The following is a 113489-nucleotide window of genomic DNA, read 5'->3' as shown; positions in this document are numbered from 1 at the left end:
ATTCCGGTCCGCTGGCAGGTCTGGGCGAGATCGAGTTGCCGGCACTCCAGCCCGGTTCGTCGATCATGCCGGGCAAGGTCAATCCGGTCATTCCGGAAGCGGCCGCCATGGTGGCAGCCCAGGTCATCGGCAATGACGCGACGATAGCCGTCGCCGGCGCGTCGGGTAACTTCCAGCTCAACGTGATGCTGCCCGTCATTGCGTACAACCTGCTGCAGTCGATCGAGATCCTGTCGAACGTGATCGTACTGCTGGCTGACAAAGCGATCGCCGGCTTCAAGGTCAACGAAGAACACATTCGCGAAGCGCTCGACAAGAATCCCATTCTCGTGACCGCGCTCAATCCGGTCATCGGCTACGAGAAGGGTGCCGCCACGGCCAAGCAGGCTTATAAGGAAAAGCGTCCGATCATGGATGTCGCCCTCGAAACCACCGGCCTGTCGAAGGCCGAGCTGGCCAGGCTGCTCGATCCCGCCACACTGACCAAGGGCGGCATTCACGGCGGTGGTGGTGGCGGTGGTTGAGGCAGGGTGATCTGTCGGGTTGCCGGCTCAATGCGCCGGCAACCACAGCTCGAGGACGCCTGGTCGGCCTTGTCCCTGCGGCAGAGGCACGACCTGGGGCGTTATGTGGTGCGCGGTGGTGGCCCATCCGGCAAGGGCCGTTGCGCAGCCTGCGCCATCCGACGCGGTGTAGAGCAGGGTAGGCTGGTTCCACTGGAAGGGAATGCGCGTGCCGCGCCGCGCTGCGGTGGCTGTGACGTTCTCGACGCCCGGAGCACGCAGGCCGAGCGTCTTGAGCGCTGCGTTGTAGGTCATCGCTCTCTCCCGCGAGGTGTCGTTGTAAACCTGTGTGTACACGGTGGTGGGTCGGTCCGTACCGCCGCACGCAGTGCGGACATCATCTGCGGTGTAGGTCACTTCGACGGTGGGCACCTTCGTGCTCGTGGCCACAGGCGCGGTCTGCGCGCCCGCGGGTCCGGCAGGTGCAGGGGGTGGAGCGGGGGCGGCCACCGCAGCGTCCCGTGCAGGTGCCGCGGTTGCGCCGGTGAGCACCGCCGGCCCCAGGTCGGTCGCCCCGGTCGTCGCATGGGAGGCCAGCGTCGTGGTCCCTTGATCGTTGGTTGAGCCCTCGATCGGAACGGGATTGTCCCAGATTCGATACTCCGCCAGGTTCGTCTCCCACGTCCCCGGCGATGGCACCAGCGCTCTTTTCAGATTGTCGGCGAGGTTGGTGCAGGTGAAGAGGTCGATGCCGGCGCCGCAGCGGGCGCGCACCCGGGTTTCCAGCGTCGCCATGTCGTCGCGATTGCTTCCCGCCAGCGGTGTAGCGGATGACAATCTGATCAAGTCAGTCACGTCGTCAGACGCACTGTCGACGTCGATCGTTGTTTTCTTGAAGTCCTCGCGAACGATGCGGATCTGTGCTGTGACCTTGCCCGCATCCTCGGCGGCGGCTTTGGCGAGCGTTGCGACCTCCGTTCGCTGCCCGTCCCATGCCTGCCAGATAGCGATCAACGCCGTGGCGACGGCACCCAGGCCAATCGATGCCCCGACGGTGGCGGCCGTCGATCGCTTGGCTTTCACGGGCTTCTTCGGCGCGAGTTTCCCGGTGGGCATGGTGATCACGGCTGCTGCTTTCACCAGGGCCGGCAATGCGGCAAGGCTCGGGCCGGAAAGCAGCGAGCCAAGATAGGTGCCAAGGTGACAATAGCTTTCCCACTGTTCTTCGCTGAAGAACTGTTGGGACGTGGGCTGCTGTGGGAACGGCGGTTGCCGCTCGGCATACGCGGTGGTGTCCAGATCGAACGCGGTGGGCACGCGCGGCTTCACGATCAGGAGCGCACCCACGAACGCTTCGTCACTCGCAGTCCGGGGCGGATAAGTGACACGCGCAAGCAACAGGAAGTCATCGCCCGGCTTGTTGGTCATGGACGTTGGCGTTGCGAGGAAGGGCGCCAGAGCAAACCCTGTAAGCGTCGGATCCAGAGGGTCGATGAACTCGATGTCACAGTCGTAATCGATGCGTGCCTTGCGCACGAGGTTTTCGACATCGCCGAAGAGGTAGTCGGGATCGGCGCCGCAGTCCGCGAGCACGACGAGGTCGAGCCGCCGCTTGAGCAGGGCGTAGACACCGGTGTTGTCGAAGTGGCCGCCGTCGGACAGGTACCATTGAGCGCTTTTCAGCCCGGGGAACATGCCCAGGCATTCGCGCAACATTGCCCGGTACTTCTCGAGAAAAACCCAGCGAGTGACGGGTTGAGAGAGATTCTTCTGCCAGTATCCGAGGCGCAGGCCGCTGATGAACAGCAGCGCCGACAGGGCAGAGCGCGTATAGGTACCCATGCCCGAGCCGATCGCCGCACCGGAGATGGCGATCCACTCTGCCAGCGTTGTGTTCTTCAGTGGCGCGGCCGGAGGACAGGCGGGTCCGGTGCCTATCTCCGCACCAAAGCTACTGACGGTGAGCGAGACGCCCTTGCGATCGGCATTGAACGTGCCCGTGCGGTCGTCGATCGTCTGGTTGATACAGCAGTTGATGAGATGGATGGGGCCGCCATGCAAGTGAGGTGCGTAGGCCGGGAACGGAATATCGTCGTTCGGTAACAGCTCGGTGGCCTTGGCGACCAGATCTGTCACGGGCACGCCATTCAACGTCAGGTTCTTCGAATCCAGCGCGCTTGCGGGACAGCGCGAGCCAGCTGCGCCGAAGTTTCCGGTTGCGACGTAGGCCCTGGCCAGGCGGGACCGATAGAACAGATGCAGCGACGACAGGTTGAGGAAATCCAGGCTTTGGCCCGTGATAAGCATGTACGCCGCAATGGGAATCACCAGGCAGGCGGCGCGAACGACGTCGTTTTGTAACCATGCGGGAAAGTCCCGCACATCGCCCGGAAAGGCGATCAGCTGCACGAAGGTCGTCCAGAAAAGGATGATCAACCCCAGGAGCAGGTATGACGCGATCTGCGCCAGCGCCAGCCACGGAATCGCAGCACGGCCATTGCCCTTACCACGCGTAAGAAACGCGGGAACGGCGGTACGTAGCGCCGCGAGCAGGACGGACATAATGCCTGCGCCGGCAAAGACGCTGGTGCCGTGCTCCCCCGTGCGGATGTTCAGGAGCCAGTGGCGAATCGCCCAACTGGCAACGTCCAGGCAGCCGATGACGAGGACGCCCAGGGACAGGCCCAGCAGGCCGGCGAGCACGTTGTTGAATATGACGCGATTGCGGCCTGCGTCGCGCTGCGCCAGTGACGTGGCCAGCGCGACAAGATAACCAAGGGGGCAAACCAGGCATGCGGCCCCTACCACCATCGCCGCGGAACGAAGCGACCAGCCAGGCGATGTCGCCGCCGTATAGAACAGGGTCGTTGCCAGCAGGATGGTCAGGATGCTGACGCCAGCGCCTGCCCATAGTCCCCTGCCGAGGAACCAGTAACCGCACATCATGGCGGCGACAAACGCGAGCATGAGCGGCAGTACCACGAACCATGCGCTGCCCGCGATAAACCAGATGGGGTCCGGCGTCGGCAGCCACACGGTGACCATGTGCGCGATCACAACGATGACGCCGATCAACAAAGCCAGGAAAGCGATTTCCAGTTGCGTCGCGATGAAGGCGCGGAACTGCGTCGTCCAGGTCTTGAACAGGTCGCGTGCGCCTGCGGGGGTGAGGAATCGGCCGTTCTGCCGGAGCCACCAGATAACGAGCGAATCGTCGTCCGCGATGGCCTTCTCGACAGTCGCGGCGGTGGCGGGGTTGTTGGCCCCTTTGTACAGGCGCCCCCACGCCGAGCCCACGTAGCCGCCACCGGACACCGTGGACAGGTAGTCGAAGCGCTTCAGGATGTGTTGCTTGGCCAGGCCACGAAGCACGCCCAGGCAGAACGTCGCGCTGCGAATGCCGCCGCCGGAAAGGGCGAGTCCATACCACGAGTCATCGCCGCCGCCGCGGGACACGCGTCGGCTCTCGCGAGCCTGCGCCTCAGTCGGCTCCTGGGGCACGTCGTCCCCTGCGTGTTCCGCATTCATCGCGACTCTCCCCGTGCACCATCGGCGTCCCCCGCCCACGGCATCCTGCCGTGACTACGCCCGCTTGTACGGGACAATCCCTGCCTGCCGCAACTGGCCAAACGTTGTAAGTAACGGTCCCCGGGGCGTGAGGATCGGACAACGTGGGGTTCTACAGGCTCGGTTTCGGCAGCGTGCAGGCGGAACGTGGCAGTGCCCGCCCGGCTTCACCCCTCAACTCGGGGTGGTCGAAGGGGATGTAGTTCTCCCAGTACCAGGGAAAGCAGGTCTCGCCGATCGTCGCCTCCAGCAGGTAGGCAAAGAGGCTCTCGCCGTTGGAACTGTTGCTCAGCAGCAGCACGCAATCGCGCGAGTTCATCTGGCAGACCGCGAGGTTGTTCGTGCCGTCGTCGTGGCCGGACTTGAAGAAGACGGGGCCGTCGGTGGTGGACTGATAGCGGGCCATGCCCAGCCCGTACCCGAGCTTGATGGCGTCGTTGTCGGTCGTATCGGGCGAGCGGAGTGTCGGGAACTGCTGGAGCGAGTGGATCGCGATGCGCGGTGTCAGCCAGTCACGGTAGGTGGCAGCGCTCAGTCCGTCGCCGCGCACCATGGCGGCGAGCAGCTGGGCATAGTCGTGCACGGTGGTGTCCATCGACCCCGCGGCACGGACGGATTCGCGGTGCTTGTGACCCAGCGCCTTGCCGTTTTCGTCGTAACCGATCGCCACGTTGCCAGCGAAGTCGTCGCGCCAGGTCATGCTGGTGCGTGTCATGCCGAAGGGCGTGAACAGGCGCTTGCGCATCAAGGTGTCCACGTCGATGCCCTTGCCGTTCTCGATGACGAACTGCAGCAGGTTGATGCCTTCGCCGGAATACGCGTAGCGCGTGCCTGGAGTGAAGTAAAAAGCCAGCTTGCCGTCGGGGTCGTAGTCCTTACCAGGCGGCCAGTAGCGATAGTTGGCAAAGCCCGAGCGATGGCTCAGCAGGATCGCTGGCGTCAGCGCCTTCCAGCGGTCGTCACCCGCAAGGTCCGCGTATTTTTCATAATCGGGCAAGGGTTTGGGCAGGTCGGTAGCGATGCTTGCGTCGAGGTCGAGACGGTGCTCGTCCACCAGTCCCATCAGCGCGTACGCGAAGGCCATCTTGGTGATGGATGCCGCGTACATCACGGTGTCGGTCTGCAGGGGAAGATGCTGTGCCGTATCGCGCTCGCCGTAGGCGTGCACGTAGGTCACCTTGCCGTCTTCGATGATCGCGATAGCCAGGCCCGGGACGTTAGCGGCTTTCATCAGCTGCTCGACGCGGTGGTCGAGTGCTTCGCCGCGCAAAGGCTTCGGCGGGACGGGTGCCGTCCGTTGTGTGGCGCACCCGACAAGCAGCAGGGCGAGAGGGACGAGCAGGAACCAGCGCGGACGGACCATGACCAACCTCCTGACGTATGCAGACGGACGGTGAGTGATGTATCCCCTCAAAGGAAGACGGCTCCCGAGGGAGCCGTCCGAACGTCGTGTCAGCTCTCGTCGCGCCAGCGGCGGAACCAGATGGCGCCGGCGATCATCACGGCACCGGCCGCCGCTCCGATCCAGAGCGAGGGGCTGCCCATCGCGCTGTAGTGGAAAGCCAGATCCAGGCTATCGAGTAGGGCGACAGGATCGTTATGCCCCGGGAACACGGTCATCGTCGAGTTTCCTGCCCATCCCCCCGGGACCAGGCCACCGAGCATCCGGCCAACCACGTTCTTCCAGTACCAGTTGCTGGAAAGATCGGCGAGTCCCATCAGGCCGAACCAGGAGACGATGACGCCAGAGCCTACCGGCAGCGCGATGGCCCAAAGAAACGGTTTGCTCTTCGACCAGGCGGAGCAGAGAAGCAACCAGCCGAGCGTAGGCAATGCCCAGATAGCGTACAGCGGGATCAGTGCGATCAGGTGGAGCACGACCCGGATCGGGTGCGCCTCTATCAGCAGCGACCAGACGCTGACGCCATGCATGCTTGCGGCGATGGCCAGGAGGATCATCATCGCCAGTCCCACGATCACGCCGACGACCAGGGCGATCACCGGTGCCACGATGGCTGCGCTTGCCAGCTTGGACAATACGGTGGATGTGTCCGACAGCGGCAGGGACTTCCAGAACAGGATGCTGCGGTCGCGACGATCGTCGTACAGCGCGCCAAGGCAATAGAAGAAGACCACGATGGCGGTGATGCCGAGAATGATCGCGGCGACAGCGTAGAGCATGATGTCGATGCCGGCGCCTGCGTTTTGCAGGTCCTGCACGCTCATATTGTTCTGGAAATGAACGTCGCTGCCGAACTTCAGTCCACCCCAGTGCTCGCGACCGAGTATTTCGCCGAGGATTATGCCCATGCCGTTGAGCACGAGGAAGACGATGCCTGCGATCACCGGGGCCCAGAAGAAGCCGCCCTTGTGTTCCCAGAACTCGCGCTTGACCAGCCAGTAGAAGGTTTTCATGCGTAGGTGCCCTTCATGGTGGCGACGAAGAGGTCGCCGATCGACGGGCGTCGTACCTCGCCCAGGCGTTCCAGCTCGGGCCGGCTGACGTTGTCGAAGAGGAAAATGCTCTTGCCGAAGACCTGGCGCTCGTCGAGCGGCTTCAGTTCCCGGGCGGCGTGCGCGAACTCGGCGCCGACCAGCACCTCGGCAAAACGCTCACCCAGGCTATCCATGTCGGTGTCGAGCACGATTTTGCCGTCGCGGATGAACATGAGGTCGGTGAGGATGTGTTCGATCTCCTCGACTTGATGCGTGGTCACAAGGATGGTCTTGTCTTCGTCGAAGTAGTCTTCCAGAAGGCTCTGGTAGAACTGCTTGCGGTAAAGGATGTCCAGGCCCAGCGTGGGTTCGTCCAGCACGAGCAGCCGGGCGTCGATCGACATCACCAGGGCCAGGTGCAACTGCACGATCATGCCCTTGGACAGTTGTTTCACCTTCTGCTGCGGCTGCAGCTTGGTGCGGGCCAGGAAGGCGTCGCACTTGGCGCGGTTGAAGCGGGGATGTGTGTTGGCGACGAAGTCCACCGCGTCCTTCACCCGGATCCAGCGGGGCAGCACGGCCACGTCGGCAATGAAGCAGACCTGTTCCATCAGCTTGTCGCGATCCTTGCGCGGATCGAGGCCGAGGACATTGAGCTCGCCTTCAAAGGTGGTCAGGCCGAGGATGGCCTTGAGCGCCGTGGTCTTACCGGCACCGTTGGGGCCGATCAGGCCGACGATCCGGCCCGACCCGATCTGGAAGGTGGCGCCGTCCAGCGCCTGCGACGACTTGTAGCGTTTGCTCAGGCCAGTGGCGGTAACGACCGCGGTCATGACGGATCCTCCGTGGAGCCCTGGGCTTCACGCATCAAGGTCTTCAGGTCGAGGCCCATGCGCTGGAGGCGGGCAAACAGTGCCGGCCACTCTTCGCGCAGGAAGCGCTCCCTTTCACTTTTCAGTAGCGCGTCACGCGCTCCATCGATAACGAACATGCCAAGACCCCTCCGTTTCTCAACCAATTGTTCGTCGACCAGCTCCTGATAGGCCTTGGAAACGGTCAGCGGGTTGATTTGAAAATCCCCCGCGACCTGGCGTACCGACGGCAGCGGGTCGCCTTCGTTCAAGGCGCCGTCCAGGATCATCGCCACTACGCGTTCGCGGAGCTGGCGGTAGATCGGGACGCTGTCGTTCCAGGTGATGGACATGTATTTAATCCTTGGCCGTGCGGCGCAGTGCATTACCAAACGAATAGTAGGGCATGGCCAGCTGCGCGCCGATCAAGGCAGCGGCGCGATCTTCCGCGCTGCGCTTGAGGGCGGCAGCCGCCGAATCCAGGGTGGCCTCGCTGGCCATGGCAGCCTGGCGCACATCGGCGTCGGTGGGCCGTACCTGGATCCCTGGCAGGTCGACGACGCGGACGCCGTTGACGAAATGGGGGGCGGCGACCAGTGCAGCGGCGCGGTCATCGAAGGAGCGCAGGGCGAACACGCTGGTTCCGGCGATAAGTACAGAGGCGGTGAGTGCGATGAGGTTCGGCGCTTTCATGGTTCGACTCCGATGACTTTGCTGCAGGTCGGTCAGTGGGTTAGAGGGCGGCGACGTCGGCGTCGGCGTTGGCGTAGACAACGATCGGGGCCAGGTTGGTGACGTGCGTGCCGTTGATCTCGGTGAGCGGGGCGGCGGAGATGGAGGTGCTGTAGAAGCCGGCCAGGGAAGCCGTGGCGATGGCGAAGGCGGCGGCGAGGGCGGCGAGGTTGAGGTTGTTTTTCATGTCAGTACTCCAGTGGTGGTGTGGGTGACCGGTGTTGTAGTGAACTATAACACCAGATTTTTAGTCGTCAACCAGAATTTCGTGAAATTCCATATGACTTATGGCCTATGCCGTGCCGCGCTGTGCTGGTGGGGTGCGTCGGTGGCACTACCTCTGATGCCGCTTTGGAGGAAAAGGTTTAGGGCAGCACGGCAAAGCGCTGTGGGAGCCAGACGCCGATCTGCGGAAGCCAGCGCAGACCTGTGGGAGCCAGCGCAGACCTGTGGGAGCCGCTTCAGCGGCGATTGGGTGCTGCCAGCTAGCCTGCCCGCTGCCGCGGGATCGCCGATGAAGCGGCTCACACAGGGCCGCTCGCCTCGAACGAAAACGGCCGGCCCTTTGCAGGGCCGGCCGTTAGCCGATCAAGGTGGCCCGGAGCTTTACAGCTCCGCGCGGAACTCCACGCCGATGATGCGCGGGTCGTTGACGAAGGCCGTGCGGTTATTGAAGTCGATGCCGCCGGTGATCACCTTCTTGTCGGTGATGTTGCGGCCGTAAAGGGCGATCTCGCGCTTGCCGAAGTCCCAGTTGTAGCCCACGCGGATGCCGCCTTCGAGGAACGGCTTGCTCTTGAACTCTTCGGAGTCGTACAGGAAGAAGTTCACTTCGCTGCGGTAGTTCCAGTCGGTGTAGACGAAGAACTCGCCGCTCTCGCCATACGGAATGCCGTAGCGCGCGGTCCAGGTGCCGATCCACTGCGGCGCATTGGGCAGCGAATTGCCGTTGATCAGCGCATTGCCCTCGGCGTTCAGCGGATCGAGCACCGTGCATCCGCCACCGCAGGGAGCGATGGCCAGGTTCTTATCCTTCAGCTCGGTGTGGTTATAGCTGCCTCCGGCCGTCATGTAGAACTGTGGCGTCAGGTAGGCCTCGAGGTCGAATTCGGCGCCATAGCCTTCGGTCTTCTTCGCATTGATCAGCTCGGTGACGTTGGTTTCACCGCCCACCGCCGTCAGCTGCTGGTTGTGCATGTTGTACTTGTAGATATCGGCGTTGAAGCGGAGCTTGTTGTCTTCGGTCGTCGACTTGAAGCCCACTTCGTACGAGGTCACCGTTTCCGGCCTCGCCGTGGAGATGCTGTTTGCAAAGGTGATGCGGCCCTGCACGCTGGGTGCGCGGAAGCCGTTGGCGACGCGTGCGTACACGTTCGCGTTCTTCGACAACTGCCAGGTGCCGGTGAGGTCGCCGCTCCAGCGCGAGTCGGTCGGCTTGGAGGTCAGCGGGCCGATGGGGCCGGTGAAGCCAAGGAAGCGTTCGGCGCTGAAGTCACGCTTGTCGTGCGACCAGCGGGCGCCGGCGCGCAGGTCGAAGTCGTCGGTGAACTGGTAGTCGGTCGAGCCGAACAGCGCCCATGCCTTCGTGTGCTGGCTCTGGTCGACCAGGCCGTTGAGGGCGTGGTTGTTCAGCGTGTCGTACGAGTAGTTCGTAATCGCGACGTCTTCGTCGAAGTAGTACGTACCGACCTGCCACTTCAGGCGCTCGGCACTGTCGTTGGACAAGCGGAATTCCTGGCTGATCTGGCGATCCTTCGGCAGGGCGTCGGCGGTCTCGGAATAGAAGGGCGTGGTGCGGTTGGTGCTGCTCGGGCGGGCCGGCGTTTCCGAGGCGTCGTAGCCGCCGTCGACGTCGCCGAGGCTGTACGTCTGGGCGCGCTCCAGGCCGGTGATCGAGGTGAAGTTCAGATCGCCGAAGTGCCAGTTCAGGTGGAGGTTGCTGCCCCAGGTGAACAGGTGCTGCTTGTTGTTGCCGTCCTGCGACACCGAATCGCGATCGAAGCCCTGCACGAACTGGTCGCTGCCCAGGGTAATCGCATTGGCGCGGTTGACCATGGCGCTGCCGTCGAGCAGGCGACCATGCACGTTGATCAGCGCGTCGAAGTCGTCGGAGTGCTTGTACAGGGCCTGCAGGCGAACGGCGCGATCGTTGTAGCCACCGAGATCGTTCTTCTCGCCCTTGTAGTCGTTGTCGATCCAGCCGTCGCGATGCTGGGCGATGGCAGATACGCGGCCCGACCAGTCGGAGCTGATCGCGCCACCGAGGGCGGCTTCGGCATTGGCCGTGCCATACGAGCCATAGGAAAGGCGCGCGTAACCCTCGGTTTCCTGGGTCGGCTTGCGCGATTCGAACTTGATCACGCCCGCGGGCGAGTTGCGACCGAACAGGGTGCCCTGCGGGCCGCGCAGCACTTCCACCTGCTCCAGATCGAAGAGCGGGAAGCCCTTGAGGATCGGGTTTTCCTGGACGATGTCGTCGTAAACCATCGATACCGGCTGCGACGCGTTGAGATCGAAGTCGCTGTTGCCCAGGCCGCGGATGTAGAAGCGCGGGAACTCGCGGCCGTACGACGTCTCGGCATACACGCTCGGCGCGCGTGCGGCGAGCTGGAGCACGCCGTCGCCAGCCTGCCCGAAGGCTTCCAGCTTCTCGGCCGTGATCACGGTCATCGAGATGGGCACCTTCTGCAAGTCTTCCGTGCGCTTTTCAGCGGTGACGGTGACGGTCTCCAGCGTGGCCGTCTTGGCCTTCGGAGCGGTGGGCGCGGCGTCCTGTGCGATGGCCGTGCCAGCGGTGAGCGCCGTGGCGATGGACAGGGCAATGACGAGACGTCGCGGCATACGGCGCGAGCTAACGAGAGACATGGTGTGTTCCGCCTGGAAGGTCCTGGGGTGGGAGAGTGCCTCGCCAACTGCGGTCGAGCCGGTCCCCTGGCGAGGGCGCGTCTTTGCGAATTATCCCTTGTGACGTGGGTATGACGGAAGTGTTGCAGCGCAGAAACCTGCGTGGATTGGTGAGGTTTGCGACTGTCATGGAAGTGCAATGGGTGGCCGATAACGTGCCCGCCTATCGAACGCGTTAGCGACGTTTAGCGTGCGTAAGCGTCACTATCGCAGACGTTTGAGGTTTTTCTCAACACTTTCCATGAGTATTTTCGGAGCCAAGCCCCATGAAGAGATTTCCCCTGGCCGCCGCCTTCTGGACGATGTGCGGTACCGCGGCCGCCGAGGGCGCACCGCAAGAAGCTATCGAGCTCTACGTCGATACGACCACCCGGCAGCTATTTGCGGAGCCGGGTCCGGGCCGCCAGCGTCTGGGCAAGTTCGCGCAGGTGACCGATAGCCCGGCGCCGGTGGCGGTCGCGGCACCGGCAGCGAACACGGCGACAGTCTCTGCGAGCGCGTCGGTGCAGGCGGTGGCGGCGACTCCGCCGACAACACCGGCTGCCAAGGCCTGGTACGACAAGATCGGCATCCGGGGCTACCTGCAGATGCGTTACAACCAGGAGGTCGGCGGCGACGCGAAGGACCTCAAGTCCCCGGGCGATCGCTACATCGGCCGCGAGCAGGGCTTTGGCATTCGCCGCGCCCGCGTGGTCATCAGTGGCGACGTGACCGACAAGATGTCGATCTACATCCAGCCGGACTTTGCCAGCACGCCTACGGGGTCGAGCACGGGCAACTTCGCCCAGCTACGCGATGCCTACGCAGACCTGTGGCTCGACAAGGACAAGACCTATCGTATCCGCGCCGGCCAGTCGAAGATCCCCTATGGCTGGGAAGACCTGCAGTCGAGCCAGAACCGTCTTGCGTTGGATCGCGCCGACGCCTTGAATTCCGCCGTACGCGATGAGCGCGATCTCGGCGTGTTCTTCTACTGGACACCGAAGGAGATCAAGGAGCGCTATGCCTATCTGGTCAAGTCGGGCCTGAAAGGTTCCGGCGACTACGGCGTGTTCGGCGTCGGTGTGTACAACGGGCAGGGCGCGAATCGTCCGGATCGCAACGACCAGCTGCACTCGGTGATCCACTTCTCCTATCCGTTCAAGTTTGCCAACGGGCAGTACCTCGAAGTGGGTGCGGACGCCTATTCAGGCCGCTACAAGGTCACGACCGGTTCGGCGACCATCGATGGCCGGACGTTTACCCCGGTCGTCGACGCGCCTGTCGCCGGCTCGACGGACCGTCGCGTTGCGGCTCACGTGGTGTATTACCCGCAGCCGTTCGGCTTCCAGGCGGAGTGGACGGTCGGGCAGGGCCCGGAGCTCGATGTCGCGCGCCGGGTCATCCGTACGCAATCGCTGCGCGGTGGCTATGCGCAGGTGATGTACAAGTTTGACGGTGGCTATGGCTCGCTGATGCCGTATGCGAAGTGGCAGACGTATCGTGGTGCGGCGAAGTTCGACACGAATGCGCCGAAGATGCAGGTCGACGAGATCGAGGCGGGTGTTGAATGGCAGCCTTCGAATGCGGTGGAACTGGCGGTGGCCTGGGCGAATATGCGCCGGACGGATGTGAGTACGGCGCCTTATCGTCGTATTGATGGGCAGCTGCTGCGGGTGCAGTTGCAGGTGAATTACTGAGGTAGCCGGCTCTTTGTGGGAGCCGGCTATGCCGGCGATGGGGGTTGCGGCGGACGGGTTATCGCCGCTGAAGCGGCTCCTACAGAGAGCCTGCAGCGAGCCTGCGAAGAACTTATTTTTTCTTCTTCGCCGTCGCAGCGAGGGACTTTTCGCGGACGGCCTTGAACTCGCTGCCGTCCTTCCATGCCGGCCAGACGTCGCTGTCGGCGAGTTTTTCGCCGAGGGCATAGAAGGCCTTGACGTTCTGGGTCACGCCGTCGAAGTTCCAGCGGATATCGTAGACATCGGTCGGCTGGTGGTAGTGGTTCTTGACGTAGTCGTTGGCGGCGGCTTCGCCCGCGGCTTTCCCGCCGACGACCATGTCGATGCCGCCATTGGCAGCGAGTGCGGGCACGCCTGCCTTGGCGAAGTTGAAGTGGTCGGAGCGGAAATAGTGGCCCTTCTCCGGTGAGGCGTCGCCGCTGACGACGCGGCCGTCGGCCTTGACTACCTCGGCGAACATGTCTTCGAGATCGCCCTGGCCGAGGCCGACGACTTCCATGTCCTTGGTCGCGCCGGTGATCGGCAACGCGTCCATGTTGATGTCCGCGACGGTCTTGTTGAGCGGGAAGGGTGGGTGGGCGACGTAGTATTCCGAGCCGAGCAGGCCCGATTCTTCCATGGTCACTGCCGCGAAGATCACCGTGCGCTTCGGTTTGTCCTGGGCGAACTTGCCGGCAATTTCCAGCAGGGCGGCAATGCCGGTGCCGTTGTCGACCGCACCGTTGTAAATCTGATGGCCCTTCAGCGAGGGATCGTGGCCAAGGTGATCCCAGTGGGCGGTGTAGACGATCGCTTCGTCGGGCTTGTCGCTGCCCTTGACCATGCCGATGACGTTGTTACTCAGCGAATGCGTGATCGCGCTCTGCAGGTGGATGGAAGCCTTCGCCTCCAGCGGCACCGCCTTGAAGCCGCGCACGTCGGCTTGCTTCGCGAGGTCGTCGAAGTTCTTCCCGGCTTTCGCAAAGAGGCGTTGTGCCGCTTCGTGGGTCAGCCATCCGGCAACCGGCAGGCGAGGCGACGGGTCCTCGCTCTGGGGAAGGTCGAGGCGCGGCGTGGACCAGCTGCTTTGCACCACGTTCCAGCCGTAGGCGGCGGGCTCGGTCTGATGGACGATGAACGCGGCAGCGGCGCCCTGGCGGGCCGCCTCTTCGAACTTGTAGGTCCAGCGGCCGTAGTAGGTCATTTCGCGACCCTTGAACAGCTTGGGATCGTTCGCGTTCCAGCCCGGGTCGTTGACCAGGATGATGACCGTCTTGCCCTTCACGTCGACGCCATCGAAGTCGTTCCACTGGGCTTCCGGTGCGTTGACGCCATAGCCGACGAAAACGACATCCGAATCCTTGAGATCCACGTCGGCCTTGGCCTGGAGCGTGCCCGCGACCATCTCGCTACCAAACGCGAACGCTTCCTGGCCGCCGCCTTCGGCGACATCGAGCTTCACGTTGGCCGGGTCGCTCAGCGCGGTCGAGACCGCGGGCACGGTCTGTACCCACTCGCCCTTGTTGCCCGGCTCCAGACCCATTCGCTTGAACTGTTCGATGATGTAGTTGGTCGTCAGGCGTTCGCCCAGGGTGCCGGGCTTGCGGCCGTCGTATTCGTCGGACGAGATGACCCGCAGGTGCGCGGCGAAGTCGTCCGGCGTGATCTCGGGACTAAAGGTGTGCTGCTCGTTGGCCACGGCCGGAAGCGGCGGGGGTGGCGAGGTGGCGGCCCTGGCAGGAGCGGGCGGAGGTGCCGCCGCCGTCTTGTCGTCGTCGTGGGACTGGCAGGCCGCCAGGGTCAGTGCGGTCAGGCAGGCGAGAGCGAGTCGACGCATCGGCGGAGAGTCCCCTTGGGCAGATAAGGTGGATCCCGAGTGTAGCGGCAAGGGCGGCCCTGTCGCCGCAGCGGCAAGGGAGTCATAATGGTCGGTTATCCCGTTCCCGGAAGACCTTCCCCCATGCGCATCGGCATCGACTTCGGAACCAGCTATTCGGCCGCAGCGGCTATCGTGGACGGACAGCTCGAACTGGTCCGTTTCGGCGACGCCCGTCAGTTCCGCACCGCGGTGTTTTTCCCCGAAATCGTGCCCAACGTGGACGACTTCGTGTTGACCCCGGTCCTGGAAGCCCAGGTGGATGCCTTCGTCCGCGCCTCCCGTCTCGATGAGCGCCAGGCCGGACGGGTGCCACGCGGCGACATGGACCTGCGTCGGGATGCCATCCGTGTGGTGCGCCGGCAGTGGATGGAAGAGCGCACGCGCGAAGCCTCGGCGTCCGTAGCCAGCTTCCAGGACGCCCTCTTCGGCGAGGAGGCCGTGGACGCCTACCTCGAAGAGGGCACCGGCAACCTGATCGAATCGCCCAAGTCGATGTTCGGCTACAAGCTCGATCCGCGTGTGCGCAAGACCATCGTGAGCATCGCGGCGCACATCCTCGAGCACGTTCGCCTGGTGGCCACACGCCAGTTCGGCACGCCCGTTCGCGAGGCCGTCATTGGCCGCCCTGTCGAGTTCCGCAGCTCCATGGGCGCGGCCGGCGGCGAGCAGGCGTTGTCCATTCTCCGCGAAGCAGCACGGATTGCCGGCTTCGACGAGGTCTCATTCCTGGAGGAGCCCGCTGCCGCGGCAATGCATTACCACCAGTCGCTGGCGGAACGGCAGCGGGCGATCATCGTCGACATCGGCGGTGGTACGACCGACGTCGCCTATGCCGAGCTGGGCGCCGGTGAGGTACCGATCATGCACCGCAGCTGGGGCCTGCCGCGTGGCGGTACGGACCTGGACGTGGGCGTGAGCCTGCACAGCTTCATGCCCCGCTTCGGCAAGGACCTGAGCGGCGTACCGGTGCACCACTTCGTCGAGGCGGCCAGCGTGCACAACCTGCCCAAGCAGCGCGAGTTCCGCAAACAGGACTATCGCCAGGTGGACGAGCCCTTCGGTTCACGCCTGCGCGCCTTGCAGGGAACCGGCGCAACCACCCGGCTGAACCAGTCGGCCGAGCGCATGAAGATCGACCTGTCCGCTTCGGATGAGGCCACGGCATCGCTGGATTTCATCGAGGCAGGTCTGAAGATCGATGCCGTTGCCGGCGATTTCCGCGCGGCATCGGAGGATTTCCTCGACAGGATGGGGCGCCTTCTGGACCAGGCGCAGGCCGATATCGGTGAGCCGCCTGCCAGCGTTTTCCTCACGGGTGGCACGTCGCGCTCGCCGCAGGTTCGTGAGCGCGTAGGCGCAAGTTTTCCCGGAATTCGAGTCGTGCACGGCGACCCCTCTCTGGGTGTAGTCTCTGGTCTCGCACAAGCGGCACTTTTACCAAATTCATCAATCGCTTCCGACAGTCGCTAAGCTAATTCGGCATATTCACAAACTGCTGGCTTTTGCTGCATTACATCGTTAGTTAATGGCGTCGACATGGCCCACTTGGAAAAGCGGGGTCACGTCGGCCGATGGAGGTTTAGTCGCGTGCGGGCGTCGCCTGCCGATGGATGTTGCGGGGGTACATATGGGAAGGGTTCGCGTTCGGATCAGGATGGGCAACGAATGGGGCGTTGCCGGGGCCACGCGTCGTGCCAATGACGCCGTCCCGCCGATGCAGGGAATAACCAACCGCAGGGAGGTAGGCGCATGACTCGCCCTTCCAACGTGCAGGGGCTGGAAGATTACGATCTGGTCACCCTGGGTGCGGCGCTCGGCATGTGCGAGGTCGATCTGTTGACCCTCAGCCCGGCCCGGCCCCGCGCATCGATCGCGTCGAAGACACACGACGGGGTCACCTACCTTACCGGGCATATCGATTTCGACGTGCGGGGCTCCCTGACCGTACCCGACGACGCGTGCATGCTCGTCTACCTCCACGAGACCGGAGAACGCAGCTGGTGCCAGGGCGTCGGTGTCGAATCGGAAATGGGCGTGACGCTGCTGCGTGGCACCCCGACCGATTTCATGTTCGAGCGCGGCACGCGGTTCACCCTTGTGATGGCCCCTTACGCGCGCTTTCGCTCGCGGTTCATGGCCTCCGATCACGCCGACGTGGACATGGCCGCGCAACGACTTCGCCTGTTCTCGGTAACCTCCGAGCATCTCAAGCGCGCCTATCGGCAGATAAGCGAACGCGTGCATGAAACCGAAGACATGGCATTCGGTCCCGTCGAGGACCTTCTCGACGAGCATATCCGGGTGGCCCTCGGTTCCTCGTCCGAAGAGAGACCGGTGGCATCGCGCGGAAGACGCGCGCACTACCAGGTCATGCGCCGCGCGGAACGTTTCATGCGAGCCAATCTCCGTCGGGATATCTATTCCCAGGAGCTATGCCAGGCCGCGGGAGCCAGCGAACGTGGCTTACGTTACGCCTTCGACGACCTGCTCGGCATTCCGCCGAACCGGTACCTCGCCATGCTTCGACTTTGCACGGCGCATCGCAGTCTTGTCACGGCAGAAGCCGGACGGCGTTCGGTCAAGTCCGTGGCGCTCAGCTGCGGTATGTGGGACCTCTCACGCTTCGCTGAGAAGTATCGCAGCGTGTTCGGCGAGCAGCCGCGTGAAACGCTCATTCGCAGTGCGCCGGCTGATGATCTGGCGGCGGCCGAAGAATTCGAAGGCTGGTAAGCATCACCGCACAGGGACGTGCCGTTTACGATTAGCCCGTTGCCGCAATTGATCAACGGGAGCCTCGTTCAGCTCCTCTAATCGAGATCTCCACGTCAACCGCGGCGTGAGAGTCCGATCAGGAGAGATGCTGTGATTCATGACGCCGCGCAGACCCAGTCAGGGGTGCTCGAGCCCCGATCGGACAACTTCGGGTTGCCTTCGCGGCCTCGTAGAGGTATTGGTAGTACAGGTCACGTACTGCCAGTCATGCCGAAACGATTCGAGATACGTCTTATTGCTCCCTCCGGTTACGCAGAAGATCGCGCCGCCTGCCAGCGAGGTATTGAACGCCTGCAGGCCGCGGGCCACACGGTTCTCGGCGCTCACGTCGTGGACCGGGTGTCCTTGCGCTTCGCTGGCAGCGATGCCGAGCGCGCGGCGGATATCAACCAGCTCGCCGACCCGGATCGGCCCTTGCCGGACGTGGTGATGGCCATCCACGGTGGCTACGGCGCCATCGCGCTGCTTGAACACCTCGATTACGCGGGCCTGGCGGCCCGGTTCTCAGAAAGTTCGTGCGTCATGGTCGGCCATGGCGACTTCACGGTGATCCAGTGCGCTCTGTATGCGCGCAGCGGGATCGGATCGCTCTTCGGCCCCATGCTGGTCCAGGACTTCGGCGCGGGGTACCTGCGCGAGAACACCTGGCGTCACTTCTGGCAAACCCTGCAGTCCCCCCGGACCGACATCACCTGGGCGTGTCCCGAAGGGCAGACGGATCTGCATACCGAGGGCACGTTATGGGGTGGAAACCTATCGGCGCTCTGCAGCCTGATCGGTACGCCTTATATGCCGGCGATCGACGACGGCATCCTTTACCTCGAGGAGACGGGCGAGCAGGCCTACCGTGTCGAAAGGATGCTGTATGAGCTGGCGTTGAGCGGCGTTCTCGCCCGCCAACGGGCCATCATCCTCGGCGGTCTCGGTGGGCAACGCGTCAGCGAGTACGACAATGGCTACGACATCGAGCACGCGCTCGAGCGGTTCGCGAGCGCTTGCGGTACGCCTATCGTCCGGGGTCTGGCGTTTGGCCACAAACAGGATAAATGGACCCTGCCGTTCGGCGCTCGCGCCGTGCTGGACGTCGCGGACGGCACTGCCGAACTGATCGTGAGCGGGTATCCCTTCAAGGCCTGATCGGGACAAGGCGGTCTGTCAGAAGATCTGACGCGACCGCCAGCCCTGAGGCGGAAGAACGGTCGCGCTCAGCCGAGCGCGGTGACCTGCGTGGCGCCGATCACGCCGATGAAAACGATCGAAAGCATCCAGAAGCGTGCCGGGTCGCGCCACACGCACACGCCCAGGCAGACGATGCCCAGGACGCAGGAAACGATGCCGGCCGCATGCAGGCCGAGTGTGATCAGTGACGGGTCGGAACCACCCGTGGCGATCATCATCGGTCTGAAAATGGCGTACCAGGCGAGCACGAGGCAGGCGCCACCGACGATGCCGAGCAGCCAGTTGGCGGGATGATTCTTCGGCAGCATATTGATACCGAGATAGATCGCTAGAACAACGACAGCGAAAACGACGAGCAACAAGGCCATGCGTTAACCCCTTTGTCTTTGTCGTGGCTCGCGGTCCCCACCGCTAAAGCCAACCGCCCGAGCATGGACTATCGAGGCGGCGAGGTCATGCTGCGGCGCGGAAGGGCGTTTCGTCGGCGAATCCGGCGTTTCGTCGGAAACGCGTCGAAGGACGACTCCGCGCCATCGTATGCTCCCCGGCAATCCAGCATCGGAGCCATTGCGATGGCCAGCCTCAAATTCCTCGGTCGTATCGTCATAGCGTGGTTCGCGGCCTGGTGCATGCTGCTCGTGTTGTTCGGCATGTTCGACTGGCACCACGGCGATCTGCCCTGGTTCGTCACGCTGGCCTGGTTCGTCGGCCTGCTCATCGCACTGGGGCGGGGCGTGACGCATCTGTATCGCGTTCGCACCATTGCCGGACGCATCGACGGGGAGACCTTGTCCAACCGGCAGCGGCGTCGGGTCGAAGTACCCTACGGTGCCGACGAGGCCTTCGGCATCGTCGATGCGGTGATCCGCGAACTGCCGAACGTGCAGGACATCAACGGTACGCGAGGTGGCCTGCAGATCCACGCGATGGTTCGCCTGCTGTCCGGCGCGATGCCGCAACGCCGCCGCTCGTTGCAGCACGGCACCTTCGAACGCAGCACGCGCATCTCCGCCACGATTACGCCAGCCGACGGATCGAGCAGTGTCATGTTCGTCTGCGAGCCGGACAGCAGTGCCTGGGTCGACTGGTTCAATCCCGATGGCGGTGCGTCATTGGAGCACGTCGAAACCCTGGTTCGTGCCATGACCCAGCGCCTCGCCGAACGGCGCAACCGCGAGCGCGCCGACGTGCGGCAGACGACGATGGAAAAGGAGCTCACGGCGGCACAGCTCGGCCTTCTGCAGGCGCAGGTGGAGCCGCACTTCCTCTACAACACGCTGGCCAGCGCACAGGAACTGGTTCGCACTGACCCCGCTCGGGCCGACCGCATGCTGGGGCACCTGATCGACTACCTGCGCCGCTCGCTGCCGCGTACGGACGGATCGCTGTCGACCCTCGGCCAGGAGCTCGAACGCTCCACGGCATGGCTCGAGATCATGAAGCTGCGCATGGGCGAGCGCCTCACCGTGCATACCGAGGTGGCCGACGCCATCGCGATGCTGCCGATGCCTTCGATGATGCTGCAGACCCTGGTCGAGAACGCCATCAAGCATGGTCTCGAGCCGAAGCCTGGCGGCGGCGGGATATGGATTCGCGGTCGCGTGGAAGACGGTGTGCTTTCGGTGACGGTTGCCGACGACGGCATGGGCTTTCGCAGCGAAGGCTCGGGCACCGGCATCGGCCTGAAGAACCTGCGCGAGAGGCTGCGCCTGACCTACGGCGCGCTGGCGAGCTTTGTCATCGGTAACAACTTCCCAGCCGGCGTCGCCGCGACGATCACGTTGCCAGCAACGGGAGTGAACGATCATGCCTAAGTGCATCGTTGCCGAAGACGAGAAGCTGCTCTCCGCAGCTCTCCAGCGTGAACTGGCAAAGGCGTGGCCCGACCTGGAGATCGTGGCGGTCTGCGAGGACGGTGGTGAAGCGCTCGAGGCTATCGCCACGCATCAACCGGATATCGCCTTCCTCGACATTCGCATGCCAGGACTTACGGGCATGGAAGTGGCCGCTGCGGCGGCGGATGCCAGTCCGCACACCCTGGTGGTCTTCGTGACCGCGTACGACCAGTACGCCGTCGACGCGTTCGAGCGTGGCGCCATCGACTATCTGCTCAAACCGGTGGTTGCGGATCGCCTGGCACAGACGGTCACCCGTCTGCGCAGTCGGCTAGCCGATGCTGCGCGCCACGCACGCCGCACGGGTGATCTGGCGAAGGACATGATCGAGCGCTTCGACGAAGCGCCGGACGAGCCACTGACCTGGATCACCGCTGGCGCCGGCAAGGCCACGCGGCTGATCCTCGTCGACGACGTGATCTATTTCCGCGCGGACAACAAGTACACGGTGGTCGCAACGGCGGAGGGCGATGCGCTGTTGAGCCGTCCGATTCGCGACCTGCTACGCCAGCTCGATCCGAAGACGTTCCGCCAGATCCATCGTTCCACCATCGTCAACCTGCGCCAGGTCGCCTCGGTCGAACGGGACGACACCGGCAAGGGTTGCCTGCGCCTGCGTGGGCGCCCCGAAACCTTGAATGTGAGTCAGCCGTTCATGGCCATCTTCCGCGCCATGTGACGAAGGAGACTTCCATGCGACTTTTTCTAGCCATCATCTACTGCTTCCTCAACCTCGCCGGTTGCACTGACGCGCAGAATCGCAGCATCGTGGCGACGGCACGAGAGAACGGAACGGTTACCCTCGATAGCTTTACCGACGTGCACATGGGCCGAGCGTGGTTCGAATGCAAGGCGAGCCAGAGCGGCCGTTGCTATTACGCGGTGTTTCATGGCGACGCGCAGGTTCGCGCGTTCTCACTGCCGGTGGCCGAGACATTGCGCCTCGACAATTTGCCGGCGGGGTTTAGCCAGTGCGTGGCCGCTTCGGCAAGCAAGGTGTCTGCCGACTGCCGGGCGGGGTGATCGTCCTCCCATCGCCGCTGAAGCGGCTCCCACACACGGCAGGAGCTCGCTCTTTGTGGGAGCCGCTTCAGCGGCGATCCCGCGGCAGCGGGCCATCCCGCTGCCGCGTCAGGTCAAGGCGTCGTACGCGGAACGATGGTGTACGTGATCTTCGACGGATGCGCCGCGTCGTGGTGAACCGCGTTATGCGCGATCACACCCTTAGCCTCGTCATAGTTGTTGCCACCGGTATTGAGGTTGCGATCGAAGCGCGGGAAGTTGCTGCTGGAGATCGCCACGCGCAGCTTGTGCCCCGGATAGAAGAACATGCTCGTATCGATCGGCTGGAAGGTGACCTTGTAGACCTCGCCATCCTTCATCCACACCGGCGGCTTGTCGTAGCCTTCGCGGTAACGCATGCGCTGGATGTTCTCGGTGATGTTGAATGCCTTGCCGTCCGGACGGACATCCATGACCTTGAACGTGAAGTCCGTGTCCTTCGCATCGGAAGATACATACAGCGTGACCGTGATGGGTCCGCTGACTTCGGTGCCTTCCTTGAAGGGTTCGGAGTCGTAGACTAGGATATCGTTACGAGCCAGCTGCGGGTTCTGGTCGAACGAACCGAACTTCACCGCATTGCCCTGGCAGCACCCGCCACCGCCCAGCGTGGTGACCGGATTGGCCGGATCGTAGACGAAGCTATCCGGCTGGTCGGTGCCGCCCGCGGTGTCGACGAGCTTGCCGTCGCCATACAGCGTGTTGGCCTTGCCGCCGCTGGTGAAAAACAGGTCGCGCGTGACGGCGCCCGCCGGCGGCCAGGTTTGCGAGTTGCGCCACTTGTTCTCGCCCATCACGTAGTACATGACCTTGGGTTGCTTATCGACGACGGGGCTGTCCACGCCTTTGAGGAACTTGTCGAACCAGCCGAACACCAGGCCTTCGTAGTCGAAGCGGGCATCGCCCACGTCGAGGTCGCCGATCATGGTGTGTTCGGTGGCACGCGTATAGGCGCAGTGCAGGACCGGAGCGATGATGGCGTACTGTTCGTCGGCGACATTCTTGGGCGCCGTGGCGCGGACCTGATTGAAGGCGGCCAGATTCGGTGAGACGGACACGTCGAACCAGCTCATGAACCACAGGCCCGGCTTGTTGATCTTCATATCGTCATGCCACAAACCGCCCTTGCGCCAGGCGGGGCTGTTCGGCGTGCGCGCGATCATGTTGCCGCCTGTCGGCACGTCCATGGCGTCGGCGAAAATGCCCTTGGGGCCATCGACGGCCTTGAGGATCTCGTTCTCCGGCAGGTGCCAGAACGCCTGGTCCCAGTCGACCGGGGGCATCTGCGGATCCAGGTCGAAGGCCTTGGAGGCGCGGATCAGGTCGGCCTGCGACGTATCGGCCGGGAACATGGGGCGAACCTGGTTCTGCTCGCCGTAGATCCAGGCCTGGAACAGCATCTGCACGGCACCGCCGCGGTACCAGTTGCCCTGCTCGTAATACGGACCGACCTTGCCGACACCGGCGCCGAAGCCCTGCACGTTGAACGTGGCGAGCGCCGGCTCGTTCTGCGCGACCACGGCCATCTGCCATTCGGCGGTCGATGAACAACCGGTCGTGCCGACCTTGCCGTTGGACCAGGGCTGCGTGGACATCCAGCGCACGGCATCCACGCCGTCGCTCAGGGGCGCACCGAGGATGTCGTAGTTGCCTTCGGAGAAGTAGTGGCCGCGCTCGTTCATTTCGACTAGGGCGTAGCCACGCTTCACGGCCTCGAGTTCGTGGGTCATGTCGCGCGGGGCGCCATTCTTCACGTCCCAGAAGTTGAAGTTGTACGGGGTACGCACAAAGATCGTCGGTACCTTGCCGCTGGGATTCTTGGGTCGATAGATGTCCGCGGCCATGCGCTTGCCGTCACGCATTTTCACCATCACCTTGCGATCGACGACGGCGATATCCTCGAGTTGTTTTTCGAGATCGATGCGTTTGGCGATGAGTGCCTTCTGTTCAGGCGTCTGGACGGCCTGGGCCGCGACGGGCTCGGCAAGCAGGGCGAGACAGAAAGAGGCGACGCCGACCGACAACGCGGTCCTGACGTGAGAGAGGGCAGGGCGCGACGGTCGCATGCTGAAGCCTTGTTGTCGGGACGATCACCCGAGTCTGGCAAATTGTCCTAAGCAGGTAAATCCGTGACTTCTGGCATGGACAGGCCGTTGTGGGAGCCGATTCATCGGCGATGGGTGCTGGCGATTACGCCTCCGGCACCGAAATCCCGTGCTTCATCAGAATCGACGACACCTCCGAGCTTACCCAGTCGAAATGTTCGGGTCCGGCGGCTTCGAGGACGAGGCTCGACTGCGTCGCGAAGGTCGGCCAGAACGCATCCGGGTCGGGATTCTCGTGCAAACCGGCCTGCACCTCGGTGGCGAGGCGGTCGAGCATGCTTTGAAGATCGTCACGATGTGTCATGACCCCAAGGCTACGCCCGAGGTGTGTACGCAAGTCGTGTACGTTCTTGCTTGACCTCAACTTTGGTTGAGGTTGTCCAATGGCTTTCCCCCACCGACGCAGCACATCCGATGCGCATCCCCCGACTGACCCTGCCGTCCACCGACGTGGACGCCTGCCTCGCGTTTTACCGCGATGTCCTCCAACTCCCGACGACCGGCACGACGGTGCACGTCGGCTGGACCGACATCGACATCGGTCCCACCTCGACCGATCCAGGCGCTGTGCACCTCGCTTTCAATATTCCGTACGACCGGTTCGACGCGGCCTGTACCTGGTTACGCAAGCGCGCCTTGCTGCTGCGTGATCCCCTTGGCGAGGAGCGATTCCATGTCGGTGGCGTCTGGGATTCGGAGTCGGTGTACTTCGCCGGTCCGCACGATGCCGTGCTCGAGCTTATCGCACGTCGGTCATTCGTCCTTGAGGGCAATGTGAGTGGCGACTTTCGAAGCGGCGAGATCGCCTGCGTGAGTGAAGTCGGACTGCCGACCGACGATGTTCCGGCGCTGGTTCGTCAGCTTGTGGTGCGCACGGGGCTTACGCCATTCGGCGATCTCTCCGAAGGTTTCGCTCCCATGGGCGATCACGAGGGGCTGCTCATCGTCGTCGACCGGGACCGCCCGTGGTTTCCGGAGCAGCGACGCCTTCCAGGCGCGCGCGGGATGGAGATCACCATGGAGGGCGTTCTGCCGGACGCTGTCCTGGTCGACGAGGAAGGTTGGCATTTAATCTCGGCGGTAGCCACTTCGGCGCCGTCAAAAGGGCGCCGCAGCGCATCCACGCCTGCCTGGTGACTGTCGCGAAGTGGCCGGGATCAGCCGGGATGACGTCGCGGTCGCCGTCGACGTGCCGGGGCGTGCGCTTCGTCGACATCTGTCACATTCTTCGGAGCGCAGGCTACGCTCTGGCCCATCACTGGGAGAGACTTCATGCGCCTTGGCTACACCCTCATCTACGTTCCCGATGTCACCGCGACCGTCGCTTTTTATGAATCGGCGTTCGGCCTGCGGCGACGCTTCGTCCACGAGAGTGGCCTGTATGCCGAGATGGAGACGGGAGAGACGGCGCTCAGCTTCGCTGGCGAGACCATGGCGCAGATGAACGGTCTCGCGATCCGTCCGAACAATCTGCGAGACCTGCCTGCCGGAATCGAGATATGCCTGGTCACGGATTCGCCGGAGGATGCCTATGAGCGAGCCCTCGGCGCGGGAGCGCTCGCTGTGAAGGCGGTGGAAGCCAAACCATGGGGCCAGCAGGTAGGCTATGTCCGTGACCTCAATGGCTGCCTCGTGGAAATCTGCTCACCGGTCCATCCCTGATGCATAGCGCCGACCGCGATGTCGACTTCATCGTCATCGGCTCCGGCTTCGGCGGGAGCGTGTCGGCGTTACGACTAGCTGAAAAGGGGTACCGCGTCGCGGTGATCGAGCAGGGCAGGCGGTGGACGCCCGAGACCCTGCCGACGACCAACTGGCGATTGTCGCGATGGTTGTGGGCTCCGTCGCTAGGCGTGCACGGCTTCTTCGGGATGCGCTTCTTCCGTCACGTGATCGTGCTCCACGGCAACGCGGTCGGTGGCGGTTCCATTACCTACGCACAGACCCTGCTTGAACCGCCGCCGCGTGTCTGGCGCGAGGGTTCATGGGCGGGTCTGGAAGATTGGGAACGCATCATGCCGGCGCACTACGCGACCGCGCGGCGGATGCTGGGTGTGACGACCAACGAACGACTCGCAGCGGCGGATTTCCGGCTGCGCGATATGGCACAGTCCGTTGGCGTCGGGGATAGCTTCTATGCGACGGACGTCGGCATCTTCTTTGGCGAGGAGGGTGACGCACCGGGTAAGACCTATGCGGATCCGTACTTCGGCGGCGAAGGTCCCGATCGCCATGCCTGCACCGGTTGCGGCGGATGCATGGTCGGCTGCCGGTACGGCGCCAAGAACACGCTGGACCTGAATTATCTCTACCTTGCCGAGAAACGCGGCGCGACTGTGATCGAGCAGACGCGCGTGGTCGACGTGCGCCCGATCGGCGACGCATCGGATGGTTCCGGTGGCTACGTCGTCACGACGCGCAAGGGCGGGGTCTCGGCCCGCCTGCGCTGTAAAGGGGTGGTCTTCGCCGCCTCCTCGCTCGGTACGCAGGACCTGCTGTTCCGGCTACGCGAGAATGGGGCGCTACCGGCGATATCGCCGGCACTCGGGCATGGCGTACGCACCAATGCCGAGTCGCTCATCGGCATTCGCTTTCCTGGTTCCACGGACGATCTCTCGCGCGGCGTCGCCATCGGGTCGGGTATCTACATCGACGCGCATACGCATATCGAGGCCACGCGCTACCCGGCGGGCTCGGACGTGATGGGCCTGCTGACGACCGTCATGGCAAAGGGGCGCCACCGTCGGACAAGCTGGTTGTTAACGGTTCTGTCCATGCTTCTGACGCGACCGCGCGCCTTGTTCCGGCTGGTGCGTACGAAGAACTGGGCTCGCGAGTCGATGATCCTGCTGTGCATGCAGACGCTCGACGGCCAGCTCACCATGCGACTCGGACGCCGTTGGTTCTGGCCGTTTGCCCGTCGTCTCGTGACCGAGGGACCGAAAATCCCGACCTTCATTCCCTCCGCGAACGCCTTTGCCATGAAGGCGGCGCAGGCAACCGGCGGGGTAGCGATGACCTCACTGTCAGAAATCTTCCTCGATATCCCGATGACGGCCCATTGCCTGGGCGGTGCCGTGATGGGCCGGGATGCGGGTACGGGGGTGTGCGACAGCCGCGGCCGCATCCATGGCTACCGCAACCTCTATGTGTGCGACGGGTCCGTGCTCTCAGCCAACCTCGGCGTCAATCCGAGCCTCACCATCGCGGCCATCGCCGAGCACGTGATGAGTCACGTGCCCGAGTTGGCGCCGATCAGCGCGGCAGGAACGCGCGAAGTACGTCCGTAACCAGGCGGTGATCCTCCAGCGAGGGCATGCCGGATACGGTGATCGCGCCAATGACACCCAAGGCGCGCAGCCGTAGCGGGAAGCCGCCGCCATCGGAGGCATGCTCCGCCGGGGCAAGTCCGTAGCGCTCTTCGAGGGTCTGGCCAGCCTTCGCCAGCTTCATGCCGACGACGAGGGTGCTCGTACCGAGCGCGAGCACGGTGTTGCGCTTGCGGCGGATCCAGTTGCCGTTGGACGTATCGGCGCCCGGTGTTGTCGTATAGAACAGCGGGCGGTCGCGCAGGGCGATCTCGATAGCCACGGCGCCCGAGCGCGCGAGCGCGCCTTCGCGCAACGCGTTTCCGATGGTCCAGGCGGTGTCCAGGCTGAAGCCGTCGAACTGCAGCGCGGCTTCTTCGCGGGCGAGTTCGTCTAAGGTCGGGTCAGTCATGCGTCTGGAATCTCCCATGGAAGTGCTGGGATTCTAGAACGCATGCGTCATTCTGCGGAATAAATGGTCGCCTGGCGGATCGCCAGTTTCCATTGGCCACTTTCGTCAGTCCAGATTTCGGTGGTCCGTCGATGAACGGTCTTGCCGGCAAAGCGCGCTTTGCCGACGGGCGTCAGCGTTTCCTCGCCCATCAGGATCACGTCATGGGCACCCCTGGTTGCGGCGTACTCGATCGATCGGTCCAGGGACGTGTAATCGATCATCCGCGTTCGCAGGTTGTTAACAGCGTCGGCTTTTCTCGCAATCATGTTGAAAGGATTATTGACGACAGCGTCGTCGGTGAAGGTGTTACCGAAAGCAGAGACGTCATGAGCCAGGATCGCTTTGTCCATGCGTGTGGTCGCATCGAGCACAGCGGCGATCCGTGGGTTCTTCACGGCTTCCGCAACTGCCGGATTCGCGGCGTGCCATGCGGCATGAACGGGAAGGGCGACGAAAACCAATAGCGCAATGGGTACAACGGCGAGTAAGCGCATCGATCGTCCTCCAGTGTTGGCAATCCTCTCCGGTTATACGCACCGACTTGATCGTTTCCTATCTGTCGATTGGCCAGTGCCATGACGCGAAGCGACAATAAAGTTCGACCCGCTGCAAGTTATATCTGCAGGTCACGGCGGACTTACTGTTGCGTGACACGAAAACGCAAACCGAGGTGACCTCATGAAAACATGTCTCATGGCCGGGGCGATGCTGCTGGCGGCCGTCACGGGCTCTGCTTTCGGCGCGGAAGGTGCCGCAACCGACCACGGCGCCGCGCCGGTCAAACAGGAGATTAAGGTCCGGCAGATCTCGCCTGCGTACTGGCGGGTGACCTTGCACAATCCACCGTTCAACATCTTCGGGCCGGAAACGATTCCGCAGCTCAATGAAGTGATCACCGCGATCGAGAAGGATCCGGATCTTCGTGTGGTGGTGTTTGACAGCGATGTGCCGGGATTCTTCCTCACCCATTACGACTTCGTGCCAGCGCTGGAGAAGACCACTGGTCTTCCCCCCGGGCCGACCGGGCTACCCCCGCTACCCGACATGCTCGTCCGCCTGAGCAAGGCGCCCGTGGTGTCGATCGTTTCGATTCGCGGGCGTGCCACGGGTGTGGGAAGTGAGCTGTCACTGGCCAGCGATATGCGCTTTGCCAGCCGCGAAAAGGCGATCCTGTCGCAATGGGAAGTCGGCGCCGCGCTGGTACCCGGTGGTGGCCCGATGGCGCGCTTACCGCGTCTGATGGGGCGTGGCCGTGCGCTGGAAGTCCTGCTCACCGGTGACGACATCAACGGCGATATTGCCGAGCGTTATGGCTACGTCAACCGTTCGCTACCCGATGCCGAGCTGGATGGCTTCGTGGACGCGCTGGCGCGCCGCATCGCCGGATTCGACAAGCAGGCTATTGCCGATATCAAGCAACTGGTCAACGGCCCTTCGCTGCCGCCCGACAACGAGATCGGTGCGGGCTGGGCAGCCTTCATCACCTCGGTACAGCGTCCGCAGGCGCAGGCGAAGATCGGCCAGTTGATGAAGGAGGGCCTGCAGAAGACGCCGGACGTGGAGACAAGGCTGGCCCACTACACCGGCGAGCTCGGAGCGACCGATCCGGGCAAGTAACGAACGTAGACAGGCATTATTGCGCGCAGCGGAACAGTCACTGCCTGCGGCCGGCCATTCAGCACGTTCCTCTTGATCCCCAACTTGGGTTCCATCGGCTCAACGGTGAGCCGTACCCATGAGGAGATCGACATGAGCAACGAACAGAAAGTCGCCGTTATCACCGGCGGTTCGCAGGGTATCGGCGAAGGCCTCGTCAAGGCCTATCGCGCCAAGGGTTTCCGCGTCGTCGCGACGTCGCGTTCCATCGTCCAGGGCAGTGACCCGGACGTGCTTGCCGTCGCCGGCGACATCGGTGAGGCCGCCACGGCCGAGCGCGTCGTGCGTGAAGCGATGGCGAAGTTCGGTCGCATCGACACCCTGGTGAACAATGCGGGCATCTTCATCGCCAAGCCGTTCACCGAGTACACGACGGACGACTTCGCCGCGATGATCTCGACCAACCTCGCCGGTTTCTTCCACATCACCCAGCGTGCCATTGCGCAGATGGAAAAGCAGGGTAGCGGTCACGTCGTCAGCATCACCACGACGTTCGTGAACCAGGCTATCGCGGGCGTCCCGACGGCGCTCGCCAATCTGACCAAGGGTGGCCTCACCTCGGTGACCAAAGAACTGGCCGTGGAATACGGCGAGAAAGGCATCCGCATCAACGCGGTGTCCCCTGGTTTCATCAAGACCCCGATCCATTCGCCGGAAACGTTCGCGACCCTCGCTGCCTTCAATCCGATGAAGCGCATCGGCGAGATCAGCGACATCACCGATGCGGTGCTGTACCTGGAAGGTGCCAGCTTCGCCACGGGTGAAGTGCTTTACGTCGACGGTGGCCAGAACGCCGGTCGCTGATCGCTCACCACGGGGCCGCGCGTCCGCGGAGCAACGCGAACGCGCGGCCCTTTTTGCAACGAGACTATCGGGAACCCCCCATGCAAGCGCAAGACACCACCGTACTCAAACTCCAGGTCGTCGCCGATGTGATCTGCCCCTGGTGCTTCATTGGCAAGCGCAGCCTGGACAAGGCCATCGCGACACTGGCCGGGCAGGGCATCGACGTCGAACTGGAATGGATTCCGTTCGAACTCAACCCGACCCTGCCGCCGGACGGCATGGATCGGCGTGCCTTCCGCAGCACCCGTTTCGGAAGCTGGGAGAATGCACTGGCCATGGACGCGCGCGCGGTCGCGGCCGGCCGTCCGCTTGGCGCTGTCTTCAACTACGACAAGCAGACACGCACCTCGCACACCCTGGCCGCGCACTCGCTGCTCCGTCTCGCCTGGAAGGAGGGCGGTTCGTCCCTGCAGACACGGCTTGCCGATGCGATGTTCACCGCGTACTTCACCGAGGGCCAGGACCTTAGCGACCACGGTGTGCTCGAGACGCTCGCGACCGGTGCCGGCATGGCGCCGCAGGCAGTGGCACGCTCGACGCCCCTGCATGCCGAAGTACGTCAACGGGAGGCGGCCGTACAGCGGGCGGGGGTGACCAGCGTGCCCAGCTACTTCATGGACGACAAGCCGTTCTTTTCAGGCTCGCAGGACCCGCAGGGCTACGTACGCCTGCTGACGGACGTTGCCGCCGCGCAGCGCTGAGGCCTCAACGGCCTCCCAGGGCCTCCGCCTCGGCCATCAGGCGTGCGAACTCCGTGCGTAACAGCGGTACCGCGAAGTCAACGAAGCTGCGGACCTTCGGGACGGCCAGACGCCCGTTAGGCGTGATGAGGTGCACGGGTAATCCGGCCGACTCGGCGTGACGCAGCACCAGGCGGAGGGAGCCATCCTGGACGCGGTCGGCCACGTGATAGGTGTACAGGCGCGTTACCCCATGGTTCGCCACAGCCGAGGCCATGGCGGCGCGCACGCTGTTCACGATGAGCCGTGGCTTGAAGCGGATCGAGCGAGGGACGGAGCTGCCCGGTGCGGGCGGAAACACCCAGGTGTCGTGGCCGAAGTGCGTGGTGGTGATGATGCGCTGCTGGAGAAGATCGCCAGGCTCATGGATGGGGGGGTGAGCATCGAGGTAGGTCGGCGACGCCACGACCACGCGTTTCACGTCGCCGCCGACCCGGGTGGCGACCATCGATGAATCCTGCAGCTCGCCCACGCGCATGGCGATGTCGATGCCTTCGTCGACGAGATTGGCGTGGCGATCGAGCAGCCTGAAGTCGATCGATACGTCCGGATAGGCTTCGAGATAGGCGTCCACCACGGGGCGGAGGATGTCCTCGCCGCTGACCGGCGGCGCGGTGATGGTAAGCGTGCCACGCGGCGACGCCCGCTCGCCCGCCACACTGAGGTCGGCCTCATCCAGTTCGGCCAGCACGCGACGGCAGGCGGCGGCATAGCGTTCGCCGGCTTCACTGAGCCGGATCGACCGGGTGGTGCGATGAAGCAGCTCGGCACCGACGTGATGTTCGAGGAAGGCGATGGCCCGGCTCACCGCCGCCGGCGATCGCGAAAGTCGCCGGCCGGCACCCGCAAGGCTGCCCTCGTCCAACGCGGCAACGAACACCTTCATAGCTTCGATACGGTCCATCCGCAAAGGATAGTCCTCCTCGTCTATGCTTGGGATGCTGCGGGCTGTCCCGCTTTCGCAGGGGTCATCATGTCGTCGACAGAAACGTTCAAGTTCGTGCTTTTGCTTCTGGTCGCGATCCTTGCGCTCGAGCTGATCGCGCGGCGTTTTCGGCTGCCTTCGGCGGCAGCGCTCCTGGCGGGTGGGATCGGTATCGCGTTCCTTCCCGGTATCCCGCCAGTGACCTTCGACCCGGAGTTGGTGTTGATCGTCTTCCTGCCGCCGCTGCTTCAGGACGGGGCGTATTACACGGTCTGGTCGGACTTCCGTAAGTACCTGGGTGGCATCCTCTGGCTTGCCATCGGTGCCGTCGTTTTCACGACGCTTGCCGTGGGTGCCACCGTGCACTGGGTCGTGCCTTCACTGCCCTGGGCGGCCTGTTTCGCACTGGGTGCCGTCGTGTCGCCGCCGGACGCCGTGGCCGCGAAAGCCGTGCTCGGCAAAGTGCGCCTGCCGCGGCGGCTCATGGTCCTGCTCGAGGGTGAGAGCCTGCTCAACGATGCGACGGGGCTCGTGCTGTTTCGGTTCGCCGTCGCCGCTGCGCTGACCGGCGCCTTCAGTGCACAACAGGCCGCGCTCAGTTTCGTGGGCCTGGCGGCCGGCGGCGTGGTCGTCGGTGCCGTGGTGGGCTTTATCGCGGTCCAGGTCGTTCGTCGCATCACGCATGTCTACCTGGCGATCACCGCCGCGTGCCTGTCGCCCTGGGCGGCGTATATCGGTGGTGAAAGCCTGCATGTTTCCGGCGTGCTGTCGGTGGTGACGACCGGCATCCTGCTGGGCTGGTACCAGCACGACATCTTTTCGGCCAACGTACGCATGCGCGCCACGGCGTTCTGGGCCGTGATGATCTTCCTGCTTGAAGCCCTGGTGTTCATTCTCATCGGCTTTTCGCTGCGCGGCGTGGTCGAGCGCCTCGGCGGCATCGGCAGCGCGCTGGACGCCCTCGGCGGACCGATCCTGGCCGTCCTCGCCGCCGTGATTGTTTCTCGCTTCTTATGGGTTTACGCCACCGATTACCTGCGCCGGCCGCTGGCGCGTCTCGTCGGCAAGAAGGTTGCCCCGGCATCACCGTCGGCCTCGTTCCTGCTCAGCTGGGCTGGCATGCGTGGCGTGGTGACACTGGCTATCGCGCTGTCGTTGCCCGAACAGATGCCCGGGCGCGACCTGACGCTCGCCGCGGCCTTCGCGGTCATCCTGGTGACGGTGGTGGTGCAGGGCGGCACGATCGCCCCGGTTATTCGCTGGCTGAAACTCGATAGCGCCGTGCATGTCGACACCGTGCACCTCAATGAGGGTCAGGCAAACAGGCTGATCGACCTCGCGCAACTGGAGGCGGTCAAGGCGCATGCGTACGACAGCGAAGGGCACCTTGTCCATCCTCGTCTGCTCGAGCAGTACACGTATCGCGTGACGGTGGCCGAACGCTATGCCGTTGCCCCGCAGGATTTCACCGGCGGACGCGAAGCTCACTACGACGTGATCCTCGCCGCGCTCGCGGCGGGCCGCGTGGAACTGCTCCGGTTACACCGCTCGGGGCAGATCCACGACGAACTCCTGCACTACTTCGAACGCGACCTCGACATGCAGGAGATCTCTGCCGAGAACGACCGGCAGAGCCCCTGATCGCGTCGCTTACGCGGTAGTGGTCATTGCGGAATCCACGGCCGCACTGTCTGGAATCCCGCCGGGCTACTGCCTGGCGAAGGGAGGGCCCAACTGATGGCGAAGCGCGGATGTTTCCGCGGTCTCTCCTTCCCACTACCGGCCGACTTCCATGACCCGCAAACTCCTTGAACCGATCTCCCTTGGCGCTATCCGACTCGACCACCGCGTGGTCATGGCGCCCCTGACCCGCATGCGCTCCGAGCAGCCGGGCGACAACCCGGGCGACCTGATGGTCGAGTACTACCGCCAGCGTGCTTCCAGGGGCGGCTATATCGTGTCGGAGGCGACCGTGGTCGCGCCGAACGGCGGCGGCTACCTTGGCTCGCCTGGCATCTATGCCGACGAGCAGATCCCGGGATGGAAGCGCGTCACCGACGCGGTGCACGCCAAGGGTGGCTTGATCTTCCTTCAGCTGTTCCACGCGGGCCGCCAGTCGCACTCCGACATGCAGCCGGATGGCGGCGCGCCCGTCGCTCCGTCCGAAGTAGCCTATGAAGGCGTCGCCTATACCGCCAATGGCTGGGTACCGAGCTCGCCGCATCGTGCGCTGAGCGAAGCCGAGGTGGTCGATATGGTGGAGCAGTTCCGCCTCGCCGCTGTCCGTGGCAAAGAGGCTGGCTTCGACGGTGTCGAGATTCACGGCGCGAACGGCTACCTGATCGACCAGTTCCTGCAGGACGGTTCGAACAAGCGCACGGACAGCTACGGTGGCAGCATCGAAAAGCGCGCCCGCTTCCTGCTCGACATCACGAAGGCCGCTATCTCGGTCTGGGGCAGCGACCGCGTCGCGGTGCGCCTGGGGCCGAGTGGCAGCTTCGGCGCCATGAAGGATTCGAACCCGGAGGCGCTGTTCACGTACGTCGCCGCCGAGCTCGACAAGCTCAACCTGGCCTATCTGCACCTCATCGAGCCGCGCGTGCTCGGCAATGCGGAAGATGCATCGAAGGACCAGAACCCAGTGGCGTCGCGCCTGCTGCGCCAGTTCTTCCACGGCCCGCTGATCGCTGCCGGTGGCTTCACGCCGGAATCCGCCGAGGCGATCCTCGCCGAAGGCAGCGCGGATCTGGTCGCCTTCGGTCGCTTCTTCATCTCCAATCCGGACCTGCCGGCGCGCATCGCCGACGGTGCCCCGCTGGCTCCCTATGACCGCGATACGTTCTATGGCGGTACCGCCGCCGGTTACACGGACTATCCGGCGCATGCCGAGGCGGCGATGGCCTGAGATTGCCTTGAAAGGGCGGAAGGCAGCACGATGTAGCCTTCCTACCCCGGATGAGGCGCCCGCCTTGGACAGCCTGAGCTCCCTCGCCACCTTCGTCCACGCTGCCGAAACGCGCAGCTTCACGCAGGCTGGCCGCATCCTCGGGTTGTCCTCGTCGGCCATAGGCAAGACGATTGCCCGCCTCGAGGCGCACCTGGGTGTGCGCCTGTTCCATCGCAGCACACGGAGCATCTCGCTGACCCCGGAAGGCGAGATGCTGCTGGAGAGCTGCCGGCGCATCCTCCAGGAAATCGGCGATGTAGAGCGTGAGTTGGCTGGCAACCGGGCCACGCCACGCGGCAAGCTGCGTGTCAGCCTGCCTATCCTCGGTGGCCTTTTCGCGCCGACGCTGGCGGGTTTCATGGCGAAGTACCCCGAGATCGAGCTCGATCTCGACTACAGCGACCGCCTGGTCGACATCGTCAACGAAGGTTTCGACGTGGCCATCCGCACGGGTGAGGGCGTGGACTCACGCCTGATGTCGAGGCGGCTGGGTTTGTATCACCTGGTTCTGGTGGCGTCGCCGGGTTACCTCAAGCGCGCGGGAACGCCGAAAGTCCCCGCCGATCTGATCTCCCACGCCTGTCTCCACCATCGATTTCCCACCACGGGAAAGCTCGAACGCTGGCCCTTCCGGCAGGACAACAAGGGCCCCGACGTGCCGCTGCCCGTCGCTGCGGCCGCCAGTACGCTTGCCCCGTTGCTGGAAATGGCCGAGGCCGATTGCGGTATCACCTGCGTACCGGACTTCACGGTCGCGCCCAGCGTGACGTCGGGACGGCTGGTCCGCGTCCTCGACGACTTTCTCGACCATGAGAACGTGTTCCGAGCCGTGTGGCCATCCAGTCGCCATATCGCGCCGCGTCTTCGCGCTTTCCTGGACTATTTCGGAGCAAACCTTTTTCCGGCGTAGGTCCGCTTTGGTTATCGCGCCGTCAGCGTGGCCACGAAGCGCATGGCACGGGCAATGCTGGTGCTGATGACGGGCAGGCGGCCGACCGGAATCGAAATCACCGCAATCTCCTCGCGGTGCAGATGGATATTTGCCTCCGCGTGGCCCCACGCCAGCTCCATCTCGTTGGGCGCCAGCGAGCGGGCAGGCACGTCGTCGTTGGTAATGCGCTGCACTTCACGGAAGAAGTGCAGGTGCAGGAAACCGTCGTCCGTCGGTCCGGTCACGGCCATGCCTGTGGCGACCCCCGACACGAAATGCGACGTGCGCGTGTGGAGGATGCTCTTCGTCTGCACTTCGGACACGGTCAACCCTCACTTCCCCTTCTCCCAAGCATATGGGTGGGACGATGTCGCCGTCTATCGCGCACAGGGGCCGGATGTGACAAATGTGCGGGCGTCCGCAGTTCAGGCGGTGAGAGGGCGTCCGAGCTCCCTGCCATAGACGGCAAGGCGGTGACCTTCGGCCAGCCGTTCGGCCTCGTAGACGAACAAAGCCTTCTCCAGCGGCAGGCGGGCGAGCGTGGCCACCAGCGCCATCACGTCGCCTGCGGCCTTCGCCACGCCCATCGCCGTATGGGGTCTGACCACGAAGGCGGCATCACCGAGGAGGGCGACACGGTCACGGATCATGCGGGTGCTCTCGTAGTCGAAGATCGCCTGGATGGAGGGCGTCGGTTCGGCATGCACTGCCAGGGCGAAGGGGGTGGGAAGCAGCTCGTCGGCCGCCCTGAGCAGCTCGTCACGAAGCTCGTCCGGCACGTCGCCGCGTGCCACTGAGTACTCACGAAGGCGTCCGTCACTGCCGGTAAGCCAGCGGTCCAGCGCGAGGCCCTCGGCGGCCTGCCGGTACCAGACCCAGTTGTAGCGTCGCTGGCCCGGAGCCGTCTCGCCGCTCGCGCCTGGCACGAGGTAACCGAGCATCTGAGATCCGCGCGGGTGATAAAAGGCGAAACGTTCGGAGAGCACCGTGGCGGCTTCCACAGGGAGTTGCGTTTCGGGAAGCAGTCCACGCCAGGCGACGTAGCCGGCGTAGGTGCTCGCGGTAGGGCCATGGCTCACGGCAGAGCGCACGACGGAGCCGACCCCGTCGGCGCCGATGACGAGGTCGAACCGATGTGCTTCGCCGTCGTCGAGGATGATCGCTGCCCCCGAGGCCGAGTTCTCGACGCGAACCACCCGGGCGTCTACCCGATAGGACGCTGGGGGAAGCAGGTGCCGGACGGTGCGATAGAGGTGGTCCCAGGAAATCTGGGTCTGCGGGGTCACATCGCGTTGCGCGATGCTGCCGTTTCGCGCGAACGTGATCCGCTCGTGCGCAAGCACACCGACGCGCGCGGCCTGCTCGCATCCGAGCAACCGCAGGATGGCGTATAGCTCGCGCTGGCCGACGAGCCCCGCGCCGCGTCCTTCAAGGCCGCGCACGGAGCGTTCGAAGACGTGCACATCGTGGCCTGCCGCGCGCAGCAAGCTCGCTGCGAACAGACCGCCCATGGAACCGCCCACGATGCCGACACGTAACGTCATGCCGTCAACGTAACAGCTGGCGGGCCCGCGCTCCTTGCAGTTTTGTTCCGTGGCGGGGAGGGATTACGCCTGGCGTGCGGTCTCAGCGGGCGTTGCGCTCGGCGCGCTCGCGGGCTTCCATTTCCTCTAGGGTGTAGATCGTCTCGGGAATCGCTTCCAGGCGTGCCTTCGAGATTTCCTCGCCGTTGCCGTCGGAGATGCCGTAGGTGCCTTCGTCGAGTTTCTCCAGCGCGCGATCCACGACGGCGACGCGGCCTTCGTTGTGACTCAGGATGGATTCGTCCCGGTCCTGCTGGGCAAAACGCTCGGCGTCGTCGCCGGAATCCTGCGGCTCGCCGCCGGCGGTCTGCTGGAGCAGGCCCTCTTCGTTGCCTGCGTCGTCGGCGGTGCCGATCAGCTGCTTGCGCAGGGCGACGAGGCGTTCGCGCTGGGCGTCGAGAAAGCTCTTGCTGAGAACGGTGTCATTCATGCGGTTGGCCTTGTTTGAAGACGGAGGACTATTCGCCGAACCCACGGCCGCGTCTTGGACGTTTGAACTCGGTGCCCGGGGTCTCGGTATTCGATGGCCGCATGGATGTTAGTCCGTTCCAGGGCTTCTCGCCGTGAACGGACGGGTGCAAAGTACCGGGTTCATCCGAGCAGCCTCGAGGCTGGCAGCCTTGCCATGCCTGCCGTAGATTGAGTCAGCGGGGCCCGGTACGTTCATGAACCCGATGCGGAGCACTTATGGATCGGCTTGATGCCATGCAGTTGTTCGTGCGGGTAGCCGATTCCGGCAGTTTTTCGAAGGCCGCGATCTCGAGCGGCGTTTCCCAATCCACGGTCAGCAAGCAGATCGCCGCGATTGAATCGCGGCTGGGCGTGCAGTTGCTGCGCCGGACCACCCGCGGCCTCAGCGTCACGGAGGCTGGCCAGCAGTACTACGAGTCCATCCTCCAGCTCATCGAGGCCGTGGATGCTGCTGAAGCCAGGGTAGGGCATGCGCAGGTCGCTCCGACGGGCGTGTTGCGCGTGGCTATCTCGGCGGCTTTCGGACGTTTTTTCGTCCTGCCCTACCTCCCGGAGTTCTTCGCCCTCTATCCAGAGATGACGATCGACTTCGACATCTCCGAACGTCACGCCAATCTTGTCGAAGACGGTATCGATGTGGCGATCCGCATCGGCGCATTGTCCGACTCGTCGCTGGTGGCGCGACGCATCGGTGGGGTTCGCTTCGCGACGGTGGGTACACCTGCCTACTTCGAGCGTTACGGCGTTCCCCAGCATCCACGCGACATCGAAACGATGCCTTGCGTGGTCTTCATGTTCCAGGGCGCCTCGCGCGCCTGGCGGTTCGCAGAGAACGGCGGACCCCTCGTCGTCGACGGCAAACCGGTGATACGTACCAACGATGCCGAACACATCCGGGGCTCGGTACTTGCCGGGCTCGGGATGGGGCACAACCCGGGTTGGCTGTACGCGCGGGATATTGCCGAGGGGCGCTTGCAGCAGGTGCTGGCTGGCTACTCGCCGCCCGCCTTTCCGATCAGCGCAGTGTCGCCGGCAGGTCGTCGACAGACCCGGAAAGCCCAGGTCTTCACTGAGTTCCTGGCCGCCAGGTTCAGCTCCATTCCGGAGCTGAGCCTGTCGGAGTGATCCTGCGGTGGTTAGCGCAGGCCGCCTGAGACGACAATGATCTCACCGGTGACCCAGCGCGCATCGTCGGAAGCGAGGAACACCGCTACCGGTGCGATGTCGTCGACATGGCCGATGCGACCCAGCGGCGTCTGCGAGACCAGGAATGTATCCAGCTCCGAACCGATGATGTTGCCGGTGTGGGTGCCTTCGGTCTCGACGATACCCGGGTTGAGCGAGTTGACGCGGATCTTGCGCGGTCCCAGTTCCTTGGCAAGCACGCCGGTGATGGCATCCAATGCACCCTTGGTCGCGGTGTAGATCACCGACTGCGGCGGCGTCATGCTGCTCACGCCCGAACCGATATTGATGATGCTGCCACCTTCGGGCAGGTACTTCATCGCGGCCTGCGTGACCAGCAAGGTGCCGCGCACGTTGACGTTGAAGTGGCTGTCGAAGTGCTCATCGTCGAAGGCTTCGATCGGAGCGAACTTGTAGACACCTGAATTGTTCACCACGATATCGAGCCTGCCGAAGTTCGACACGGCCGCCTCGACCAGGGCCTGCGCCTGGGCGGCCTTGCTTACGTCGCCGCCGACGGCGACAGCCTTGCCGCCCGCCTTGGTGATGGCGTCGACAACGGCATCCGCGCCGGCCTTGCTCGACGCGTAGTTGACGACGACCGACGCGCCTTCGGCGGCCAGCGACTTGGCGATCTCGGCGCCGATACCCTTGGATGCGCCGGTAACGACAGCGACCTTGCCTGTGAGTTTGCTCATGATGTGAAGCCTCGATGGATGAAACGATGGGATGGTGAAATACGAAGTGGGGCACTCGCGCCACGCGAGTAGTGGCGCCGGGGGAATAGGACTTATTCCCTCGAAGGAATGGCACAATTCACCCCTGGCAGCGGCCTCGCAGCTATCGACAGGATCCCGCAGTGACCTCCCCGACCCGACAGGGTTTCATCCTTACCCGCCATTGGCGGGACACGGGGCACGGCACCGATGTCGAGTTCTGGCTGGCCACCGACAAGGGGCCGAAACGGGTCGTGATGACAGCGCAGCAGTCGGTCGCCTTCGCCAGGGCGTCGCAGCAGGCGGACATCGAGGGCGTCGCGCGCAGGGTGGCCTCGGTGGAGATACGTCCACTACCGCTGAAAACCTTTAAGCAGGAGCCGGTGCTGGGCCTGTATGCCCGCAGCCACCGGCAGATGATGTTGCTGGAGAAACGGCTGAAGGAGCGGGGTGTTCCGCTGTACGAAGCCGATATACGCCCGCCCGAGCGCTACATGATGGAGCGCTTCATCACCGCCGCGGTCAGCGTGGAGGGCGGTGTGGAAGAGGGCGACGCCATCCTGGATCCGAAACTCAGGCCCGTCGCCGACTACCGGCCGTCGTTACGCGTGGTATCGCTCGACATCGAGACCAGCGCCGAGGGCGACCTCTACTCCCTCGCCCTGGAGGGTTGCGGAAAGCGGCAGGTGGTCATGCTGGGCGAGCCCGCGGCGGACGCTGCGCCGCCTGACGACTTCGATCTCGAGTACGTCACCGATCCCGCGCAGATCATCCGCCGGCTGAATGCCTGGTTTGCCGAACACGATCCGGACGCCGTCATCGGATGGAGCCTCGTGCAGTTCGATCTGCGCCTGCTTCAGTCGCACGCGGATAAGTACGGCATTCCTCTGTTACTGGGGCGCGGTGCACAGGCGGTTGAGTGGCGGGGTCATTCCCGGCGGGAAGGTTTCCTTTTCGCCCCCATGGCGGGACGTCTGGTGATCGACGGCATCGAAGCGGTGCGCTCGGCACAATGGAGCTTCTCGTCCTACAGTCTCGAGAATGTCGCTCAGAACATGCTCGGCGAGGGCAAGTCCATCGATGACCCTTACCATCGCATGGCCGAGATCGAACGACGTTTCCACGAGGACAAAGTCGCACTCGCGCGCTACAACCTCAAAGACTGCGAACTGGTCACGCGGATCTTCGCCAAGGCGAAGCTCTTCGACTTCTTGCTGGAACGCGCGCACGTGACCGGCCTTCAGGCCGATCACTTCGGTGGCTCCATTGCCGCGTTCGACCACCAGTACCTGCCGCGCATGCACCGGGAAGGGTACGTCGCGCCGAATGTCGGTGACATTGCGGAAAAAGCGTTTCCCGGCGGCTTCGTGATGAACTCCCGGCCAGGGCTGTACGACTCCGTCCTCGTGCTGGACTTCAAGAGCCTTTATCCATCGATCATCCGTAGCTTTCTGGTGGACCCCGTAGGATTGGCCGAAGGCGCCCTCGATACCTCGTCGTTGGCGGCTGTGCCCGGTGTTCATGGACGATTCTTCTCCCGCACCCGGCATTGCCTGCCTGCGATCGTCACCCAGTTGTGGGAGCGTCGCGACGAGGCGAAGCGACAAGGTAACCAGGCACAGTCGCAATCGCTGAAGCTGCTGATGAACTCGTTTGTCGGCGTGCTCGGCGCCCCGAATTGCCGCTTCTTCGATCCGGAGCTCGTCTCGGCGGTCACCTTGCGAGGTCACGATGTGATGCGTCGCACGCGCGAACTGGTCGAGGCCGAAGGCTATGAGGTCATCTACGGCGACACGGACTCGATCTTCATCTGGCTGAAGCAGCGCCGCAGCGAAGCCGAGGCGTCCACCATCGCCGACCATCTCGTGGAGCGCGTGAACCGGTGGTGGGACCAGCATCTATCCGAAACCTTCGGCCTGGAGAGCAAGCTCGAGATCGAGTTCGACACGCACTACCAGCGATTCTTCATGCCGACCATCCGCGGTAGTGAGTTGGGCAGCAAGAAGCGCTACGCCGGGCTGGTCGTCTCGGAGAACGGCGAAGAAGAGGTCGTTTATCGCGGACTGGAAACCGTGCGCAGCGACTGGACGCCGCTGGCGCAGAAGTTTCAGCAGGCGCTGTACCTGCTGATCTTCAAGGAACAGCCGTATGCCGCGTTTATTCGCGATTACACGCGAGGCCTGCTCGCTGGCAAATTCGACGACCTTCTCGTCTATCGCAAGCGCCTGCGCGGCAAACTGATCGACTACCAGAGCAATACGCCCCCGCAGGTGCGAGCGGCACGCATGGCCGACGACTACAATGCGCGCCGCCAGCGTCCGCTGCAGTACCAGAATGGTGGCTGGATCAGCTACGTGATGACGCGTAACGGGCCCGAGCCGCTCGAGTCGCGTGAGTCACGTATCGATTACGAGCATTACCTCACCAGCCAGTTACAGCCGATCGCGGACGCGATCCTCGGGCCTCTGGGCGATAGCTTCGCCAACCTCACGACGGCGCAGATCAGCCTGTTCCAGGCCTGATCCGCCGGATCAGGCCGTGTCGCCGAGTACCTCGGCCACGCGTATCTTCAGCACCGGTAACAGTTCCTGCTCGAACCACGGATTGCGCTTGAGCCATGCCTGATTGCGTGGACTCGGGTGAGGCAACGGTACGATCAACGGCCAGTCGCGCCGCCATCCGGTGACGACTTCCGTGAGCGTCTTGCCGCGGCCGGGCAGGTGGTAGGCCATCGCGTATTGCCCGAGCACCAGGGTGAGTTGCACATTCTTCAGATGGGCGAGCAAGGGCGCGCGCCACGCCGGCGCGCATTCGGGACGAGGCGGAAGGTCGCCGGACTTGCCTGTTCCGGGAAAGCAGAATCCCATGCCGAGGATCGCCAGTTTCGTCTCGTCGTAGAACGTCTCGCGCGAGATACCCAGCCACTGGCGCAACCTGTCACCGCTGACGTCATTGAACGGCAGACCGGTTTCATGCACCTTCCGACCCGGCGCCTGACCGGCGATGAGGATGCGGGACGACGCGGACATCTGCACGACTGGCCGCGGGCCCAGCGGCAGGCGGGCGGCACACAGCGTGCACGCACGGACATCTTCGAGGAGCGAGCTCAGCGGTGTCATTGGGGACGCAGGTCGAGGTCCTGGAAATCGTAGGCTGGCGCGGTGCGGGCCGATGCCCTGTGCATCGTGGCGCGACGGATGCCGCCGTGTCCATCGGGAGCGAAGTCGATGAAAGCGTCGGCGTGCAGCGTGCGGTCGTCCCATCGGATCCGGAAGGTGTCGCCGTGCCAGGGCTCGGCCGTGCCGTCGAGGCGCGATGACTCGGCAAAGTGAACACGAAGCGTGTCGCCGTCGACGGCGACGTTCACGATCCCGTACCAGTTGTCCCGATAGCGCCTCGCATACGCTGTGAGGGGAAGGGTCGGCTGGAGCAAGGGCAGGGGGCGTGCGCCATGCATCGCATCGTCGGCAGCAAGGCGCTCGGCGCGCTTCTTTGCGGACGCCCAGTACGCCGCGATCCAGTCGGTATCGTGCCTGCCGAGATAGCCGTCCGCGACGTGGAAGGTAATCGCGTTGAAGGCCTCTTCGGATTCCTGGTTGGTCAGCACGACCACGGCGAGGCCGAGGGAGGGCAACAAGGTCGTCTCGGACACGGTGCCCGGGAAGCCCCCGGTGTGCCAGACCATGTGCTGGCCGCGGAAATCCGAGACGAACCAGCCGGCGGCGTAGCCGAACGTGTTCGGCTGGGCTGCAGCCAGTGCCGGGACTGATGGCGCGTCGATCGGAATCGGCGTCACCATCGTAAACATGTCGGCCTGCGTTGCCGCGCTGAATAGCCGCGCTTGCGCGCCCTTTGGCTGCGGCAACACGCCCTGGCTCAACTGGGTTCCCGCCCAGCGCGCCATGTCGTCGATGCTCGCGTAGATGCCTGCGGCGCCGGCATTGTTCTTCCACACCAGCGTAGGCACGGCGCCGAGTCGGCCGTCCGCCTCCGGCATATAGGAGGTCGCCACGTCATCCGTTGGCTGGAGTTCGGAGCCGTCGATCAACGCATCGCTCATGCCCAGCGGGGCGAATATCTGCGCACGAATGAAGTCGGCATAACGTTCGCCGGAGGCGTGCTCGACGATCAGCGTGGCCACGGCGAACATGATGTTCTCGTAGGCAAAGGTTTCGCGGAAGCCGGTAGCCAAAGGCAGGTTCGCGAGGTGCTCTACCACCTCGCGCGTGCTGTAGTGCGTGGACGGGAGGAAGAGGAGGTCGCCCGCATGGGGCCCGAGTCCGCTGCGGTGGGCAAGCAGGTCACGGATACGCATGTCGTGCGTGGCATAGGGCTCGGCCATGCGGAACCAGGGCAGGTGGTCGATCACCCGGTCATCCATATGCAGCTTGCCGCGCTCGGCCAGCATCTCGATGGCGGTCGCCGTGACGGATTTGGTATTCGATGCGATGCAGAACTTCGTGTGGATGTCGACCGACAGGTGCTTTTCCACGTCGCGCAGGCCGGAGCCTTGCTCGAACACGACCTTACCGTCCTTGATCACCGCCACGGCAATGCCGGGAACGTTGAAGGTGGAGCGAACGCGGTCGATGTAAGCGGGCAGGTCGGCAGGAAGGCTGCCGGGATGCTCGGTGGCCGGTGCGCGTGCTGACGCGCACATCGCGGCGCAAATGGCGAATGTCGAGAAGGCAAAACGAAAAGGCATCGTGTCGCTCCGTATCAGGTCGCCGCTATCGACCGCGGTACGACGAAGCTTATCGCTGTAGCAGCGTTGCCGCACCGCGAAGCATGAGGTCGATACTCTCATCGAACCGCTGGTCGAACCGATCGAACAGCACCTCGCCGGCTTCGCGAAGCAGCGGGAAGGCATCGGGATCCAGCTGCGTCTTCCTCACTTCGATGTCATACGCCGGCGAGCGCTCGCCCGGCTTCGGGAACACGGCCTGTTCTTCGATGACGAAGCTGACGGCAAAAGTGTAGACCGCGCTCAGCAAGGTGACGGCCTGGCGCGTCGTGAAGCCCGCCTGCGTGAGGTGACCACCGATACGCTCGGCGGTTTCCTGGAACAGCGTGTTGGTGAGGCGCGTGCCGGCAATCATGCGGCCGCCGTCACGATAGGCCAGCAGCGTCTTGCGCAGGCCGTGCCCGAACGTGGCGACCCACACCCGCCAATCGTCGGAGGGCGTTTCCGGCACCAGGTGGTCGGCGCCGCCGACCAGCACGAGCGTAGCCATCTCGTCGATCAGCGCGTCCTTGCTCTTGAAGTGCCAGTAGAGGGTAGGCGCCTGGATATCCAGGGACTGGGCCAGCTTGCGCAGCGTGAGGTCTTCCAAGCCCGTGTCGTCGAGAAGGCGCAAGGCGGCCTGCACGATGATGTCGCGATTCACTTTCATGGGGGCGGGCCTCCGGGGGGTTGCAAACCGAATCTAACATGATTAGAGTTGCTCTAACAATGTTAGATTATTCGGAGCACCCATGAAAGCTGCCGTTGTCTACGAAGCGGGCAAGCCGCCCGTGTTCGCCGATTTCGAAGCGCCCGCCGCCAAGGCGGGCGAAGAACTGATCACCGTGAAAGCGGCGGCGCTCACGCACTTCACCAAGGCGCGTGCGTCTGGCGCGCACTACAGCGCCAGCGCTTCGCTTCCCGCGATCGCCGGCTCGGACGGCGTCGGCGTGACGCAGGACGGTCGTCGCGTGTACTTCATTCTGCCTGGCGCGCCCTTTGGCGCCATGGCCGAGGTGACTCGTGTACGCGCTGGCCATTGCATTCCGGTGCCCGAAGGCATCGACGACATCGCTGCCGCCGCCCTGGCCAATCCCGGCATGTCTGCCTGGGCGGCTCTTGTTCACCGCGCACAGCTCAAACAGGGCGACACCGTGATCATCAACGGCGCCACCGGCATTGCCGGACGGCTGGCCGTACAGCTGGCAAAGCATCTCGGCGCAGGGAAGGTCATTGCGACGGCACGCGACGAAGCAGCGCTGGCTTCCGTGAAAGCGCTGGGCGCCGATGTCGTGATTCCGATGCATCTGGATGGGACCGGTCCCGACGGTTCTTCCCGGTTTGAAGAGGCCATCCGGGAGCAATGCAAGGAGGGTGTCGATGTGGTCGTCGATTACCTCTGGGGAAAGAGCGCCCAGACCATCATCGCTGCGGTCGCGAAGACGGTCGAAGACGCGCGGCCCGTGCGTTTCGTGCAGGTGGGCAGTTCCAGTGGCGCGGACATCACCTTGCCCAGCGCCGCACTGCGATCATCGGCCATCGTGCTGATGGGTAGCGGGATCAAGAGCGTGCCGTTGCCCGATCTGCTTGCTGCCGTGGGGCACGTCTTCGCCGCAGCGGTTCCGGCGAACCTCCGGATCGCCACGCGGGTGCTTCCGCTATCAGACGTCCAGACGGCCTGGGATCACGACGGCGGTAAGGCAAGGGTGGTCTTCGTTCCGACGTAACGGGGGCGGCGGCTTCCCCGATCGATGACATGCGGACGCCTCGATCCATTGATCGCGGGTCAATTGCGTTCGAGCCGGGTCAGCAGTTCCGACGCGTGGAAGATCCGGTTGCGCTTTCGTTCGGGATAGCGATCCTGGAGGATGCCGCGATGGACAAGCAGCTCCACCGCTTTGGACGCCGTCGGGAACGACGACCCAAGGAGTGCAGCCACCTCGGTTACGCTCGTCACGGGATGTCCAAGCAGAAAATTAGGCAGCTTGTGAACGACCGAGTCAACGCGAATGTCGGAGAGCGCGTCAAGCCATCCCTCGACAATGCGGTTCATGTCACGCGCGATAGCGAGCGACGTGTCACACGCGCCCACCACCGCGTTGGACAGGAACTCGACCCATGCGTCCCAATGTTCCTTCAGCTGCACCCCTGCGAGGCTGTTGTAGTACGCATGGCGATGCTTCAGGAGAAAGCCAGAAAGATAGAGTGGCGGATAGTTCGCTTCAGCCAACATGAGGGGCATGAGCAGGCGACCGACGCGTCCGTTACCGTCGGCGAACGGATGGATGGTTTCGAACTGCGCATGCGTAATGGCAAGGCGAGCGACGATGCCGAGTTCATAGTGTTCGTCTTCGTTTCTCTCATACCTAAGCATTGACAGTTCCAGCTCTCGCATGCACGCCTCAATGTTCCCAGGCGGCGGCGGGACGAAGGTCGCATCCTCGATTCGTCCTGAGCCGATCCATGCTTGCGTATCCCGCCACTGGCCCGGCCGGACGTGGGGCTGCGCGTCTTCCATCAGGGTAAGGTGCAGGCGTCTGACGACATCGAGAGTCAGGCCGGCAGTCGCTGGCGGTTTTAGCGAGTCCAGTCCGTCCTTGAGCGCGACGACGTAGCGTTCCGTCACCCGGGCATCGGCAGTTGCCCCTTCGGCACCTTGGGTGGCCTCATATTCCAGGAGCTCGGATAGCTGCGTCCGCGTTCCTTCGATCTGAGAGCTCTGCACGGCTTCGCGACGTGCAAGCGAACGCGTAATCAGTTCGGTGTTGGGCAGATGAGCGACGGCGTCCTGAAGGCGTCCGAGTGCCTCGTGGGCCCGGCCGATGGCTGACGCTACGCGGCCAGAGGACGGCAATATCCGAGGCGTCGCAGGTGGAACGAGGGCATGGCAGTGCGATCGCGGCTCGTCACATTTGACGAGGCTGCGCTGTCGAGTAGGGGAAAGATCCTGTCGGCGCACGGGGTGCGACCCTTGGTAAGGTTGAATAAGCCTAGGGCTTATTAAAGGATAAGTCGATAACCCTTAATAAGGCGATGGCTTATTAAAGGTTCTTCGCGGATTACCGGGGTCCGGGCGCTCGGGTTTCGGGCGGGGCATTCTTTCGCAACTCGCAACTCGCAACTCGCACCTCGCACATGGCTCGCCTTCGGCTTCGCGGGCTCGGCTTCGCCGTCGCCTCGTACACTTGGGCGTCTCGCGGGGAGACCTTGGTGCCCACCCTCGCTGCTCAGACACGTCCTCCGCGTTCGAAACGGAAGGCCGCTCACGCGGCCCCTGTTCTTATTGGCCTACGGCCGCTCCACTTGTGCGGAACTCGCCTCGAGGGTGGACACCAAGGTCTCTCACGACGATACGGTCAGCTGGAAGGAGAGTCGTGGGAGTTGCCGCCGAAGCCGGCAGGTACGGCGAACGTGCAGATACGTCATTTCCGGCGTGGCGAGCGTTGTCCTCACCATTGCGCAGCCTTGCGCGGACGATCTCAGCGCGCTGGGGTCGACCGTTTGGCGATGCCGACGAGCCAGCAGCCGAAGCGGCGTTGCTTCGTCGGCTCGACCCGCACGAACCTCAGGGGTGGGCACCGAAGGCTCTGCGCCGCTACGCCTGCGCACCGAAGGCTCTGCGCCGCCACGTCTACACGCCGAAGGCTCTGCGCCTCACCGCCTTCGGCGTCCCCGGGATTCCGCGATGAACCTTATTAAAGCCTGGCGCTCACTTGGCCGCCTGCCTCATGGCCCCCGGCGGCTCGCCGATCACCCGCTTGAACGCCCGGCTGAAGGCGGCCAGGGAGCCATACCCCAGCTGGAACGCCACGCTCTCGATCGTGGCCTCGTCGCGTCCGATCCACTGGGCCGCCAGCCGCATGCGAAGTTCGGTGAGGTAGCGCACCGGGGTCATGCCGGTGACGGTGAAGAAGCGCTCGGCGAATACCGAACGCGAACTGCCCATTTCATCGGCGAGCTCGGCGACGGTCCAGTTGCGGCCAGGCTCGCGATGCATGGCAACGATGGCCTTACCCAGGCGTGGGTCACGGAGCCCTTTCAGCCAGCCGGAGGCATCGCCACAGCCCGATTCGACCCAGCCGCGCACGATAATCGCGGAGACCACGTCGGCCAGCCGGGCGAGAATGCCGGCGAAACCGGCGCGCCTATGACAGGACTCACGTTCCATGGCGTCAAGCATGGGACGCAGCTCCGGATAACGGTCGAGCAGCGTGCCGACAAGCATCACGTCGGGCATCGCTGCGACGAGTGGCTGCATGCCGCCGAGTTCGAATTCCATGCATCCGCTGAAGATCAGTGCGCCTGAGGCGCGCGCACTCGCTTCGCACTCAGGATGAATGTCGGCGACGCTGTTGCACAGCGGCGTGGCCAGAAAGTCCGTGACATCCCGCGACGGTATGTCTGCGGACGAGAGCAACACATGCGGACGGCCTTGCGGCAGCAGGACGGCGTCGCCGGTCTCGAGCGAGAGCACCCTGTCGTCATGGGTTCGCAGGAGCACGGGACCACGGCCGACGAAATGAAACTGGGCATGCCCCGGCTCGCCTTTGAACCCGACACCGAACGGCCGTGCAAGCTCGATGCGCCGATATTTCACGCCGACCAGGCGCATCCCCAGCAACAGCTCGCTGGCTGCATCCGATTCGTCTGCAAACGCGGGGAGAGTCATAAGTCCGGACGCACGATCAAGTATTAAGGACTTGGCATCATATACCGTCCGGCCTGACCCGCCTACCATGCTCCCTTTCCTTTGTTGGACGGGAAGCGACATGACGGCTAGTGCGGAAACCGGCGACACGCTGGCAGTAACGGAGCGGCCCGCCTGGGGCGCGGTCTTCGCGGTGACCCTGGGCGTCTTCGCCCTGATTACCGCTGAATTCCTGCCCGCCAGCCTGCTGACCCCCATGGCGGCCAGTCTGGGCGTGACCGAAGGCATGGCAGGGCAGACGGTGACCGCGACAGCGGCGATCGCCCTGGTCACGAGCCTGGTGATCTCGGTACTGACTCGCAACACGGACAGGCGGACGGTTCTGCTTTCGTTCTCGGTGCTGCTGGTTGCCTCCAACCTGCTCGTTGCCTTTGCGCCGACGCTGGCGCTGGTGCTGGTGGGGCGCGTGCTGCTGGGCATTGCCATCGGCGGTTTCTGGACGATGTCCGCGGCCGTCGCCATGCGTCTGGTGCCCGAGGCGATGGTGCCGCGGGCGCTGTCGATCATCTTCAGCGGCGTATCCGTCGCTACCGTGGCCGCCGCACCGCTGGGTAGCTACTTCGGTCATCTCATCGGCTGGCGCAACGTTTTTCTGATCGCGACGGTCATCGGTGTACTCGCCTTTTTCTGGCAGCTTGTCGTGTTGCCGAAGATGGCGCCTACCGGTTCGGCGCGGATGGGTACGCTGGTCGAAGTCATGAAGCGCCCTGTCATGCGCGCAGGCATGATCTCGGTGCTCCTCGTGTTCACCGGGCACTTCGCGTTCTTCACGTATCTGCGGCCCTTCCTCGAAGTCGTGACGGGCGTGGGCGTGAACGGGCTGTCGGTGATCCTGCTCGGCTTCGGCGTCGCCAATTTCATCGGTACGTCGCTCGCGGGCTTCGTCCTCGAGCGCAGCCTTCGCATGACCCTCTTGCTGATGCCCCTGGCGATGGGTGCGATCGCCCTGGCGTTGGTGGCCCTGGGTCGCGCCCCGATGGCTGACGCGCTGCTCGTCGCGCTGTGGGGCATGGCCTTCGGCGCCGTGCCGGTGGCGTGGACGACATGGATCACGAAGACCGTTCCCGATGAAGCCGAAAGCGGTGGCGGCCTGATCGTGGCAGCGGTGCAGTTCGCCATCACGCTGGGCGCAGCAGCGGGCGGCCTGGTGTTCGATCGGGCCGGTGCGTCGGGCGTGTTCGTCGGCGCCGGTGCGGTGCTACTCGTGGCGGCGGCGATGATCTTCGTCAGTATGCGGGATCGTTCCGAGGCACATGTGGCGGTGACGTCCGAGGCATGATGAGTGTGGGATGATCCGCCGAGGCCAACCATGTTGGCCCCTGTTGGATCATCCCATCGTCAGAAGGCGTTGCCGTGGATCAAGACTTGCGTTCGGATGCGACCCGCCTTGGGCGCAAGAGCATCATCTTCGCCCTGGTCACGACGCTTTTCGCGCTTGTCGCTCATGCGGTGGCCTACCTCACGCATGAATACGCACACACGTTGACTGCCTGGTCGCTGGGCTGGATGGCGAAACCATTCGATGTCGACTACGGCGCAGCGACTGTTTCTAACGTCATCTTGCTGGGCGACGTTTCGGACAACGTGAGCTATAACCCGATCTTCGCGAGCGGGCACGGCCCGAGTGCAGCGGTCATTGCGCTGGCAGGCCCCTTCGTTGGGAACGGCCTGCTTTATTTCCTTATCTACGCCCTGATCTCGACGTCCTCGGTCAGGTCCCGGCGGTATCCGGTGATGTTCCTCTACTGGCTGTCGCTCATGTGCGCAGCGAATGTCTGGAGCTATGTGCCCCTCCGGGCGCTGACCACGCACGCGGACATTGCACTCGCCGCGAAAGGCCTTGGCATCTCGACATGGCTCCTGTTTCCCTTCGTCATGGCGGTGTCTGCCTGGGTGACATGGCACTTCCTGACGCGGATGCTGGCGCAGGTCTACGAGACGATCACCGCCGGGTCGCTGCCCAATGGCGTCCTCTTCATCGCCTTTACCGCCTTCTGGTATTTCTCGTTCTTCAGCGGTGATGCGATCAACGGTTCCTACGGCCTGATTTCTCAGATCCTGTCGATGACGTCCCGCTACCTGCTGTTTCCGCTCTGCGCAGCGTGGCTTGGCAGCCGTTATATGAGCCGGGTTACTTCCCCGCGTTAATCAACGTCGCCAGCGCCATAATGGGTTCACTCCCATGGAGTTGATGCCATGCCCAACTTATCCGTCAAGCGCGTCTACGAAGAGCCATCGCCTCGTGATGGCATGCGCGTCCTGGTCGACCGGCTCTGGCCCCGTGGCCTGACCAAGGAGAAGGCGGCCGTCGACCTCTGGCTCAAGGAGATCGCGCCGACGCCGACGTTGCGAACCTGGTTCGATCATCGCGAAGACCGTTTCGACGCCTTTGCCGAAAAGTACCGGCACGAGCTCGAGCACAATCCGGCGGTGGCGGAACTGCGCGCGCTGGTGAAGAAGCGCAAGGTGACGCTGGTCTACGGGGCACACGATCCCGCGATCAACCATGCCGTCGTCCTCGAGGCATGGCTGGGAGCCTGATCCCGCGCGATCGGGTCAGTTCGTCGCGCCGGGCTTGAGCGAGGCCTTCTGTGCCTTCGTCACTTGCTGATAGTCCGGCGCCGCGACCGGCTTCGGGTCCAGTGCACTTCGGTAGTTGCCCTGCATCACCAGCGACACCTCGCCCAATCCACCGTCCTGCGCCGTACTCCACGAAGCGATGGCGACGGTGTTGTCTCCGTGCGGGTTCAGCAGCCCCGCCGGCAGTTCGAAGTCGGTCTGCGGACCAACGTCGCTGATGTAACGCCCCATCTGCCAGCCATTGATGAAGATGATCGCGCGATAGTGATGCGGCGCGATGTCGTGGATGCGCAAGGCGATGGGCACGTCCTGGCCCGCGGGAATATCCAGGTGGAAGCGAGTGCGATACCAGTCGACGCCGGGCTTATCCGTTGCGCGGGGCAGGGTGGTCGTCGCCCAGCGTTCGTCCGCGAAGCCGGGTAGCTGCCAGCCCATCCGTTCGCCATAGAGGCCGCCGGCGTTGAACGGCCCGCGGACCGGATCCGGCAGGTTTTCACCGCCGACGTTGCCCTGGATCTTCCAGCGGATCCCGGTGGGTGCACCCGCGAACGTGGCAGCGATGAGGCCTCGCGGTTCGCGGAAGCTGCCACTGTGTTCTTCCTGGAGGTGTCCTGTGTTGTCGACCAGCACGGAGACGATATTGTCGCCACCTGTCTTGAGCCAGCTGGGGTCGATGGGGAACTGCTGCGCGCCGCTCGGGTTGTTACCGAGGAAGTGGCCATTGAGCCAGGCGGTGAAGATGCCGTGGTTGCCCAGGTGCACACCGGTGTTGGCAGCGAGGAGGATGGCGGTTTCCTTGCCAGTGGCCGTGAAATGGCCGCGATACCACACGTTGCCGTGATGGAAGTCGTAGTCGTCGCTGTCCAGGATCGGCAGCTCGTGATTCCAGTAGGGATTGGGCGTGGTGGTGCGGTCGGTGGCCGTCCAGCCGCTATCGTCGAAGGTCGGTGCGATTTCCGGCGCGGCCTCGCTGATACGCCAGGCTGTGAGGCTCGGCAGCGACACAGGTTGCGGACCGTCGATATGGCCTTGCAGGCTTGAGGAGGCCGTGACCTTCGCTGTCACGGGCGCCCCATTCCACGTAAAACCATGGATACCCGGGCCAGCGAACACCTCGATGTCACCGGCCTTGTCGGTGTCGCCGGTAAGAGCCAACTGCTCGCCCTCGCCAGTGGCGGTCCGCGCGAGGTAAGGGCCGCGCACGAGGACAGGTCCCGTTGACGTATCCAGCTGCCAGAAGTGCTTCGCCGTCTCGTTGTCGCCGATCAGCAACAGCAGGGATGTCTCGCCCTGGCCGATAGTGACTCGCGCCAGTCCGTCATGGCGATAGTTGAGGCGGAGCATGTGCGTGGCCGCGTCCCAGTGCGCGGTGACGTTGCCATCGATCACGCGTGTCGTGGGCTCGGTCGAATAGCGCAACACTGTTTCACCGTCTTCATCGTGCCGGCCGTAAAGCAGCGCGACATCGCGGTCGCCCATGCGCAGCTGCGTCATCAGCTCGGACGTCGAATACGCCAGGTCCTGCCTGCCGAAGCGGTAGTTGGCGAGAAGCATCTTCGAATCGCGGCCGTTGATACGGATCGCGGTGCCCGCCTGCAGTGGAATCGTCGTATCGCCCGTCTTGCCCAGGGTGACGCGGAGGTGCGTGGTGTCGTTCGACGTATCCGCCGCGTCGGCGTGCCGCAGGATGTAGAAGCGAGTGCCGTCCTCCGGATTGACGCGGGCGTTGACGCGAAGGCGCGGGTTGTCCGGCACGGATGTCGCGACGGCATCGGTCCGCGCGAGCGGCGCGACGGCGTGTGTCATGTAACCGATGAGCTTCTGCTGGTCGTACTTGTTGGTGAGAATCCGGTTTGCCGTGATCGGTGCGCCGTAGTCGTACGAAGTGTAAACGCCCGGCGACGACAGCCAGCCCCAATTGATCCCGCCGTAGGTCATGTAGAAGTTCTGCATGGTCGAGCCGGCGGCGATGTTCGACTCGTAGAACACGCGCTCGAAGTCCGGGCCGGTGAGCTTGCGGCAGGCTTCATAGCCGGGACCACCCCAGACGTCGAACGCGCCTCCCTGGAATTCCGGGAAGAACAGCGGCGAGTGAGTCAGGCGCTTTCGTTCGCTTGCAAAGTCGTACACACCGTTCCAGCGCTCGGGACGCGTGCAGTCGAAGTCCGCCGGATAGGAGTCGTAGCCGGGCATGTCGACGGCGCCGACGCCAGTGAAGAAGTTATCGTTGTGGTTGCCGATCAGTGGCACGGTGATGCCATCGGCGTGCGCCTTGTCTTCGATGTCCTGCATGTAGCGGCGGCTATCGGCGGAATCGTCGTAAAGCTCGTTCTCGACCTGATAAAGCAGCACGGTGCCACGGCCATCGGTGAACTGATGACGCGCGAGGATCCGATCGATCTGCGTCATCCACTCGCGATAGGCGGCGGTGTAGTCCGGTGCGGTGGACCGGGGCTTGCCGGCCGTCGTGACCAGCCAGCCAGGAAAGCCGCCCGCGTCGGTTTCCGCGTTGATGTACGGGCCCGGACGGGCAATGACGTAAATGCCTGCGTCCCGCGCCATGTCCAGAAGACGGTCGACATCGCGGATGCCCGCGAAGTCATAGACCCCGCGTTTGGGCGAGTGGTAACCCCAGTCGAAGTAGATTTCCACGGCGTTGAAGCCCGCGGCTTTCATCTTCTGCAGGACATCGGCCCACAGATCCGGCGAGGGCAGGCGCCAATAGTGGAAGGATCCCGACCAGAGGTAGGTCGGCTTGCCGTCGATACTCAGCGAGTAGTGGTCGTAGGTGATGGTGTGTGCATGCGGGGGTGTCGATGCGGCCGGCGCCTGCAGGGAAAGGGCCAGCAGCCCCACGGCTGCCGAATACCCGGCAAGACGGCCAAACGGCCCTTGAAAAGCAAACATCCCCAACCTCCGATCGACGACGGCGCGCCCTGTGGCATCCCGCGGAGGTTGGGGTATTTTGGGTGTATTTGCAAATTTGGGTATTTAAGGCGCGGGTAGTGCGTACGCCATCACGGAATCACCCATCTTCGTTCCGAGCGAACCATGGCCACCGGCCATGATGACGATGTACTGGCGGCCATCCTTGCCCTTGAAGCTCATCGGCGTCGCCTGGCCACCCGCAGGCAGTCGGCTACTCCAGAGCTGGCGACCATCGGTGACGTCATACGCACGCAGATAGGAGTCGAGCGTGGCGCCGAAGAACGCAATGCCGCCGGCCGTGATGAGCGTGCCACCCTGGCCGGGCACGCCGAGCGGCAGCGGAATGCCGAATGGCGCGCTGTCACGGGTGGTGCCGTTCTTGTGTTTCCAGATGATCTTGCCCGTGGTCAGGTCCACCGCCGACACCCATCCCCAGGGCGGCGCCTGGCACGGGATGCCGAGCGCGCTGAGAAGCGGGGAGATCTCGACGCCGTACGGTGCGCCCGTATCGGGGTGGACGCCCGAACTCTCGTTGGTCGACGCCTCACGACGTGCGACTTCCGCCGCGGGGACCAGACGAAACACAAACGCGAACGAGTTGGGATTGGTGAACGCGATCTGGCGAACCGGATCGACTGAGATACCACCCCAGTCGAAGACGCCCGCATTGCCGGGATGAATGAGGGTCTCGGTCACGCCGGGTGGCGTGTATGGCCCGTCATAACGCATGGACTTGAAGCGGATGCGGCACATCACCTGATCGAAGGGCGTGGTGCCCCACATGTCTGCTTCGGTCAGCTTCGGCGGATCGTAGTTGAGCTGCGACCGGGCTTGCGTCGGCGAGGTGTGATCGCCTTGCACCGCGCCCTGAGCGACCGGCACTTCGTCGATGGGGATGATCGGCTGTCCGGTCAGCCGGTTCAGCACGTAGATGCTGCCCTGTTTGCTGGTCGAGATGAGGGCGGGCTGTACACCTGAGGGCGTTTTCAGATCGACGAGGGTCGGCTGGGCGCTTACATCCTTGTCCCACAGATCATGGTGGGTGAACTGGTAGTTCCAGCGCACCTTGCCCGTGGCGATGTCGAGTGCAACCACGCCGGCTGCGTACTTCTCCGCGCCGGCCGTGCGATCGCCGCCCCAGGTATCCGGTGTCTGGTTGCCCATCGGCAGGTACACGAGGCCCAGCCTTTCATCCACGCTCATCACCGACCACACATTCGGGGAGTTGCGCGTGTAGTGCTGGCCTGCCGGCAGTGGCGTGGTTTCGTCCGGATTGCCGGCATCCCAGTTCCACACGAGGTGGCCGTCGTGCACGTCGAAGGCACGAATGACGCCCGATGCTTCATGCGTGGAATAGTTGTCGCTGACGTGGCCACCGATGATGACGAGATCGCGAGTGATCGCCGGGGGCGACGTCGAGTAATAACCACCCGGAAGCATGTTGCCGTCGAGATTGTCGGTGAGGAGCTGGATCGTGCCTTTGTCGCCGAAGCTGGGGCAGATCTGTCCGTTATCGGCATTGAGGGCGATCAGGCGCGCGTCGGCGGTCGGCAAGAAGAGGCGGCGCGGGCAGTCGGTCGCCGTGGTTGCCGGTGTCGAGGCCATTGACGTCGTCGCTGCCGCCGCCGGCGCGGTACTGGACGCCGCATAGTCCGCGTCGTTGTGATACGACACGCCACGGCAGGTCATGTGTTCCCACTTCTTGAACGTGCCGTTCGCGCTCTGAATCTTCGGATCGAAGCGCCACTGCTCCTTGCCGGTGGTCGCATCCACGGCAATCACAATGCTGTGTGGCGTGCACACGTACAACGTGTCACCGATCTTCAGCGGGGTGACCTGGTTGGTGATTTCGACGGGATCCTCGGGACCCGGAAGGTCACCGGTGTGAAACTCCCAGGCCTTTTTCAGATGACCCACGTTCTGGGCCGTGATCTGGTCCAGGGGCGAATAGCGTTGACCGAAGGGGGTGCCACCATAGGCATGCCACTCGCCGGCCGGTAGGCCGCCGGGACCCAGTGCCGCCGTCGGCAGGACCGCATCGAGTCCGCGCGCGAGGTGGCCCTCGATCGTGGTCGATTCGCGGGGCAGGCTCACCAGTGCAACGACCAAGGGGAAGACGAGGCCGAGCGCAAGGGACGCCGCCGGATACGGAGCTGATGTCGCGCGCAGCGGCCGGCGAATGAAAGGCAGGGCGAGCCAGATCCCGAGCGCGAACCAGACGTCCAGGCGGGGCAACAGTTGCCAGAAATCGAGGCCGACCTCGTACAGCGCCCATACGGTCGTGAGCACCAGCATGACCGCGTAGAGCGAAACGGCCGACTGTCGCTGCGCATAAAGCAATGCCGCAACGGCGATCAGGCCCAGGCCGAAGACGACATAGTGCAGCGATCCACCCAGGGTGACGAGCTTGACGCCCAGCACGCTGAGCGCGATGCCAAGGAGCAGGACGACGACGGCCGTGAGAATCAAAATCCACGGCGGGCGTGAGGAAGTCTGAGGTCTCACGGGTGGGCTCCTTTTTTTCTTACGAGGGGCCGACTGGCCGCTACCGGCACATTGCGCTGCATCGATAGCGACCGTCTTGATGCGGATTGCGCCGATCAACGGATGAACGGCTCGCCGATGAATCGGCGATGGGTGCTACGAAACAGGCTCGGTTGGAGCCGATTCATCGGCGATGGGTGCTCGCGACAACGCCGAAGCCAGGCCCAGCGCTGCGGCTCCCACCAACGGAATACCGATAACCCAGGGCAAGGTGGCCGCTACCGAGAACAGCATCGTTCCGCTAGCCGGCCCCACGGTGTCTTTCAGATCGTTCGCCACCGACACGGCAGCCATGTACGTCGCCCGCGTCTTCGGTGCTGCCAGTTCGTTCACTGCTGAAGGAATCAGCGGCCCACAGAAGATGTCGGCCATCGAGAAGCACGCCATCGCCGCGACAAGCGCAACCAGGCTCGGCGAGGCCAAAAGGACGCCAAAGGCCACGATCAGTATCGCCGCGCTGGCGAGCACCAGTACGCGTGCACTGATTTGAGCGGTGAGCCGCGTGACGGGGATCTGAAAGAATGACGTAAGCACGGCGCCGAAGGTAAAGAGCAAGCCGACGCCCGAAGGCGTCAGCGTCCCCGCGGCATGCACGCTGAGCGGCAGGACCGTTTCGACCCAGCTTCCCGAAACCTCCAGCAACATGAAGCACAGCAGCAAGCCGCCGAGACGGCGATCGCGAAGTGCGGGCAACAAGGCCGAGAAGCCTTCCTCGTCATCGTCTTCCTCCCCGGCGGTGCCGACGTGGCGAGTCTCGGGTAGCAAGCATGTCACCAGCGCAGCGGCCATCAGGAGCGCCACGGCGGAGCCGACGAATACCGTGCTCAACGACCTCAACACGAGAAGCGCACCAAGGGCCGGCCCGATGGCACGCCCGACACTGGAGAGCACACGCGCCACGGCAAAGTAATGGCGTGTCTCGTCCTGCGGCACCACATCGCCGATCACGGTGAAGGCCGTCGGATGCAGCACGCTTTCGAAGACGCCAATCAGCAGAAGCACGGCAGCCGTCGCAATGACGCCGTGGCAGAACGACAACAGCAGGAATCCGCCGCCAACGCCCAGGGTGGAAGCAAGCAGGACAGGTCGTCGACCCAGGCGATCCGCGATACCGCCAAGAAGCGGTGTGGCAAGCAGTTCGCCACCGGCGTAACAGCCGAAAAGGACGCCAATCCATGCCGTCGGCACGCCCGCGTCTTTCTGTGCCCACAGGGCAAAGAAAGGCAGCATCACGCCGTCGCCAATACTGATGAAAAGGAAGAGCAGGGCGGCGATGTACGCCGGTTTCCTGAAAAAGGTAAGCAGGTTCACGTTATCAACTCCACGCAGCGACCAGCCGCCACGAGGGCAACTGGACAGGATGCGCGTTGGTTGACGTAAACGCTTACGGTCGCCTGCGGTGGCGACGGCGCGACATTAGCAGCGGCAGGAGCGTCTGCCAAGCATCCGTCATGGAAGACTCGCGGGAAGTGGCACCGAGCGAAGCCTCAGCGCGTCGCCCATTGCGCACGCAGGCGGCGGGCCTGCTCCTGGATTGCCTCGGTCTGGTCCGCCGATAAGCGCTCCAGCGAGCGCCACTGAAGGGCTGCACGCGGGTGATGCCAGAAGCGGGCACGATGACGCTCGAGGAAATCCCAGTACAACGTCGTGAACGGGCACGCAGCGTCGCCCACAGCGTCGCCAGGCTTGTATCGGCACCCCGTGCAGTAGTTGCTCATGCGGTCGATATACCGGCCCGAGGCGGCGTAAGGCTTCGAGACCATGCGGCCGCCATCGGCGAACTGACTCATGCCAAGGGTGTTGGGAGCCTCGACCCATTCGACGGCATCGACATAGATCGCGAGGTACCACTCGTGGATCAGCGTTGGCGTCACCCCAAGCAGCAGGGCGAAGTTGCCGGTCACCATCAAGCGCTGGATATGGTGCGCATAACCTGTCCGAAGCGTCTGGCCGATGACTTCCTTCATGCAGTTCATGTCGGTGTCACCCGTCCAGTAGAAATCCGGCAGGGCGGCGTCGGCATGAAGCGCGTTCGAACCAAGAAGTCGTTCGGGAGCGAGCCAGTAAACACCGCGCACGAATTCGCGCCAACCCAGAATCTGGCGGATGAATCCTTCGATAGAGGACAAGCTGACCTTGCCTTCCTTAAAGCGTTCCAGCGCGCCCTCAATCACTTCCATCGGTGACAGAAGCCGCAGGTTCATACACGTCGACAGACGTGCATGGTAAAGCCACGTCTCCCCGGTCCACATGGCGTCCTGCCAGTGACCAAAAGCGGGCAAGCGCTTGTCAAGAAAGTCGAGGAGCGCGTCCTGCGCCTGATCGCGCGTGACCGGCCAGTCGAACGCACCCAGCTCGCCTGGATGAGCGGGAAACGTGGAGGCGACATCGTCGATGGCTTCCTGCGTCATGGCATCGGGCGCGAAGGCCAGCGGGCGCGGCACCCAGCCCGGACCTTGCCGGCCAAAGCTGCCCCGGTTGTCTGAATCGTAGTTCCACTTGCCGCCGACGGGTTGGCCGTTGTCATCAAGCAGGATGGCGTGGCGCTGACGCATCCAGCGGTAGAACAGCTCCATGCGAAGCTGTGTCTTGCCTTTGGCCCATTGGCCGAAATCATCGGTGGATACGAGAAAGTGCCGGTCCGGGCGTTCGACATAGTCCACGCCACACGCCTTCGCGACAGCCTTGATGCCTTCGCGCAGACGATGTTCGCCGGGACGGACCATGACCAGGCGGCGGGGCTTGAGGTCCTGGAGTTGCGATGCCAGGAGCTCGACAAGGTCGTCGGGGCCGGCGTCGGCGAGTCGCGTATACGTCAGGGGGACCTCGTCGGCGTCGAGCCCGGCCGCAAAATGGCGCATGGCGGCCAGGAAAAGCGCGCTCCTGGCCTTGTGCGACCACACGTGTTCGGACTCGCCTTTACGCTCGGCCATCCACACACGGTCGGCGGCGGGATCGAAGTCATCAAAGGCCGACGAGTCCCTGTTGAGCTGGTCGCCAAGGACGACAACGAGATGGCGCATGGCGTGTTGCCGGCTAGGACGGGGCGCCAGTGGAACAGTCGGTGCGTTAACCCGGAGCGAAGCCGGGTGCCGTTGACGTACGATGCGCTCTTGGTGCCAGGAATCTCAATCGAGGGAATAAAATGAAGGTTCATTCGACGGCGTTTTCGCGGTTCTCGACGTACGTGCTGCTGTCTCTGGTCATGGCATCTGCGCACGCCGCCCCTTTCGATGATCGTCTGCTTTCCAAGTTGGAAGCACCGGCAAAGGCGTCGATGGAAACCATGCAGATTCCCAGCCATGGTTCGCCGATGAATGCGTTGGTTTACGTGGCGGCAGGTGCCGGCCCGCATCCTGTCGTGATCCTGTTGCATGGCTTTCCAGGCAACGAACGCAACCTGGATCTCGCCCAGGACATGCGCCGCGCGGGATGGGACGTTCTGTTCTTCAACTACCGTGGGTCGTGGGGAACGCCGGGGGATTTCTCCTTCTCGCACAGCATCGAGGACGTGGCGGCCGCGATCGCCTACCTGCGTCAACCCGAAACGGCGAAACGACTGCGGCTGGATCCTTCACGCATCGTGCTGGTCGGTCACAGCATGGGTGGCTTCATGGCCGTGCAGGCCGCTGCCGCTGACCCGGCTATCAAGGGCATAGCGATGATTTCTGCAGCTGACCTGGCAGGCCGGTTCGGCGAGATGCAGGCGAAGGAGCAGGGCTCGCGGACCCAGGCGGTCACGAAGATGGGCGCGGCATTGGCGGAGGAAGGACTGGCGCCGCTCAACGGATGCACCCCCGAAAGCCTGGCGACGGATCTGGCTGACCACGCGACAACATGGGCGTTTCAATCCATGGTCGGGCCGCTCAAGAACCGGCCGGCGTTCGTGATCACGTCGGACGATGGCTTGGCCCCTGCCGACGATGCGTTTGCGAATGCCCTTCGCAAAGCGGGCGACAAGCAGGTGACGACACTCCACCTGCCGACCGACCACGCGTATTCCGACCAGCGGACCGAACTCTCTCACGCCCTGCTGCAGTGGCTGGCTACGTTCAAATGAAAGAGGGAGAGGGCAGCTAGTGTCGGACGTCGAGTGTGTCGCAGAGCCGCAGCATCGCGCGGCCGATGCCGCGCTTCGGCAGGCGTTCGTCGGGCGGCAGCATGACGACCACCATCAGGGCGGCTTTCTCGACATCTTCTAGGCCAAGCTCAGAGGCCTGGCTGCGTAGGAGGTAGGCGCGAAATCGCGCTTCCTCCATATCGCCTTCGATCATCGCCTGACCGATGGCAGTCGCATCCAGCGCCAGGCGGTGGCGGCTGAGAACGGTTTCTTTATCGACGGTGGCCATGGAACGAGCATAGGCGCGAGGGTGCGAAGGCGGCATCAGCCTTGCGTCGTATGCACTTATACTTGCGACCTTGCAACTATTGCTTAAAGGCGTAATATTGCGCCCATGCACAAGCTACCTCCAGACACGCATCCCCTCGCCGCCGAGCTCATGGGCGTCCTCATGCCCATCATCAAGGACAGTCAGGCCGGTGTGGCCGCCGTCATGGCCGGTTTTGACCTGACCTTCTCGCAGCTGCGCATGCTGTGGATCCTCGATAACTCGGGCTCGGACCTCGCGGTGAACGAGCTGGCCGAGACGGTTTCCCTGTCGCTGCCAGCAGCCGGTCGGGCCGTAGACGGCATGGTCCGCCTGGGTCTGCTGACGCGAAGGGAGGACGACGCGGACCGACGCATCAAGCGCATCGGTCTCGCCCAGCCGGGCCGCGAGGCGCTCGAGAAGATCGGTCGCGCTCGTGGCCGATCCGCAGATCGCTTTGTCCAGGCGCTCTCCGACGAAGAGCGGACCGCCCTGGCTGGTGCCTTGGCCACCCTTGGTGCGCTCACCCGCAAGCATTTCTCTACGCCCCCCGGCTCCTCTTACTGCTCCCCGGAAAAACCCGAATGAACGCCCCCGCCAAAACCGATGCGCCGCCGGCGCTCGACCGCCGGTTGCTGAGCATCGCTTCCGTCGTCGTGCTCGGCAGCTTCATGTCGATTCTCGACACCACCATCGTCAACGTCGCTATCCGCGAGTTGTCGCACTCGTTCGGCACATCGCTGTCGGTCACGCAGTGGATTTCCACCGGCTATATGCTGGCGCTTGCCACGGTGATCCCGCTGACCGGCTGGGCGGCCGATCGCTTCGGTACCAAGCGCCTGTACATCGGTTCCATCGCGCTGTTCGTGCTCGGCTCCGTGCTATGCGGCCTCGCATGGTCGGCGACATCGCTGATCGTCTTTCGCGTGCTGCAAGGCTTCGGTGGCGGCATGATCATGCCTGCTGGCATGACCATTCTTTCCCACGCCGCAGGACGCGAGCGCATGGGGCGCGTCATGGGACTGGTCGGCATCCCGATGCTGGTCGCGCCGATCGTCGGTCCCATTTTGGGTGGCTGGTTCGTCGACGATCTCTCGTGGCGCTGGATCTTCTTCGTCAATCTCCCGATCGGCGTGATCGCTTTGTTCGCGGCGTCGCGTTTCCTGGACCGCGATGAGCCCAAGCCACATCATGGACTCGACTGGCGTGGCCTGTTGATGCTGTCGCCGGGCCTGGCCATCTTCGTCTATGGGCTGGCGGAGACCGCGGCGGGTGGAGGCTTCACCCGGCCCGATGCCGTAGGCGGTGTATTGCTTGGCCTGGCGTTGGTCATCGGCTTCGTGTGGCATGCACGTCGCAAGGAAGGTGCCTTGATCGACGTGCGCCTGTTCGGCACGCGTGTCGTCGGTGCCGCGGCTTCCACGTCGTTCTTCTTCGGCACGGCGTTCTTTGGTACCGCGCTGTTGCTGCCGCTGTATTTCCAGTTGGTGCGCGGTGAGTCGGCGTTGCACGCCGGCCTGCTGATGGCGGCGCAGGGCATCGGCGCGATGATCTCTATGCCGATTGCGGCACGCCTGACTGACAAGACGGGTCCTGGTCGCATCGTGCTCGTCGGTCTCTGCATGACGGGCCTCGGTCTCCTGGGACTCACCCAGATCCAGAGTGACACGCCGATGTGGATGGTCGAGGGCATGCTGTTCCTGCTCGGCATCGGCATGGGTTCGACGATGATGCCGTCGATGACGGCGGCATTGAGCAGCCTGCAGCGCCACGAGATCGCTCGCGTCACCAGTGGCATGAACGTGGTGCAGCGCGTGGGTGGCTCGGTCGGCACGGCCTTGCTTGCCGTTGTGCTGTCGCACCAGATCGCCAGCGTGATGCCTTCGACCGGTGTGCCGGAGTCCGGCCTTGCCGTTGCCCGCGCCATGACGCCCGCGATGCATACGGCGATCCTGCCAGCGCTCGGCCGCGCGTTCGGCCACACCTTCGTGTGGGCTCTGGGCGTGGTCGTGCTGGGCCTCATCGCCGCGAGCTTCCTGCCGCGCAAGCGTGCGGTGCATAACACTGAGCAGGCGGCTGCGGCGACGTTGGTGGATTAGGGCCATCTGACCCGCCACGTCGACGTCCGGATCGATGGTGCATTGAAAGGCGACGTTTTTGGTCCTTTTCGATGCACCTCGGCACGGCGCAAGATGGTTGCTCCAAGAGGAGTAATCCATGATGACGAAAATCCTTCTTCCCGCCCTGTTTGCCGTTGCTTCGCTGGCTTCCGTGGCGCCGACCAGCGCCCACTCGCCGGGCGATTCGGTCAAGCCGAATTTCTCGCATGTCATTCCCAATATCCCCGGCAAGTCGCTGGTTGCCGTCGAGGTGTCCTATCCTCCGGGCGGCGCTTCGCAACCACATACCCATGCAAAGTCGGCCTTCATCTACGCCTACGTCGTATCGGGCGCCATCGAAAGCCAGGTGAATGACCAGCCCGCGCACGTCTACACGGCGGGGCAGGCGTTCTACGAAGAGCCCGGTGCGCAGCATCGAATCAGCCGCAACGCCAGCAAGACCGAGCCGGCGAAATTGCTCGCCGTGTTCGTCGTCGATACGGACGACACCGCGCTGACCACGCCGCAGAACGCGGGAAAAGGCCAGTAAGCATGGCAACCACGATCCTCGGGATAACGCTTCCCGACAGCGCTATCGCCCGCGAAGCCACGCAGCTGCTTCGCGACACGGCCAGCGACCTGCTGTTCCAGCACTCGATGCGGGTCTATCTCTGGGGCGCTCTGTTCGCAGAGCACAAGGGCCTGAGCTTCGATCCAGAACTGCTGTACACCGGCGCGATGTTCCACGACCTCGGGCTGACCGAAGGCTTCCACAGCAGCGCGCTTCGTTTCGAAGTGGATGGAGCGAATGCCGCGCGCGATTTCATGCGTCGTCATGGCATCGCCGAAACGGACATCCATAAAGTCTGGACCGCCATCGCCCTCCACACGACGCCCGGGATCCCGGAATTCCTGCATCCGGAAGCATCCTTGCTTCATGTGGCAGCGGGCATGGATGTGGCGGGGCGCTCATACGACCAGATCACCGACGAAGAGCGCGAGGCGGTAGTGGCGGCTTTTCCCCGTGATGATCGCTTCAAGGAGCACATCATCGATACCTTCTATGAGGGGTTGAAGCGTCGACCCGCCACGACGTTCGGCACGTTCAACGACGATTTTATCGCTGCGAGAGAGCCTGCGTTCCAGCGAGTGGACATCTGCAGCGTGATCCGTCACTCGCCCTGGGCGCATTGACCGAGCGTTACTCACAAGCCCGCATAGACTAGCTTGACGAAGTGATCCTGCCCGATCACGAAACCACCCCAGCGGGCGTCGAAGGCGGCAGCGGGTTTGGCGGCAAGGATGTCGTCCAGCGACTTTCCCTGCTGCTTCAGCGCGCGAACGTTATTGCGTACCGCGATAAGCATGTCGCGGAAGGCGATCAGGTCGGCGCGGCTCCCGACCGGACCATGGCCCGGCACGACGATGGTCTTGTCCGTGGTCCGGTCGATGGCGCTGTTGGCCCATTTGATGGCGCTGTCGATGTTGCCGCCGTCCTCGTTGTCGATATACGGAAAGTGGCCGTTCCAGAACGTGTCGCCTAGGACCAGGGTGTCCGCTTTGACGAAGTAGACCCAGAGGTCGCCATCGGTGTGCCCGGCGCCCAGGTTCTCTACCTCGATACGTGTTCCATCGAAGTCGAAGGTCTTCTCGTCATCCACGAGAAGCGTCGGCCGCGCGCCGGCAGGGACGGGATGGAAGGTCCAGTTCCATTCGTTGACGTGCGTCGTCTCGGTGAGGTGCTTGAACGTATTCCTCTGGGCGACGATGGTCGCACCCGATGCATGCAGCCATGCATTGCCGTCGGTGTGATCCCAGTGCCAATGGGTGTTGACCACGTACTTGACCGGGGTAGGGCCGAGTTGCTTCAACGCCACCTGCAATTTGGCCCTCGACGGGCTGATGCCCGCATCGACCAGGAACTTGCCGTCGGGTCCGGAGAGAACGGTGATGTTGCCGCCTGATCCAAGCACCACGGTGATGCCATCGCGCTGGGGTTCGATGTCGAGCGCGGTCTGTGCGCGAACCAGGTAGCGCGCGCCCGCGCCGGTGTGGAAGTAGTCGTCCGGTGACGACCCATTGGCAAAACTTATGGTGGAAATCGCCAAGGCGCCAGTCAGGACGGCAAGCGACAACATCCACCGGCGATGCGACGTGCGTAGCGTTTTCATGGTTGGGTTCTTCCGGGACACGGTAGGTTTGATGACGCGATAGAATCCACCTGCGTGCCCCATGACGTCCAAGACCGGTTCGCTATCCGGACCATAAGCACCACCTATCGTTGAGGCGTCATGCTGCTGCGACACATTCGCTACTTCCTTGCGGTCACGGAGCACCGGAACTTCACGCGCGCCGCGGAGGCGCTGCATGTTTCGCAACCGACGTTGTCGCAGCAGATGAGGCAACTGGAAGACGCCCTTGGGGCGCAGCTCCTTGATCGGTCCGGACGCACCGTCCGGCTAACGGATGCGGGCAGGGCCTATGCGGAATACGCGCGCCGCGCCATGCAGGATCTTGATGCCGGCAAGCGAGCCATTCATGACGCGCAGGACCTGACTCGCGGCAATCTCAGGTTGGCCATGACGCCGACCTTCACCGCCTATCTGATGGGCCCGCTGGTGGCACGCTTCAACGCGACCTATCCCGGCATCGATCTCAGCGTCTCGGAAATGAACCAGGACCGCATCGAGACCCTGCTTGCGCAAGACGATCTCGACATCGGCATCGGCTTCATGGGTGCGCGGTCGGCGGACATCGAGAGTCAGGCCTGGTTTGTCGAAACACTCGCCTTGGTGGTGGGTAAGAAGCACCCGTATGCCACCCGGCGGCGGGCGCTCTCCCTTCGTGAGTTCGAAAGTGAGCCGCGCGTGCTGTTGAGTGGTGACTTCGCAACGCGAGGTCATATCGACCGTCACTGCCACGACCAGGGAATCAATCCTCGTACCGCGATCGAAGCCAATTCGGTCAGTGGCATCATCGAGATCGTCCAGCACAGCGACAGGCTCGCTACCGTGCTGCCGGAGGCAGTCGCCCACCATCACGATGGACTTTGCCCCGTGAAGTTGCGCGATGCCATGGCCCAGCGCACCGTGGCCTTGCTTCAACGGAAGGGCGCGTATCGCACTGCCGCGTGTCGGGCCTTTGTGGCCATGGCATCGACGTGGAAGCCGCCCAAGCGATAACCGCCCGAAGAAGGGCGATCAGCATGCATTTTCGGCAGTGGCTTTCCCTTTGACGGTTAAGCCGCGGTTTCCGCCTGCCATCGAGGCCGGACCATGGCATCCTCCGACATCCAGACAATACGTCGGGGAAATGAGTGAACGGAAGCAGCGCGCGATGGACCGCCTGGGGACAGCACTTTGCGATCGCGGCAGCCTACGCGGGCTGCTACGAGGTTGCTCGTCATATGAACTTCTCCGACTGGACGTTAACGGCGGGCCTTCGCCTGGCCTGCCTACTTCTCGTGCCGGTCAAATACTGGCCGGCGCTTGCGGTGGGTGAAACCGTTCCGCTCGTGGTCAATGCATTGTTCTGCATGTCGACGTTAGGCGGTCCCTGGGCTCTCTCGGCCTCCGTGCCGATGATTGTTCTTTTCATGGGATGCGTGAAACCCGTTTTGCAGCGTTGGCCGTTGCGCGGAGAGGACGGAAGGGTGCGGATGCCCGTCGTCATCGTCGTGGCGTTTGGGTGTGCAACCATCACAGCCGTGTCCACGTCGGTCACACTCGCCACCGCGCTGTCGTATGCGCCGATGGCGTGGCCCGGCATCTCGGTAGGGACCTGTTTCTGGGTGTATTTGTTAGGCGCTTACCTCATCGCGCTGACCCTGCCTCCCGCCATCCTTACGCTGCATGAGCGATCACAGGCACTCAAGCGACTAACGTGGCGGGTGGTGTGGCGCAGTGGTCTCTTGCGTGATGCTGCGTTGTGGGCGTTTCCAGGCCTGGTTATCTCTGCGTGGCTGGCGCATGTCGCACCAGACAGCACCATCCGTCAGCTTGCCCGCATGGCCATGTTGCTTCCTGTCCTCGGACTCGCCTTCCGGCACGGATGGCATGGCAGCGCGATCGGCGGTTTCGGCGCAAGCATCGCCCTTGCCGTCACCGGGACCGTCTCGTTCGACCCAGCGATGATCGAGAGTCAGGTGGTTCTTGCCCTGTTTATCTCGGGAATCCTGCTCGCGGGTACCCGCGCTCCGTTCATGGCCATCCGGGCGGTAAGCACGCCGGGAGATGGGTAGCTGAAAAGCCCGTGTGCATTTTCGGCCGCACCATGCAGAGAGCACAGGCGATGGGAATGAAAGCTCCGCTACGCTTGCGTCTCCCATAACGCGAACAACGGAGTCCTGTATGCGTTCAATCAATCACCGTGCCTTGCTGTCCCTTGCGCTGCTGTTTGGATGTGGAACAGCTGCGGCCACCATGCCTTCGGGGACAGGGCTGGGTCAATCATGGCCCAATGCCGCCGACCTCAGTGCGAGCCCGAACTTCCATGCTTATCGCTTTGAGAAGCAGGGCGTGCGCTACGTCCAGATCAATGACGCGAACGGCAACGTGCGTGGTGCGGTCGCCTACATCGATGGTCAGGTGCTGGATTTACCCATCGGGGTGGACGCCAGTCACTGGGTTGTCGCCACGGACCCGGCTGCTCCGGTTACGGGGGAAACGGTTTACCAGGACCAGAGCATGACGGTCCACGCGGCGCCGCAGTCCGACGGTACGGTGCGGCTGTTGCTGGCCCCGGGCAACTGCAACGGTAATCCTGCGGATTGCTCGATGAAAGGCCCCTGACAGCACGGGGCATTGATCCGATCAGAGGCGCTCGGGCAGAACAGCCCGGGCGCCTTTGTTCCGGGCACCCCACAGCAGGCTTCCGGACAGCGCGATCGCCAGCACCAACTGGACCCGGATCATCTGGGGATCGAGAAAGTCTTTAGCGGTCATGGCCAGGGCCACACTGGCCGCCATGCCGCCTACCGCCGTGCCGTGCCACCCATGGCGCCACGCCAGGCCGAACACCGGCCAGAGCATTGCCAGCCGGGCCGCCGTGCGTAGTTCATCGTTGGGTGTGAGTACGGCTACCCACGCGAGCATCGCCAGCGCGGGAAGCACCCACCAGAGCGTGTCGCGGAGGAGGGCACTGCACCACACCGACCCCACGCTCAGGGGCGCGTCTCGCAGCGCGCGGAACCGCTCATGCAGGGCCAGAACAACCGGCGTCAGAGTCAGTGCGCCCAGGTACGCCCCGAGCAGATAGGCGAAGAAGTAGTCCCCAGGTACCACGTCGGGCCACTGGCCCGGGTTATGCCGTAATGCCAGGACGAGGCTGACGGTGGTGGACGCGGCGGTGATGATGGCCGTGACCAGGTTGGCCATCAGGATCGCCGTCATGTTCGGGCGGCCCTCGGCGTCATGAATCGGCCAGCGCGCGCACAGCGGTTTCAGCGCGGGTATCCACAGGAGCGCCATGGGCACTGCGGCCAGCAGCGCCCACTCGATCCCGAATTTCGGACCCCATGCTACGGCGTTCTCGAGCAAGGGCAGGGCTTCGCCCAGGACGATGGCCGGCCAGTAACGTGGAGGAAGGAGCAAGAGGCAGGTGAGGCGAAAGCCGCTCATCAGCATCCATTGCGGAAAGGACACGTAGCGGCAAAGTTCGTAGAAGCCGATGTAGGCCGCGGCAACGGCCATGTGCCGCCCCCAGGCTTGCCAGTGGACGGCCGTAGCGGTGAGGTCACACTCTGCGCTTCCTTTCAAACCTCTGCTCCCTTCGATGGTGAGTGTGGTTCGCGGCTATCTTTTTAAGGATGCCATGGTTCCAACCCCTTATTGGCCGGAAGCACGTCACGGTTGGGGCAGGTTTGCCGAAAATGCTTGAGGAAGGGCAAGGTGTCAGTGCGCAGGCCCCACGCAGGCGGGGCAGCATCAATTGCAATGCCACGCTGGCAAGATGACACCTTGCCTTCGATCGGGTTTTCCAGATGGCTACGGATTCAAGCGCCGCCTTGGTGCCTCACGCGCGCGTCGACGAACTGGGCAGTTGCGTCGTCCATGGGGTGGCCATAGGGCTCAGCATCGCCGGGCTCGTCGCACTGGTTGCGAAAGCGGCTGTGTACGCGGGGTCCGTTGCCGTGTTCGCCAGTGCGCTCTATGGGGCCACACTGATTTTCCTCTACACCGCGTCGACGCTTTATCACGCGCTCCAGCACCACAGCGTCCAGGGCATTCTTCGGACACTGGATCATGTGGGTATCTACTGGCTTATCGCCGGCACCTATACCCCTTTCGCACTCGTGGCGGTCCCCGGCGCATGGGGCCTTGGTCTGTTTGGTGCGGTCTGGTTGGTGGCTATTGTCGGCAGCGTGCTTGAGCTCGGTATCTTGAAGCGGTATCACCGTGCGGCCGTATTCATGTACGTCGCGATGGGGTGGGGCGCGATTGTTGCGTTTCAGCCGCTGGCAGCTCACGTTCCAAAGACCGGCCTGGTGTTGTTGGTGGCGGGGGGTGTTGCCTACACGGCGGGCGTCCCGTTCTATCTGGCAAAGCGGTTGCCGTTTCACCATTCGTTGTGGCATGTGTTCGTGCTGGCGGGCAGCATGCTGCATTACTTCGCCGTCTATCTTTATGTGTTGCCGGGGGCCGCCACGACAGGCCTGTGATCAAGACGTCCATTTGTCGGCATAGGCAAAGCGCGTCGGTCGAAGCGACATGTATTGCGCGACACGCGGACGTTGCGCGCGATTCGGACTGCTGCCATGCGGCAGCAGGTGATGCCAGATGATCATGTCGCCACGCTTGGCGGCAATCGGCTTCATGGTCAGTGTGCGGTGCGCATGCTGCTGCGCACTGACACCTGCCGGGACGGTGCTCAGCCATTGCTTCAGCGTACGATGCATGCCCGGCACGCAGCTGAATGCCCCTTGGTCCTCTTCGACATCGGCGAGATACAGGATGCCTTGCAACTCGAGGCAGTGCGGCTCGGCGAGCGTGGCATCCCAGTGCAAATGCGGGCCGGGGAACGGCCAGTCCTCGCGTTCCGGCGGGTTGAGTCCGCCCTGGTCAATGGTTACCCAGAGATCTTCGCGACCCCATAGCTGGGCATGGGCCTTGTGGATACGGGGCGCGCTTCGGTTGGCTACTAGCGCCGGGTGCCGCAGCAAGGGCACCCAGATGGAATGGCCTAGCGATTCGCGATACCAGGACTCGGAGTCGTCGGGGTTCATCCCGAGATGGTCGTAGATGGCCATCTCGGCGTTTCTCGCCGCTTCGGCGCTGATCGCCTGGCGAAGAATGACGTAGCCGTGCTCGTCCCAGTGCGCAAGGTCGTCTTTACTCAGGCCTTCGACGTGATCAAGACTGCCAACTTCAGAGCCAACCCTCTCGCCCGCCAGTGCACGCCGCAGGCGGTCCAGCGAGGCGTCCGTCAGTTCGCCGTCGTTGCGCTCGCGTATCCAGGCTTCGAATTGAGCGTAGCTCGGCTTTTCGTAGTTCAGGTAGCGCAGGGTTTCCAGCACGTTAAGACGCAAGCCGGCCAGTAGTGTTTTCTGGATGTCCTGGGGTAGCGGCGCGGCAGATCCTGGTGCGCGCTGGCAAGCCCAGTAGGTATGAAGTTCGTCGATCTCGAGACTGGTGACTGTGTCGACCATGGTGCCCCTCGCTGCTTTGATGGTGGTCAGCCGTCCAGGCCGTGGCACGGCCGAGCATTTCGGCGTGGGTCGCTTCTCGGGTTCTGCAAACCAATCGTAACGGTGAATCTCAAGACAGCGTATGGTGCGCGTCTACGTCCCAAAAATTGGGCAGGTCATTCCTGTGGTTGGTCGAGAGAGTGATCGGATAGTTGAGGCGCTCAGCCGACGCGCGGGCGACGATCCCGGCGTTGCCGACGTCGTTGAGTCCATTATTTCCATCTGGAATGAGATCGACACGACCCTGGGGCCCATACTCGGCAAGCGTGGTATTGCCATGCTCTACAAGCGGAGCACGTATCTGGCCGGCTCCGCCTACGGATGGATTCCCGGGTCTGGTACGGCAGAAGGCCTTCCGCAAGCGCTCGATCTGACGTTACTCCGGGCAGCGCTGATGGAACAGGACAAGGCCGTCGCGCTCGACGGCGGCGGCGCACTTTTTCGAACGTTCTACGAGCTGCTATCGAGCTTGGTCGGCCCCTCGTTGACGGAGCGATTGCTTCGTCCGATCTGGGACAACTGCTAAACCGATCCATGTAGGACACTCCACCATGAGCACCCGATCAACAATCACTCGCTTGGCGACCGGCGTGCCGGGCCTGGACGAGGTGCTCGGCGGAGGTTTGCCAGAGTTCTCGTTCAACCTGATCGCCGGGCCTCCGGGTTGCGGCAAGACAACGCTTGCGCACCAGATGATGTTCTCACTGGCCAAAGCGGAGCGCCCGACGCTTTACTTCACCGTGCTCGGCGAACCACCGCTCAAGATGTTGCGCTATCAGCAGCAGTTCGGGTTCTTCGACACAGAACTGGTCAACGGCTCCATCCACTTCATCAATTTGACGGACGAGACGCTCGCAGGCGATCTCGACCAGGTGCTTAAGCGCATCATCGCCGAGGTCGAGAAATACAATCCGGCCCTTATTTTCGTGGACTCATTCCGCTCCGTCGTTCTGGCAAACAGCGCGCCCGGCAACGAGCACAACAGCCTCCAGCAGTTCGTGCAACAACTGGGCATGGTGATGACCAGCTGGCAGGCGACCACCTTCCTCATTGGCGAATACTTTGCCGAGACCGACGCCAATCCCGTTTTCACGGTGGCGGACGGCCTGATCTGGCTGCGGCAGAGCGTCCAGCGCAATTCGATGGTCCGCAAGATCGAAATCATGAAGATGCGTGGGCAGCCGACGTTGCCCGGTTTGCATACCTTCCGGATCGATGACACGGGGATCAAAGTGTTCGCACCGGCTCGGGTGCTGGCCCCGGTAGACCCCGGTGTACCGACAGACGTCCCGGTTCGCCGGCTGGGCACCGGCGTGCCCAAGCTTGACGCGATGCTGGGTGGCGGCTTGCCCAGGGGCTACTCGTTGCTGGTGGCCGGTCCCTCCGGATCGGGCAAGAGCATCCTCGCCGCGGCATTCCTGGTCGAGGGCGCGAATCAGGGGGAAACCGGCGTCATCGCGGCTTTCGAGCAGATCCCCAACCGCGAGCGTTCTCCTTTACTGGCGCAACTGATTGAACAGGGCGAAGTGGGTCTCGTCGACACGCAGGCGCCGGATCTTTCGATCGACGAAATTGTTCTTCTTCTCCTTACCGAAATTCGTCGACTTGGCGCGACCCGCGTGGTCATCGATTCGCTTTCGGGTTTCGAGCTGGCCCTGGCGCCGACCTTCCGTCCCGACTTCCGCGAATCGCTGTCGCGCATGGTGTCCGCGCTCGCCGCGGAAGGTGTCACCGTGCTGATGACCTCGGAACTGGAGGACCGCTACACCGACCTGCGCTTTAGCCCTTACGGCACCGCTTTCATGACCGACGCGATCGTTGTGCAGCGTTACATTGAAGTCGATAGCCGGCTGTTGCGCGTCATGGCTGTGGTCAAGGTGCGCGCAAGCGCGCACTCGAACGAGTTGTGCGCGTACGAGATCAGCGAGGATGGCATCCACATTGGCAGCATGCTGCCGGAGCAGGAGGGACTGTTGGGTGGCCGACCCACGCGAAAATCCCTGCCGGCTTCAGGTGTTGTTCCTGACGGTTACGCTCATGAATAAGTTGCCCGCACGCTCTTTGCCATGGTGAAGGGGCAAAAACCGAAGCGTGCCGGCGTCGCCATACCCGGCGAAGACGCCCGCGTGGCCCTTGCAAAAGAAGCGGGAATCCTCGCAGCGGGAACCCATTCGGCGTTCGCAGCACGCGTGGCCCAAATGATCGCCGCCAACGAAGCGCTGGTCCTTTCCTCACTGCAATTGAGGGAAGAGGCTGACGCATCCGCCCGAGCCCTGAAGGCGCTGTCCCTGTCCGTGGGGAAAGACAACGTTGAACACGGACATCATTTCGCGCGGTTGCGCGAAGCGAACGAAAAATTGGTACTCGCTGCCCTCGACGCGCATCAATTGTTGGATGCCGCCGAACTGGCCCGGGTCAGGCATGCCGACTTTCTCGCTGTGCTTGCCCACGAGTTGCGCACGCCGTTGACGCCAATCAGCATGGCCGCGTCGATGCTCGACGAGACGCGTCTGAAAGAGCTTCCGAGGATGAGGGCGGTCATTGAGCGCCAGGTGCGGCATATCACCCGCCTGCTGGTGGATGTGCTGGAGGTCTCACGCGTCGGTGTCGGCAAGTTGCGGTTGATGAAGGAGGTCCTGGATATCGCCGACATCCTCGAGCAAGCCGTCGAAACCTGTGTGCCGGCCATGGACGCACGAAATCAGCTCCTTCATTCGAGCCTGCCGTCGACGCCCGTCGAAATACAAGGCGATCCAGTGCGCCTCGCCCAGGTCTTCATCAACCTGCTGGATAACGCCTCCAAATACACACCCCAGGGTGGCGAGATCACGCTGAGCGTGGTCAGCACCGGCAACGCGTTGACCGTCACGGTGATCGATAGCGGCATTGGCATGACGACGGATATTCTGGCCACCCTGTTCGACCCCTTCGTGCAGGATCCACAGGCGGTTGCATTCAATAGCGGTGGCCTGGGTATCGGATTGACGGTCGTACGTGAGCTGGTTGAGGCGCATGGAGGCCATGTCACGGCGACGAGCGAAGGCGTCGGGGAGGGGAGTCGATTTACAGTCTCGCTCCCGCTTCGTGACGAGCCGCAGCCAGCGGACGCGAGCTAAAGCCTGGCAGGACATCAAAAAAAGGCTCTTCGCGGATGACCGGGGTCTGCACCTCGCACCTCGCACCTCGCGCATGGCTCGCCTTCGGCTTCGCGGGCTCGGCGTTGCCATCGCTCTCTACACTTGGGCGTTTCGCGGGGAGACCTTGGTGCCCACCCTCGCTGCTCAGACACGTCCTCCGCGTTCGAAAAGGAAGGCCGCTCACGCGGCCCGTGTACCTAACTGGCCTACGGCCGCTCCACTTGTGCGGAACTCGCCTCGAGGGTGGACACCAAGGTCTCTCACGACGATACGGTTGAGTGGAAGGAGAGCCGTTGGAGTGGGTGTGGCCGCCCAAGCGGACCGTTACGGCGGTCGTGCAGATACGTCATTTCCGGCGCGGCGAGCGTTTTCCTCGCCGCTGCGCTGACTCGCGGACGATCTCAGCGCGCTGGGGTCGACCGTTTGGCGATGCCGACGAGCCAGCATCCGAAGCGGCGCTGCTTTGTCGGCTCGACCCACACGAACCTCAGGGTCCGGGAGAGTCTTCGGTGCCCACCCTCGAGGCGAGTTCCGCACAAGTGGAGCGGCCGTAGGCCAATAAGAACATGGTCCGCGCAGCGGACTTTCCGGTACGAAACGCGGAGGACGTGTCTGAGCAGCGAGGGTGGGCACCGAAGGCTCTGCGCCGCCACGTCTACACGCCGAAGGCTCTGCGCCTCACCGTCTTCGGCGTCCCCGGCATTCCGCGAAGAACCAAAAAAAAAGGCCGGAACCCTTTATTGCTCAGGATTCCGACCTTCTTGATGCGTCCGTGGACGCTTTGTTGGTGGAGATGGCGGGAGTCGAACCCGCGTCCGAAGGCGTTTAATCTCCAGATCTACATGCTTAGCTCACCGTTAGATCTCGTCCGCCAGCAGCACGGTGTGCGAAGCGCACCGACGGACATACCTGATTGATCTAGCGTCAGACCCACAGATGGAGAGTCTTTCGGCGGTCTCATGATAGTGACCCTACACCGACGAGCATGAGCACAAGATCGGTTCGGGGGTAGGGCCTTTTTTAGGGGCCGAACGCTTTAGGCGGCGAGAGCCACCGAAGCGTCATTACCGTAGTAGTTGTCATTGGCAACTATAGTTTTTGCAGCTGGTTTAACGAGGAAAGCTACCCCCTCGGCATGCACCAGTAGATCGCACTACCCCCGTCGAAACCAGAACATCCCCGGGGAAAACGTTGTGTGACTACACCTATCAGTATATGGCCGGGGCAGCCCACCCACAATGGGCGCCGCCCGTCCGTTCAGGTCAGCCCATCTTGTTGTGGGAGCGCATGACCCGCTGTTTGTCGACCGCCCACTCGCGTTCTTTCTCTGCGGTGCGCTTGTCGTGGTCCTGTTTGCCCTTGGCCAGGCCGATCTCGCACTTCACCTTGTTGTTCTTCCAGTACATCGCGGTGGGTACCAGGGTGTAGCCCTTGCGCTCGACGGCGCCGATCAGGCGGTCGATCTCCTCGCGATGGAGCAGCAGCTTGCGCGTGCGGCGATCGTTCGCGATGACGTGGGTGGAGGCGCTGATCAGGGGCGGGATCTGGGCGCCGACGAGAAAAACCTCACCGTGCTGGATGATCGCGTAGCAGCCCTCTCCGAAGTTGATCCGGCCCGCGCGCAGGGACTTCAGCTCCCAGCCTTCCAGGGCCATGCCGCATTCGAAGCGTTGGTCGATGTGATATTCGTGGCGCGCGCGCTTGTTCAGCGCAATCGTGCCGCCGCCGTCTTTTTCCGTGTCCTTCGGTTTCGCTTTTGCCATGTCCGCTAAAATCGGTCTATCGGATCCCTGATACAAGGCCGGCGGGTCCGTGAGCCGGCAAATGAGACGAGGTCAAAGCAGTGATTGAAATCCGCCGCAGTGCGATCGTGCCTTTCACGCCCGCGCAGATGTTCGACCTGGTCAACGATGTAGAAGCATACCCAAAGCGCTTCGGCTGGTGTGACGCCGCTGAAGTGCTCGAGCGGGAAGACAACGTGCTGGTGGCCCGGCTGGATCTCAAGTTCGCCGGACTGAAACAGAGTTTCACCACCCGGAACACCGCGGACCGGCCGCATAGCCTGGCCATGAAATTCGTGGAAGGCCCGTTTCGCTCGCTGGATGGGGTGTTTACCTTCCAGGCCCTGGGCGACGTGGGCTGCAAGATCGCCCTGGCATTGGACTTCGACTACGCCGGGCTGGGTGGCTCGGTGCTGAGGATGGGTTTCCAGCAACTGGCCAACCGTATGGTCGACGACTTCTGCGACGAGGCGCGTCGCCAGTATGGCTGAGCTGAGCGTCGAGGTGGCCTACGCAGGGCCGGAGGGGCAGGTCGTCCTTACCCTTGCCGTTCCGTCGGGAACTACCGCCTGGGAGGCAGTCGGCCTGGCCCGGAGCGGATTGCCGGCAGGCGTCACGCCGGACCCGGCCCGACTGGGCATCTTCGCGAAAAAGGTGACCGCGGACCATGTACTGGAGGAGGGCGACCGGGTGGAACTGTACCGGCCGCTCACACTCGATCCGATGGAAGCCAGGCGGCGCCGCGCGAAACGCGGCGCCTGAGAGCCTTCTTACTTCTTGTCGTCCGACGAGCTGCCGCCGAAGATGCCGCCGTTGTCGTCATCCTTCTTGTCGTTGGCGCTGGTGTTCTTGTCACCCTTGGTGCCATTGACCGGATCGTTCTTGTACTTCTTCGAGTCCTTCAGCAGCTGCTGGGCGTCCTGGGCGAAGAAATCGCCTTCGGTACGGACCAGAGTGTCGTTATTGAAGGTCAGCGTGAGCGTACGGGTGGTCATGGGTCCACCACGGTGGGAGAAGGTGGAGACGTAGTCCCAACGATCGTTGTCGAACGGCGAGGCCACCGAAGGGGTGCCCAGCAGCACCAGAACCTGGCGCTTGGTCAGACCCGGCTGCAGCTGTTCGACGTTTTTCTTGTCGAGCAGGTTGCCCTGCTGCACGTCGGGGGTATAGATAAGGCTGCAGCCCGCGATGGCGACCGCCATCATGGCCATACCCAGCGTGCGGCGAATGAGCTTTTGCATGCGTAGTAACGTCCGGATCGTGAAGCCTGCGATGATACACTAAGCGCCTGACGGCACCGCGAGGGGGTCTCAATGGACCAGGAAACAAAAGAACTGCGTAAAGCGGGGCTTAAAGTCACACACCCGCGCATGCGGATCCTGCAGATCTTCGAGGAGGCGGACGAGCGCCACCTTACCGCCGAAGACATCTACAAGCGTCTGCTTGCGCACCAGGAAGACATCGGGCTTGCCACGGTGTATCGGGTGCTGACCCAGTTCGAAGCTGCTGGCATCGTTATGAAGCACAACTTCGAGGGTGGGCAGGCCGTATACGAGCTGGACCGCGGCAAACATCATGACCACATGATCGATGTGGACAGCGGGAAGGTCATCGAGTTCATCAGCGAGGAGATCGAACGCCTCCAGCATGAAATCGCGGAACGCCACGGGTACGTGATCGAAGATCACAGCCTGGTGCTGTACGTGCGACCGAAGAAGAAGCGCTGAGGCGGGGTTTTCCGGCCTGGCAGGTGAGAAGGGCTCCCGAATAGGGGGCCTTTTTCTTTGTGGGGGTTCGTCAGGATCCTGGATGGCGCCCAATAAAAACGCCGCTGGCGGACTCCTGTCCACCAGCGGCTTGATCCGATGTTTCCGCGGTTCGTGAATCGCGAGTTGCTCGCGGGATCCACGGGTCACCACTTCGCATCGGCGAGGCTGACATCCTGTCGCCTCATCAGGTCGATCGTCCCCACGACCGACCTGGGCTCACCGTCTCTCGACGGCGGCTCCCCCACATCGATGACGGAATCGTAACGAACGGTTCACTGACCCGGTATCGGAAAATTTCCTATGTGAGTTCCGATACTTGTGCTGCGAAGCAACACACGAAGGTGTAGTCCGATGGGCTCGGGGCAGATACGAAAGATGCCGCCGAGGGCGGTGATGCGATCGCTCATGCCTTGTAGGCCGCGCCCACCACCGTCTGTGCGAATCGGTCGTGGCGTCGAGGGCAGGCCGGTACCGTCGTCACGAATGTCGAGGATCGCCACCGGACCGCTGTCACGCAGGCCGATACGCAATCGTAATTTCAGTTCCTTCGCACCCGAATGGCGGACCACATTGGTCGCACTTTCCTGCACGACGCGATAAATAGCGGTAAGCGTCTCGTCGTCGAGCAGCCGGGGTTCGCCCCGCAAGTCGGTCACATAGTGAATGCCGGCGGCCGTGAGCATGTCGCGTACCGGGCCTTCGTCCAGCGCCCGAAGCAGGCCGAACTCGTCGAGAACGGAGGGGCGCAGGCTGTCCAGCATCTTGTGCAGGGCGCGGCGCATGTGGCCGAGGATCCCGTTGATGGAGGCGCCGATGTCGTCGAGGCCCGCGCTGCCGAGTCGCGCCTGGGCCAGTTTGAGGTGGGTCTGGATGGCGGTGAGGTTCTGGCCCAGTTCGTCGTGAAGCTCGGCGGCCATGTGCTTGCGCAGATCCTCTTCGGCCTGGAGGTTGCCGCGGGCCGCGTCCCGTAACTGACGTGCAAGCTGGTCGAGGCGCTGGTTGGCGGCAGCCAGGTGGGTGTTTTGCTGGGCCACGCGCTCGCTGCTCCGGCGCAGGGCGTCGGTGGCGGCGCCGAGCATGAGGGTGCCCGTGCCCGCCACGGCGAGGAACAGGTGGGCAGCGGCTGTCGGGGCGCCGCGGCCGATCATGTCTTCGGTGACATTCAGGCCCACGCTGGTGATCAGCATGGCGAGGCCGGCGCCGCGCCAGCCATGGCGGAAGGCGAAGAACAGCACCGGCGCCAGCGACAACACCCGCGCGAACTGCGGCTGGGGCGAGTATTCGGCCAGGGTGATCAGGATCGCCAGCGAGGGCAGCATTACCAGCAAGCCGTCCAGGAGCAGCTCGGCGAGGGCGGACTGGGTGGGCCGTTCGCGGAAGATCAGGATCATCACCGGGACGACGAGCAGCACGCCGAGGTAATTGCCGAGCAGGTCGCTGCCGAAGGTGGTGCCGAGCATCTCCACGGGGGCGGCCGGATGCAGCGAGGCCATCATCGCGGCATTGCCGGCGGTGGCGACGGTGGCCGTGACCATGGCCGACAGCAGCAGGCGGGCGACGTCTTCCGGGGTATTCAGGCTGGCATGCAGGTGGGCGCGACGCAGCAGCCAGAGGCAGGCAGCGACCATCAGCGGCTCGGGCGCGTCGCCCAGCACGAAGCCGGCACCGCCGATCGGCAGTCCGCTACGCCACTCGCAAAACGTGCTGGCGAGGATCTCGGCGCCGAGGATCCAGAACCAGTTCCGGGTCCGCATGAGGAGTAGGGCGCCGAAGCGCAAGCCGAAGGGCAGCACCCAATAGGGCTGTTCCGTCGGCCACAGCAGGATCCAGGCCGCGGCATAGACGAGGGCAAACAGAGGGCCGGCGAACCGGGAGACGGCGTTTAGTCGCATTCCCCGAATGTTACACGGCGAACCTCAGATGACGTTGCACGGTTCCACCCATACGCACGCGTCGGGCGAGCCTGCTACATTCTGTCCATGCCAAGAATCGTCCTTGTAGATGACCACGCCATCGTTCGTGAGGGTTTCAAACGCCTCATCGAGCTGGAACCTGACCTCGACGTCGTCGCCGAGGCAAGGAACGCCGATGAGGCGGTGGACGCCGTGACCCAGCATCTTCCCGACCTCGTGGCGGTGGATCTCTCCTTGCCCGATGGCAGCGGGCTGCCGTTGATCGAGCACCTGGCGAGTATTTCGCCGGACATGAAGATCGTGGTGCTGAGCATGCACGACGGCGAGCCTTATGTTTCCGAGGCGCTGCGTCGCGGTGCCCGCGGCTATGTCACCAAGGGCGTGGCGCCCGAGGAGCTGGTCGTGGCGGTGCGCGCCGTGCTGGCGGGCGAGCAGTATCTGAGCTCGGATCTGCGTGAGCGCCGTTCCGGCCGGTCGTCGGTGGACCTCGATCCATTCAGTCGCCTGACGGCGCGCGAGCGTGAGGTCTTCCTGCTGCTAGCGGCAGGGCGGGCACCCAAGCAGGTGGCTGCGGAGCTGGGTATCGGGCAAAAGACGATCTATATCCACCGCGCGGCGGTGATGAACAAGCTCAACGCGGGGTCCGAGCTGGATCTTTATCGGATGGCGCAGGAGCGGGGGCTTATTCGCGCCTGATCGGGGTTGCCGCAACCTGGTTTTCGCCGATGAATCGGCTCCTACAAAAGCTAAAAGCCAAGGGTTAGCCCTGTGCGCGGTCGAGCATCTTCTTGGCGTGGGCGCGGGTTTCCTTGGTGATTTCCACGCCGCCGAGCATGCGTGAGAGCTCGTCGCGCCGGCCCGCGGCGTCCAGGTTGTGGATGCGCGTGCGGGTGGCTTCGCCGTCGCTTTCCTTGGCGACCTGCAGGTGCGCGTGGCCCTGGGCGGCCACCTGGGGCAGGTGGGTGACGCACATCACCTGGACCCGCTCGCCGAGCGCACGCAGTTTCTGACCGACCACTTCGGCGACGGCGCCACCGATGCCGGTGTCCACTTCGTCGAAGATCATGCAGCCGATGTTGTCGTTGCCCAGCGTGGCCACTTCGATGGCCAGGCTGATGCGGGCGAGTTCGCCACCCGAGGCCACCTTGCGCAGCGGCCGCGGCGGCTGGCCGGGGTTGGCGCTGACCAGCAGTTCGCAGCGCTCACGGCCTTGTGGATCGGGTTCGTCGCCGTCCACGCGCTCCAGCGAGACTTCCAGGCGACCGCCGGCCATGCCGAGCTCGCCCATCAGCGCAGCCACCGAGGTGCCAAGGCGACCGGCGGCGGCAAAGCGCGCGGCCGACAAGGCGGCCGCCGCTTCGTCATACGCCTTGTGCAGGCGATCGCGCTCACGGCCGAGGCGATCCAGGGCATCGCCGGCGCCTTCGAGCTCGGCGAGGCGCTCCCGAATCTCCTCAGCCTTCACCGTCAGTTCCTCGATGGGCAGCCGGTAACGGCGCGAGAGGTCGTGCAGGTGGGTGAGCTGGGTGTCGACCTCGGCGAGGCGTTCGGGGTCCAGTTCCACGTCCTGGGCGTAGCGGCCCAGACCGTCCACGGCTTCGCCCACCTGGATCTGGGCGCTGTCGAGCAATTCGAGGGTGGGGACCAGCGAGGCATCCAGTTCGGCAAGTCGCGACAGCTCGGCATGAGCGCGGAGCAGGGCGCGACCGACCGCGAACTCACTCTCGCCATCGAGGATTTCGACCACGCCATTGGCGCCTTCGGCCAGCCTTCCGGCGTTGGCCAGGCGGCGATGCTGCGCTTCGAGTTCTTCCAGCGCGGCGGGGACCAGGGCCCACCGATCCAGTTCTTCCAGTTCGTGGGCGAGCAACTCGATCTGACGCTCGCGATCGTCACCCCCGGAGAGCGTGCGGATGCGGGCGACAGCCTCACGCCACGACTTCGCGGTCTCGCGAACGCTCGTCTGTAGCACCTCGTTGCCGGCGTAGGCGTCCAGCAAGGCCATCTGATGCTGGCGCGAAAGCAGGGCCTGGTGCTCGTGCTGACCGTGGATCTCAACGATGAGCGCAGCCAGCGCCGACATCTGGGCGAGGCTCGCCGGGCGGCCGTTGATCCAGCCGCGCGAGCTGCCTTCGACGCGGATCACGCGGCGCAGCTGGCAGGTCTCGCCGTCGTCCAGTTCTTCCTGGCGCAGCCATTCGGTGGCCTCGGGCAGGCCGGTGAGGTCGAATTCCGCGGCGAGCTCGGCGCGGTCGCTGCCCGAACGCACCATGCCGCTGTCGGCGCGGGCGCCGGCCAGGAGCATGAGGGCGTCCACGAGCAGGGACTTGCCGGCGCCGGTCTCGCCGCTGACCACGGTGAGCCCTGGCCCGAAGGCAATCTCGGCTTCTTCGACGACGGCGAACTGGCGGACGTAGAGCGAGGTGAGCATGGCTACCGATGGCGGCGGATGGAATCGCGCCGATTGTAGCGGGAGGCGCGTCGCAGAAGCCGAGACTTGCAACAGGAGCGTCGAGACCTTATTGATAGCCGGACGAACCAACCCTCCGGCCCGCCCACGCGCATGAATCCGTTTTCCGGTCACGACATTGATGCACGCGCGCGCCGGCTGCTGCGTACCCTGATCTCTCAATACCTGTCAGACGGTGAGCCGGTCGGCTCACGCACGCTGGCGAAGTCGTCGGGCCTGGAAGTCAGCCCCGCGACCATCCGCAACATCATGGCCGACCTCGAAGAGGCCGGGCTGGTCTCCTCGCCGCATACCTCGGCCGGAAGAATCCCCACCCCGCGCGGCCTGCGCCTGTTCGTCGACAGCCTCCTCGAGCTCAAGCCGCTGCCGCGTGACGAGATGGCCCGTCTGCAGGGCGGCCTGCCGCCGCACCAGACGACCACGCGCGACCTGCTTGGCAACGTCTCACACCTGCTATCGGCCATGACCCACTTCGCCGGCGTGGTTACCGTGCCGCGCCAGGGCGACTTTCCGCTACGGCATATCGATTTCGTCAATTTGCCCGACGCGCGGGTGCTGGTGATCCTGGTTTTCTCGGATAACCAGGTGCAGAACCGCGTGGTGCAGCTGGCCCGGCCCCTCGAATCGGCGGAGCTGGAGCAGGCGGCCAACTACCTCAATGCCCAGTTCGCCGGCTTCCGGCTGGCGGATATCCGCGCGCATCTGGCCACCGAGTTGCGCGAGGCCGGCGGCGAACTCAATCGCCTGCTCACCGGCGTGGTCGAACTGGCCACCGCTTCGTTCAGCTCCGACGAGGACGCTGACGACGTGTTGGTCAGTGGCCAGACCAACCTGATGGGTTATTCCGAGCTGGCCGATATCGAGCGGCTCCGCGACCTTTTCGACGCTTTCCAGCAGAAGCGAGACCTGCTTCAGCTGATGGAAATGTGCGTCAAAGCCCCTGGCGTACGCTTGTTCATCGGCGAGGAGTCCGGTTTTTCGGCCCTCGACGGTTGCAGCATCGTCACCGCCACCTACGGCACGCAGGGCCGCATGCTGGGCGCGATCGGAGTTATTGGACCGACGCGTATGGCATATGAGCGGGTGATTCCGGTGGTACAAGCCACCGCCTCACTGCTTAGCGACGCCTTGAATCGCGCCGCGGCGACCTCATAAACCGCCACGGGAGGCGGGTTTAGTATTTCCCGCGAATGTTCGACCCTTCCTCGGAGGGGTCGGTACGCTGACATTTGGAGCAAGTAATGCAAAACAACGATCCCCACGTGCCGGATCCGGCGCAGGACGGCGGTGTGGCCGACAACGGCGTCAATGCCGAGATCGAGGCCCTGAACATCAAGCTGGCCGCGATGGAAACCGAACTGGCCCAGGCGCGCGAGACGGTGCTGCGCGAAAAGGCGGAGATCGAGAACCAGCGCCGCCGTATGCAGCGCGATATCGACCAGGCCCGCCGCTTCGCCAACGAGAAGCTGCTCGGTGAGCTGCTGCCGGTGTACGACGGCATTGCCCTGGGCCTGGCCAATCAGGCCGCGGATGCGAAGACCCTGCGCGAAGGTCTGGATATGTCGCTGAAGCAGCTGGAGAAGGTCACCCAGGCGAACGGACTTTCCGTGGTCGACCCGCTGCACGAGCCGTTCAATCCGGCGCACCACCAGGCCATCAGCTCGGTCGATTCGAACGAGCACGCGCCCAACACCGTTGTCGCCGTGGTCCAGAAGGGCTTCGTGCTCAACGACCGTCTGCTGCGTCCGGCACTCGTCGCCGTGGTGCGCGACAACTGAACAGCTTCACCAAAGATATTGAATCGATGGGGGTTACCCCCATTTTCCAACACAGTCGCGGCCGCGGGGGCCGCATGAAATTCGGAGCAACGTGACTATGGGCAAGATCATCGGTATCGACCTCGGTACAACCAACTCCTGCGTAGCAGTGATGGAAGGTTCGACCGCACGCGTCATCGAGAATGCAGAGGGCGATCGCACCACGCCGTCCATCGTGGCTTTCACCAAGGACAACGAAGTCCTCGTGGGCGCGCCGGCCAAGCGCCAGAGCGTGACCAATCCCAAGAACACCTTCTACGCCGTCAAGCGCCTCATCGGCCGCAAGTTCACCGACGCGGAAGTCCAGAAAGACCTGAAGCTGGTCCCCTACGGCATCGTCGCGCATGACAACGGCGACGCCTGGGTGCAGACCGCCGACGGCAAGAAGATGGCGCCGCAGGAGATCTCCTCGAAGGTGCTGATGAAGATGAAGAAGACCGCCGAGGACTTCCTCGGTGAGGCAGTGACCGAAGCCGTCATCACGGTCCCGGCCTACTTCAACGACAGCCAGCGCCAGGCCACCAAGGACGCAGGCAAGATCGCCGGCCTCGACGTCAAGCGCATCATCAACGAGCCGACCGCGGCTGCGCTGGCCTATGGCCTGGACAAGACGGACGCGCGCGACCGCAAGATCGCCGTGTACGACCTGGGCGGCGGCACGTTCGACGTCTCGATCATCGAGATCGCCAACGTCGACGGCGAGAAGCAGTTCGAAGTGCTGTCCACCAACGGCAACACCTTCCTCGGTGGTGAGGACTTCGATAACCGCGTCATCGATTACCTCGTCGAAGAGTTCAAGAAGGAGCAGGGCATCGACCTGCGCCAGGATCAGCTCGCCCTGCAGCGCCTGAAGGACGCCGCCGAGCGCGCGAAGATCGAGCTCTCCTCGGCTCACCAGACCGACGTGAACCTGCCGTACGTCACGGCCGATGCCTCGGGTCCGAAGCATCTCAACATCAAGCTGACGCGCGCCAAGCTCGAGTCGCTGGTGGAAGACCTGGTCAAGGGCACGATCGACCCGTGCCGCACGGCGCTGAACGATGCCGGCCTGAAGATCTCGGACATCCACGAGGTGATCCTCGTCGGTGGACAGACCCGCATGCCCAAGGTGCAGGAAGCCGTGAAGGACTTCTTCGGCCGCGAGCCGCGCAAGGACGTCAACCCGGATGAAGCCGTCGCCGTCGGCGCAGCGATCCAGGGTGGCGTGCTGGGCGGTACCGTCAAGGACGTCCTCCTGCTCGACGTCACCCCGCTGTCGCTCGGTATCGAGACGATGGGCGGCGTGATGACCAAGCTGATCGATAAGAACACCACGGTGCCGACCAAGGCCTCGCAGACCTTCTCGACCGCTGATGACAACCAGACCGCCGTCACCGTGCACGTGCTGCAGGGCGAGCGCGAGCGTGCCAATGCGAACAAGTCGCTGGGCAAGTTCGACCTCTCCGGCATCCGTTCGGCGCCGCGTGGCCAGCCGCAGATCGAAGTGACCTTCGACATCGACGCCAACGGCATCCTGCACGTGTCGGCGAAGGACAAGGACACCGGCAAGGAACAGAAGATCGAGATCAAGGCCGGCTCCGGCCTCTCGGACGAAGAAGTCCAGCGCATGGTGGCGGACGCGGAAGCGAACCGCGAAGAAGACAAGAAGTTCCACGAGCTCGTGCAGACGCGTAACCGTGGCGACCAGCTTGTCCATGCCACGCGTAGCCAGCTCAAGGAGCACGGCGGCAAGATCCCGGCCGAGCAGCTCGCCGGCATCGACAGCGCCGTCTCCGATCTCGAGAAGGCTCTCGCGGGCGAAGACAAGGACGCGATCGAGTCGAAGATCACCAACCTCGAGCAGGTAGCGCAGGCGCTCTCCGCCGCGGCCCAGTCCGGTGGTGCGCAGGACACCGCGCAGCAGTCGGCGCCGGGCGGCGGTTCGGCCCAGCCGGACGACGTGGTCGACGCCGAGTTCACCGAAGTCAAGGACGAGAAGAAGTAATTCGTCTTCGGCATGTAATGACGCGCCGCGGGCTCGATGCCCGCGGCGCGGTACCGACGGTTAACCGGAACGATCGCGCCGAGGGGCAACCCGTCGGTGCGTTCGTCCGTCCAGGGAAAGTACACGTGACATGAGCAAGCGCGACTACTACGAAATTCTCGGTGTCGAACGCACCGTGACCGAGGGCGACCTCAAGAAGACCTTTCGTCGCGTCGCGATGAAGTATCACCCTGACCGCAATCCGGACGACCCGGAAGCGATCGACAAATTCAAGGAAGCCAAAGAGGCTTACGAAGTGCTGGCCGACGCGCAGAAGCGCGCGATGTACGACCAGCACGGACACGCGGCCTTCGAGGGCGGCGGGTTCGGTCGTGGCGGTGGCGCCGGTTTCGGCGACGTCGGCGATATCTTCGGCGACATCTTTGGCGACATTTTCGGCGGCGGTGGCGCAGGTCGCCAGCGCGCGCGTCGTGGTGCGGACCTGCGCTACATGATGGATCTGGATCTCGAGGAAGCCGTGTTCGGCGTCGAGAAGAAGATCGAAATCCCCACCCAGGTCAATTGCCACCACTGCAATGGCTCGGGTTCGGAAGACGGCAAGGTATCCAAGTGCAGCACCTGCGCCGGTCACGGCCGCGTGCGCATGCAGAACGGCATCTTCTCCATCCAGCAGGCCTGCCCGACCTGCCATGGCTCCGGCCAGAAGATCGACAAGCCCTGCAAGAAGTGCCGCGGTGAAGGCCGCCTCGAGGAAGAGCGCACGCTGTCCGTGCGGATTCCTGCCGGCGTCGACAACGGCGATCGCATCCGTCTGACCGGGCAGGGCGAAGCGGGCCCTGCCGGTGCGCCGTCCGGCGATCTCTACGTGGAAGTGCGTGTGCGCGAGCACGCCATCTTCCAGCGCGACGGCAGCGACCTCTATTGCGAAGTGCCGATCCGGTTCGCCCAGGCAGCGCTCGGTACCGACCTCATGGTGCCCACGCTCGAAGGCGAGATCCCCGTCAGCGTGCCGCCCGAGACGCAGACCGGTCATCAGTTCCGCATGCGCGGTCGTGGTGTGAAGTCGGTCCGCGGTGGCGGTACCGGCGACCTCATCTGCACCGTGGTCGTCGAAACGCCAGTGCGCCTGACCAAGGAACAGCGCGAACTGCTCACGCAGCTCGAGGCCACCTTTGTGGGTGAAGATGCGGCCAAGCACACGCCGCGCTCGACGACCTTCATCGATGGCGTAAAGGATTTCTGGTCGCGCGTGACGTCGTAAGTCGCCACGCCCTCGCTCGGTAGGAGCCGATTCATCGGCGATTCCTGCACAGCGCCGCTTTGATGACTTGTCGTAACTTGCTTTCGCCGATGAATCGGCTCCTACAACGGTCGCGTTGTGGGGGCCGTTTTCTTTTCGGACGCCTGCTACGATTCGCCTTCCCATCGCACGCAGAAGGCTGCCCCATGACCCGTCCCGCCCGTCTCGCCATCAGCGGCGCCTCCGGTCGCATGGGCACTGCGCTGCTCGGACTCGTGCGTGGCGACGAACGCTTCGAGCTCGTTCGCGCCATCGTGTCGTCGGGATCGCCCCGGATCGGCAAGGCGGCCTTCGGCGACGTCTCCGCGCTGCGCTTCACCGACTGGACCGACGCGGGCGATATCGACGTCGTCATCGACTTCAGCGGCCCGGAAGGCCTCGGCGCTGCGCTCGACTATTGTGAAGCTTCGGGTGCCTCACTCGTCACCGGCACGACCGGCCTCGAACCTGCGCTGGAGGATCGCCTGACCAAGGCTGCCGAGCGTATCGCCGTGCTACGTGCCGCCAACTTCAGCCTCGGCGTAGCTGTACTGACGCGTCTGCTGCGCGAAGCCGCCGCGGCACTGCCAGGCTGGGACCTCGACATCATCGAAGCGCACCACGGACGGAAGGAAGACGCTCCCTCCGGTACGGCGCTCGCTCTCGGCCAAGCGGCGGCCGCGGGACGCGGAGCGACGTTGGAGGAGCTGGCGGTATATTCGCGCGAAGGCCGTCCCGGTGCACGCAAGAACGGCACGATCGGTTTCGCCGTCGTACGCGGCGGCGACATCGTCGGCGAGCACCAGGCGCTGCTGATGGGGCAGGGCGAGCGGATCGAACTGGGTCACCGGGCGACGGATCGATCGATCTTTGCGCGCGGTGCGCTGGAAGCCGCGAACTGGATCGCCGGGCGTGCGCCCGGCTCCTGGTCCATCGAAGACGTCATCACCAGCAAGATGTAAGAGCCCCGCTGGAAACGGCACGCCGGAGATCCCAGGTCGCCATAAGCGGTTGTAGGAGCCGATTCATCGGCGATCCCGCGGCAGCGGGCTGGGCTGTCGCTAGCACCCAATCGCCGATGAATCGGCTCCCACAGGGGGTTGTAAGCCCGTCAGTGGGTGCCGAACCACCAACCGACAAACAACGCGAACACGCCATAAAGTCCGCCAATCGGCATCAGCCAGCGGGCTTCCACGGCCCCCCGGCGGAACATCGCCCACAGTGCGATCACCGCGACCATGGTGATGGCGCCGGCCACGATCAGCGGCGTATCGAACAGCCACGGGGTGGCGAACAGCGCCAACGAACTCGGAATCGTCGCCTGGATCATCATGGCGCCCGAGATGTTCGCCAGGGCCAGTCGCTCCTTGCCCTGCCGCACCCAGATCAACGCGTTGACCGTCTCCGGCAACTCGGTGGCGACCGGGCTCAACACCAGGGCGACGATATGCGGCGACAGGTGGAAGAACTCGCCGAACGCTTCCAGCTGCCAGACGAAGGTGCGCGAGGCGATGGCGATAACGACCAGCGCCAGGCCCGTCTGCAGCATCACCCAGTTCATCGACGGATTGGCTTCGTGGGGACGGAAGGTGAGGGGCTCGAGCTCATCCTCGCCCTCGGGCGCGCTGGTGTCGTCACGCATTTCCCGCCACACATAGGCGACGTAGGCGAGCAGAAAGAGCACGCCGAGCCAGGGCTTCCATGCGAAGGCCACGAGGCCCAGGCCCACCTTGACCACGAAGATCGCCAGAAACCAGGACTGGTCCCTGGCCAGCCGCTTATTGTCCACGCGCACCCGTAAGTCGGGTCTTTTCAGTCGTTTACGGCCCGCATATAAAGCGAATCCGACCACGGCATAGGCGATCGTTGCAAGCACCAGCGGACCGCCGAGGGCGGCGCCGACACCGATGTCCTTTGCTTCGGGGGTCTTGCCGAACATGACGGCAACGAAGGTCACCGCGCTTTCCGGCAGGGCGGTACCGAAGGCGGCAAGCACCGTGCCGGTCGCCGTGGCGCCGAGGTTGAGCTTGCGCCCGAACCATTCGACGCCGTTGACGAAGTATTCGCAGGCGAAATAGATAGCCCCGGCCGAAACCAGGAATAGAAAGCATGTCAGCAGCATGTTTTATCTAAGGCCGGGCGAGCGAGATATACCGATGGCGCAGCAACACCGCTCGCCCGGCCCGGGTAAGCATGTCGCTGGCCAAAGGTCTCGCCGGGCGGGCAGCGCACTCTCCGGGCGCTGTGCCGTTCGCGCCATGGGGCGCGAGGCCACCAAGTGTGTTGACGCGAACTCCTCGGGGTAGAGGATGGCTACTCCCCAATGACTTCGGCGCGGATGTTAACACGCGTTCGAGGATTCGGTGAGACGCATTTGCGGGCTGTGTTTGCAGGATGTGTTTGCACCCTGTTTGCACCCTGTGGGAGCCGCTTCAGCGGCGAATGGGGGTGCGGGAGCCTTGCCCGCTGACGCGGGATCGCCGCTGAAGCGGCTCCCACAGGGGCTCCTCCCACAGGGGCTCCTCCCACAGGGGCGGCTCCCACAGGGGCTCGGTCGGTCAGTCCGGGTGGGAGGCGCTGCGGTCGCGGCCGGCGCCGTGCTGGCGGTCCAGCTTGCCGAAGATCTTCTTGAACACTCGGGAGAACTTGCCTCGCTTGGTCTTGCGGGTTTTTTCCTCCTCGGAGGTCAGCCAGGCGACCTGGATGACCCGGCGCTCGCCTTCATAAGGCAGGTGGCCGTGGAAGGAATTCTCCGAGCGACGGAACACGGCAAACTCGCCATAAAGCGGCTTGAGCTCCGGCGCCACGGTGTTGTCGATATTGTCGATGGAGGCCAGGAAGCGCAGGCAGCCGTCACTGGTGTCCGGCCACATCGGGTTGAGGTAGATCAGCGCGGTGGCGATCTTGGACTTGCTGTCGGTGTGGATGGTGCCGTGGCGCTTGTTGAGTAGCCGGCACAGGGTGACCAGGGTGGGGTAGTCCTCCAGGCCCGGAATGCCCAGATGGCGCCCGATGGCCGAGGAAAACGCCCGCGACGTCATCTGCGCGACCAGCTCGTTCACGGACGGACCGCAGTCGCTGGCGTCGTACGGGAAGAACCCGGCGCTGGTGTATTGGGGGAAGTCGCGGTCGAGATCGTTGCGCGATTCGTCCGGTAACTGACCGTGCGCGATCATGAACGAAAACGGCTCATGCCGGATGTCGGTGTCGGGACGCTCCAGTCGGGCGGGGTCGAGCAGCATGCGGGCGGATCTCGGCTAAGTACCTCGGGCATCATTGTATCGTGTCAGGCAGGGTTGCCAGCGATATTTTCCTACGAGGCCGTTCACGGTTTTCCGATGGACAAAACGCGCCTTCACACCTATCATTCATACCCGCCCAATGATCCCTTATCCCCAAGGCCCACGAGCCGCTTAAAGCAGGCTTGCGGGCTTTGCTGCACCTGAAGGCGGCCCATCCCATGCGTACTCCTGCTCTGCTTGCTCTCGAAGACGGCAGCGTTTTTCACGGCCACTCGGTCGGTGCACGAGGCGAAACGATTGGCGAGGTGGTGTTCAACACCGCCATGACCGGTTATCAGGAAATCCTGACCGACCCGTCCTACTCCCGCCAGCTCGTCACCCTGACGTACCCCCATATTGGCAACACCGGCACCAACGACGTCGACGTCGAGGCCGACCGCGTTCACGCGGCGGGCCTGATCGTGCGCGATGTGCCGCGCCTGGCCAGTAACTGGCGTAGCACCGAGCCGCTGCCGCACTACCTCGCGCGCCACAACGTCGTGGCCATCGCCGGTATCGACACGCGCCGCCTCACGCGCATCCTTCGGGAGAAGGGCGCGCTGAACGGCTGCCTCGTCGCCGGTGACGCCATCGACGTGGACGCCGCCGTGGCCAAGGCGAAGGCCTTCCCGGGCCTCAACGGCATGGATCTGGCCAAGGTGGTCAGCACCACGAAGACCTACCAGTGGAGCGAGGGCACGTACGACCTCGACAAGCAGGCCTTCTTCAACGCACCGAAGAAATTCCGCGTGGTGGCCTACGACTACGGCGTGAAGCAGAACATCCTGCGCCTGCTCGCCCACCGCGGCGTCGACATAACCGTGGTGCCTGCGCAGACGCCGGCCTCGGAAGTGCTCGCCATGAACCCGGACGGCATCTTCCTCGCCAACGGCCCGGGCGACCCGGCAGCCTGCGACTACGCGATCGAAGCGACGAAGCAGATCCTCGAAACGAAGATTCCGTTGTTCGGCATCTGCCTGGGTCACCAGATCCTCGCGCTGGCCATCGGCGCGAAGACGCTGAAGATGAAGTTCGGCCACCACGGAGCGAACCATCCGGTGAAGGACCTCGACACCGGCCGCGTGCTGATCAGCTCGCAGAACCACGGCTTCGCGGTGGACGCGGAGACGCTTCCGGCGAACGTCCGCGTGACGCATACCTCGCTGTTCGACGGTTCCCTGCAGGGCTTCGCGCTGACGGATCGGCCGGCCTTCTGCTTCCAGGGCCATCCGGAAGCCAGCCCGGGTCCCGAAGACGTCGGCTACCTGTTCGACACGTTCATCGCCTCGATGGAAGAGCACAAGGCCAAGCGCGCGTCCTGACGCGCAGCTAGCCCCCTCACTCAACCATCCGCTTCGATTCGCGAGAGAAACCATGCCCAAGCGCACAGACATCAAGACCATCCTCGTCATCGGTGCCGGCCCGATCGTCATCGGCCAGGCCTGCGAGTTCGATTACTCCGGCGCGCAGGCCTGCAAGGCGCTGAAGGAAGAGGGTTACCGCGTCGTCCTGGTCAATTCGAACCCGGCGACGATCATGACCGACCCGGACACGGCGCATGCCGTCTACATCGAGCCGATCAACTGGCAGACGGTCGAACGCATCATCGCCAAGGAGCGCCCGGACGCGGTGCTGCCGACGATGGGCGGCCAGACCGGCCTCAACTGCGCGCTCGACCTTGCCGACAACGGCGTGCTCGAGAAGTACAACGTCGAGCTGATCGGCGCGTCGCGCGAAGCCATCCGCATGGCCGAAGACCGCAACCTGTTCCGCCACGCCATGGCCGACATCGGCCTGGACTGCCCGAAGGCGGAAGTCGCACGCTCGATGGAGCAGGCGCTGGAAATCCAGACCACTGTCGGCTTCCCGACCATCATCCGTCCGAGCTTCACGCTCGGCGGTTCGGGCGGCGGCATTGCCTATAACAAGGAAGAATTCATCGAGATCGTCGGCCGCGGCCTCGAGCTCTCGCCCGTGCACGAAGTGCTGGTCGAAGAGTCGGTGCTGGGCTGGAAGGAATTCGAGATGGAAGTGGTCCGCGACAAGGCGGACAACTGCATCATCGTGTGCTCGATCGAGAACTTCGATCCGATGGGCGTGCACACCGGCGACTCGATCACGGTCGCGCCGGCGCAGACGCTCACCGACAAGGAATACCAGCGCCTGCGTAACGCTTCCATCGCGGTATTGCGCAAGATCGGCGTCGACACCGGCGGCTCCAACGTGCAGTTCGGCATCAATGCCGAAGACGGCCGCGTGGTCGTCATCGAGATGAACCCGCGCGTGTCGCGTTCCTCGGCGCTGGCCTCCAAGGCCACCGGCTTCCCGATCGCCAAGGTCGCCGCCAAGCTCGCCGTCGGCTACACGCTGGACGAACTGCGCAACGACATCACCGGTGGTCTCACGCCGGCGTCGTTCGAGCCGTCCATCGACTACGTCGTCACCAAGATCCCGCGCTTCGCCTTCGAGAAGTTCCCGGCCGCCGACGCACGCCTCACCACCCAGATGAAGTCGGTGGGCGAAGTCATGGCGATGGGTCGCACCTTCCACGAGTCGCTGCAGAAAGCCCTGCGCGGCCTGGAAATCGGTAAGACCGGCCTCAACCCGACCGGCCTGGACATCGGCAGCGAGGAAGGCTTCCTGACGCTCAAGCGCGAACTGCGCGAGCCGCGTCCGGATCGCGTGTTCCACGTCGCCGATGCCTTCCGCGCTGGCCTGTCGCTGGAAGAAGTGCACGACCTCACGCGCATCGATCCCTGGTTCCTCGCCGCGTTCGAAGACATCGTCATCACCGAAGGCGAGATGCAGCGCCAGGGTCTCACGGCGCTCAACGCCGAGCGCATCCGCGAGCTCAAGCGCATGGGCTTCTCCGATGCACGCATGGCCGAGCTGGTCGGCACGGACGAGAACGCACTGCGTCATCTGCGTCACACGCTGGGCGTCCGCCCGGTGTACAAGCGCGTCGACTCCTGCGCCGCGGAGTTCGCCACCACCACCGCGTACATGTACTCCACGTACGAGGAGGAGTGCGAAGCGAACCCGACCAACCGTGACAAGATCATGGTGCTCGGCGGTGGTCCGAACCGCATCGGCCAGGGCATCGAGTTCGACTACTGCTGCGTGCATGCAGCGCTCGCCCTGCGCGAGGATGGCTACGAAACCATCATGGTCAACTGCAATCCGGAAACCGTCTCGACCGATTACGACACCTCCGACCGCCTGTACTTCGAGTCGCTGACCCTTGAAGACGTGCTCGAGATCGTCGACCTCGAGAAGCCGAAGGGCGTCATCGTGCAGTACGGTGGCCAGACCCCGCTGAAGCTGGCGCGTGCGCTCGAAGCGGCTGGCGTGCCGGTGATCGGTACCAACGCCGAGTCGATCGACCTGGCCGAAGACCGTGAGCGCTTCCAGCACCTGATCACCAAGCTCAACCTCAAGCAGCCGCCGAACCGCACCGCGCGCAACGCCGACGAAGCGCTGGCCCTGGCCCGCGAGATCGGCTACCCGCTGGTGGTCCGCCCGAGCTACGTGCTCGGTGGCCGCGCCATGGAAATCGTCTACGCCGACGCCGACCTCTCGCGCTACATCCGCGATGCCGTGCAGGTTTCCAACGACTCCCCGGTGCTGCTCGATCGCTTCCTCGACCATGCCGTGGAAGTGGACGTGGACATCGTCGCGGACGCCGACGGCAACGTGCTGGTTGGCGGCATCATGGAGCACATCGAGGAAGCAGGCGTGCATTCGGGCGACTCCTCGTGCTCGCTGCCCCCGTACTCGCTGTCGCAGGAAGTGCAGGACGAAATGCGCCGCCAGGTGACCCTGCTGGCGCGTGAGCTGAAGGTCGTCGGCCTGATGAACACGCAGTTCGCCATCCAGGGCGACGACGTGTTCATCCTCGAGGTGAACCCGCGCGCTTCGCGCACGGTGCCCTTCGTCTGCAAGGCCACCGGCATGTCGCTGGCGAAGATCGCCGCGCGCGCCATGGCCGGTCGCACGCTGATCGAGCAGGGCACGACCAAGGAGATCATCCCGTCGTACTACTCGGTGAAGGAAGCGATCTTCCCCTTCCTGAAGTTCCAGAACGTCGACCCGATCCTTGGCCCCGAGATGAAATCCACGGGTGAAGTGATGGGCGTGGGCCGTACGTTCGGCGCCGCGTTCGCGCGCGGCCACGAGGCCGCTGGCATCAAGGCACCGCCGAAGGGCAAGGTGTTCGTATCCGTGCGCGATGCCGACAAGGACCGCCTGCTGCCGATCGCCAGGGATGTCGTCGAGCGTGGCTACGTGGTCGTCGCCACCTCGGGTACGGCGAAGTTCCTGCAGGACAACGGCGTGGCGTGCGAGCGCATCAACAAGGTGCTCGAAGGCCGCCCGCATATCGTCGACCTGATCAAGAACGGCGAAGTGGTCTATATCGTCAACACCACGGAAGGCAAGCAGGCCATCTCGGATTCCTTCTCGATCCGCCGCGAAGCGCTGCAGCAGCGCGTCACGTATTCCACGACGGTCGCAGGCGCGCGTGCCCTCGTGCATTCGCTCGACTTCCATGCCAATGGCGAAGTGAACAGCCTGCAGGAACTGCATAAGGAGCTGAACGCATGAGCAGCCGTCCTCCCATGACCCAGAAGGGCGCCGATCGTCTGCGCCTCGAACTGGAGCACATGAAGGGCCCGAAGCGCCAGGCGATCATCGCCGCGGTGGCGGAGGCGCGTGCGCATGGTGACCTCAAGGAGAACGCCGAGTACCACGCTGCCCGCGAGGAACACGGTTTCAACGAGGGGCGTATCGCTGAGCTGGAAGCGGCGTTGTCGAACTCCGAGATCATCGACACCGAACGCCTGACTGTCGGTACGCGCATCGTCTTCGGCGCCATCGTCGACCTGATCGACGTCGATACCGATACCGCCGTGACCTACCAGATCGTCGGCGACGTCGAGGCCGACATCAAGAAGGGTCTGATCGCGGTGTCCTCGCCGATCGCTCGCGCCCTTATCGGCAAGAGCGAAGGCGATGAGTTCGATTTCACCGCTCCTAATGGCGTGAAGACCTACTCGATCGAGAAAGTCCGCTACAGCTGATCGCTGGCTGCATGCTGACGAGAAAAGCCCCTCTGCGAGGGGCTTTTTGCTTTCTGTAGAAGCCGATTCATCGGCGATCCCTAACCGTGTCGCACCACCCATCGCCGATAAATCGGCTCCTACCGAGCGGGGTGAGGGTCAATGCAGGGCTTGCAGGATGCGCTCGAGCTTGTCGGGATTGCGCTGTATGAGGATCTGGGTGATGTGCTCGCCGTCGACGACGTAGGTCTGCACCGATTCCAGGGCACCGTTGAGGAACCGCAGCAGCGACGCCTCGCCGTTGATGGTCGCCAGTTCCAGGCGCAGGCCGTACTTGTAGCGAAGGTTGGCCGCGTAAAAGAGTTGGGCGATGCGCTGGCCGCCGACCATGGGTTTCGGGAAGCTGTTGACCTTGCCGCCACCGTCGCCCATGAGCACGGCATCGGCCGCGAGCATGGAGCGTATTGCGGGGAAGTCGCCCGCGGAGAGGGCGCTGGCAAAGCGGTGCATCAGGTCGCGATGGGTGGCCGGCGTCACCGACTGGCGAGGACGCTCGTCGCGAACCTGGTCCTTGGCGCGGTGGACGAGCTGCCGGCAGGCCGCTTCGGTCTTTCCCAGGGTCTTTGCGATTTCAGGGTAGTCCGAGTCGAGGACTTCGCGCAGGATGAAGGCGGCCCGGGCCTCGGGGGTGAGGCGTTCGAGCAGAAAGAGGAAAGCGATCGACACGTCGCTGGCCAGTTCCTGGAGGGATTCCGGCGAACGAGAATCTTCCGTCATGACCGGCTCCGGCAACCAGATGCCCGCGTAGTGTTCCCGACGCGCCTTCGCCGCCCGCAGGCGGTCGATCGAGCGCCGGGTGGTGGTGGTCACCAGCCAAGCCTCGGCGTTGTCGATCGAGGCCTGATTGGCTTCGTTCCAGCTGATCCACACATCCTGCACGACATCTTCGGACTCGGAGATCGAGCCGAGCATCCGATAAGCAATGCCTTGCAGGCGCGGGCGTAGCGCGGTGAACGTGGCGGTTGCGTCATTCATAGAGACTAAGACGTTGCTCCCTGGGTCTCTGTGACAGGGTACGTCAGTCGAATGTCAGCCGCCTTGGCGGAACCACCTCAGTGAACGGGGATAAGCACCGGCGCGTTCTGGCTCTTCAGGAGGAACACCACGAACTTCGCCGGCTCGGTCTTGCTGGCGTTGCGGCCGACGGTGTGGATGTCGTTCGGGCCTTCGTAGAAGGTGTCGCCTGCCTTGAGTACCTGCTCCTTCTGGCCCTTCACGCCCATGATGATCGAGCCTTCGAGCACATAGACGACGGCATGCGCGTCATGACGATGGACCGGGTCCACGGCGCCGGGCGGGTAGTCCACCGTGATGGTCAGGATCTCCTTGCCCGGGAAGTCGGGGAGGGCCTTGGTCATGTTCTCGGTCACCTTGGCCTGCGGCGCCGTCGCGTCGCCGTGGGCCGCCGCGTCGTGGGCGGCAGCCTGGCCGCAGATCAATACCAGGAGCAGGGCGAGCGTCTTGAAGTGTCGCATCGGAGATTCCTCGCAGGGTGGGAGGCGAGGCGGCACGCGCCTCGCCCGGAATACAGGACTCAGGAAAGGTTAGCCTTCTCGAGGCCGTACGCCTTGTCGAAGATGCCCGGCTCGATGTGGAAGGCCACATTCACGCGGTTCCACGCATTGATGGCCATGACGGAGAATGTCAGGTCCGAGATTTCCTTCTCCGACAGCTGCGTACGCACGCGCTCATAGATCTCATCGGCCACGCCCTGCGCCGGGATCTGCGTCAGGACTTCGGCCCATGCCAGGCAGGCGCGCTCACGCGGCGCGAACAGGTTCGACTCGCGCCAGATGGCGACATGATGCAGGCGCAGCGCGCGCTCACCATGGATCGTCGCGCGCTTCACGTGCATGTCCACGCAAAATGCGCAGCCGTTGATCTGGGACACGCGCAGCTCGACGAGCTCGCGGATGGACTCTTCGATCGAGGAGTGGCCGAACGCCATGGTGAAGTCGAGGAACTTCTTGAACAGTTCCGGGGACTGCTTTTGATAATCGACGCGCATGTCATTGCCTCGTTAGCGATGGGGAATGGGATAGCGCAGAGGTTAGGCATGCGCCTCCCGTCCCGGTAGATCCGTGCGCGGGATCACCGTGTTGCGTGAGGGGCACCAATGGCGTTTCGGCGACCTGGTTATCGCCGATGAATCGGCTCCTACAGAAAATCCCTCGGGAAACTGTCACAAGAGCGGTGCGGCCTGCGTCTGTTGTGTATGGACGAACTAAAAGACTCACCCGACGTGGTCTGGACCGGGCTGCTGGTGTTGTTGGATCAACTGCCTCTGGATGCGCGCGTCGCCTTCCTCCTCAGTGAGGTGTTCGACATGCGCGTGGACGACGTCGCGGCCTTGCTGCGTTGCGACGCACGTCATTGCCGCGATCTCGTGGAGCAAGCGCGTTCCCACATCCAGTCCGTCCGGCACGAGCACAACGTACGCGGAGACAAATCATGACTATCAACAACCCGCCAGGTCTCGTCGTCGCCGAACATGCAGACGCGCTGGCATCGAGCTTCTCCGCGAGTTACGCGGGTGTTATCGCTTTTATTGCCGTGGTGAACGAGGGTAGTTTCGCCAAGGCCGCCGACCGGCTCGGCATTGGCCGATCAGCAGTCAGCCGAAGCGTGCAGAAGCTGGAAGGACAGGTGGGCGCGCGGCTGTTCATCCGGACCACGCGCAGCAACGCGCTGACGCGTGAGGGAGAAATTTTCTTCGAGAACTGCAAGCCCGGTGTCGACCGCATCACCCAGGCACTGGCCGACATGCAGGAGCTCCGCGAAGGTCCGCCGCGAGGCCAGCTCCGCATCAGCTCGGCGGTCGGCTTTGGCCGTAAGGTCGTCGCGCCGCTGTTGAACGGCTTTCGCGATATGTATCCGGACATCGCGGTGGACCTGTTGCTAGACGACCACACGGCCGACTTCACGACGGACCAGATCGATGTCTCGTTTCGCAACGGGCGCATGGAAGACAGCCAGGTGATCGCACGGCAACTGATCCCCATGCAGATGGTCGTTTGTGCATCGCCGGCCTATGCGGCGACGCACGGGTTGCCGCGCGATATTGCCGAGCTCGCGGAGCATCAATGCCTCAACTTCCGGCTCGCCTCGGGGCGTATCCACGAGTGGGAATTCAAGGTCGAAGGTCGCCTGCAGAAAGTGGTTCCCAAGGCGATGCTCACCTTCAACGACACTGACCTCCTGATGGATGCGGCTCTGGATGGCCGCGGTCTTGTGCAGCTGGCTGCCTACCAGGTGTGTGAGCACCTGAGATCCGGACAGCTGGTGGCGTGCCTTCCGCAGTACGCACCTGACGATCGCGGACACTACATCTGCTATCTGAGCCGCCAACAATTGCCATCGCGTATTCGCGTCTTCATCGACTACATGATCACGCGTGTGCGCGCGCTGGACCTGCAATGCGCCGGTGGCCTCTCGGTCGTGGCCTTGCTGGCCGCCGTCGGGTGATTGGTGCACAAAAGGCAACACGGTAGTCCTCCCCGGGGTTCTACCGGGAGGCGCAGCGCCAGCCTACTGTTTCCATACTCGCCACGCCGAATCCGGACCGTGGCGCCATGTTCGTACGAACAGGAGATACCCCATGAAAATTCTCGTCATCGGCGGCTCGGGCCTCATCGGTAGCAAGGTCGTTCCCCGTCTGCGCACCCTCGGCCATGACGTCATCCCGGCGTCGCCGTCATCAGGGGTCAACGCCATGACAGGTGAGGGGCTCGATGCGGCCATGACGGGGGTGGACACCGTGCTCGACCTGAGCAACTCGCCGTCGTTCGCGGACCAGGATGTGCTCGATTTCTTCCGGACGTCGGGCCGCAATATCGCTGCGGCCGAAGTGAAGGCGGGAGTGCAGCACCACGTCGCACTCTCCATCGTGGGTACCGACGAACTGCCGGACAGCGGCTACCTGCGCGCGAAGGTCGTTCAGGAGAAACTGATCCAAGATTCGGGCGTGCCGTACACCATCGTCCGGTCAGCGCAGTTCTTCGAATTCCTCAAGGGAATCGTCCAGGCCAGCGCGAAGGGTGAGTCGGTACATCTTTCCACGGGATATATGCAGCCAATCGCCTCCGACGATGTTGCCGATGCGATGACCACGGCGACGGTGGGTGCGCCCGTCAACGGTATCATCGAGATCGGTGGCCCGGACAAGATCCGCATGGCCGATCTGGTTCAGCGTTACCTCGCGGCGACAAAGGATCCGCGCCATGTGATTCCGGATCCGAAGGCGTTGTATTTCGGCACGGTGCTGCAGGAGAACTCGCTGGTGCCGGGCCCGGGTGCGACGCTTGGCAAGATCGGCTTCGCGACCTGGTTCAACCAGGCCGAGGCAGCGCGGTCTGGAGCGGCGGCCTGACCGTGACGCGTACGAACCGATGAAACCGACGCGCCCGCCCGTTTCGTTCCTCGACCGCTATACAGGCGCGGACTTTGCGCCGCTGTACACCGCCGTGGTGAGTGTTTCGGGCGGGGAGGCAGCGCATGGCCGTGCATCGGGCGTGGCGCGCTCGCGCGACGGCACGCTCGATATCGAGCTTCGCATGCCTGCGCAACTGGGTGGTCCGGGTGGCGGCACCAATCCCGAAGAATTGTTCGCGGCCGGTTTTGCCGCGTGCTTCCACGGTGCGTTGAGTCTGCTTGCCACCCGTGCCGGTATGTCGATTCCCGACGCCCGGGTCACGGCATCGGTGACCTTCGGCCGTGATCCCATGGATGGCTTGTTCACCCTCGTCGCCGGTGTTCGCATCGCGCTTCCCGGTGTCGGCCGCGCGGCCGCCGAGGAGCTGGTCCGCGACACCGAGCGTATCTGTCCCTACGCAAAGATGGCCCGCCAGGGCATCGAATGCATCGTCTCCCTAGAGCAATGAACGAAAGTCGTCTTCCCCCCTGGGCGCACGAGCGCCTGCAACGCTTCATCGACACGCATCTCGGACGTCGCCTCGCCATCGCCGAACTGGCTTCGGCGATCGGTTACAGCGAGTCCTATTTCTTCCGCGCCTTCAAGGCGAGCTTCGGCAGTACGCCTCACGCCTATGTGTTGATGCGTCGCCTGGAGCGCGCCTGCGAGCTCATGCTCGCCACCGACGATGCGCTATGTGACATTGCCGTGCGCTGCGGCCTCTCCGACCAGGCCCACTTCACGCGGCGCTTCCGCCGCGCGTTCGACGCGCCGCCGGGCGAGTGGCGGCGAAGGGAGCGACTAAGACCATCGTAGGGTGGCGCCAGCCCAAAACCTGCCTAAGATGCGATCCGGGGAAGTACCACTCACAGGCAGGGGAACAAACGCATGGCAGGAAACGAGACGGCCGGCTTGCTGGCCCGGGAACGTACGATCGCGGGTCCGGGTTTCAATCGCTGGCTGGTGCCACCTGCGGCCCTCGCCATTCATCTATGTATCGGCATGGCCTACGGGTTCTCGGTGTTCTGGCTGCCGATGAGCAACCTGGTGACCGGCGCCGATGCCACGGTCTGCGCGAGCCAGGGCTTCCTCGACCAGCTCACGACCACGACCTGCAACTGGACCGTCCCCTCGGTCAACCATATCTTCGAAACCTTCATCGCCATGCTCGGCCTCGCCGCGGCGATCTGGGGTGGCTGGCTCGAGCACGCGGGGCCGCGCAAGGCCGGCTTCATCGCCGCGTGCTGCTGGGGCGGCGGCCTGGTGCTGGGCGGCATCGGCGTCTCTCTCCACCAGCTCTGGCTGGTCTACCTCGGCTGCGGGTTGCTGGGCGGCGTGGGGCAGGGGCTTGGTTACATCACGCCGGTGTCGACGCTGATCAAATGGTTTCCCGACCGTCGAGGCCTGGCCACGGGCTTCGCCATCATGGGTTATGGCGGCGGCGCGATGATCGGCGCGCCGATTGCCGTCAAGCTCATGGACGTCTTCAAGAGCGGCGATGTCCCGGGGGTGTCGACCACGCTGATCGTCATGGGTCTGGTTTACTTCGTGGTGATGTCGCTGGGGGCGTTCGGCTTCCGGGTCACACCGAACGGCTGGAAGCCGGTGGGCTATCAGCTAGCCACGGCGGACGTGTCCAAAAGGCCCATGATCAGCCATGGCCACGTGCACCTTAGCCGCGCCTGGAAGACGCCGCAGTTCTGGCTCATCTGGGGCGTGCTGTGCATGAACGTGACCGCTGGCATCGGCGTGTTGTCCATGGCAAGTCCGATGTTGCAGGACGTGTTCGGTGCGGGTCTGCTTGGTGTCGATCCGGGTACGGCACTCACCGCCGCGCAGAAGAGCGCCATCGCTACCGCCGCCGCGGGCCTGGTGGGCCTCATCAGCCTGTTCAATTCGGTGGGCCGCCTTGCCTGGGCGTCGGCGTCGGATTTTCTTGGCCGGCGGTTTACTTACTGCGTTTTCTTTATCCTCGGCATCATTCTGTATTGCCTCCTGCCGACGCTCGGTCACCTGGGCATGGCGGCGGCATTTGTCATCACGGTCTGCGTGATCCTGTCGATGTACGGCGGCGGTTTCGCCACGGTGCCGGCCTACCTGGCAGATATGTTCGGCACGCAGATGGTCGGCGCCATCCACGGCCGCCTGCTCACCGCATGGTCGGTAGCCGGCGTGATCGGCCCCGTCTTGATCGCAGGTATTCGTGAAGCGCAGCTCGGCGCCGGCGTGGCCAAGAATCTCGTCTACGACCGCACCCTGTACATTCTCGCGGGTCTTCTGCTGATCGGCCTGATCTGCAACCTGCTGGTTCGCCCGGTGGACCCGAAGCACCACATGACCGAGGAAGAGCTGAAGCGCGAACGGGCGCTGCAGCACGAGGTGCAGGCCTCGGATGCCAGCCTGGCCGCCGCGGCGCGCGGGCCGTTCGGAGCCATCGGTATCGTGGCCTGGCTGGCGGTGGGCATTCCGTTCCTGATCGGCGTTTGGATCGCCTTGCACAAAGCGGCGGCTCTGCTATAAGACGTTCTTGTCTGTCGGGGGAGTAGGGCATGAGTGCGAGCGCGATAGCCACACGGGGACGGCTGGTCTGCGTCGGCGTGGGGATGACCCTTGGGTCGCACATCACACCGATCGCGCAAAGCGAGATCGATCATGCGGACGTCGTTTTCGCTGGGGTGTCCGACGCGATTGTCGAGCTCTGGTTGCGCGAGATGCACCCGGACGTGCGAAGCCTGCAACCTTACTATGCCGCAGGGAAATCCCGGCACGACACTTATGGGGAAATGGTCGAAGCCATCCTTGTCGAGGTGCGCGCAGGAAAGCGCGTATGTGGCGTGTTCTACGGGCACCCTGGAATTTTTGCTCTCGCGCCGCACCAGTCGATTGAGCTGGCCCGCGCGGAAGGTTACGAAGCGCGCATGGAACCGGGGGTGTCCTCGGAAGATTGTCTCTACGCCGACCTGGGCATCGATCCGGGTACCTTTGGGTGTCAGCATTTCGAGGCGACACAGTTCATCGTCTACAAGCGAGTCGTCGACCCGTCTGCGTGGTTGTTCCTGTGGCAGGTTGGTCTGGTGGGAGACCTGACGCTGGGGAAGCTGGGAACGGGGCCCGCTTATCGTCAGGTGCTCGTGGATGTGCTCATGCGCCACTACCCTGGGGATCATGAGGTCATTGTGTACAAGGTGCCGACGTTGCCTATCGAACGGCCATCCATCCGACGGGTGCGGCTCGATCAACTGGTCGACACCGTCGTCAGCACATCGGAAACAGTTGCCATTCCGCCGGCGAAGGCCCTTGTGTTGGATCCGACGGTCCGGGAGAGGCTCGACGCGTTGCGCCACGCCGACGTGGCGTGATTCTTGCCAATGTTCCATTTTGAGGAGAGTTCCAATGTCTCAGATGATCGAGTTCCTGACCCGCGTAGGCGCTGATTCCAGCCTTCGCTTCGGTAGTGGTGAAAGCCTGTGCGCCGCCATGGATGCCATGGGCCTTGATGGCGAGATGCGCTCCTGTGTATCCGCCGGTGACGCTGAAGGGGTCAGGGCGCAGATTGTTCAGCAATCCGCATACTTTGTGGCCCTCATGCCACCATTTTCGGCAGCGTTGATGCCAGCATTTTCGGTAGCGTTGATGGCTCCGATTTCTGCATCCCTGGTGGCGCCCTTTCGGGCTGCGCCCTCCGACGTGAGCTGACCGGGGCGCTGCACCCAACGATTGGCCTACTTCAACGGATCCCGCAAGTGCGATGCATCCCCGATGACGAAATCCGCAGCCGCCTGGAATCGCTGATGCGTTCCGAGGGGCTTAACCCTTGGCCCATGACAGGAGAGAGTGAATGTCGCAGTTGATCGAGTTTCTCGGGAAAGTTGGAAGTGACGCCAGCCTGCGTTACGGCGGACGCGATGCGCTGCTTCAGGCCATGGATGCCGAGGGGCTGGATGTCGTGTTCCGTGAGTCGGTTGCCTCCGGTGACACCCGTGCCGTGGAGCGCGTGCTTCACGGCCACGCGGCGGAGGTACCGGTGTATCAGGTAGGTCAGATGCCCACGGATTTCCAGGACGCCCTGATCCGGCAGCGTTGATGCCTCCGGTTTCCGCATCCCTCATGGCGCCCTTTCAGGCTATGGCTTCCGACGTGAGCTGACCGGGGCGTTGCACCGGCCGACTGGCCTACTTCAACCCAGCCACCCTTAGGGCTATGATCCGCAGGGGGCGGCCTCAAGGGGAGGATTCGCCAGTTCGGGCCAGGGGTTGGTCCTCTGTGCTCAAGGGATGAGTAGGATGGGGAATGTAATCGAGTTCTTGGCGCGTCTTGGAAAAGACGCGTCGCTACGCGACGCATCCGACGATGCGCTAGCCGCGCTTGTCGCGAATGAATCCGGCATGGACGGTGCTCTGGGCGAAGCGATGATCTCCCGCGATCCCGAGGCGCTTCGCACAGTGCTGGGCCAGGGTATTTTCTTTGCCACGCAGATGGGCGATCCCCTCCGTGAAGAGGAAGAGCCTGAAGACGAAGAGGGTGATGAGAACGATGAGGAGGGCGAGCAATCGCTCCAGCATCGCCTGCCGAAGTCATCGGCTCCCGGCTCCAGGCACTGACGGTATGAAAGCGGGCGTCCGCTTTGGGTTCATCTCGGCCATGCTGGTTGTCGCATGTGCGACGGCCAGCGTGCATGCGGCGTCGCAAGCTGCTGGCGCTCCGGCGCCAGCAGCCTCTGTGGACATCGCCGATCTGGATGCGAAGCTGGCGCGTGCGGACGCAATCAAGACTGTCGATTTTGCTCAGTTTTCCCGACTTCTCGATGAGGTCATCCCCCAAAGCGCGCGGCTGGCCAAGGACCAGCAATCGCTGCTGACTTTCCTGCGTGGATGGCGCGCAACGTGGGTTGGCGATTACGAGACGGGCAAGGCGGCGCTCGACGAGGTTGCGGATACCGCAAGTAGTAACGTGATGCGCGCTCGCGCGACCGCGACGCTCGTGAATCTGCTCGGGATCGGTCACCGTTACGAGCAGGCGTTCCTTCGCCTGAGTCAGTTGCAGGAAATGCTGCCGTCCATCCGTGATCGCAATGCCCGGTTCCAGGCACTTGGCGAAGCCTCGCAGATGCTCAGTTCGGCGGGTCAGTACGACCAGGCCGAGGCCTATGCGCAGCAGATGATTGATGACCCGCCACCCGGTGAGACGATTTGCAAAGGAGGCGAACATCTTCTTCGCGCTCGACGCGAAGGAAATCGTCTTCATGTGCTGGATCCAATCTATGAAAAGACCCTCGAAGCATGCGTCGGCGCAGGCGAGGAAATTTTCGCCGACGGGATGCGGGTCAATATCGCCGCGTTCCAGGTAGCCAATGGACATCCGGACGAAGCGGTAAAACTTCTTGTTGCCCATCGCGACGGGCTTCGTACCCTGAACTATCCCGCGCTGTTGGCCGAGTTCGATGCGACGCTTGCGCAGGCGTACTTCAGGCTGGGTGACTTGCCGAATGCACGGCGGTACGGTCTTTCCGCCATCGCCGGATCCGTCCACGGTGAGTTCACAGACCCGCGGCGCACCGGTTACGAGGTGCTCTTTCAGGTCGAGGAGCAGGCGGGCAATGCAGCGGCGGCACTGGCCTACCACGTGCTGTACATGGCGGCGGATAAGGCTTACCTCAACGACGTGAGTGCCCGCAGTCTGGCCTTCCAGATCGTCGACCAGCAGCTGCTGGCACGAAAGGCCGAAGTCGAGTCACTCAACAAGCAGAATGAAATCCTGCGTCTGAATGGCGCGCTCGATCGCAAGGACGTCGAAACCGGTCGTCTTTATATCGTCATTCTCGCTGCCAGCCTTGCCGCCATCGTCTGGTTGGTGTTGTGGCTGCGCCGCTCACAGATGCGTTTCATGAAGCTGGCGCGTCGTGACGGCCTGACAGGTATCTGCAATCGGGAACACTTCGTCGAGCAGGCCGATCGCGTGCTTGCCTATGGTGCGCGTTCCGACCGTGGGCTCTGCCTGATCCTGTTCGATCTGGATCACTTCAAGAACGTCAACGATACCTACGGTCATGCCGTGGGCGACGAAGTGCTTAAGCGTGCGGTCGATGTCTGCCATCGTGCCTTGCACGCCTGCGATGTGTTCGGTCGTCTGGGTGGTGAGGAGTTCGCGGTCCTGTTGCCCGATTGCAGTCCGGCACAGGCACGCGCACGCGCCGAACAGCTTCGCTTATCCATCTCGGCGACAGCCTCTACGCCGACGCGTCCCGAGCTGGCGGTGACCGCGAGCTTCGGTGTTTCATCCACATTGCAATGTGGCTTCGAGTTGCACCGGCTGCTTGTGGTTGCCGACGCGGCGCTTTATCGGGCGAAGCGGGCAGGGCGCAATTGCGTCTTCATGGGCGATACCGGTGATATTCCGGATTCGCCCTACCTGACCGAGGCGCGTGGGTAGTGTGGGAGTCGGCTATGCCGGCGATGAGGGTTACCGCCACCTGGCTATCGCCGCTGAAGCGGCTCCCACACTATCAGGCATAAAAAAAGGCCGCTTTCGCGGCCTTCTTTTTACCCGTCGCAGCTAAAGATTAGCGCTGACGAGCCTTGAAACGGGGGTTGCTCTTGCAGATCACGAACACTTTGCCGCGACGGCGAACGACTTTGCAGTCACGGTGACGCGACTTCGCGGACTTCAAAGAGGAAAGCACCTTCACGGCTAGCTCCTGAAACTTTAAGGACAAGGAAAAACGGAATTGTAGCGATCCGGTCTGCGTTACGCAAGCGCCGGGAAAGATTGACCTTTCAGGCGAGGCCCAGTGCGGTACGGGCCTCGCGCACCGTGCGAAGGAAGCTATCGAGCACGGGAGACGTATTGTCCACGCGACTGGCTACAGCAAGCAACAGGTAAGCTTCCGGATCGTCCACCGGCACGAAGGCCACGCCGTCCAAGTGGACGGCGCGTAGCGAGCCCGGCACGAGTGCCAGGCCCAGTCCGGCGGCCACCAGTGGCAGCAGGGAAGGGATCTGCTGCGCTTCCTGGCGAACGTTGGGGCGGAATTTCGCCTTATTCGCCAGCAGCATCAGCCTGTCGATCAGGGTCGCCGCATGGGCGCGAGGCGGGGCCACGAAGCGCTCATGCGCGAGCTCCTCCATGCGTAGCGACTCGCGGTTGGCGAGCCGATGGCCTGTGGGCAGGGCGATAACCAGCGGCTCGTGATCGATCACCTCGACGTTCAGCTGGCGGGCGTTGGCCACGCCCTCCGGGTGGGCCCGAAGCAGGCCCACGTCGATCTGTCCGCTGAGAATGGCGTCGTACTGGGCGCCCGTGAGCATCTCACCCAGATGCAGGCTGACGCCGGGTGCCGCTTGTGTGAAGCGCAGCAAGGTTTCCGGGAGCGCGCGGTGAAATGATACGGAGACGGCATAGGCCAGCCTCAGCTGGCCGGTGAACCCGGCGGCCGCTTCGGTCACCACGGTTCGCGCGCTCTCCGCCCGCGCCAGGATCGCCTTGGCTTCGAGCAGGAAGAGTCGTCCCGGCTCGGTCAGCGCCACGCGGCGCCGGTTGCGGTCGAACAGGCGTACGCCGAGATCCGCCTCCAGGGCGAGAATCTGCTGCGACAGCGGTGGCTGCGAGATATGCAGGCGCTGGGCGGCCTGGGTGAAACTGAGGGTTTCCGCCACTTCCACGAAGTAGCGCAGCTGGCGCAGATCGAACATAGTCGATTTTCGTCTAAGTGAGCGGTGAAAGATATATTGGCGAGAATTTCCTAGGAAATCTATGATCCTCGTCGACCTACCAATCAACCCTCCCCCTGGGTCGGTAGGTCCCTCGCCCCGCATCGACGCTAAACACCGGTATCTGGCCTACCTCCCCCCCCGAGGCCCATACCGAGGCGTCCTCTGCGGGGCGACTTTATTTCTGGGCCGGCAAAATTGTGGGAGCCGATTCATCGGCGATCACGCCGCAGCGGGCCGGGGTGCGGCGTTGTCGCCAGCACCCAATCGCCGATAAATCGGCTCCCACACAAGGCAAGAGCCGCAAAGTCAGAGCTTCGAAGTGAAGGCGCACTCGGTGCTGGCGCGGACGTGACCTTCGTCGACGCCGGGAGCCAGCTCGATCAACGCGAGGCCGTCCGGCGTGACGTCGAACACGGCCAGGTCGGTGATGATGCGGTCGACCACGCCTTTGCCGGTGAGCGGCAGGGTGCATTCGGTGAGGATCTTCGGCGTGCCGTCTTTCGCGGTGTGTTCCATGACCACGACCACGCGCTTCACGCCGGCGACCAGGTCCATCGCGCCGCCCATGCCCTTGACCATCTTGCCGGGCACCATCCAGTTGGCGATGTCGCCTTCGCCGGTGACCTGCATAGCGCCGAGGATCGAGATGTCGATGTGACCGCCGCGAATCATCGCGAAGGAGTCGGCGCTCGAAAAGTACGACGCGCCGGGCCGGGCGGTGACGGTCTGCTTGCCGGCGTTGATGAGGTCGGCGTCCACTTCCTCTTCGGTCGGGAAGGGCCCGATACCGAGCAGGCCGTTTTCGGACTGCAGCCACACGTCCACGCCGTCTGGCAGGAAGTTGGCGACCAGCGTCGGTAAACCGATGCCCAGGTTCACGTAATCGCCGTTGCTCAGTTCCAGGGCGGCGCGCTGCGCCATCTGATCACGATTCCAGGCCATGGTCAGGCTCCCTGTGCGCGCACGGTGCGCTGTTCGATGCGCTTGGACGGCGCGGGGTTATGCACGATGCGATCGACGTAGATGCCCGGCGTATGGACCTGGTCCGGATCCAGCTCGCCCACTTCCACCATGATCTCGACCTCGGCGATGCAGACCTTGCCCGCCGTGGCAGCCATCGGATTGAAGTTGCGCGCGGTCTTGCGGTAGACGAGGTTGCCCGAGGGATCGGCCTTCCAGGCTTTTACCAGCGCCACGTCGGCGACGATGGATCGCTCCATCACGTACATGTTGCCGTCGAAGTCGCGGGTTTCCTTGCCCTCGGCCACCTGGGTGCCGTAACCGGTGCGGGTGAAGAAGGCGGGGATGCCCGCGCCGCCGGCGCGCAGCTTCTCGGCAAGCGTGCCCTGCGGGGTGAACTCGACCTCGAGCTCACCGGCGAGGAACTGGCGCTCGAACTCCTTGTTCTCACCCACATAGGAGGAAACCATCTTGCGGATCTGGCGGGTGGCCAGCAGCAGGCCGAGGCCGACGCCGTCGATACCGGCATTGTTCGACACGGCGGTCAGGCCCGTGACCCCGGAATCGCGAAGGGCCTCGATGAGAAGCTCCGGAATACCGCAGAGGCCGAAGCCGCCCACGGCGATGATCTGTCCGTCGGCCACGAGGCCGGCCAGAGCCTCACGGGCGCTGGCGACACGTTTGTCGCGCGAGTGCGACTTCACCTGGTTCATGCGTTGTCGAGTCCATCCGGGCGGTCCCGCCGCCGGTTCGCCCGCCATCATAGCCGAGCGCCATCACGTTCCGTGGTACGCCGGAGGTTCACGCTGGTCCATGGTGCTGGGCAACATACCTGGAGGTTCTCGTGAGCAAGCAGAAGATTGGCGTGATCGGCATGGCCGTGATGGGTCGCAACCTGGCCTGGAATATCGAAAGCCGTGGACACGCCGTTTCCATCTTCAATCGAAGTAAGGAAAAGACCGACGAGGTGATGTCCGAGAGCAAGGACAAGCAACTCGTGCCGACGTACTCGCTGGAAGAATTCGTCGACTCGCTTGAGAAACCGCGCCGCATCCTGCTTATGGTGCAGGCCGGCAAGGGGACCGACGCGGTGATCGAACAGCTGCGCCCCTTGCTGGATAAGGGCGACATTCTCATCGACGGCGGTAACACCTACTACAAGGACACGGTGCGCCGTGGTGAGGAACTGGCAAAGGACGGCTTGCACTTCATCGGCACCGGCGTGTCCGGTGGCGAGGAAGGTGCGCTGAAGGGTCCGTCGATCATGCCCGGCGGCCCGCGCGACGCCTACGACCTGGTCGCCCCGATCCTCACCGAGATCGCCGCCAAGGCGCCGGACGGCGAGCCCTGCGTCACTTATATCGGTCCGGGCGGGGCCGGACATTACGTGAAAATGGTGCACAACGGCATCGAATACGGCGACATGCAGCTCATCGCCGAGAGCTACGCCGTGCTCAAACACGTGCTCGGCCTGGACAACCAGGAGCTGGCCGACGTCTACAGTGAATGGAACGAAGGCGAGCTGGACAGCTTCCTGATCGAGATCACCTCGAAGATCTTTACCAAGAAGGACGACAAGAGCGACAAGATGCTCATCGACGTGATCCTCGACCGCGCTGCGCAGAAGGGCACCGGTAAGTGGACCAGTCAGAGCGCGCTCGACCTGGGCGTTCCGCTCACGCTCATTACAGAGTCGGTGTTCGCCCGCGGCCTGTCGTCCCTGAAAGAGGAGCGCGTCGCGGCTAGCAAGGTGCTGGCGGGGCCGAAGGCGGAGAAGTTCTCGGGTGATCGCTCGGCTTTCAAGGAATCGGTGCGTCGCGCCCTCTATATGAGCAAGCTCATCTCCTATGCCCAGGGTTTTGCCCAGCTGCGCGCTGCCTCGGAGGAGAACGAATGGAAGCTGGATTACGGCGCCATCGCGAAGATCTTCCGCGCCGGCTGCATCATCCGTGCGCGCTTCCTGCAGAAGATCACCGATGCCTACAAGAACGGTGGCGACGTGAAAAACCTGCTTCTCGACGCTTACTTCCGCGATATCGTGCAGAACTATCAGGCGGCGTTGCGCGAAGTGGTCGCCGAAGCCGTGCGGGTCGGTGTGCCGGTGCCGGGCTTTAGCGCGGCCATTGCCTACTACGACAGCTATCGGTCCGAGACGTTGCCGGCCAACCTCATCCAGGCCCAGCGCGACTATTTCGGCGCCCATACCTTCGAGCGGGTGGACGAAAAGGGCAGCTTCCACGCGGAATGGGCGGCGGAGTAGCCCACTGCCGCCCCCTGTGTAGGAGCCGATTCATCGGCGATCCCGCGGCAGCGGGGCAGGTTGTCGCGACCTGGTTATCGCCGATGAATCGGCTCCTGCAAGGAGCAGCAGCCGCCCTGTAGGTGGACCTGCGTCGCGGCTTGAGACGCAAGAACTAGCGCTGAGAGGGACCCTCCCTTTAGAGTTGGCGAAATCGAGAGAGCCGCCCCCTGTGAGGCGGCTCTCTCGCGACCAACGAGGGAGTACGTTGTTTGACGCAGAGACGTAAGCTGACCGGCGCCGTGGCGCTCGCGGTAGCGCTGGCCGGATGCTCGACCCTGCCTCAGCCGCGCGACGACGGGGCACTGCAGCGCGAGGCCATGGCCGGCACCGAGAAACCCGCACCGCGGTCGGTGCCGATCGCCAGCACCAATCCGTCCACGCCGGGCGTGGCGCCGCCGGAAGTCACCACGGGCACGGGCGAATTCGTCAAGGCCGTGGGCCTGGCCAAACCGACGCCGGTCGCCGAAGGCGCGGGCACGGTGACCTTCAATTTCGAGAACCAGCCGGTCGAGTCGGTGGTGAAAGCCATCCTCGGCGACCTGCTGCATGAAAATTATTCGATCGTGCCGGGCGTGCAGGGCAACGTGTCCTTCTCGACCTCGCAGCCGGTCACGGCCGAGCAGGCCCTGCCGATCCTCGAGACCCTGCTGTCGTGGACGGGCAATGCGCTCGTGCACAGCAACGGCCGCTACGTGGTGATGCCCGCCAAGGACGCCGTCGCCGGCAACCTCGTGCCGAGCATCGGCGCCAATGCGCCCGCTGGCGGCCTGCAGGCGCGCCTGTTCCCGCTGCACTTCATTTCCGCCACGGAGATGCAGAAGCTGATCAAGCCGTTCGCACGTGCCGACGCGGTGCTGCTCGCCGATCCCACGCGCAACGTGATCGTGATGGCCGGCACGCCGAGCGAACTGGAGAACTACCAGCGCACCGTGGCCACCTTCGACGTGGACTGGCTGCGCGGTATGTCCGTGGGCGTGTTCAGCCTGCAGCGCGCGGAGGTCAAGGACCTCACGCCCATGCTCGACAAGCTGTTCGGTGATAAGGGCAACACGCCGATGGCCGGCCTGTTGCGCTTCATCCCCATCGAGCGGACCAATTCGCTGGTGGTGATCAGCCCGCAGCCGGCCTATCTGGACGAAGTGCGCAGCTGGATCGATCGCATCGACCACGGCGGCGGCAATGAAGCCCAGCTCTACGTCTACGACGTGCGCAACGTGCAGGCGTCGGATCTGGCCGATTACCTTTCCGACATCTACGGTGGCGGCTCCAGCGGTGGCCGCTCCGGCGATCGCGGCGGGAAGGTGGGCCCGGGCCTGAGCTCGGGCACCCTCGGTGGCGACAGTGATTCCAGTCGCGGGGGCTCCGGCTCGGGCTTTGGCAGCGGCTCGGGCACGTTCGGCAGCGGCTCGTCGTCGTCCTCGTCGTCCGGTGGCTACCTCAACACCACCAGCGGTAACGGCATCAACGGCTCCTCGGCCGGATTCGGAAGCAGCGGTTCGTCGAGCGGCGGCTCGCAGAGCGGCTTTGCCGGCAGTGGTTTCGGTGACGACGACAACTCGCATCGCTCACACAGCGGTGGCATCACGACCGACGAAGGCGTGCGCATCACCTCGGTGGATTCGAACAACCAGTTGATGGTGCGTTGTCGCCCGGCGCAGTGGGCGGAGATCGAGCAGGCGATCAAGCGCCTCGATGCCGTGCCGCTTCAGGTGCAGATTGAAACGCGCATCCTCGAAGTCGCGCTCACCGGCAACTTCCAGTTCGGTGTGCAGTGGTATCTGGAAGGACTGGTGGGCACGACCAACGGGCAGCCGACGCAGCCGGGTAACAAACAGCAGTGGGCGTTGGGAAGCGGTGGCGCCACGTACAACCCAAGCACGGACAGCTTCTTCTACTCGTTCGTCAACAACAACATCTCCGTTGCCCTGAAGGCAATGGAAACCAGCGGCAATACGAAGACCTTGTCCGCGCCCTCGCTCGTGGTGCTGAACAACCAGAAGGCGCACATCCAGGTCGGCGACCAGATTCCGATCACCCAGACCTTCGTCAACACTGGGGCGAACACGGACAACACAATCGGCCAGGTCGAGTACAAGGACACCGGCGTGATCCTCAACGTGCGTCCGCGCGTGAATCCGGGCGGCCTGGTGTATCTCAACATCAACCAGGTGGTGAGCGCTCCCGGCCAGAAGGACACCACCACCGGTAATTTCCCGATCCAGCAGCGCGAAGTGGCCACGCAGGTCGCGGTGCAGAGCGGGCAGACGGTGCTGCTCGGCGGTTTGATCAAGCAGGACGAGGGCACGACGGATACCGGTATTCCGGGGCTCAACCGCATTCCCGTGTTCGGTCGCCTGTTCGGTTCCACCACGCGCAGTCGCAACCGTACGGAGCTGATCGTGTTGATCACGCCGCGTGTCATCACCAATGGTGAAGATGCAAAGCAGATCACCGACGAGTACCAGCGCAAGTTCGAATCGCTGCAGCCGTATCGCGAGGGTGCCGCGAAGCCGCGCGCCGCGGAACCGACCGTGACGGTGCCCCTGCACCCATAAGCCGCCTGCGGCACGGCGGCCCTT

At 63.7% G+C, this 113489-nt stretch carries 105 protein-coding genes, 1 other RNA gene and 1 riboswitch (1 of these 107 running past the window's edge); of the genes, 60 read left to right on the top strand and 46 right to left on the bottom strand.

Annotation, left to right across the window (positions count from 1 at the left end):
- Positions 1-524 carry the final stretch of a class II fumarate hydratase gene (locus HB634_RS08175; protein ID WP_213948248.1) on the top strand. It extends 874 nt beyond the left edge of the window, so the window shows 524 of its 1398 coding nt (coding positions 875-1398); the start codon falls outside the window, past its left edge; its stop codon occupies positions 522-524.
- Positions 525-551: 27 nt separating this feature from the next.
- Here the strand turns inward: HB634_RS08175 and HB634_RS08170 are convergent, their stop codons facing one another.
- From HB634_RS08170 to HB634_RS08135, 8 genes are all read right to left on the bottom strand, one after another.
- On the bottom strand, positions 552-4031 hold the full coding sequence (locus tag HB634_RS08170; RefSeq protein WP_213948247.1) for a patatin-like phospholipase family protein: 3480 nt from the start codon (positions 4029-4031) through the stop codon (positions 552-554).
- A 151-nt stretch (positions 4032-4182) separates the two neighbouring features.
- Positions 4183-5433, bottom strand: a complete 1251-nt coding sequence (locus tag HB634_RS08165) for a serine hydrolase domain-containing protein (protein WP_213948246.1) — start codon at positions 5431-5433, stop codon at positions 4183-4185.
- 89 nt (positions 5434-5522) lie between these two features.
- On the bottom strand, positions 5523-6485 hold the full coding sequence (locus HB634_RS08160) for a hypothetical protein (protein WP_063572318.1): 963 nt from the start codon (positions 6483-6485) through the stop codon (positions 5523-5525).
- Positions 6482-7339, bottom strand: coding sequence for an ABC transporter ATP-binding protein (locus HB634_RS08155; protein WP_063572317.1), 858 nt, complete (start codon positions 7337-7339; stop codon positions 6482-6484). The genes HB634_RS08160 and HB634_RS08155 overlap by 4 nt, the downstream gene beginning before the upstream one ends.
- A complete protein-coding gene (locus HB634_RS08150) occupies positions 7336-7710 on the bottom strand; it encodes a GntR family transcriptional regulator (protein WP_046969113.1) in 375 nt (124 codons plus the stop codon). The genes HB634_RS08155 and HB634_RS08150 overlap by 4 nt, the downstream gene beginning before the upstream one ends.
- Positions 7711-7714: 4 nt before the next feature.
- On the bottom strand, positions 7715-8050 hold the full coding sequence (locus tag HB634_RS08145; RefSeq protein WP_213948245.1) for a hypothetical protein: 336 nt from the start codon (positions 8048-8050) through the stop codon (positions 7715-7717).
- A gap of 40 nt (positions 8051-8090) precedes the next feature.
- Positions 8091-8276, bottom strand: coding sequence for a hypothetical protein (locus HB634_RS08140; RefSeq protein WP_063572314.1), 186 nt, complete (start codon positions 8274-8276; stop codon positions 8091-8093).
- A gap of 419 nt (positions 8277-8695) precedes the next feature.
- Complete coding sequence (locus HB634_RS08135) at positions 8696-10954, bottom strand: TonB-dependent receptor (RefSeq protein WP_213948244.1); 2259 nt, start codon at positions 10952-10954, stop codon at positions 8696-8698.
- 341 nt (positions 10955-11295) lie between these two features.
- On the opposite strand from HB634_RS08135, the gene HB634_RS08130 reads away from it, so the two are divergent.
- Positions 11296-12672, top strand: coding sequence for a porin (locus HB634_RS08130; protein WP_255548483.1), 1377 nt, complete (start codon positions 11296-11298; stop codon positions 12670-12672).
- 112 nt (positions 12673-12784) lie between these two features.
- Here HB634_RS08130 and HB634_RS08125 read toward each other — a convergent pair whose 3' ends face one another.
- Complete coding sequence (locus HB634_RS08125) at positions 12785-14530, bottom strand: M28 family metallopeptidase (protein WP_255548449.1); 1746 nt, start codon at positions 14528-14530, stop codon at positions 12785-12787.
- Positions 14531-14653: 123 nt separating this feature from the next.
- On the opposite strand from HB634_RS08125, the gene HB634_RS08120 reads away from it, so the two are divergent.
- The 3 genes from HB634_RS08120 (at position 14654) to HB634_RS08110 (ending at position 18481) form a co-directional block, all read left to right on the top strand.
- Entirely contained in the window at positions 14654-16042 is a 1389-nt protein-coding gene (locus HB634_RS08120; RefSeq protein WP_213948242.1) for an Hsp70 family protein, read from the top strand.
- A gap of 279 nt (positions 16043-16321) precedes the next feature.
- Positions 16322-17302, top strand: coding sequence for a helix-turn-helix domain-containing protein (locus HB634_RS08115; RefSeq protein ID WP_213948241.1), 981 nt, complete (start codon positions 16322-16324; stop codon positions 17300-17302).
- Between the two features lie 249 nt (positions 17303-17551).
- Positions 17552-18481 carry an LD-carboxypeptidase gene (locus HB634_RS08110; RefSeq protein WP_063571518.1) on the top strand — a complete coding sequence of 310 codons (930 nt, stop codon included), beginning with the start codon at positions 17552-17554 and terminating at the stop codon, positions 18479-18481.
- 68 nt (positions 18482-18549) lie between these two features.
- Here the strand turns inward: HB634_RS08110 and HB634_RS08105 are convergent, their stop codons facing one another.
- Complete coding sequence (locus HB634_RS08105; protein WP_046969573.1) at positions 18550-18891, bottom strand: hypothetical protein; 342 nt, start codon at positions 18889-18891, stop codon at positions 18550-18552.
- A 204-nt stretch (positions 18892-19095) separates the two neighbouring features.
- Between HB634_RS08105 and HB634_RS08100 the strand changes: the two genes are divergently transcribed.
- Genes HB634_RS08100 through HB634_RS08090 form a run of 3 tightly spaced genes read left to right on the top strand, consistent with a single transcriptional unit; the run spans position 19096 to position 21441 of the window.
- Entirely contained in the window at positions 19096-20337 is a 1242-nt protein-coding gene (locus HB634_RS08100) for a histidine kinase (RefSeq protein ID WP_063571517.1), read from the top strand.
- The gene (locus HB634_RS08095; protein ID WP_213948240.1) at positions 20330-21097 is read left to right on the top strand and encodes a LytTR family DNA-binding domain-containing protein; all 768 of its coding nucleotides are present in this window, start codon (positions 20330-20332) and stop codon (positions 21095-21097) included. Before HB634_RS08100 ends, HB634_RS08095 begins: the two co-directional genes overlap by 8 nt.
- 14 nt (positions 21098-21111) lie before the next feature.
- Positions 21112-21441 (top strand): hypothetical protein, encoded by a 330-nt coding sequence (locus tag HB634_RS08090; protein WP_213948239.1) that lies wholly within the window; start codon positions 21112-21114, stop codon positions 21439-21441.
- A 113-nt stretch (positions 21442-21554) separates the two neighbouring features.
- Here HB634_RS08090 and HB634_RS08085 read toward each other — a convergent pair whose 3' ends face one another.
- Both HB634_RS08085 and HB634_RS08080 read right to left on the bottom strand, forming a co-directional pair.
- A complete protein-coding gene (locus HB634_RS08085) occupies positions 21555-23546 on the bottom strand; it encodes a CocE/NonD family hydrolase (protein ID WP_213948238.1) in 1992 nt (663 codons plus the stop codon).
- A 124-nt stretch (positions 23547-23670) separates the two neighbouring features.
- Positions 23671-23862 carry a hypothetical protein gene (locus tag HB634_RS08080; protein ID WP_157503969.1) on the bottom strand — a complete coding sequence of 64 codons (192 nt, stop codon included), beginning with the start codon at positions 23860-23862 and terminating at the stop codon, positions 23671-23673.
- A 137-nt stretch (positions 23863-23999) separates the two neighbouring features.
- On the opposite strand from HB634_RS08080, the gene HB634_RS08075 reads away from it, so the two are divergent.
- The 3 genes from HB634_RS08075 to HB634_RS08065 all read left to right on the top strand — a co-directional run bounded on the left by HB634_RS08075 (position 24000) and on the right by HB634_RS08065 (position 26875).
- A complete protein-coding gene (locus HB634_RS08075) occupies positions 24000-24722 on the top strand; it encodes a hypothetical protein (RefSeq protein ID WP_213948237.1) in 723 nt (240 codons plus the stop codon).
- 135 nt (positions 24723-24857) lie between these two features.
- A complete protein-coding gene (locus HB634_RS08070) occupies positions 24858-25247 on the top strand; it encodes a VOC family protein (protein ID WP_213948236.1) in 390 nt (129 codons plus the stop codon).
- Positions 25247-26875, top strand: coding sequence for a GMC family oxidoreductase (locus tag HB634_RS08065; RefSeq protein WP_213948235.1), 1629 nt, complete (start codon positions 25247-25249; stop codon positions 26873-26875). The genes HB634_RS08070 and HB634_RS08065 overlap by 1 nt, the downstream gene beginning before the upstream one ends.
- Here HB634_RS08065 and HB634_RS08060 read toward each other — a convergent pair.
- Together HB634_RS08060 and HB634_RS08055 are read right to left on the bottom strand one after the other, a co-directional pair.
- Entirely contained in the window at positions 26841-27305 is a 465-nt protein-coding gene (locus HB634_RS08060; RefSeq protein WP_213948234.1) for a heme-degrading domain-containing protein, read from the bottom strand. The genes HB634_RS08065 and HB634_RS08060 overlap by 35 nt on opposite strands.
- A 47-nt stretch (positions 27306-27352) precedes the next feature.
- Positions 27353-27841: a nuclear transport factor 2 family protein gene (locus tag HB634_RS08055; protein WP_213948233.1), complete on the bottom strand. Its 489-nt coding sequence runs from the start codon at positions 27839-27841 to the stop codon at positions 27353-27355.
- Positions 27842-28025: 184 nt separating this feature from the next.
- On the opposite strand from HB634_RS08055, the gene HB634_RS08050 reads away from it, so the two are divergent.
- The 3 genes from HB634_RS08050 (at position 28026) to HB634_RS08040 (ending at position 30550) form a co-directional block, all read left to right on the top strand.
- Positions 28026-28964 carry an enoyl-CoA hydratase/isomerase family protein gene (locus HB634_RS08050; protein WP_213948232.1) on the top strand — a complete coding sequence of 313 codons (939 nt, stop codon included), beginning with the start codon at positions 28026-28028 and terminating at the stop codon, positions 28962-28964.
- Between the two features lie 132 nt (positions 28965-29096).
- Positions 29097-29807 carry an SDR family oxidoreductase gene (locus HB634_RS08045; RefSeq protein ID WP_063573941.1) on the top strand — a complete coding sequence of 237 codons (711 nt, stop codon included), beginning with the start codon at positions 29097-29099 and terminating at the stop codon, positions 29805-29807.
- 80 nt (positions 29808-29887) lie between these two features.
- Positions 29888-30550 carry a DsbA family oxidoreductase gene (locus HB634_RS08040; RefSeq protein WP_213948231.1) on the top strand — a complete coding sequence of 221 codons (663 nt, stop codon included), beginning with the start codon at positions 29888-29890 and terminating at the stop codon, positions 30548-30550.
- A 4-nt stretch (positions 30551-30554) separates the two neighbouring features.
- Here the strand turns inward: HB634_RS08040 and HB634_RS08035 are convergent, their stop codons facing one another.
- Positions 30555-31493, bottom strand: coding sequence for a LysR family transcriptional regulator (locus HB634_RS08035; protein WP_063573505.1), 939 nt, complete (start codon positions 31491-31493; stop codon positions 30555-30557).
- Between the two features lie 69 nt (positions 31494-31562).
- Between HB634_RS08035 and HB634_RS08030 the strand changes: the two genes are divergently transcribed.
- From HB634_RS08030 to HB634_RS08020, 3 genes are all read left to right on the top strand, one after another.
- The gene (locus HB634_RS08030; protein WP_063573504.1) at positions 31563-33155 is read left to right on the top strand and encodes a Na+/H+ antiporter; all 1593 of its coding nucleotides are present in this window, start codon (positions 31563-31565) and stop codon (positions 33153-33155) included.
- A gap of 151 nt (positions 33156-33306) precedes the next feature.
- A complete protein-coding gene (locus tag HB634_RS08025; protein ID WP_213948230.1) occupies positions 33307-34419 on the top strand; it encodes an alkene reductase in 1113 nt (370 codons plus the stop codon).
- A 64-nt stretch (positions 34420-34483) separates the two neighbouring features.
- The gene (locus HB634_RS08020) at positions 34484-35371 is read left to right on the top strand and encodes a LysR family transcriptional regulator (RefSeq protein ID WP_255548447.1); all 888 of its coding nucleotides are present in this window, start codon (positions 34484-34486) and stop codon (positions 35369-35371) included.
- 11 nt (positions 35372-35382) lie between these two features.
- Here the strand turns inward: HB634_RS08020 and HB634_RS08015 are convergent, their stop codons facing one another.
- The 3 genes from HB634_RS08015 to HB634_RS08005 all read right to left on the bottom strand — a co-directional run bounded on the left by HB634_RS08015 (position 35383) and on the right by HB634_RS08005 (position 37405).
- Positions 35383-35715 carry a hypothetical protein gene (locus tag HB634_RS08015; protein ID WP_157503920.1) on the bottom strand — a complete coding sequence of 111 codons (333 nt, stop codon included), beginning with the start codon at positions 35713-35715 and terminating at the stop codon, positions 35383-35385.
- A gap of 102 nt (positions 35716-35817) precedes the next feature.
- Positions 35818-36936, bottom strand: coding sequence for an FAD-dependent monooxygenase (locus HB634_RS08010; RefSeq protein WP_213948228.1), 1119 nt, complete (start codon positions 36934-36936; stop codon positions 35818-35820).
- Between the two features lie 82 nt (positions 36937-37018).
- Positions 37019-37405 carry a hypothetical protein gene (locus HB634_RS08005; protein WP_063571253.1) on the bottom strand — a complete coding sequence of 129 codons (387 nt, stop codon included), beginning with the start codon at positions 37403-37405 and terminating at the stop codon, positions 37019-37021.
- A 257-nt stretch (positions 37406-37662) separates the two neighbouring features.
- Here HB634_RS08005 and HB634_RS08000 point away from each other — a divergent pair, with 257 nt between their 5' ends.
- Positions 37663-38571 carry a LysR family transcriptional regulator gene (locus HB634_RS08000; protein ID WP_213948227.1) on the top strand — a complete coding sequence of 303 codons (909 nt, stop codon included), beginning with the start codon at positions 37663-37665 and terminating at the stop codon, positions 38569-38571.
- An 11-nt stretch (positions 38572-38582) separates the two neighbouring features.
- On the opposite strand, the gene HB634_RS07995 is transcribed toward HB634_RS08000, so the two are convergent.
- The gene (locus HB634_RS07995; RefSeq protein WP_213948226.1) at positions 38583-39329 is read right to left on the bottom strand and encodes a glucose 1-dehydrogenase; all 747 of its coding nucleotides are present in this window, start codon (positions 39327-39329) and stop codon (positions 38583-38585) included.
- 161 nt (positions 39330-39490) lie between these two features.
- On the opposite strand from HB634_RS07995, the gene HB634_RS07990 reads away from it, so the two are divergent.
- A complete protein-coding gene (locus HB634_RS07990; protein ID WP_213948225.1) occupies positions 39491-41869 on the top strand; it encodes a DNA polymerase II in 2379 nt (792 codons plus the stop codon).
- 9 nt (positions 41870-41878) lie between these two features.
- Here the strand turns inward: HB634_RS07990 and HB634_RS07985 are convergent, their stop codons facing one another.
- From HB634_RS07985 to HB634_RS07975, 3 genes are read right to left on the bottom strand one after another with little or no spacing between them, the layout of a single operon-like run.
- Complete coding sequence (locus HB634_RS07985; RefSeq protein ID WP_213948224.1) at positions 41879-42466, bottom strand: uracil-DNA glycosylase family protein; 588 nt, start codon at positions 42464-42466, stop codon at positions 41879-41881.
- Positions 42463-44052 carry a serine hydrolase gene (locus tag HB634_RS07980; RefSeq protein WP_213948223.1) on the bottom strand — a complete coding sequence of 530 codons (1590 nt, stop codon included), beginning with the start codon at positions 44050-44052 and terminating at the stop codon, positions 42463-42465. Before HB634_RS07980 ends, HB634_RS07985 begins: the two co-directional genes overlap by 4 nt.
- Positions 44053-44101: 49 nt before the next feature.
- A complete protein-coding gene (locus HB634_RS07975) occupies positions 44102-44740 on the bottom strand; it encodes a TetR/AcrR family transcriptional regulator C-terminal domain-containing protein (RefSeq protein WP_063571259.1) in 639 nt (212 codons plus the stop codon).
- 82 nt (positions 44741-44822) lie between these two features.
- On the opposite strand from HB634_RS07975, the gene HB634_RS07970 reads away from it, so the two are divergent.
- Complete coding sequence (locus HB634_RS07970; protein WP_213948222.1) at positions 44823-45797, top strand: zinc-binding alcohol dehydrogenase family protein; 975 nt, start codon at positions 44823-44825, stop codon at positions 45795-45797.
- A 59-nt stretch (positions 45798-45856) separates the two neighbouring features.
- On the opposite strand, the gene HB634_RS07965 is transcribed toward HB634_RS07970, so the two are convergent.
- Both HB634_RS07965 and HB634_RS07960 read right to left on the bottom strand, forming a co-directional pair.
- Positions 45857-46696: a Fic family protein gene (locus tag HB634_RS07965; RefSeq protein WP_269447953.1), complete on the bottom strand. Its 840-nt coding sequence runs from the start codon at positions 46694-46696 to the stop codon at positions 45857-45859.
- A 1083-nt stretch (positions 46697-47779) separates the two neighbouring features.
- Positions 47780-48739 (bottom strand): AraC family transcriptional regulator, encoded by a 960-nt coding sequence (locus HB634_RS07960; protein ID WP_213948221.1) that lies wholly within the window; start codon positions 48737-48739, stop codon positions 47780-47782.
- A gap of 100 nt (positions 48740-48839) precedes the next feature.
- Between HB634_RS07960 and HB634_RS07955 the strand changes: the two genes are divergently transcribed.
- From HB634_RS07955 to HB634_RS07945, 3 genes are all read left to right on the top strand, one after another.
- Positions 48840-50057, top strand: a complete 1218-nt coding sequence (locus tag HB634_RS07955) for an MFS transporter (RefSeq protein ID WP_063573280.1) — start codon at positions 48840-48842, stop codon at positions 50055-50057.
- A gap of 74 nt (positions 50058-50131) precedes the next feature.
- On the top strand, positions 50132-50926 hold the full coding sequence (locus HB634_RS07950) for a hypothetical protein (RefSeq protein ID WP_213948220.1): 795 nt from the start codon (positions 50132-50134) through the stop codon (positions 50924-50926).
- Between the two features lie 48 nt (positions 50927-50974).
- On the top strand, positions 50975-51319 hold the full coding sequence (locus tag HB634_RS07945) for a DUF488 domain-containing protein (RefSeq protein WP_063573278.1): 345 nt from the start codon (positions 50975-50977) through the stop codon (positions 51317-51319).
- Between the two features lie 15 nt (positions 51320-51334).
- Here HB634_RS07945 and HB634_RS07940 read toward each other — a convergent pair whose 3' ends face one another.
- The 4 genes from HB634_RS07940 to HB634_RS07925 form a co-directional block, all read right to left on the bottom strand.
- Positions 51335-54265 carry a beta-galactosidase gene (locus HB634_RS07940; protein ID WP_213948219.1) on the bottom strand — a complete coding sequence of 977 codons (2931 nt, stop codon included), beginning with the start codon at positions 54263-54265 and terminating at the stop codon, positions 51335-51337.
- An 84-nt stretch (positions 54266-54349) separates the two neighbouring features.
- Positions 54350-56791, bottom strand: a complete 2442-nt coding sequence (locus HB634_RS07935) for a glucose/quinate/shikimate family membrane-bound PQQ-dependent dehydrogenase (protein ID WP_345777474.1) — start codon at positions 56789-56791, stop codon at positions 54350-54352.
- Positions 56792-56926: 135 nt separating this feature from the next.
- On the bottom strand, positions 56927-58141 hold the full coding sequence (locus HB634_RS07930; RefSeq protein ID WP_213948218.1) for an MFS transporter: 1215 nt from the start codon (positions 58139-58141) through the stop codon (positions 56927-56929).
- Between the two features lie 176 nt (positions 58142-58317).
- On the bottom strand, positions 58318-59853 hold the full coding sequence (locus tag HB634_RS07925) for a cryptochrome/photolyase family protein (protein ID WP_213948217.1): 1536 nt from the start codon (positions 59851-59853) through the stop codon (positions 58318-58320).
- A gap of 122 nt (positions 59854-59975) precedes the next feature.
- Between HB634_RS07925 and HB634_RS07920 the strand changes: the two genes are divergently transcribed.
- Complete coding sequence (locus tag HB634_RS07920) at positions 59976-60890, top strand: alpha/beta fold hydrolase (RefSeq protein ID WP_213948216.1); 915 nt, start codon at positions 59976-59978, stop codon at positions 60888-60890.
- A gap of 16 nt (positions 60891-60906) precedes the next feature.
- Here HB634_RS07920 and HB634_RS07915 read toward each other — a convergent pair whose 3' ends face one another.
- Positions 60907-61179, bottom strand: coding sequence for a hypothetical protein (locus tag HB634_RS07915; protein WP_213948215.1), 273 nt, complete (start codon positions 61177-61179; stop codon positions 60907-60909).
- A 105-nt stretch (positions 61180-61284) separates the two neighbouring features.
- Here HB634_RS07915 and HB634_RS07910 point away from each other — a divergent pair, with 105 nt between their 5' ends.
- The 4 genes from HB634_RS07910 to HB634_RS07895 all read left to right on the top strand — a co-directional run bounded on the left by HB634_RS07910 (position 61285) and on the right by HB634_RS07895 (position 64490).
- On the top strand, positions 61285-61785 hold the full coding sequence (locus HB634_RS07910; RefSeq protein WP_082878927.1) for a MarR family transcriptional regulator: 501 nt from the start codon (positions 61285-61287) through the stop codon (positions 61783-61785).
- Positions 61782-63296, top strand: a complete 1515-nt coding sequence (locus HB634_RS07905) for a DHA2 family efflux MFS transporter permease subunit (RefSeq protein ID WP_063570966.1) — start codon at positions 61782-61784, stop codon at positions 63294-63296. The genes HB634_RS07910 and HB634_RS07905 overlap by 4 nt, the downstream gene beginning before the upstream one ends.
- 118 nt (positions 63297-63414) lie before the next feature.
- Positions 63415-63846 carry a cupin domain-containing protein gene (locus tag HB634_RS07900; protein WP_213948214.1) on the top strand — a complete coding sequence of 144 codons (432 nt, stop codon included), beginning with the start codon at positions 63415-63417 and terminating at the stop codon, positions 63844-63846.
- Positions 63847-63848: 2 nt separating this feature from the next.
- On the top strand, positions 63849-64490 hold the full coding sequence (locus HB634_RS07895) for an HD domain-containing protein (RefSeq protein WP_213948213.1): 642 nt from the start codon (positions 63849-63851) through the stop codon (positions 64488-64490).
- Positions 64491-64501: 11 nt separating this feature from the next.
- Here the strand turns inward: HB634_RS07895 and HB634_RS07890 are convergent, their stop codons facing one another.
- On the bottom strand, positions 64502-65467 hold the full coding sequence (locus HB634_RS07890) for an MBL fold metallo-hydrolase (protein WP_213948212.1): 966 nt from the start codon (positions 65465-65467) through the stop codon (positions 64502-64504).
- Positions 65468-65587: 120 nt separating this feature from the next.
- Here HB634_RS07890 and cynR point away from each other — a divergent pair, with 120 nt between their 5' ends.
- The 3 genes from cynR (at position 65588) to HB634_RS07875 (ending at position 68086) form a co-directional block, all read left to right on the top strand.
- A complete protein-coding gene (gene cynR, locus HB634_RS07885) occupies positions 65588-66478 on the top strand; it encodes a transcriptional regulator CynR (RefSeq protein ID WP_213948211.1) in 891 nt (296 codons plus the stop codon).
- Between the two features lie 134 nt (positions 66479-66612).
- A complete protein-coding gene (locus HB634_RS07880; RefSeq protein WP_213948210.1) occupies positions 66613-67536 on the top strand; it encodes an MASE1 domain-containing protein in 924 nt (307 codons plus the stop codon).
- A 109-nt stretch (positions 67537-67645) separates the two neighbouring features.
- Positions 67646-68086 carry a hypothetical protein gene (locus HB634_RS07875; RefSeq protein ID WP_255548446.1) on the top strand — a complete coding sequence of 147 codons (441 nt, stop codon included), beginning with the start codon at positions 67646-67648 and terminating at the stop codon, positions 68084-68086.
- 21 nt (positions 68087-68107) lie between these two features.
- Here HB634_RS07875 and HB634_RS07870 read toward each other — a convergent pair whose 3' ends face one another.
- On the bottom strand, positions 68108-69052 hold the full coding sequence (locus HB634_RS07870) for an MASE1 domain-containing protein (RefSeq protein ID WP_213948209.1): 945 nt from the start codon (positions 69050-69052) through the stop codon (positions 68108-68110).
- Between the two features lie 224 nt (positions 69053-69276).
- Here HB634_RS07870 and HB634_RS07865 point away from each other — a divergent pair, with 224 nt between their 5' ends.
- Complete coding sequence (locus tag HB634_RS07865; protein ID WP_213948208.1) at positions 69277-69954, top strand: hemolysin III family protein; 678 nt, start codon at positions 69277-69279, stop codon at positions 69952-69954.
- On the opposite strand, the gene HB634_RS07860 is transcribed toward HB634_RS07865, so the two are convergent.
- Positions 69955-70941: a phytanoyl-CoA dioxygenase family protein gene (locus HB634_RS07860; RefSeq protein ID WP_213948207.1), complete on the bottom strand. Its 987-nt coding sequence runs from the start codon at positions 70939-70941 to the stop codon at positions 69955-69957.
- A gap of 121 nt (positions 70942-71062) precedes the next feature.
- On the opposite strand from HB634_RS07860, the gene HB634_RS07855 reads away from it, so the two are divergent.
- Genes HB634_RS07855 through HB634_RS07845 form a run of 3 tightly spaced genes read left to right on the top strand, consistent with a single transcriptional unit; the run spans position 71063 to position 74096 of the window.
- Positions 71063-71506, top strand: a complete 444-nt coding sequence (locus HB634_RS07855) for a hypothetical protein (protein WP_213948206.1) — start codon at positions 71063-71065, stop codon at positions 71504-71506.
- A gap of 25 nt (positions 71507-71531) precedes the next feature.
- Positions 71532-73025 carry an ATPase domain-containing protein gene (locus HB634_RS07850; RefSeq protein ID WP_213948205.1) on the top strand — a complete coding sequence of 498 codons (1494 nt, stop codon included), beginning with the start codon at positions 71532-71534 and terminating at the stop codon, positions 73023-73025.
- 21 nt (positions 73026-73046) lie between these two features.
- On the top strand, positions 73047-74096 hold the full coding sequence (locus HB634_RS07845) for a HAMP domain-containing sensor histidine kinase (RefSeq protein ID WP_213948204.1): 1050 nt from the start codon (positions 73047-73049) through the stop codon (positions 74094-74096).
- A gap of 806 nt (positions 74097-74902) precedes the next feature.
- On the opposite strand, the gene ssrA is transcribed toward HB634_RS07845, so the two are convergent.
- Positions 74903-75298, bottom strand: a transfer-messenger RNA (tmRNA) gene (gene ssrA, locus HB634_RS07840).
- A gap of 81 nt (positions 75299-75379) precedes the next feature.
- Complete coding sequence (gene smpB, locus HB634_RS07835; protein WP_046965872.1) at positions 75380-75880, bottom strand: SsrA-binding protein SmpB; 501 nt, start codon at positions 75878-75880, stop codon at positions 75380-75382.
- Between the two features lie 80 nt (positions 75881-75960).
- Here smpB and HB634_RS07830 point away from each other — a divergent pair, with 80 nt between their 5' ends.
- Together HB634_RS07830 and HB634_RS07825 are read left to right on the top strand one after the other, a co-directional pair.
- Complete coding sequence (locus HB634_RS07830; RefSeq protein WP_063571396.1) at positions 75961-76389, top strand: type II toxin-antitoxin system RatA family toxin; 429 nt, start codon at positions 75961-75963, stop codon at positions 76387-76389.
- The gene (locus HB634_RS07825; RefSeq protein ID WP_197478235.1) at positions 76382-76660 is read left to right on the top strand and encodes an RnfH family protein; all 279 of its coding nucleotides are present in this window, start codon (positions 76382-76384) and stop codon (positions 76658-76660) included. The genes HB634_RS07830 and HB634_RS07825 overlap by 8 nt, the downstream gene beginning before the upstream one ends.
- A gap of 8 nt (positions 76661-76668) precedes the next feature.
- On the opposite strand, the gene bamE is transcribed toward HB634_RS07825, so the two are convergent.
- Positions 76669-77139 carry an outer membrane protein assembly factor BamE gene (bamE, locus tag HB634_RS07820; RefSeq protein ID WP_063571397.1) on the bottom strand — a complete coding sequence of 157 codons (471 nt, stop codon included), beginning with the start codon at positions 77137-77139 and terminating at the stop codon, positions 76669-76671.
- Between the two features lie 72 nt (positions 77140-77211).
- On the opposite strand from bamE, the gene fur reads away from it, so the two are divergent.
- Positions 77212-77625 (top strand): ferric iron uptake transcriptional regulator, encoded by a 414-nt coding sequence (gene fur, locus HB634_RS07815; RefSeq protein WP_046965876.1) that lies wholly within the window; start codon positions 77212-77214, stop codon positions 77623-77625.
- A gap of 314 nt (positions 77626-77939) precedes the next feature.
- On the opposite strand, the gene HB634_RS07810 is transcribed toward fur, so the two are convergent.
- Positions 77940-79559, bottom strand: a complete 1620-nt coding sequence (locus HB634_RS07810) for an MASE1 domain-containing protein (RefSeq protein WP_213948203.1) — start codon at positions 79557-79559, stop codon at positions 77940-77942.
- Positions 79560-79646: 87 nt separating this feature from the next.
- Here HB634_RS07810 and HB634_RS07805 point away from each other — a divergent pair, with 87 nt between their 5' ends.
- The gene (locus HB634_RS07805) at positions 79647-80276 is read left to right on the top strand and encodes a response regulator transcription factor (RefSeq protein ID WP_063572096.1); all 630 of its coding nucleotides are present in this window, start codon (positions 79647-79649) and stop codon (positions 80274-80276) included.
- Positions 80277-80340: 64 nt separating this feature from the next.
- Here the strand turns inward: HB634_RS07805 and recN are convergent, their stop codons facing one another.
- Positions 80341-82011, bottom strand: coding sequence for a DNA repair protein RecN (gene recN, locus HB634_RS07800; RefSeq protein ID WP_213948202.1), 1671 nt, complete (start codon positions 82009-82011; stop codon positions 80341-80343).
- Positions 82012-82143: 132 nt separating this feature from the next.
- Here recN and hrcA point away from each other — a divergent pair, with 132 nt between their 5' ends.
- The 5 genes from hrcA to dapB all read left to right on the top strand — a co-directional run bounded on the left by hrcA (position 82144) and on the right by dapB (position 88092).
- Positions 82144-83205 carry a heat-inducible transcriptional repressor HrcA gene (gene hrcA / locus HB634_RS07795; protein WP_063572094.1) on the top strand — a complete coding sequence of 354 codons (1062 nt, stop codon included), beginning with the start codon at positions 82144-82146 and terminating at the stop codon, positions 83203-83205.
- Positions 83206-83291: 86 nt separating this feature from the next.
- Positions 83292-83828, top strand: a complete 537-nt coding sequence (gene grpE, locus HB634_RS07790; protein WP_213948201.1) for a nucleotide exchange factor GrpE — start codon at positions 83292-83294, stop codon at positions 83826-83828.
- A 97-nt stretch (positions 83829-83925) separates the two neighbouring features.
- The gene (gene dnaK, locus HB634_RS07785) at positions 83926-85851 is read left to right on the top strand and encodes a molecular chaperone DnaK (RefSeq protein WP_063572092.1); all 1926 of its coding nucleotides are present in this window, start codon (positions 83926-83928) and stop codon (positions 85849-85851) included.
- A 130-nt stretch (positions 85852-85981) separates the two neighbouring features.
- Positions 85982-87112 carry a molecular chaperone DnaJ gene (gene dnaJ / locus HB634_RS07780; RefSeq protein WP_063572091.1) on the top strand — a complete coding sequence of 377 codons (1131 nt, stop codon included), beginning with the start codon at positions 85982-85984 and terminating at the stop codon, positions 87110-87112.
- 185 nt (positions 87113-87297) lie between these two features.
- Positions 87298-88092 (top strand): 4-hydroxy-tetrahydrodipicolinate reductase, encoded by a 795-nt coding sequence (gene dapB / locus HB634_RS07775; protein WP_213948200.1) that lies wholly within the window; start codon positions 87298-87300, stop codon positions 88090-88092.
- Between the two features lie 149 nt (positions 88093-88241).
- Here dapB and HB634_RS07770 read toward each other — a convergent pair whose 3' ends face one another.
- Both HB634_RS07770 and HB634_RS07765 read right to left on the bottom strand, forming a co-directional pair.
- On the bottom strand, positions 88242-89252 hold the full coding sequence (locus HB634_RS07770; protein WP_255548445.1) for a sodium:calcium antiporter: 1011 nt from the start codon (positions 89250-89252) through the stop codon (positions 88242-88244).
- Between the two features lie 20 nt (positions 89253-89272).
- Positions 89273-89464: riboswitch (yybP-ykoY riboswitch) on the bottom strand.
- 224 nt (positions 89465-89688) lie between these two features.
- Complete coding sequence (locus tag HB634_RS07765; protein WP_213948199.1) at positions 89689-90372, bottom strand: 2OG-Fe(II) oxygenase; 684 nt, start codon at positions 90370-90372, stop codon at positions 89689-89691.
- A gap of 218 nt (positions 90373-90590) precedes the next feature.
- Between HB634_RS07765 and carA the strand changes: the two genes are divergently transcribed.
- From carA to greA, 3 genes are read left to right on the top strand one after another with little or no spacing between them, the layout of a single operon-like run.
- Positions 90591-91733 (top strand): glutamine-hydrolyzing carbamoyl-phosphate synthase small subunit, encoded by a 1143-nt coding sequence (gene carA / locus HB634_RS07760; protein WP_063570741.1) that lies wholly within the window; start codon positions 90591-90593, stop codon positions 91731-91733.
- 52 nt (positions 91734-91785) lie between these two features.
- Complete coding sequence (gene carB, locus HB634_RS07755; protein WP_213948198.1) at positions 91786-95013, top strand: carbamoyl-phosphate synthase large subunit; 3228 nt, start codon at positions 91786-91788, stop codon at positions 95011-95013.
- Positions 95010-95489, top strand: a complete 480-nt coding sequence (greA, locus tag HB634_RS07750; RefSeq protein ID WP_213948197.1) for a transcription elongation factor GreA — start codon at positions 95010-95012, stop codon at positions 95487-95489. The genes carB and greA overlap by 4 nt, the downstream gene beginning before the upstream one ends.
- Before the next feature lie 138 nt (positions 95490-95627).
- On the opposite strand, the gene HB634_RS07745 is transcribed toward greA, so the two are convergent.
- The 3 genes from HB634_RS07745 to HB634_RS07735 form a co-directional block, all read right to left on the bottom strand.
- Positions 95628-96503, bottom strand: a complete 876-nt coding sequence (locus tag HB634_RS07745) for an RNA polymerase sigma-70 factor (protein ID WP_213948196.1) — start codon at positions 96501-96503, stop codon at positions 95628-95630.
- Positions 96504-96580: 77 nt separating this feature from the next.
- Positions 96581-97003, bottom strand: a complete 423-nt coding sequence (locus tag HB634_RS07740) for a cupin domain-containing protein (RefSeq protein ID WP_213948195.1) — start codon at positions 97001-97003, stop codon at positions 96581-96583.
- Between the two features lie 59 nt (positions 97004-97062).
- On the bottom strand, positions 97063-97536 hold the full coding sequence (locus HB634_RS07735; RefSeq protein ID WP_063570735.1) for a carboxymuconolactone decarboxylase family protein: 474 nt from the start codon (positions 97534-97536) through the stop codon (positions 97063-97065).
- A gap of 207 nt (positions 97537-97743) precedes the next feature.
- Between HB634_RS07735 and HB634_RS07730 the strand changes: the two genes are divergently transcribed.
- The 11 genes from HB634_RS07730 (at position 97744) to HB634_RS07680 (ending at position 106368) form a co-directional block, all read left to right on the top strand.
- Positions 97744-97983 carry a sigma factor-like helix-turn-helix DNA-binding protein gene (locus HB634_RS07730; protein WP_213948194.1) on the top strand — a complete coding sequence of 80 codons (240 nt, stop codon included), beginning with the start codon at positions 97744-97746 and terminating at the stop codon, positions 97981-97983.
- Entirely contained in the window at positions 97980-98993 is a 1014-nt protein-coding gene (locus tag HB634_RS07725; RefSeq protein WP_213948193.1) for a LysR family transcriptional regulator, read from the top strand. The genes HB634_RS07730 and HB634_RS07725 overlap by 4 nt, the downstream gene beginning before the upstream one ends.
- Positions 98994-99126: 133 nt before the next feature.
- Complete coding sequence (locus HB634_RS07720) at positions 99127-99897, top strand: SDR family oxidoreductase (RefSeq protein ID WP_213948192.1); 771 nt, start codon at positions 99127-99129, stop codon at positions 99895-99897.
- Positions 99898-99916: 19 nt separating this feature from the next.
- Positions 99917-100408: an Ohr family peroxiredoxin gene (locus HB634_RS07715; protein ID WP_213948191.1), complete on the top strand. Its 492-nt coding sequence runs from the start codon at positions 99917-99919 to the stop codon at positions 100406-100408.
- Positions 100405-100755 (top strand): AraC family transcriptional regulator, encoded by a 351-nt coding sequence (locus HB634_RS07710; RefSeq protein WP_063570739.1) that lies wholly within the window; start codon positions 100405-100407, stop codon positions 100753-100755. Before HB634_RS07715 ends, HB634_RS07710 begins: the two co-directional genes overlap by 4 nt.
- 72 nt (positions 100756-100827) lie before the next feature.
- The gene (locus tag HB634_RS07705) at positions 100828-102459 is read left to right on the top strand and encodes an OFA family MFS transporter (protein WP_213948190.1); all 1632 of its coding nucleotides are present in this window, start codon (positions 100828-100830) and stop codon (positions 102457-102459) included.
- A gap of 29 nt (positions 102460-102488) precedes the next feature.
- Positions 102489-103298 carry an SAM-dependent methyltransferase gene (locus HB634_RS07700; RefSeq protein ID WP_063573933.1) on the top strand — a complete coding sequence of 270 codons (810 nt, stop codon included), beginning with the start codon at positions 102489-102491 and terminating at the stop codon, positions 103296-103298.
- A 34-nt stretch (positions 103299-103332) separates the two neighbouring features.
- Positions 103333-103635: a hypothetical protein gene (locus HB634_RS07695; protein WP_213948189.1), complete on the top strand. Its 303-nt coding sequence runs from the start codon at positions 103333-103335 to the stop codon at positions 103633-103635.
- 142 nt (positions 103636-103777) lie between these two features.
- The gene (locus tag HB634_RS07690; protein WP_063573500.1) at positions 103778-104023 is read left to right on the top strand and encodes a hypothetical protein; all 246 of its coding nucleotides are present in this window, start codon (positions 103778-103780) and stop codon (positions 104021-104023) included.
- A gap of 301 nt (positions 104024-104324) precedes the next feature.
- Complete coding sequence (locus tag HB634_RS07685; RefSeq protein ID WP_213948188.1) at positions 104325-104540, top strand: hypothetical protein; 216 nt, start codon at positions 104325-104327, stop codon at positions 104538-104540.
- 4 nt (positions 104541-104544) lie between these two features.
- Entirely contained in the window at positions 104545-106368 is a 1824-nt protein-coding gene (locus tag HB634_RS07680; protein ID WP_197478451.1) for a GGDEF domain-containing protein, read from the top strand.
- Between the two features lie 130 nt (positions 106369-106498).
- Here the strand turns inward: HB634_RS07680 and ykgO are convergent, their stop codons facing one another.
- The 4 genes from ykgO to HB634_RS07660 form a co-directional block, all read right to left on the bottom strand.
- Entirely contained in the window at positions 106499-106624 is a 126-nt protein-coding gene (gene ykgO / locus HB634_RS07675) for a type B 50S ribosomal protein L36 (protein ID WP_029213509.1), read from the bottom strand.
- Positions 106625-106712: 88 nt separating this feature from the next.
- Positions 106713-107627 carry a LysR substrate-binding domain-containing protein gene (locus HB634_RS07670; RefSeq protein ID WP_213948187.1) on the bottom strand — a complete coding sequence of 305 codons (915 nt, stop codon included), beginning with the start codon at positions 107625-107627 and terminating at the stop codon, positions 106713-106715.
- A gap of 327 nt (positions 107628-107954) precedes the next feature.
- Complete coding sequence (locus HB634_RS07665; RefSeq protein ID WP_063572471.1) at positions 107955-108590, bottom strand: CoA transferase subunit B; 636 nt, start codon at positions 108588-108590, stop codon at positions 107955-107957.
- Between the two features lie 2 nt (positions 108591-108592).
- Positions 108593-109321: a CoA transferase subunit A gene (locus HB634_RS07660; protein WP_063572470.1), complete on the bottom strand. Its 729-nt coding sequence runs from the start codon at positions 109319-109321 to the stop codon at positions 108593-108595.
- A 131-nt stretch (positions 109322-109452) separates the two neighbouring features.
- Here HB634_RS07660 and gndA point away from each other — a divergent pair, with 131 nt between their 5' ends.
- Both gndA and gspD read left to right on the top strand, forming a co-directional pair.
- Complete coding sequence (gndA, locus tag HB634_RS07655; RefSeq protein WP_063572469.1) at positions 109453-110868, top strand: NADP-dependent phosphogluconate dehydrogenase; 1416 nt, start codon at positions 109453-109455, stop codon at positions 110866-110868.
- Between the two features lie 251 nt (positions 110869-111119).
- Positions 111120-113465, top strand: coding sequence for a type II secretion system secretin GspD (gene gspD, locus HB634_RS07650; RefSeq protein ID WP_255548444.1), 2346 nt, complete (start codon positions 111120-111122; stop codon positions 113463-113465).
- The last annotated feature ends 24 nt before the right edge of the window (positions 113466-113489 follow it).

Source organism: Luteibacter sp. dw_328, assembly GCF_018449605.1.
GTDB lineage: Bacteria > Pseudomonadota > Gammaproteobacteria > Xanthomonadales > Rhodanobacteraceae > Luteibacter.
Note: the sequence above shows the minus strand (reverse complement) of the source record. Positions and strands in the feature narration are given on the sequence as shown.

Excerpts from the sequence above, each read along its gene's own strand:
- HB634_RS08170 (WP_213948247.1), bottom strand. The coding sequence starts at position 4,031 with ATGAATGCGGAACACGCAGGGGACGACGTGCCCCAGGAGCCGACTGAG.
- HB634_RS08165 (WP_213948246.1), bottom strand. The coding sequence starts at position 5,433 with ATGGTCCGTCCGCGCTGGTTCCTGCTCGTCCCTCTCGCCCTGCTGCTT.
- HB634_RS08160 (WP_063572318.1), bottom strand. The coding sequence starts at position 6,485 with ATGAAAACCTTCTACTGGCTGGTCAAGCGCGAGTTCTGGGAACACAAG.
- HB634_RS08155 (WP_063572317.1), bottom strand. The coding sequence starts at position 7,339 with ATGACCGCGGTCGTTACCGCCACTGGCCTGAGCAAACGCTACAAGTCG.
- HB634_RS08150 (WP_046969113.1), bottom strand. The coding sequence starts at position 7,710 with ATGTCCATCACCTGGAACGACAGCGTCCCGATCTACCGCCAGCTCCGC.
- HB634_RS08145 (WP_213948245.1), bottom strand. The coding sequence starts at position 8,050 with ATGAAAGCGCCGAACCTCATCGCACTCACCGCCTCTGTACTTATCGCC.
- HB634_RS08140 (WP_063572314.1), bottom strand. The coding sequence starts at position 8,276 with ATGAAAAACAACCTCAACCTCGCCGCCCTCGCCGCCGCCTTCGCCATC.
- HB634_RS08135 (WP_213948244.1), bottom strand. The coding sequence starts at position 10,954 with ATGTCTCTCGTTAGCTCGCGCCGTATGCCGCGACGTCTCGTCATTGCC.
- HB634_RS08130 (WP_255548483.1), top strand. The coding sequence starts at position 11,296 with ATGTGCGGTACCGCGGCCGCCGAGGGCGCACCGCAAGAAGCTATCGAG.
- HB634_RS08125 (WP_255548449.1), bottom strand. The coding sequence starts at position 14,530 with ATGCGTCGACTCGCTCTCGCCTGCCTGACCGCACTGACCCTGGCGGCC.
- HB634_RS08120 (WP_213948242.1), top strand. The coding sequence starts at position 14,654 with ATGCGCATCGGCATCGACTTCGGAACCAGCTATTCGGCCGCAGCGGCT.
- HB634_RS08115 (WP_213948241.1), top strand. The coding sequence starts at position 16,322 with ATGACTCGCCCTTCCAACGTGCAGGGGCTGGAAGATTACGATCTGGTC.
- HB634_RS08110 (WP_063571518.1), top strand. The coding sequence starts at position 17,552 with ATGCCGAAACGATTCGAGATACGTCTTATTGCTCCCTCCGGTTACGCA.
- HB634_RS08105 (WP_046969573.1), bottom strand. The coding sequence starts at position 18,891 with ATGGCCTTGTTGCTCGTCGTTTTCGCTGTCGTTGTTCTAGCGATCTAT.
- HB634_RS08100 (WP_063571517.1), top strand. The coding sequence starts at position 19,096 with ATGGCCAGCCTCAAATTCCTCGGTCGTATCGTCATAGCGTGGTTCGCG.
- HB634_RS08095 (WP_213948240.1), top strand. The coding sequence starts at position 20,330 with ATGCCTAAGTGCATCGTTGCCGAAGACGAGAAGCTGCTCTCCGCAGCT.
- HB634_RS08090 (WP_213948239.1), top strand. The coding sequence starts at position 21,112 with ATGCGACTTTTTCTAGCCATCATCTACTGCTTCCTCAACCTCGCCGGT.
- HB634_RS08085 (WP_213948238.1), bottom strand. The coding sequence starts at position 23,546 with ATGCGACCGTCGCGCCCTGCCCTCTCTCACGTCAGGACCGCGTTGTCG.
- HB634_RS08080 (WP_157503969.1), bottom strand. The coding sequence starts at position 23,862 with ATGCTCGACCGCCTCGCCACCGAGGTGCAGGCCGGTTTGCACGAGAAT.
- HB634_RS08075 (WP_213948237.1), top strand. The coding sequence starts at position 24,000 with ATGCGCATCCCCCGACTGACCCTGCCGTCCACCGACGTGGACGCCTGC.
- HB634_RS08070 (WP_213948236.1), top strand. The coding sequence starts at position 24,858 with ATGCGCCTTGGCTACACCCTCATCTACGTTCCCGATGTCACCGCGACC.
- HB634_RS08065 (WP_213948235.1), top strand. The coding sequence starts at position 25,247 with ATGCATAGCGCCGACCGCGATGTCGACTTCATCGTCATCGGCTCCGGC.
- HB634_RS08060 (WP_213948234.1), bottom strand. The coding sequence starts at position 27,305 with ATGACTGACCCGACCTTAGACGAACTCGCCCGCGAAGAAGCCGCGCTG.
- HB634_RS08055 (WP_213948233.1), bottom strand. The coding sequence starts at position 27,841 with ATGCGCTTACTCGCCGTTGTACCCATTGCGCTATTGGTTTTCGTCGCC.
- HB634_RS08050 (WP_213948232.1), top strand. The coding sequence starts at position 28,026 with ATGAAAACATGTCTCATGGCCGGGGCGATGCTGCTGGCGGCCGTCACG.
- HB634_RS08045 (WP_063573941.1), top strand. The coding sequence starts at position 29,097 with ATGAGCAACGAACAGAAAGTCGCCGTTATCACCGGCGGTTCGCAGGGT.
- HB634_RS08040 (WP_213948231.1), top strand. The coding sequence starts at position 29,888 with ATGCAAGCGCAAGACACCACCGTACTCAAACTCCAGGTCGTCGCCGAT.
- HB634_RS08035 (WP_063573505.1), bottom strand. The coding sequence starts at position 31,493 with ATGGACCGTATCGAAGCTATGAAGGTGTTCGTTGCCGCGTTGGACGAG.
- HB634_RS08030 (WP_063573504.1), top strand. The coding sequence starts at position 31,563 with ATGTCGTCGACAGAAACGTTCAAGTTCGTGCTTTTGCTTCTGGTCGCG.
- HB634_RS08025 (WP_213948230.1), top strand. The coding sequence starts at position 33,307 with ATGACCCGCAAACTCCTTGAACCGATCTCCCTTGGCGCTATCCGACTC.
- HB634_RS08010 (WP_213948228.1), bottom strand. The coding sequence starts at position 36,936 with ATGACGTTACGTGTCGGCATCGTGGGCGGTTCCATGGGCGGTCTGTTC.
- HB634_RS08005 (WP_063571253.1), bottom strand. The coding sequence starts at position 37,405 with ATGAATGACACCGTTCTCAGCAAGAGCTTTCTCGACGCCCAGCGCGAA.
- HB634_RS08000 (WP_213948227.1), top strand. The coding sequence starts at position 37,663 with ATGGATCGGCTTGATGCCATGCAGTTGTTCGTGCGGGTAGCCGATTCC.
- HB634_RS07995 (WP_213948226.1), bottom strand. The coding sequence starts at position 39,329 with ATGAGCAAACTCACAGGCAAGGTCGCTGTCGTTACCGGCGCATCCAAG.
- HB634_RS07985 (WP_213948224.1), bottom strand. The coding sequence starts at position 42,466 with ATGACACCGCTGAGCTCGCTCCTCGAAGATGTCCGTGCGTGCACGCTG.
- HB634_RS07980 (WP_213948223.1), bottom strand. The coding sequence starts at position 44,052 with ATGCCTTTTCGTTTTGCCTTCTCGACATTCGCCATTTGCGCCGCGATG.
- HB634_RS07975 (WP_063571259.1), bottom strand. The coding sequence starts at position 44,740 with ATGAAAGTGAATCGCGACATCATCGTGCAGGCCGCCTTGCGCCTTCTC.
- HB634_RS07970 (WP_213948222.1), top strand. The coding sequence starts at position 44,823 with ATGAAAGCTGCCGTTGTCTACGAAGCGGGCAAGCCGCCCGTGTTCGCC.
- HB634_RS07960 (WP_213948221.1), bottom strand. The coding sequence starts at position 48,739 with ATGACTCTCCCCGCGTTTGCAGACGAATCGGATGCAGCCAGCGAGCTG.
- HB634_RS07955 (WP_063573280.1), top strand. The coding sequence starts at position 48,840 with ATGACGGCTAGTGCGGAAACCGGCGACACGCTGGCAGTAACGGAGCGG.
- HB634_RS07945 (WP_063573278.1), top strand. The coding sequence starts at position 50,975 with ATGCCCAACTTATCCGTCAAGCGCGTCTACGAAGAGCCATCGCCTCGT.
- HB634_RS07940 (WP_213948219.1), bottom strand. The coding sequence starts at position 54,265 with ATGTTTGCTTTTCAAGGGCCGTTTGGCCGTCTTGCCGGGTATTCGGCA.
- HB634_RS07925 (WP_213948217.1), bottom strand. The coding sequence starts at position 59,853 with ATGCGCCATCTCGTTGTCGTCCTTGGCGACCAGCTCAACAGGGACTCG.
- HB634_RS07920 (WP_213948216.1), top strand. The coding sequence starts at position 59,976 with ATGAAGGTTCATTCGACGGCGTTTTCGCGGTTCTCGACGTACGTGCTG.
- HB634_RS07915 (WP_213948215.1), bottom strand. The coding sequence starts at position 61,179 with ATGGCCACCGTCGATAAAGAAACCGTTCTCAGCCGCCACCGCCTGGCG.
- HB634_RS07910 (WP_082878927.1), top strand. The coding sequence starts at position 61,285 with ATGCACAAGCTACCTCCAGACACGCATCCCCTCGCCGCCGAGCTCATG.
- HB634_RS07905 (WP_063570966.1), top strand. The coding sequence starts at position 61,782 with ATGAACGCCCCCGCCAAAACCGATGCGCCGCCGGCGCTCGACCGCCGG.
- HB634_RS07900 (WP_213948214.1), top strand. The coding sequence starts at position 63,415 with ATGATGACGAAAATCCTTCTTCCCGCCCTGTTTGCCGTTGCTTCGCTG.
- HB634_RS07895 (WP_213948213.1), top strand. The coding sequence starts at position 63,849 with ATGGCAACCACGATCCTCGGGATAACGCTTCCCGACAGCGCTATCGCC.
- HB634_RS07890 (WP_213948212.1), bottom strand. The coding sequence starts at position 65,467 with ATGAAAACGCTACGCACGTCGCATCGCCGGTGGATGTTGTCGCTTGCC.
- cynR (WP_213948211.1), top strand. The coding sequence starts at position 65,588 with ATGCTGCTGCGACACATTCGCTACTTCCTTGCGGTCACGGAGCACCGG.
- HB634_RS07875 (WP_255548446.1), top strand. The coding sequence starts at position 67,646 with ATGCGTTCAATCAATCACCGTGCCTTGCTGTCCCTTGCGCTGCTGTTT.
- HB634_RS07865 (WP_213948208.1), top strand. The coding sequence starts at position 69,277 with ATGGCTACGGATTCAAGCGCCGCCTTGGTGCCTCACGCGCGCGTCGAC.
- HB634_RS07860 (WP_213948207.1), bottom strand. The coding sequence starts at position 70,941 with ATGGTCGACACAGTCACCAGTCTCGAGATCGACGAACTTCATACCTAC.
- HB634_RS07855 (WP_213948206.1), top strand. The coding sequence starts at position 71,063 with ATGGTGCGCGTCTACGTCCCAAAAATTGGGCAGGTCATTCCTGTGGTT.
- HB634_RS07850 (WP_213948205.1), top strand. The coding sequence starts at position 71,532 with ATGAGCACCCGATCAACAATCACTCGCTTGGCGACCGGCGTGCCGGGC.
- HB634_RS07845 (WP_213948204.1), top strand. The coding sequence starts at position 73,047 with ATGGTGAAGGGGCAAAAACCGAAGCGTGCCGGCGTCGCCATACCCGGC.
- smpB (WP_046965872.1), bottom strand. The coding sequence starts at position 75,880 with ATGGCAAAAGCGAAACCGAAGGACACGGAAAAAGACGGCGGCGGCACG.
- HB634_RS07825 (WP_197478235.1), top strand. The coding sequence starts at position 76,382 with ATGGCTGAGCTGAGCGTCGAGGTGGCCTACGCAGGGCCGGAGGGGCAG.
- bamE (WP_063571397.1), bottom strand. The coding sequence starts at position 77,139 with ATGCAAAAGCTCATTCGCCGCACGCTGGGTATGGCCATGATGGCGGTC.
- fur (WP_046965876.1), top strand. The coding sequence starts at position 77,212 with ATGGACCAGGAAACAAAAGAACTGCGTAAAGCGGGGCTTAAAGTCACA.
- HB634_RS07810 (WP_213948203.1), bottom strand. The coding sequence starts at position 79,559 with ATGCGACTAAACGCCGTCTCCCGGTTCGCCGGCCCTCTGTTTGCCCTC.
- HB634_RS07805 (WP_063572096.1), top strand. The coding sequence starts at position 79,647 with ATGCCAAGAATCGTCCTTGTAGATGACCACGCCATCGTTCGTGAGGGT.
- recN (WP_213948202.1), bottom strand. The coding sequence starts at position 82,011 with ATGCTCACCTCGCTCTACGTCCGCCAGTTCGCCGTCGTCGAAGAAGCC.
- hrcA (WP_063572094.1), top strand. The coding sequence starts at position 82,144 with ATGAATCCGTTTTCCGGTCACGACATTGATGCACGCGCGCGCCGGCTG.
- grpE (WP_213948201.1), top strand. The coding sequence starts at position 83,292 with ATGCAAAACAACGATCCCCACGTGCCGGATCCGGCGCAGGACGGCGGT.
- dnaK (WP_063572092.1), top strand. The coding sequence starts at position 83,926 with ATGGGCAAGATCATCGGTATCGACCTCGGTACAACCAACTCCTGCGTA.
- dnaJ (WP_063572091.1), top strand. The coding sequence starts at position 85,982 with ATGAGCAAGCGCGACTACTACGAAATTCTCGGTGTCGAACGCACCGTG.
- dapB (WP_213948200.1), top strand. The coding sequence starts at position 87,298 with ATGACCCGTCCCGCCCGTCTCGCCATCAGCGGCGCCTCCGGTCGCATG.
- HB634_RS07770 (WP_255548445.1), bottom strand. The coding sequence starts at position 89,252 with ATGCTGCTGACATGCTTTCTATTCCTGGTTTCGGCCGGGGCTATCTAT.
- HB634_RS07765 (WP_213948199.1), bottom strand. The coding sequence starts at position 90,372 with ATGCTGCTCGACCCCGCCCGACTGGAGCGTCCCGACACCGACATCCGG.
- carA (WP_063570741.1), top strand. The coding sequence starts at position 90,591 with ATGCGTACTCCTGCTCTGCTTGCTCTCGAAGACGGCAGCGTTTTTCAC.
- carB (WP_213948198.1), top strand. The coding sequence starts at position 91,786 with ATGCCCAAGCGCACAGACATCAAGACCATCCTCGTCATCGGTGCCGGC.
- greA (WP_213948197.1), top strand. The coding sequence starts at position 95,010 with ATGAGCAGCCGTCCTCCCATGACCCAGAAGGGCGCCGATCGTCTGCGC.
- HB634_RS07745 (WP_213948196.1), bottom strand. The coding sequence starts at position 96,503 with ATGAATGACGCAACCGCCACGTTCACCGCGCTACGCCCGCGCCTGCAA.
- HB634_RS07740 (WP_213948195.1), bottom strand. The coding sequence starts at position 97,003 with ATGCGACACTTCAAGACGCTCGCCCTGCTCCTGGTATTGATCTGCGGC.
- HB634_RS07735 (WP_063570735.1), bottom strand. The coding sequence starts at position 97,536 with ATGCGCGTCGATTATCAAAAGCAGTCCCCGGAACTGTTCAAGAAGTTC.
- HB634_RS07730 (WP_213948194.1), top strand. The coding sequence starts at position 97,744 with ATGGACGAACTAAAAGACTCACCCGACGTGGTCTGGACCGGGCTGCTG.
- HB634_RS07725 (WP_213948193.1), top strand. The coding sequence starts at position 97,980 with ATGACTATCAACAACCCGCCAGGTCTCGTCGTCGCCGAACATGCAGAC.
- HB634_RS07720 (WP_213948192.1), top strand. The coding sequence starts at position 99,127 with ATGAAAATTCTCGTCATCGGCGGCTCGGGCCTCATCGGTAGCAAGGTC.
- HB634_RS07715 (WP_213948191.1), top strand. The coding sequence starts at position 99,917 with ATGAAACCGACGCGCCCGCCCGTTTCGTTCCTCGACCGCTATACAGGC.
- HB634_RS07710 (WP_063570739.1), top strand. The coding sequence starts at position 100,405 with ATGAACGAAAGTCGTCTTCCCCCCTGGGCGCACGAGCGCCTGCAACGC.
- HB634_RS07705 (WP_213948190.1), top strand. The coding sequence starts at position 100,828 with ATGGCAGGAAACGAGACGGCCGGCTTGCTGGCCCGGGAACGTACGATC.
- HB634_RS07700 (WP_063573933.1), top strand. The coding sequence starts at position 102,489 with ATGAGTGCGAGCGCGATAGCCACACGGGGACGGCTGGTCTGCGTCGGC.
- HB634_RS07695 (WP_213948189.1), top strand. The coding sequence starts at position 103,333 with ATGTCTCAGATGATCGAGTTCCTGACCCGCGTAGGCGCTGATTCCAGC.
- HB634_RS07690 (WP_063573500.1), top strand. The coding sequence starts at position 103,778 with ATGTCGCAGTTGATCGAGTTTCTCGGGAAAGTTGGAAGTGACGCCAGC.
- HB634_RS07685 (WP_213948188.1), top strand. The coding sequence starts at position 104,325 with ATGGACGGTGCTCTGGGCGAAGCGATGATCTCCCGCGATCCCGAGGCG.
- HB634_RS07680 (WP_197478451.1), top strand. The coding sequence starts at position 104,545 with ATGAAAGCGGGCGTCCGCTTTGGGTTCATCTCGGCCATGCTGGTTGTC.
- HB634_RS07670 (WP_213948187.1), bottom strand. The coding sequence starts at position 107,627 with ATGTTCGATCTGCGCCAGCTGCGCTACTTCGTGGAAGTGGCGGAAACC.
- HB634_RS07665 (WP_063572471.1), bottom strand. The coding sequence starts at position 108,590 with ATGGCCTGGAATCGTGATCAGATGGCGCAGCGCGCCGCCCTGGAACTG.
- HB634_RS07660 (WP_063572470.1), bottom strand. The coding sequence starts at position 109,321 with ATGAACCAGGTGAAGTCGCACTCGCGCGACAAACGTGTCGCCAGCGCC.